Source organism: Phenylobacterium soli (assembly GCF_003254475.1).
GTDB classification, from domain to species: Bacteria; Pseudomonadota; Alphaproteobacteria; order Caulobacterales; family Caulobacteraceae; genus Phenylobacterium; species Phenylobacterium soli.
Genome location: NZ_QFYQ01000002.1, coordinates 213,270 through 320,986, shown reverse-complemented (window position 1 = coordinate 320,986; position 107,717 = coordinate 213,270). Strand labels below are relative to the sequence as shown.

Genomic DNA, 107,717 nt, shown 5'->3' with positions numbered 1-107,717 from the left:
ATCAAGGCCAACATGGACGAGCAGCTCAAGCACTGCCACGAGGCGCCGTTCTACACGCTCGGCCCGCTCACCACCGACGTCGCCCCCGGCTACGACCACATCACCTCGGCCATCGGCGCGGCGATGATCGGCTGGTTCGGCACGGCCATGCTCTGCTACGTGACGCCCAAGGAGCACCTCGGCCTGCCCGACCGCGACGACGTCAAGCAAGGCGTCATCGCCTACAAGATCGCCGCCCACGCCGCCGACCTCGCCAAGGGCCACCCCACCGCCCGGGCCTGGGACGACGCCCTGTCCCGCGCCCGCTTCGAGTTCCGCTGGGAGGACCAGTTCAACCTCGGCCTCGATCCGGAGACGGCGCGCGAGTTCCACGACGAGACCCTGCCGAAGGAGGCGATGAAGACCGCCCACTTCTGCTCGATGTGCGGGCCTAAGTTCTGCTCGATGAAGATCAGCCAGGACATCCGCGACGCCGCCCGCCAGCAGAACGAGGTGGCCTCGGGCATGGACGAGATGGCGAAGAAGTTCCGCGACACCGGTGGCGAGATCCTCGTTCCGGTGACTGCGGCCGAATAGCCGCGCCCCTGGCGCCCGACCCGCCGGAACCCTAGCTTTGGGGTCCGGCGGAGGGCGCGATGAACAGCGCGACGAAGAACAGAACCCACTGGGAAAAGGTCTATCGGTCCAAGGCGCCGGACGAGGTGAGCTGGTACCGGCCTCACCTCGACCTCTCGCTGAAGATCATCGAGGACGCCGCGCCCGATCGCGCCAGCGCTGTCATCGACGTGGGCGGCGGCGAGGCGACCCTGGTCGACGACCTGCTCGCCCGCGGCTATCGAGACGTGACGGTGCTCGACATCTCCCAGGTGGCGCTCGATGTGGCCCGCAAGCGGCTCGGTGCGGCCGGCGCGTCGGTACGCTGGATCGCCGGCGACATCACCAAGGTCCCGCTCGAGACGGCCCGTTACGACGTCTGGCACGACCGCGCCGTCTTCCACTTCCTGACCCGGCCCGAGGACCGGGTGGCCTACGTCCGCCAGGTCGCCCGCGCGGTGAAGCCCCGCGGCCTCGTCATCGTCGCAACCTTCGGCCCGGAGGGGCCGGAGAAGTGCAGCGGCCTCGACGTCGTCCGCTATGACGCCGCCGGGCTGCACGGCGAGTTCGGCCCGAAGTTCCGCCTCCTCGACAGCGTCACCGAACGCCACGAGACCCCGTGGGGCGCGCCGCAGCAGTTCGTCTACTGCTTCTGCCGGGTGGAATAGGCCCAGGCGCGGAGGCGTGGGTCCGCACCGCCGCCCTCACGCCTCCGAATAGATCACCAGCCTCAGCCCCGGATCGTCGTTGGCCTGGAAGGTGGCGTAGCGCAGCCGCAGCGCCCCCTTGCGCGGATGGCTCAGCGCCTTCTGCCCTGCCACCGGGTCGCGCAGCTCGTGCGCCTCCCACCAGCCGGCGAATTCGGGGCAGCCGGCCCGCAGCCGCTCGATCAGGCTCGTGAAGGCCGGATCGCCGGCCCACAGGTCGTGGCTCGTCCGGAACTGGGCGACCATCCGCTCGGCCTCCTCGGCCCAGCCGGCCCCGAACAGGTCGCGCGTCTTGGGATTGGTCAGGACCAGGATCAGGGTGTTGCGGTCGTCCTCCGGCACACGGTCGAAGGCGAAGACCTCCGCGGCCGCCGCGTTCCAGGCCAGCACGTCCCAGCGCCGGCCGGTGATATAGGCCGGCAGGTTCAGCGCCTCCACGGTCCGCCGAAGGCCGTCGGGAACGACCTCGCGCACGAACGGCCGCCGCTCGGCGTGGCGCGTCAGGGCGCGCAGGTGCGCCTGCTCCACCGGATTGAGCCGCAGGGCCCGCGCCAGGGCCTCGACCGTGGTCGCCGACGGGCTGACCGCGCGGCCCTGCTCCAGGCGGATGTACCAGTCGACGCCGATCCCGGCGAGCTGGGCCACCTCCTCGCGGCGCAGGCCGGGCGTGCGCCGCCGCCGTCCGGCCGGCAGGCCGACCGTCTCCGGCGACAGCCGCTCGCGGCGAGAGCGCAGGAAGTCGCCGACTTCGGAGTTCGCAGGCTTGTCCAAGCTCGCTCCTGGCAGGTAGTCACAGTCCCAGGATAATGCCAGGCCTGAATGCGCTCCGCCAGCCGTGCGAAAGCTGGGCTCCCAACCAAGGAGCCCTGCATGAGAGCCGCCGTCCTCGAAGTGTTCGGATCCCCGCTCGTCCTCCAGGACCTGCCCGCCCCTTCGGCCGGTCCCGGCGGCGTGGTCGTCGACGTCGTGGCCGCAGGGGTGCTGCCCTACATGGGCGAGGTGCTGAGCGGCGAGCGCCAGTACCTTATGAGCCTGCCGATGGTGCCCGGCGCTGGCGGGGTCGGCCGCGTCCGCGCTCTCGGGGCCGACGCCACCCGGCTGCAGGTCGGCGACTGGGTGCTCTGCGATCCCACCATCCGCGCCCGCGACGACGCCCTCGCGCCCGACATCACCCTTCTCGGCCTCAGCGCCCGCGGCGAGGGCGGGCTGAAGCTGCAGCAGCACTACCGCCACGGCTCCTGGGCCGAGCAGATGCTGGTCCCGACCGAGAACGTCTTCCCCCTCGGGGACATCGATCCCGCCGACGCCGGCCGGTGGTGCGCCCTCAGCCTCGCCCTGGTTCCCTACGGCGGGCTCCTGGCGATCGACTTCCGGCCGGGCGAAACCCTGCTGGTCAGCGGCGCCACCGGCAATTTCGGCAGCGCCGGCGTGGCGGTGGCCCTCGCCATGGGCGCAGCCTGCGTCGTCGCGCCCGGCCGTAACACGGCCGTGCTGCAGGATCTGGAGCGCCGCTTCGGCGCTCGGGTGCGCACCGTCGCCCTGACGGGCGATCCGGCCGAGGACACCCGCCGGATGCAGGCCGCCGCCCCAGGGCCGATCGACGCCGTGCTCGACCTCCTGCCGCCCGAGGCTCCCGCTTCGGCGGTCCGCGCCGCGGCCATGGCCGTGCGCGAATACGGCCGCGTCGTGCTGATGGGCGGGGTCGGCATGCTGGGCGGCGAGGACTTCGCCCTCCCGTATCCCTGGCTGATGCGCAACAACGTCACCGTGAAGGGGCAGTGGATGTATCCGCCCGCCGCCAACGTCTCCTTGATCAACCTGGTCCGCTCGGGCGTCCTCGACCTGGCGATGATCGAGACCACCGCCTTCCCCCTCGATCGGGCCAACGAGGCCGTCGCCCACGCCGCCGCCACCGGCGGCCGCTTCCGGCGCACCGTGATCTGCCCGTGAGGACGGCGGGGCCGCGTCGCGCCGCACTGGCGGCCAGGCGCCTATGGGTCTAGGATGGGGCATCATCGGCCGATGCGATCAGGCGCCGATGGCAGAGAGACTCCCGTGCTCCCGCCTGCACAGGCAGTTTCCATGTCCGACAAGATTCATCCCATCGCCAGCCACCCGAGCTTCGACGCGCGGGCCGACCGAGCCGCCATGGACCTCGCTCGCGGCGAGGTCGTCGCGCGGGCCCACCGCGACATGGTCGACCAGCGGCAGCCGCCTCCGGCGAACGACCGGGACCCCGAGGCGGCCTGAGGGTGTTGGTGACGACAGCATGAAGAGATATTTCTTCCACATCAGCTACGGCGACGAATTCCCGGACCGCGAAGGCACTAGCCTCCCCGATCTCAAGTCGGCCCGACGCAATGCCATGGAGCTCCTCGGCCGGATGCTCGTCGACGAGAGCGACAGCTTCTGGGACAAGCCGAACATCCTGGTCACGGTCGCCGACGCCGACGGGCTCGTGCTCTGGACGGTGGAGACCATCGGCCTGGCCTCCACCGCGGTCGGTAAGCGGGCCTAGCCGCAGCGGACGCGTCCATGCTCTCCCCAGCACCGGCGCTCAGGCCCGGCGGGGTCTATGCCGGCCTCGACCTGTCGGCCGTCGACTTCGCCGAGCGCGACCTCTCCGACATCGCCCTGTCCGACTGCACCCTGACCGACGCCCAGCTCTCCTCGGTCATCTTCCAGGGCGCGCGGTTCACCGGCTGCCGGCTGGTGCGCTGCCGCTTCGCCCACGCCGACCTGCGCGAGGCGGTGTTCGAGCGCTGCTCCTTCGCTGATCCGGACAGCCATTCGGGCGTCGACTTCGCCTTCTCGCATATCGACGAGGCGCGCTTCGTCGCCTGCGACCTCTCCTTCGCCGACATCGACCGCTCCAGCCTGTGGAACGTCGCCTTCGAGGGCTGCAATCTGCGCGGCGCGCGCTTCCACCGGGCCGACTTCGCCCGCGCCTTCGGCAAGCAGGTGCGCGCCGCCGCCCGCTTCAAGGACTGCAACCTCGAGCTCGCCGACCTCTCCGAGGCGCGGCTGAACGGCTGCGAACTGGCCGGCTGCTCGCTGCGCGAGGCGGACCTGCAGGGCGCGGATTTCGAGAACGCCGACCTCACCGGGGTCGACCTCTTCCAGGCCCTGACCGCGGGCGCGAAGCTCGCCGGGGCCGACCTGCGCGGCGCCGAGCTCTCAGGCCTCGACCTGAACGCCCTTCACAGCTTTTCGGGAATGAAGATCACCGCCGCCCAGCAGCACGTGCTGCTCGCCGGGCTCGGTGTCGACGTCAGCCCGGATTAGTCGCGGGTCTGCTTGACCTTGGCCTTGACCGGCGCCGGCCAGACCCGCACGGCCACCGCCACGGTGACCGAGCCCAGCACGGCCGCCGCCGCGCCGACCCACTGCGCCTGGCTCATGCCCAGCGAAGCGTAGTGTCCCGCCATGCCGCCGGAAATGAACACCATGGCGGCCGAGCTCCACTCGGCGAGATCCTTCTTGCTGACCATGATCGGGCGGCCCCTTCGATACGCAACGGACAGGGGCCGCAGATACGAAAATCGGCCCGCGCCTGCGATGCGACACGGGCGCGCATTGGGCAAGTCAAATGACGCGCAAAGAAAAGGGCGGCCTCCGCAAAGGCCGCCCTTTTCCGCGTTCTGGCCCAGCCTCAGCTTACTGCGGCGGGGTGGTGGCCGCGGCGGCCGGCGGGCTCGCCGTGGTGGCCGCATCCGGCGCCGCGTCGACCGGCGGCGTGGTGGTCGCGACCGGCGGCGTGCTGGCGCCCGGAGCGCTGGTCACGGGAGCGCTGGTCACGGGAGCGCTGGTGACCGGAGCCGGCGGGGTCGCCGTCATCGGCGCGGCCGTGACGCTGGTGTTGACGCCGGCGCCGGTGGCGCTGGGCGCGGTCACAGAGCGCTCGGGGCTGGCGGTGCTGCGGGCGGTGGCGCTGTGCGTGCGCACCGGCGCCGTCCGCGTCGTCGTGGTCCGGGTGGTCGTGGTGGTGGCCGCCGCCGCCGGCGCCGAGGGCGTCGTCGAGGGCGTCATGGCCGCCTGGGCCGCGGCGCTGGCCGGCGGGGTCGTCGCGGCCATGGTCGTCGAGGCGCTGGTGTTGGCGCCGGTCGCCTCAGGCGCGGTCGCGATCGCGGTGGCCGGGGCGCCGCCGGGCGTCAGGGTGGTGTCGTTCGGACGCGTGGCGTACCAGCCGGCCGCGGCCAGGGCGGCCAGGGCGATCAGGCCGCCGCCGATCGCCATCGGGGCCATGGAGCGCTCGCGTCGCACCGTGGTCCGCGGCGCCACGAACGGCGCGTCGTTGGGCAGCACCTCGTCTTCGCGCAGCGTGCGGGCGCGGCCCGTGGTGGCCCTGTCGCCCATCGTGTCGCCCATCGCATCGCCGGTAGCGGGCTTGCTGGTCACCGGGTCGCTGGCCACGCGGCGGGCGCGGGCGGCGCCGCGGCGCTTGCCGCCGCGCTCCCAGATCGGGGTGCCAGGGAACATGGTGGTGTCGGAGTCGGCAGCGTCGGCGCCGCTCGTCCGGGTGTAGTCAACGGACATTCGGATGTCCCTCCAAGGATAATGTCGCTCAAGCTCAAACGGTCAGGCAGGCAGAGGGTTCCGCACTTATACAAGCCTGGCTTGGGCGGGGAGGGGATCTATAGCGAAGATTTTCCGACAGTCGCCCCGCAGTCCGCGGGTGTTATTGCGCAAATACAATCAAGAAGGACTGTCGACTGTTCCGGTCGCGGCGAAATTCTGGCGAAGCCTGCCGATTTCCTGCCTTATTCTACGGTCCCGCCTGCAGGCCGCCGCCGCCCCGCCATTAACCTTACGGTTGCTCCTCCAGTGCTCTGTGGCCCTGCGTCCCGGTGGGTGTGACCAAAGGCGTGGCGCAGCTCGGCTTGACCGCCGACGCTCCGCGCCGCCAAGCTCGGGTCCAGGTCGGAGGATGGGATGAGGTTCAAGGCCAGGCTCCAGCGGGAGTGGCGCTTCCTGCGCGGCCTGACCCGCACGCTCGGCCGTGTGAAGTCCATCGCGTCCGACTCGCCCAACCTGATCTGCGACGACCTGCAGGCCGCGGTCGACAGGTGGCGCGAGCGCCCGGCGCTCAGCTTCGAGGGGCGCACCCTCACCTATGGCGAGATGGACGCCATCGCCAACCGCTTCGCCCACTGGGGCAAGGGCCAGAACCTGCGCCGCGGCCAGGTGGTGGCGCTCTTCATGCCCAACCGGCTCGAGTACTTCTGCATCTGGTACGGCCTGTCGAAGATCGGCGTCGTCACCGCCCTGATCAACAACCAGCTCGCCGGCGCCCCGCTCGCCCACTGCCTCAACATCTCCGGCGCCGCCCACGTCATCGTCGACGCCGAGACCTCGCCGGTCTTCGAGGCCGCCAAGGCCCTGGTGGAGAAGCCGCTCCAGCAGTGGGTGCTCGGCCCCGCCCACGGCGACCAGCGCGACCTCCTGCAGGCGCTGAAGAGCTGCAGCCAGCTGCCGCCCGACCGCATCGTCCGCGAGGACATGAAGGCCCGCGACACGGCCCTCTTCATCTTCACCTCGGGCACGACGGGCCTGCCCAAGGCGGCGCGCATCACCCACGTGCGGGCGCAGCTCTACATGCGCGGCTTCGCCGGCGCGACCGACGCCCGCGCCTCAGACCGGATCTACGTCGCCCTGCCGCTCTACCACGCCACCGGCGGCCTCTGCGCCCTGGGCGCGGCCCTGCTCAACGGCGGCTCGGTGGTGCTCAGGAAGCGCTTCTCCGCCGGCCACTTCTGGGAGGAGGTGGTGGCCGAGGGCTGCACCATGTTCGTCTACATCGGCGAGCTCTGCCGCTACCTCGTCAACCACCCGAGCGTCGAGGACGAGACCCGCCACAAGATCCGCCTGGCGTTCGGCAACGGCCTTCGGCCCGACATCTGGCCGGTGATGAAGCAGCGCTTCCGCATCCCGGACATCCTGGAGTTCTACGGCTCCACCGAGGGCAACGTCTCGCTGTTCAACTTCGACGGCCGCGAGGGCGCCGTCGGCCGCGCGCCCAAGTGGCTGCGCAGCCGCTTCAACATCCGCCTCGTCCAGTTCGACGTCGAGGCCGAGGCGCCGGTCCGCGGGACCGACGGCTTCTGCATCGAGGCCCGGCCCGGCGAGATCGGCGAATGCGTCGGCCGGATCGGCGGCGACGCCCGGGCCGAATACGCCGGCTACGTCGACAAGGCCGCCTCCGAGAAGAAAGTCCTGCGCGACGTCTTCGAGAAGGGCGACGCCTTCTTCGCCACCGGCGACCTCATGCGCCAGGACGCCGACGGCTACCTCTATTTCGTCGACCGCATCGGCGACACCTTCCGCTGGAAAGGCGAGAACGTCTCCACCAACGAGGTCGCCGAGCGCGTCCAGGCGATCCCTGGGGTGCGCGAAGCCAACGTCTACGGCGTCGCCGTCTCCGGCGCCGAGGGCCGCGCCGGCATGGCCGCCCTGGTGGTCGGGCCCGAGTTCGACATCAAGGCCTTCGGCGAGGCGGTCGGGCGCGAGCTGCCGCCCTTCGCCCAGCCGCTGTTCGTGCGCATCCTGCCGGCGATGGAGACCACCGGCACCTTCAAGCTGCGCAAGATGGACCTCATCGCCGACGGCTACGATCCGGCGAAGATCAAGGGACCGCTCTACTTCCACGACCCGAAGAAGGGCTACGTGAAGCTGACGAAGCTCGGCTACGAGAAGATCGCCGGCGGCCTGGTGAAGCTCTAGGCCGCCCGCTCGGCGACGCGGCCCCGCGCCTCCCAGCGCGCCGCCGCCCGCCGGTCGTAGTCCTCGCCCAGGGCCAGCAGCGCCGCCGCGCCGTCGCCGCGGAACGCCGGGCCGTGCATCAGGGCCAGCGTCGTCGGCTTCAGCGCCGCCAGCCGCCGGATCGTCGCCCCCATGTCCGGGTTCAGGGCCGAGTAGCCGACGATGTCCTCCGAGGCGATCGCCGGGCCGACGATGTCGCCCTCGGTCAGGGCCGCGCGGTCGCCGTGCTGGGTGAACAGGTCGCCGCACATCAGCGTGCCGGTGGATTCCTCGAACAGCACCCCGGCCTCCCAGCCGTGCGGCGTGTGCGGGGTGTCGATGTAGCGGACGCGCTTGCCGTTCCCGAGCTCGATCGTCCCGCCGTCGTCGAGCGCCCGCGGCATGCGGTCGGCGACGTCGTTCAGCGACACGTTGCAGGCGGTGTGGCCGTGCGCCACCAGGGCGTCCGGCGCCGTCGCCAGCCACTCGTTCATCGCGCCGCACTCGTCGGCCTCGAAGTGGCCGAAGGTGATCCAGCGCAGCCGCTCGGGCGCGATCACCCGCCCCACCGCCTCGCGCAGCGCCGGGAACATGCGCCGCAGCCCGGTGTGGAACAGCAGGGGCTCCTCGCCGAGCACGAGAAACTGGTTGAAGGTCAGGCCGGCGGGGGCGTCGATCTCCGGCACGAAGGTCGAGAAGCGGAAGACGCCGTCGGCGATCTCGGTCAGGCGGGTGTCCATGGAAGGCTCCGGGGTGTTGAGGCCAGAAGGAGGTGTTCGCCGCGGACGGGGTCCCGGCGTTGCTGGACGCGGAAAATCACTATACATCGGCGTCTATTGAATTCTGGAGCGCACGTCAATATCAATGGACGTGCGTGTGTGGTGAAATTAATTCCGATGGCCCGCAGCTACACCCTCAAGAAGCGCGCCGAGCAGCAGGCCGACACCCGCCGTCGCATCGTCGAGGCGGCCGTGGACCTGCACAGCACCGTCGGGCCGGCGGCCACCACCATCAGCATGATCGCCGACCGCGCCGGGGTTCAGCGCCAGACCTTCTACGCCCACTTCCCGGACGACCGGGCCCTGGCCATGGCCTGCTCGGGCCTGGCGTTCGAGCGCGACCCGCTGCCGGCGCTGGAGCCGCTCCTGGCGCTCGCCCCCGGCGCCGCCCGGCTGGAGGAGGGGCTGTCGCGCCTCTACGGCTGGTATGAGCGCAACGCCCAGCTCACCGCCTGCGTCCTGCGCGACGCCGAGCACCATGTCCTGACGCGCGAGATCGCCGACCTGCGCTTCGGCCCGCCGATGAGCGCCTACCGCGCCGCCCTGGCGGAGGGCCTCGCCGCCCACCGCGGCCCGCTGCTCGACCTCGCCATGAGCTATCATAGCTGGCGCACCCTCACCGCCGAGGCGGGCCTGACCACCCCGCAGGCCGCCGCCCTCATGACGCGCACCCTCGCCGGCTAGCCTCCGCGCATCCGCCCGTCCAAGGCGCCGCCGCGCGCCCCGTTGCCCGCCGGCTTCGCGCCCGCCACAGTGCGCGCCCCACGTTCCGCCCGATGTCCCGAAGGAGCCCGCCCCGCCATGAGCAGCCGTCACCTGGTCGATCCCCAGCTCCTGCCGCTGCTCGAGACCATCCCGCCGCTGAACCTCTCGGCCCAGTCCCTGCCGGCCATGCGCGCCCGGCCGGTGATGTTCCAGGTGAACCCCAAGGATCTCGAGGCCACCGAGCAGGAGATCCGCACCGTTCCGGGCCCGGCCGGCGCGCCGGACGTCGAGGTGCTCGTCTACCGCCCCCGCGGCGCCGCCGGCCCGCTGCCCTGCATCCTGCACATCCACGGCGGCGGCTACGTCGCCGGTGACGCCCGCGGCAACGAGGCGACCCACCGCTCGATGGTCGCCGACCTCGGCTGCGCCATCGTCTCGGTGAACTACCGCCTGGCGCCGGAGACCGTCTTCCCGGGCGCGGTGGAGGACTGCTACGCCGCTCTCGCCTGGATCATGGGCGAGGCCTCCGCCCTCGGCTTCGACCCCGCCCGCGTCGGCGTGATGGGCGAGAGCGCCGGCGGCGGCCTGGCCGCGGCCCTCGCGCTCCTCGCGCGCGACCGGGGCGAGCACGCGCTCGCCTTCCAGCACCTCATCTATCCGATGATCGACGACCGCACCTGCGTCGCCGCCGAGCCGCACCCCTACGTCGGCGAGTTCGTCTGGACGCCGCAGGCCAACCGCTTCGGCTGGACCAGCCTGCTGGGGCAGGCGCCTGGCGGCCCGGATGTCTCGCCCTACGCCGCCGCCGCCCGCGCGAGCGACCTCTCGCGCCTGCCGCCGACCTACATCGCCACCGGCGCCCTCGACCTCTTCGTGGAGGAGAACCTCGAGTACGCCCGCCGCCTGATCCGCGCCGGGGTGCCGACCGAGCTGCACGTCTATCCGGGCGCCTTCCACGGTTTCCAGTGGGCGGCCCAGTCCGACGTCGCCCGCCAGGCCGCCCGCGACACCCGCGCGGCGCTGAAGAAGGGCCTGGCCTAGGCCCCCGCCGGCTCCGGCCAGCCGATCGAGGGGGCGTGGCCGCGGAAGTTGCGCAGCCACCAGCCCCAGTCTTCCGGCACCAGGCCGAAGGGGTCCTCACGGCCGAGCTCGCGGGCCGCCCACACCGGCCAGTGCGGATTGGCGAGCGCCGGCCGGCCGAGCAGCACCAGATCGATCTTCTCCTCGCGGATGGCCCGGTCGGCCACCTGCGGCAGGCCGAGGTTCCAGCTCACCCCCACCGGTATGCCGACCTCGGCGCGCACCCGCGCCCCGCGCTCGACCATGAAGGCCACGTCGTTGAACGGCCGCCGCTGCAGCTCGGGCGTGTTGAGGCCAAGGCTCAGGTCGGCGATGTCGAGCCCGTGCGCCTTCATCCGCCGCACCGCCTCGAGCGCCTCCTCGAAATGCACGCCCTCCTCGTGCAGGTCGTCGACCCCGAGCCGCATGGAGAGAGGCAGCCGCTCGGGCCAGACCTCGCGCACCGCGTCCAGCGCTTCGATGTGGAAGCGCATGCGGTTATCCAGGCTGCCGCCGTAGGCGTCGGTCCGCCGGTTGGCGATCGGCGAGAAGAAGCTGGCGCCGAGGTAGCCGTGGGCGAAGTGCAGCTCCAGCCATTCGAACCCCGCCTCCAGCGCCCGCTGGGCGGCGTCGCGATAGGCCCGGTGAATCTGGCCGATCTCCTCGACCGTCAGGGCGTGCACCCGCTCGTTCGCCTTGCCGCCGTAGGCCACGTCGGAAGGACCCGACACCTGCCAGCCGTCCGGGTGATCCGGGGAAAGCTGGGCGCCGCCTTCCCAGGGCTTCTGCTCGCTGCCCTTGCGCCCGGTGTGGCCGAGCTGGGCCGCCGGCGTCGCCCCCATGTCCTTGACGATGGCGGTGACCCGGGCGAGGCCCTCGATCTGCGCGTCGTCGTAGATGCCCGCGCAGCTCGCGCTCGTGCGTCCGTCCGGGGTGATCGCCAGCTGCTCGGGGAAGACGAGGCCGAACCCGCCGGCCGCCCGCGAGCCCATCAGCATCACGTGGAAGTCGTTCATCAGCCCGTCCCGCGAGCGGTACATCGTCATCGGCGACATGACGATGCGGTTGCGCAGGGTGACGTCCTTCAGCGCATAGGGGCTGAACAGGTCGGGCATGGGGGAACTCCTACTGGGGCGCGTGACCGCCTTGTCGCCTGCCAACGGGGTCCGTCATCGCAGCAACGCGGCGCCCTGGGAACTCGCCGGCTCCCCGGAACCGGCGCCGGGTTCATCCGTGGCTGAGCGGCAGCTCCACGTGGCACCTCAGTCCTTCGGGCGCGAAGTCCAGTTCGGCCGAGCCGCGCAGAGCCCCCTTGAGGCTGCGCTCGATGAGGCGCGAGCCGAACCCGCGCCGGCTGGGCGGGGTCACCCGCGGCCCGCCGCTCTCGGTCCAGTTCAGGATCAGCAGCGGCCTGTCGCCTCCGTCCATGCGGCCCCAGCACACCTCGACCAGGCCGTCGTCGCCCTTCAGCGCGCCGTACTTGGCGGCATTGGTCGCCAGCTCGTGGATCAGCAGGCCGAAGGCCAGGGCCTCGGCCGGCGCCAGGGCCACCTCCGGCCCGGCCAGGCGGTACCGCTCGGCCGCATAGGGCTTCAGCTCCACCAGCAGCACGTCGCGCAGCGCCGCCCCCTGCCAACTCGTGGCGGTGAGCAGGTCGTGGGTCGCCGACAACGCCATCAGGCGGCTCTCGAAAGCCTCGCGCACCGCGGCCACGTCGCCGCCGGAGCGCAGGGTCTGGGCGGCGATGGCCTGGACGGTGGAGAGGGTGTTCTTCACCCGGTGGTTCAGCTCGTCGAGCAGCAGCTTCTGGCGCCGCTCGGCCAGCACCCGGTCGGTAACGTCGCTGCCCTCGACGAACACGCCCCAGACCTCTCCGGTGGGGTCGCGCATCGGCTGGTAGATGAAGTCGAGGAAGCGCTCCTCGAGCGGCGCGCCCGGCTCGCGTTGCAGCATCACGCTCAAGGCCGAGCCGATGTACGGCTCGCCGCTCCGCATCACCTCGTGCAGCAGCCTGTCGAAGCCCTGGCCGGCGATCTCGGGCAGCGCCTCCAGCACCGGCCGGCCGATCACCGGGCGATGGCCGATGAGTTGCTGATAAGTGTTGTTGACCAGGCTGAAGATCAGGTCCGGCCCGCTTAGCACCGCCATGAAGCCGGGCGCCTGGGCGAACAGGTCGCGCAGGCTGCGGCTCTCCTCCAGTAGGTTCCGGTTGGCGCGCTCGACCTCCTGCGCCCGCTGCAGCAGCGTGGCTTCCCTGGGCGCCAGCGCCTCGGCGTCGCCACCGTACGCCATGGCCTTGAGACGCTGCAGGTCGGTGACGTCCACGGTGTTCTGGACGATGAAGCGCGTCCGGCCCTGCGCGTCGAGCAGCGGGGTGTGCGCCGCCGACCAGTAGCGCATCTCGAAACCGCCGCCGCGCGAGATGGGCAGCGGAATGGGGTAGGGGATCAGCGGGATGGAGTGCGGCTTGCCGGTCTCGATGACCTGCTCGAATGAGGCGCGCAGCCGGCGTCCGCCCTCGCCTGGATTGGGGAACAGTTCGAAGATCGGCCGGCCGATCAGTTCGTCGGCCCGCCGCTCGGTCACGGCGCAATAGGCGTCGTTGACGGCCACGTATCGCAGCTCGCGATCGAGCACCATGTAGGGGCTCGGGAGAACCTGGAAGAGGGCATGGAAATCCGGCTGGAGATCGCTGTCCGGGAGCGCCGGCGGCGCCAGCGCGTCGATTGACATAAGTTAGGACCCCCGGGACTGACCTACCTAAACGCCCGAGGGGTGCATGCGTTCCGTTCGGCCAGGCTAACAAAAGAGCTTGATCTTTGACAGTGCGCATGTTCTATTTTTGTTCTAATGAACGTTGACCTGCAAGATGGCCTGAGCCTGCTTTTCCAGCGTGGTCTGGAACTGGCGCTGCGCATCCAGCAGGACGCCATGGAAGCCGAGCAGCCGGAGACCCGCGCCAAGCTCGCCACCGCCTTCCACCGCATCTCCAGGTCCGTCCGTCAGACCGCCGCGCTGAAGCTGCGCCTCGAGCGCGAGGCCAAGCGCGCGGTCCGCGAGGACCAAGCGGCGGTCCGCGCCGACCGTGAGCGCCAGGTCGACCTGCGCAAGACCCGCATCAAGGCCCGGGTCGAAAAGCTCATCTGGACCGAGTACGAAGGCGAGGACGCCGACAGGCGCGAAAGCATCCTCGAGGACCTCCTCGACGCCGACGCCCTCGAAGACGACTTCCTCGACCTCTCCCCCGAAGCCGAGATCGCCAGGCTCTGCATGGACCTGGGCCTGCCTTCTCCCCCTGCGGGAGAAGGTGGCGGGCGAAGCCCGACGGATGAGGGGTCGATGATCCCTTCCACCGCCGCTCGAGACCGCGACGCCTTCGACGCCGCCCCCCTTCTCCCGCAAGGGGAGAAGGACGACTCCGGCTGACCCGAGCCGCCACGCGCGCTCAACACCACGAAACCCCGAACCCCGCGCAGCTCGACCGACCTGCGCCGCGCCTGCGCGCGCCCAGCGCTTTCGCGCCTTTCGTGGTCCACTGGAGAGGTCCAACCTCGCCGCGCCCGCGCGCCGCTCTCCCGGCGGCGGCGAAGCGGCCTATATTGCCCCCATGCTCGACACCCCCGCCGACAGCCTGAAGGGCGCGGCCCTCATCAAGGACGAAGTCAAACGGCTGCCGGACAAGCCGGGGGTCTATCGCATGTACGGCGAGGGCGGCGAGGTGCTCTACGTGGGCAAGGCGCGCTCGCTGAAGAAGCGCGTCGTCCAGTACGCCCAGGGCCGCTTCCACACCCAGCGCATCGCCCACATGGTCGACCTGACGCGGGCCATGGAGTTCGTGGTCACCCGCACCGAGACGGACGCCCTGCTGCTCGAGATCAACCTCATCAAGCAACTCAAGCCGCGCTTCAACGTCCTGCTGCGCGACGACAAGTCGTTCCCCGAGATCCTCATCCGCCGCGACCACGAGGCGCCCCAGCTCAAGAAGCACCGCGGCGCCCATTCGATCCCTGGCGACTACTATGGTCCCTTCGCCTCGGCCTGGGCGGTCAACCGCACGCTCAACACCCTGCAGAAGGCCTTCCTCCTGCGCTCGTGCACGGACAGCGTCTACGAGACCCGCACACGGCCCTGCATGCTGCACCAGATCCGCCGGTGCGCCGCGCCCTGCACCGGGCTCATCGAGCTCGACGACTACAAGGGGCTCGTCGACCAGGCCGAGCTCTTCCTGCGCGGCAAGAGCCGGGCGGTGATGGCCAGGATGGCCGAGGAGATGCAGGCCGCCGCCGAGGACCTGGAGTTCGAGCGCGCCGCGCGCCTGCGCGACCGCATCCGGGCGCTCGCCTCCATCGCCCAGGAGACCCAGATCAATCCGGAGACGGTGGACGAGGCCGATGTCTTCGCCCTCCATGCCGAGGGCGGCCAGGCCTGCGTCCAGGTGTTCTTCTTCCGCGCCGGCCAGAACTGGGGCAACCGCGCCTACTTCCCGCGCATCGACAAGTCGGACGAGGACCCGGACGTGATGAGCGCCTTCCTCGGCCAGTTCTACGACGACAAGCCGATCCCCAAGCTCATCCTCCTCAACGTCGAGCCCACCGATCGCGAACTCCTCGCCGAGGCGTTCTGCGTCAAGGGCGGCCGCAAGGTGGAGATCCTCCGGCCGCAGCGCGGCGAGAAGCGCGAGCTCGTCGACCACGCCCTGATCAACGCCCGCGAGGCGCTCGGCCGGAAGATGGCCGAGAGCTCGGCCCAGTCGAAGCTGCTGAACGGGGTGGCCGAGGCCTTCGGCCTGGAGGCGCCGCCCGAGCGCATCGAGGTCTACGACAACAGCCACATCATGGGGACCAACGCCGTCGGCGGCATGATCGTCGCCGGCCCCGAGGGCTTCCAGAAGAGCCAGTACCGCAAGTTCAACATCCGCTCGACCGACATCACCCCGGGCGACGACTTCGGGATGATGAAGGAGGTGCTACGCCGCCGCTTCGGCCGCCTGGTGAAGGAAGAGGAGGAGGGCCAGGACGCGGTGCGTCCCGACCTGGTGCTGATCGACGGCGGCATGGGCCAGGTGGGCGTGGTCATGGAGATCATGGCCGACCTCGGGGTCGACGACATCCCGGTGGTGGGCGTCGCCAAGGGTCCCGACCGCGACGCCGGCCTCGAGCGCTTCTTCATCCCCGGTAAGCCCTACTTCATGCTCGAGCCCAAGAGCCCGGTGCTCTACTACCTCCAGCGGCTGCGCGACGAGGCCCACCGCTTCGCCATCGGCAGCCACCGCACCCGCCGCTCCATGGACCTCAAGAAGAACCCGCTCGACGAGATCGACGGGGTTGGCCCCGGCCGCAAGCGCGCCCTGCTCCACGCCTTCGGTTCAGCCCGCGGCGTCGCCCGCGCCTCGGTGGACGACCTCGCCAAGGTCGAAGGCGTCTCCGAAGCCCTCGCCCAGCGCATCCACGACTTCTTCCGCAAGACCTAGCTTGGCCTTAAACCGGGTGGCTTGAGGAACCCCGCGCCCGGCGCGCACGCTCAGGACGAAGCATGAAGCACCTGCCGAACATCCTGACGTCGATGCGCCTGGTCCTGGCGCTGTTCATGTTCATCGCCCTGGCGGCGGCGGCCGGCGACGTGCCTGGCCTGTCGAACTCGATTTCGCCGGAGGCTCAGTTCGCTCTCCAGCGCTGGGCCGTCTACGCCTTCGTGGTCGCGGCGGTGACCGACTTCTTCGACGGCTGGCTGGCCCGCAGGCTCAACGCCACCTCGGTGTGGGGCGCGATTCTCGACCCGATCGGCGACAAGGTGCTGGTCTGCGGCGCGGTGCTCGGCCTCCTGGCCCTCGGGCCCCAGCCGATGGTCGTCCTGCCGGCCGGCCTCATCCTGTTCCGCGAGTTCACCGTCTCGGCCCTGCGCGAGGTCGGCGCCGGCAAGGGCGTGAAGCTGCCCGTCACCATGCTCGCCAAGTGGAAGACCACTCTGCAGCTCACCGCCCTGGCGCTAGAACTGGTGATCGCCGGCTGGGGCGCCTTCAGCCTGCCCGACGATCCCGGCATTAGAGAGCCCGCGGCCTTGGCGGCGCACGGGCTCTTCTGGATCGCGGCCCTCGTCACCCTCATCACCGGCGCCCAGTACTGGGAGCAGACGCGGAAGGCGCTGACCTGAGGATTACTTACCGGGTGCGGGCGCCGGGCCGGTCGGCTTGCCGCTCGACCACTCCGTCTCCAGCGTGAAGTCCACCTGGTCGCCGACGCCCATGTTGGTCCCGGGGGCCGGGATCCCGGTCTTGATGCCGAAGTCGGAGCGGCGGAAGGCGCCGTGGCCGGCGAAGCCGATCCGGGCGCCGTCGTAGGCGTTGGCCGCATAGCCGCCGTTGAAGACCAGCTCCATGACCACCGGCTTGGTGACGCCGTGCAGGGTCAGGTCGCCGGTCACCCGGGCGGTGTTGGCGCCGGTCGGCTCGACCTTGGTCGACCGGTAGGTGATCTGCGGGAACTGGCCGGCGTCCAGCCAGTCCTTGCCGAGCAGGGTGTCCTTGAACCCGGCCGGCGGGACCGGGATCGACAGCGACTTCGGGTCGATGGTGGCGGTGACGCTGATCGCCTCCGGATGCGCCGGGTCGAAGGTCATCTGGCCGTCCATCTTGGTGAACTGGCCGCGGTAGTGGGAGAAGCCGAGGTGGCTGACGCGGAACACCATGGTCGAGTGGTGCGGGTCCATGGTGTAGGTCCCGGCCGGGGCGTTGGTCTGGCCGGGGGCTTCGGGCACGATCGGCTCGCCGATGCTCGGCGGCGAGGTCGGGGCGGCGGCCGGCGCGGGCGCCTTGGCCGCGGTGTTGGTGGCATTGCCGGTCTCGGATTTCGGCGAGCAGGCGGCCAGTGCGGCCAGAGCGCAGGCGGCGGTCAGCGTTCGTCTCATGGTGGTCCCCTAGTCTCCCATCAGGTCGGCGCGCCGGGCGAACGCCGGTCGGCCGCGACTCGCGAGGCGCCATCCTCCTCCAGGAAGGCGATCCGCGTCAGCCCCTCATCCGAGGCCCTCATCCCAGCGTCGTGCGATCAGCCGCTCGCGCCCTCCTTCAGGCGGTCGAGATGCGAGCGGATGTGGGCGGCCTCGGCCACGGTGTTGGCCAGGGCGATGGCCTGGTCGAAGGCGGTTCGCGCCTCGCCCGTCCGGCCGAGCTGCTCCAGCAGCGCGCCCTTGAGGCCATAGAAGTGGAAGTAGCCGCCGAGCGGCGCCTCCAGCGGCGCGATCAGCTCCAGCGCCGCCGCCGGCCCCTCGACCTTGCTCACCGCCACCGCCCGGTTGAGCGTGATCACCGGCGAGGGCTGCAGCCGCTCCAGCGCCAGGTACAGTCGCGCGATCTGCGCCCAGTCGGTGTCCGCGGGCGTGGCGGCGCGGGCATGCAGCGCCGCGACCGCCGCCTGGATCTGGTAGGCGCCGGGCTGTCGGTGGCGCATCGCCTTGTCGATCAGCGCCAGGCCCTCGTTGATCAGCTCGCGGTTCCAGAGGCTGCGGTCCTGATCGTCCAGCAGGACGACCGCGCCTTCGGCGTCGAACCGGGCCGGCGCGCGGCTGTGCTGCAGGACGAGCAGCGCGGTCAGGCCCATGACCTCGGGCTCGCTCGGGAACAGGCGCAGCAGCAGCCGCGCCAGGCGGATCGCCTCCTCGCAGAGCGGGATGCGCGCCGCGGCGTCCTTGGCGGCCGTCGAATAGCCCTCGTTGAACACGAGGTAGATCATCGCCGCGACGGCGGCGAGCCGCCGCTCGCGCTCCTCGGGCGAGGGCGTCTCGAACGGCGCCTCCCCCTGGCCGACGACCCGCTTGGCCCGGGTGATCCGCTGCTCCATCGCCGCTTCGGAGACCAGGAAGGCGCGGGCGATCTGCTTGACGGACAGGCCCGACACCACGCGCAGCGCCAGCGCGATCTGCTGGGTCGCCGGCAGCTTCGGATGGCAGCAGATGAACAGCAGCCGCAGGATGTCGTCGCGGTAGTGCGCCCCGTCTAGCCGCTCGGCCATCGGCGTCTCGACGTCGTCGAGGTCCGACAGCACCTCCTCGGAGGGCAGTTCGGTCTGCCGCGTGCGGCGGCGCGCCTGGTCGAGGGCGGCGTTGCGGCCGACCATGATCAGCCAGGCGGCCGGGTCGCGCGGCGGCCCGTTCTGCGGCCAGGCCTTCAGCGCCCGCAGGCAGGCGTCCTGATAGGCCTCCTCCGCCGTCTCCAGGTCGCGGAAGTAGCGCAGCAAGGCGCCGATCGCCTGGGGGCGGGCGGAGGTCAGCGCCGCGTCGATCCAGGCGAGGTCGGTCATTCAGGCAGGCTCCGCGGCGGTCGCGGCCACGTCGGCCGGGAAGTTGCCGGGCAGGAAGAGCCGGATCGGCCGGATCTCGTAGGCTCCGCCGGGATTGGCCTTGCCGAGGTCGCGCGCGATGCCGAGCGCCTCGTCGAGGCTGTCCACGTCGATGACGTAGAAGCCCAGAAGCTGCTCCTTGGTCTCGGCGAACGGGCCGTCGATCACCACCGGCGGGTCGGACTTGCGCAGGGTGGTCGCCGTCGTCGTCTGCATCAGGCGCAGCGAGGGGCCGAGCTTGCCGGCGTCCCGCAGCTTGGAGTGAACCTTCGACAGCGCGGCCATCACCGCGTCATCCTCCTCCTGGCTCCAGGAGAAGACCACGTCCTCGGCGTTGTAGCAGAGCAGGGCGTAGAGCATGGGGGCCTCCAATCCGATGACGAATGAGGCGCCGGCCGGCCGACAAGGCCAAGCGATTTTTCTATCGGAGGTTCAGCACTCGGCCAGGTTCACGGCCAGGCCGCCGAGCGAGGTTTCCTTGTAGATGGCGCTCATGTCCTCGCCGGTGCGCTTCATGGTGGCGATCACCTTGTCGAGGCTCACCGAGTGCTGGCCATCGCCCAGCAGCGCCAGACGCGCCGCGTCGATCGCCTTCACCGCGCCCATCGCGTTGCGCTCGATGCACGGGATCTGAACCAGACCGCCGATCGGATCGCAGGTGAGGCCGAGGTTGTGCTCCATGGCGATCTCGGCGGCGTTCTCGATCTGGGCGTTGGTGGCCCCGAGCGCGGCGGCGAGCCCGGCCGCAGCCATGGAGCAGGCCACCCCCACCTCGCCCTGGCAGCCGACCTCGGCGCCGGAGATCGAGGCGCGGGTCTTGTAGAGGGCGCCGATGGCGGCCGCGGTGAGCAGGAAGGTGCGGCGGCCCTCGGGCGTGCCGTTGTGGAACCGGTCATAGTAGCGCAGCACCGCCGGCAGCAGCCCGGCCGCGCCATTGGTCGGGGCGGTCACAACGCGCCCGCCGGCGGCGTTCTCCTCGTTCACCGCCAGGGCCCAGAGGTTCACCCAATCCAGCGCCGCGAGCGGGTCGGCGATCCGCTTGTCGGCGTCGCACATCAGATTGTGCAGCACCTGGCGCGCGCGCCGCTGGACCTTCAGCCCGCCGGGCAGCACGCCCTCGGTGCGCACGCCGCGCTCGATGCAGGCGAACATCGCGCCGATGATCTCGTCGAGACCCGCCACCACCTCGTCCTTGGGGCGGCGGGCCGTCTCGTTCGCCATGACCAGTTCGGCGATGGACAGATCGTTGGCCGCGGCCGTTTCGAGGAGCGCTGCGCCGGAGTCGAAGGGGTAGGGGACAGCGGCCCCCGCGTCCGCCGGCGCGTTCTGGCTCATCTCGTCCTCGTCGCGGACGAAGCCGCCGCCGATGGAGAAGAAGGTCCGCGCGGCGAGGCTGGCGCCCTCGGCGTCGAAAGTCTCGAACTTCAGGGCGTTGGGGTGCTGCGGCAGGCGCGCGCGCCCTTCCCAGAGGAGATCGCGCGCCTCGTCGAACGCGATCTCGTGGGCGCCGCCCAGCATCAGGCGCCCGCTCGTCCTGACCCCATCGACCGTCCGGTCGGCCTCGTCAGGATCGAGGCTGCGCGGCTCGAAGCCAGCCAGCCCGAGGATCACGGCCCGGTCGGTGGCGTGGCCGCGGCCGGTCAGGGCGAGGGAGGCGTAGAGCGTGGTCTCGACCCGCACGGTCCTGGCCAGGGCTCCGCTGGCTTCGAGTTGCGCCAGGAAACGGCAGGCCGCGGTCATCGGGCCCATGGTGTGCGAACTGGACGGTCCGATGCCCAGCTTGAAGAGGTCGAAGACGCTGACGGTCATACGCGCGCGGGTACTCTAGGACATCGGGTTGGCGGGCGGCGGCGGGTCGCCCGGCAGGGGGATCCATTCCTTGTCGTCGGCCACCGGCAGCTTCATGCGGCCGGCCCGCCAATCGGCCTTCGCCTGCTCGATCCGCTCCTTCGAGGAGGCGACGAAATTCCACTCGATGAGCCGAGGGCCCACCGGCTCGCCGCCGAGCAGCATGACGGTGGCCGGGGTCACCGCGGTGAAGAGAACGGGCTGACCGGCCTGGAAGACCAGCATCTGACCTTCGTGGAACTGCTGGCCGTCGACCTCGACCACGCCTTGGGCCACGTAGGCCGCGCGCTCGGGATAAGCAGCGGGGAGCTGCGCCTTGGCGCCCGCATCCAGTCGCCAGTGGACATAGAACAGGGGCGAGGAGACCTTCACCGGCGAGGTCGCGCCGAAGGCCTCGCCGGCGATCAGCCGCGCCCAGAGCCCAGCGCCTTCATAGGTCGGCAGGTCCGCGTCGCCGTAGTGGGCGAACCACGGATCGCATTCCTCGGTCTCGAGCGGCAGGGCGAGCCAGGTCTGGATGCCGTTCATGCGCCCGCCCCGGGCGCGCAGGGTCTCGAAGCGCTCCGAGTGGGTGACGCCCGATCCGGCCGTCATCCAGTTCACCTCGCCCGGCCTGATCTCGATGTGAGCGCCCGTCGAGTCGCGATGGGTCATCGCCCCGTCGAACAAGTAGGAGAGGGTCGAGAGCCCGATGTGCGGATGGGGCCGCACGTCGGTGTCGCGCGGGAAGCCCGGCTGGAATTCCGCCGGGCCCATGTGATCGAAGAAGATGAACGGCCCGACCATCCTGCCGCCGTGGTGCGGCAGCACGCGACCGACCTCGAACCCGCCGAGATCCCTCCGCCGCTGGTCGATCACGAGCTCGATCATCTCTCCGCCTCCACGCGCGGACCGAAGGGATCTAGCCTTGCGCGCTCACATAGGGACTGACCAGTCCCAGGGGCGCGGCGGTGGTGTTCTTCACCGACCGGATGACGATCCGGCTCTCGATGTTGGAGACCAGGCCCAGCGACAGTATCTTGTCGCGCAGGAAGTCATCGAAGGCGTGCATGTCGCGGGTGACGATGCGCAGCTCGTAGTCGGCCGCGCCGGTGACGGTGGCGCACTGGACGACCTCGGGCAGCTTCGTGATCGCCTGCTCGAAGGCGTCGAGGTTTTCCTTGGTCGGCAGCGACAGCTTCACGGTGCAATAGACTTCGAACCCAAGGCCCAGCCGCTCGCGGTCCAGGATGGTCACGCGCCGCTGGATGACCCCCGCATCTTCCAGGCGCTTGATGCGCCGCCAGCACGGGCTGGACGACAGTCCGACCCGGTCCGCGATCTCGGCCACCGAAAGGGCCGCATCGTGCTGGATCAGGTCGAGGATCTTAGCATCGACCGAGTCCAAAGCCTCCGACAACTTTTCCTCCTTCTCTCGCGCATTGCGTGCGTCGTTCTTGCCCCGGAACCGGATCGCAAGGGCACGTCTTTGGTAAGCAATTGCCGCGATCTTATATGATCATTCTAACGTAGGCGCGAGGCCCTAAAGGAAAGAAAATTGCGATGCGGCACACGGAAGTGACGCTCGACGACAAATTTCTCCTCACGGAGGGTCGGGTCTTCATCACCGGCGTGCAGGCGCTGCTGCGGGTCCTCATGGACCAGCACCGCCTGGACCAGGCCTCGGGCCTCAAAACCGCGGGATTCGTCTCGGGCTATCGCGGCTCGCCGCTGGGCGGCCTCGACCAGCAGGCCCACCGCGCCGAGCGGTTCCTGAAGGCCGCCGACGTCGTCTTCAAGGAAGGCCTGAACGAGGACCTCGCGGCCACCGCGGTGTGGGGCAGCCAGCAGGCGAACCTGTTCCCCGGCGCGCGCTACGACGGCGTGTTCGGCATGTGGTACGGCAAGGCGCCGGGCGTCGACCGCACCGGCGACGCCTTCAAGCACGCCAATTTCGCTGGCGTCTGGCCCAAGGGCGGGGTGCTGGCGGTGGCCGGCGACGACCATTTCTGCAAATCCTCGACCCTGCCGTCCCAGTCGGAGTTCGCCTTCCAGGACGCCGAGATCCCGGTGCTCTCGCCGGCCGATATCCAGGAGGTGCTGGACTACGGCCTGCTCGGCTACGCCATGAGCCGCTTCTCCGGCCTCTGGGTGGGCCTGATCGCGCTGGCCGACACCATGGACTCCGGCACGACCATCGACGTCACACTGTCGCGCCACAAGATTCTTACGCCCGATAACGTCCGCCTGCCGCCCGGCGGCCTGGGCATCCGTCTCAAGGATCAGCCGCTCGACAAGGAGCGGCGGCTTCGGACCCACAAGCTGCCCGCCGCCCTGGCCTTCGCCCGCGCCAACCGCATCGACCGGGTGATGCTGGGTTCGGCCCGCCCGCGGCTCGGCATCGTCTGTCACGGCCAGGCCTACAAGGACGTCGTCGAGGCCTTCGCGGCCATGGGCCTGTCGCCGAAGGAAGCCGCCGACCTCGGCGTCTCGATCTACAAGGTCGGCATGCCCTGGCCGCTGGAGCCGACGGGGATCCGCGCCTTCGCCGCCGGCCTCGAGACCCTGATGGTGATCGAGCACAAGCGTCCCATCGTCGAGGGCCAGGCCCGCGCCGCCCTCTACGACCTGCCGGCCCATGCGCGGCCGAAGATCATCGGCAAGGCGGACGAGAATGGCCATCCGCTGCTCTCGGAACTCGGCTCGCTCTCGGTGGCCGAGATCGCGCTCGCCATCTCCGACCGCCTGCCGGCGGGCCCGCACATGGAGCGGGTGCACGACTATCTGAACCGGGTGTCCGCGGCCTCGATGGCGGCGGTGACGCTGTCGTCGGACCTGCAGCGCAAGCCGTTCTTCTGCTCGGGTTGCCCGCACAATTCCTCGACCCGCCTGCCGGAAGGCAGCCGCGCCCTCGCCGGCATCGGCTGCCACTACATGGCGAGCTTCAACGATCCGCAGACCGACCTCACCAGCCATATGGGCGGCGAGGGACTGACCTGGATGGGCGCCTCGCCGTTCACCGAGGAGAAGCACGTCTTCGTCAACCTCGGGGACGGCACCTACAACCACTCCGGTTCGCTGGCGATCCGGGCCTCCGTCGCGGCCAAGTCGAACATCACCTACAAGCTGTTGTTCAACGACGCCGTGGCCATGACCGGCGGCCAGCAGGCCGAGAGCGGCTTCACTCCCGCCCAGATCACCCGCCAGCTGGCGGCCGAGGGCGTGAAGAAGATCGTCGTCGTGGCCGCCGAGCCCGAGCGCTACGATGGCGTCACCGATCTCGCCCCGGGCGTCGAGGTGAAGCCGCGTTCGGAGCTGATGAAGGTCCAGCGCGAGCTGCGCGCCGTCGAGGGCGTCAGCGTCCTCATCTACGACCAGGTCTGCGCCACCGAGAAGCGCCGCAGGCGCAAGCGCGGCAAGATGGCCGCCGCCCCCCGACGGGTGATGATCAACCCGCTGGTCTGCGAAGGCTGCGGCGACTGCTCCAAGACCTCGCACTGCGTCTCGGTCGAACCGCTGAACACCGAGTTCGGCCGCAAGCGCAAGATCAACCAGTCGAGCTGCAACCAGGACTACACCTGCCTGGAAGGGTACTGCCCCTCCTTCATCACCGTCGAAGGGGCGGAGAACGCGCACCGCGAGGCCATGGCCGCGCTGACCGCCGACGCCACCCCGCTGCCGACCTTCGAGGCCTTCAGCGGCGTGAAGAACATCGTCTTCACCGGCGTCGGCGGCACGGGCGTGACGACGGTGGCCTCGATCCTGGCCATGGCCGCCCACGTCGACGGCCGCTCGGCCTCGGTGGTGGATATGACCGGCCTCGCCCAGAAGGGCGGCGCGGTGTTCAGCCATGTGCGGATCGGCGAGACCGAGGAGACCACGGTCGGCGGCCGCATCCCCGCGGCCAGCGCCAATGTGCTGATCGCCTGCGACATCCTGGTGGCGGCCGGCGCCGACGCCCTCGCCCTCTACGCCAAGGACCGCACCGTGGCGGTCGGCAACGCCGACTTCGCGCCGACGGCCGACTTCGTCACGGAGCGCGACGTGCGGTTCGACAGCGACGCCCAGGCGCGCCGGATCAAGGCGGCGGTGAAGGCCTACGACCAGCTGCCGGCCCACACCCTGGCCGAGGACAATCTCGGCGACGCGATCTACGCCAACATGATCATGCTGGGCTTCGCCTGGCAGAAGGGCGTGGTGCCCGTCTCCAGCCGGGCGCTCTATCGCGCCATCCGACTGAACGGCGTCGACGCGGAGGCCAACCTCCAGGCCTTCGAACTCGGTCGCAAGGCGGCCCACGATCCGGAGTTCCGCGGCAAGCGCGAGGACGACGTGCCGACGCCGGAGACCATGACGCTCGACGCCCTGATCGAGCATCGCGCCCGCGAGCTGACGGCTTATCAGAACGCCGCCTACGCCCGCCGCTACCTCGACCGGGTGGAGAAGGTCCGCCTGGCGGAGGCTCGCCTCGGCTCCGAGGCGCTGACCCGCGCCGTGGCGGTGAACCTGTACAAGCTCATGGCCTACAAGGACGAGTACGAGGTGGCGCGCCTCTACTCCGACGGCCGCTTCGACGCCTATCGCAAGGCGACGTTCAAGGGCGGCAAGGCCAAGGTCCTGCTGTCGCCGCCGATCCTGGCGCCCAAGGACGCCGATGGCCGGCCGAAGAAGATCGCCTTCGGCGGCTGGATGATCGACGCCGGGTTCCCGGCGCTGGCGAAGCTGAAGGGCCTTCGGGGCACGCCGCTCGACGTCTTCGGCTACACGGCCGAGCGCCGCACGGAACGGGCCCTGATCCGCGACTATGAGGCCGGCCTCGACAAGCTGCTGGCGGGCCTCAGCAAGGAGCGGCTCCCGACGGCCGTGAAGATCGCCGCGGTCCCGCAACAGATCCGCGGCTTCGGCCACGTCAAGGACGCCTCGCTCAAGCCCGCCAAGCTGGAAGAGACCCGCCTGTGGCAGGAGTGGGAGAACGTGGCGGCGAAGGCGACCGTCCCGGCCTAGGGACCCGTCGGGATCTGCGCCAGCACCGGCAGGAGTTCCCGCAGCTCCTTCGGCTGCAGGGCGTAGGGCCCGGCGAAGGGATGGTTCACGTCGAGGATGAACATGAAGATCAGGCCGAGCGACACCGCCAGGCCGGCGATGGTCAGCGCGTTCAGCGGCGTCGCCGGATAGACGAAGGTGTAGGCGAGCATGATCGCCGAGCCGGCGAGCATGACCACCCAGAAGAGGGACGGCAGCACCGCCCGGGCGGAGATCATCCGGGCGCGGCGATGCTCCACCACCTCGTTCAGCTTGCGGAACACCTCGGTGTAGATCACCTGGTCGCGCGGCTCGGAGGGCCGGATCCTCGCCACCTCGCGGAAGATGTTCAGCAGGGCCTGGGCGGTCCTGGGGCTCTGCTCGCCGTGGGCCAGCTTGGGCCATTCGTCTGAGACGACGCTCTCGGCATAGGCTCTCACCGCCGCGCGGGCGGCCGTGGTGTCGGCCCCGTAGACCGACAGGTCGCGATAGAGTTCGGAGACGGCGGCGGCTTCCTCCGCGATCGCGCGGTGGGCCTGCCGATAATCGTCCCAGGCCTGCACCGCCGAGAAGGCCAGCATGATGCCGATGAACGCGGCCACCACCCCCATCAGGGCGACGGCCAGTTCGGTCTCCTGCTTGGGCACCTTGCGGGTCAGCCGGCGCACGGCCCAGTGGCCGCCGACGCTCAGCATCGCCGCGGCGCCGAGCACCAGCAGGCTGCTCAGCCACACCGGCAAGCCGAAGTAGACATCCAGCATCGGCGACGCTCCCCCCGAAGCGAACTGCGATCCTTCCTGCGACCTGCCCGAAAGCTTGGCTGTAGGCAAGCGATTGACGCGTGATTACATGTGTACGAAATTACATACGTAGTCGATCTGGGGAGTGTCATGACCCGCGATTTCGGTGATGCGTCTTCGGGGCGCGACGCTCCCGTGTCTCGGATCCGGCGTCTCGGCGGCGCGGTCGCGCCGTTCCTGTTCTTTGGCCTGTTCGCGACCTTGCCGACCCTGACGGCGGTCTCGGGCATGAACCCCGATCCGAGGCCGCGCGCAGTGGAAGGCGAGCCGTGTCGGACGATCTCGAAGGCCGAGTTCCTGCGCGGCTGGCGCGAGCCGGCACGCAGCTTCCGCTATCACGGGGCCCGCTTCGAACGCCGACGTGGCGACGCCGACTGCGGCGTCGGCCACGATGGCCTGTTCGGCCGCGGATATCCGGCCTGCACCTTCAGCGCCCCGGTGGCCCTCGGCGTCGTGATCGGCCGGCAGGAGGCGTATTTCGCCGTCGGCCCAGGCTACACCGCCGTGATCGAGGCCCGCCCCGGCCATGTGCGCTGCGTCGTGCTGGGCGCCCATCGCCTATAACGGTTCCCAACCGCCGCCCGGCGCGTTACGCGGGGGCATGGGGTTCGATTTCGATGCGGTGGTGGTGGGCGCGGGGGCCGTGGGCCTGGCGTCGGGTTATGCGCTCTCGCGGCGCGGGCTGAGCGTCGCCGTCCTGGAGCAGGACCAGGCCATCGGCCAGGGCGTTTCCTCGCGCAATTCCGAGGTGATCCACGGCGGGCTCTACTATCCCACAGGTTCGCTGAAAGCGCGGCTGTGCGTGCAGGGTCGGCGGATGCTCTACGCCTTCCTCGAGAAGCACCACGTCGCCTACGACCGCTGCGGCAAGCTTGTGGTGGCGACCTCGCCGGAGGAGGTCGAGCGGCTCGGCGCCATCCTCGAGCAGGCGCGCACCAACGACGTCGAAGGCATGGCGCAGCTCTCGAAGGCTGAGGTCTGGAGCCTGGAGCCCGAGCTCGCCTGCGAGGGCGCGCTGATCTCGCCGCAGAGCGGGGTCTTCGACAGCCACGGCTACATGCTGGCTTTGCAGGGCGAGATCGAGGCGGCCGGCGGCGCGGTGGTCGTCTCGACCCCCTTCGAGGGCGCGAGCCCGCTGGACGGCGGGGGCTTCGAGGTGCGGGCGGGCGGGGCCGACCCGGCGACGCTCACCTGCCGCTATCTGGTGACCGCGCCCGGCCTCTCGGCCCAGTCCGTGGCGGCGACCATCGACGGCTTCCCGGCCGCGGACATCCCGACCCTGCATTATGGCAAGGGCCGCTACTTCCGGCTGCAGGGCAAGGCGCCTTTCGCCCGGCTGATCTACCCGCCCCCGATCCACGGGGCGCTCGGCACGCACTATCGCCGCGACCTCGGCGGCCAGGCGGTGTTCGGCCCGGACCTGATCTTCGTCGACGCGCTCGACTACAGCGTCGATCCGGCTGCGGCCGAGGGCTTCTACCGCTACATCCGCAAGTTCTGGCCAGCCCTGCCGGATGGGGCCCTCAGCCCCGACTACGCCGGCATCCGGCCCAAGCTGCACGGCCCCGACGAGCCGCAGCCGGACTTCCGCATCGACGGCGCGGATGCGCACGGCCTCGAGGGCCTGGTGGCGCTGTTCGGCATCGAGAGCCCGGGCCTGACTTCCTCCCTCGCCATCGGCGAGGAAGTCGCCGCGCGCCTCGGTTTGTCTTCCCCGGCGTAACGGCGCTCTACTCGCGGCGCTCGACGGAGGCCGCCATGAAGAACCGCATCACCGAACTGCTGGGCGTGAAGTACCCGATCGTCCAGGCCCCGATGGGCTGGATCGCCCGCGCCCAGTTGGCCAGCGCCGTCTCCAACGCCGGCGGTCTCGGCATCATCGAGACCTCCTCCGGCCGCCTCGACGAGGTGCGCGAGGAGGTCAAGAAGATGAAGACCCTCACGGACAAGCCGTGGGGCATCAACGTCGCCCAGGCCTTCGTGCGCGACCCGGACATCGTCCAGTTCGTCGCCGATCAGGGCGTGCGCTTCGTCACCACCTCGGCCGGTGATCCCAACCGCTACTGCGAGGCGTTGAAATCCAAGGGGCTGACCGTCTTCCACGTGGTGCCCTCTTTGGCGGCGGCGCTGAAGGCCATCGAGGCTGGCGTGGACGGGCTGGTGGTCGAGGGCGGCGAGGGCGGCGGCTTCAAGAACGCGCGCGAGGTCTCGACCATGGTCCTGCTGCCCCTGGTCTGCTCGAAGGTGAAGGTGCCGGTGATCGGGGCCGGCGGCATCGTCGACGGACGCTCCATGGCCGCCGCCTTCTGCCTGGGCGCGGAGGGCGTGCAGATGGGCACGCGCATGGTCTCGGCCGCCGAGAGCCCCGTCCACCAGAACTGGAAGGACCGCATCGTGCAGGCGGCGGAGACCGACACGGTGTTCCTCAACCGCTTCGGCCCGGGTCCGGCCCTGCGCGCCCTGCGGACCGAGAAGACCAGCGGCTTCGAGAGGACCCCGCCGGAGAACATCATGGCCGAGTTCGGCCACGTGCTGGACCTCTACTTCGGCGGCGACATGGAGGCCTCGATCGCGCTCTCGGGCCAGGTGGCCGGTCGCATCGACGAGGTGAAGCCGGTCGCCCAGATCCTGTGCGAGACGGTGGAGGAATTCGCGGCGGTCATGGCCGAGATGGGCGCCAAATACGGCCGCGCCGCCCAACCGGCCTGATCACTTCGGCAAGGCGGCGAGCCAGGTCAGCACGGCGCTCTGCAGCCGGATGCGGGCGTCGGAATAGCTGTGGTCGGTCGGGATGTGGACCACCGCCACCCGGCCGCCGCGCTGCTTGACGTCCATGACCAGATGGTCGGCCATCGGCTTCAGTCCGTCGTTGGAGGTGATCACCAGCAGCGGGTGCTTCGTGAGCCCGGGCGCGGCGGCGTCGAACCCGAGTTCCGGGCCAAGGGTCGCGATCTCGGCGGCCATCTCCTCGGCTGTCGCCGCGAGGCTCTCGCGGTTGTCGCGGGCCAAGGCCAGGCGTTGCTCGGGCGTGGACTGCCCGATGCGCGAGATGTCCGCGCCGGAGATCATCACCGCGCCGGCCAGATCCGGATCGGCGCCGGCCGTGACCGCCGTCACCCAGCCCCCCATGCTGTGGCCCATGATCACCAGGCGGCGCGTGTCGATGCCCAGCTTGGCGGCGTTGGCCGGGCTGCGCACGTAGGCGAGGGCGGCCCGTGCGTCCGCGAGGTTGCCCTTGAAGCTGAAGTGGCCGGGGCTGCCCCACGAGCCGCGATAGTTGAGCGTCACCACGTTCCACCCGGCGCGGCGGATCGCCTGTGCGAGGTCGAGGTTCTTCTCGTTGCCCGGCAGCCCGTGGAACAGCACCACGGTGGGGTGCGCTCCGGCGCCGGACGCGAGGTAGGCAACGCCGTTGATCTCCACCCCGCCGCTCGGGATGTGCAGCACCTCCATGCGGGCCGGATGCGCCGCATCGGCCGGCGGATCGGTGTAGATCGCCGCGGGCGGCAGGGGCGCGCCCTGGGCCGCGGTCGCCAGGAACATGGCCGCTCCGGCCGCCAGCATCGCATGTTTCATGGTCGTCCCCCGGTCCTGGGCCGAGCTTGGCCCTACTTCGGCGCGAGCCTCAAGACCTTGCCATCGCTGGAGTCGGTCAGGAGCCACAGGGCGCCGTCCGGTCCCACCGCCACGTCGCGGATCCGCTCGCCGAGGTCCTCCAGCAGCCATTCCTCGCCGATCACCCGATCGCCCTTCAGGGTCAGCCGCGCCAGGTGGCTGGAGGCGAGGCCGCCCACGAACAGGCTGCCCTTCCAGGCCGGGAACAGGCCGGCGTCGTAGAAGGCCATGCCCGAAGGCGCGATCACCGGGTCCCAGTAGTAGACCGGCTGCTGCATGCCCGCGCGCCGGGTGAGCCCTTGGCCGATCGGCGCGCCCGAGTAGTCGACGCCATAGGTGATATCCGGCCAGCCGTAGTTGTGGCCGGGCTCGACGATGTTGATCTCGTCGCCGCCGCGTGCGCCGTGCTCGACGATCCAGAGCTTGTGGGTCCAGGGATTGATCGCTGCGCTCTGCGGATTGCGGTGACCGACCGACCAGATCTCGCCACGGGCGCCGGACCGGCCGGCGAAGGGGTTGTCCTTGGGGATCGAGCCGTCGGCGTTGATCCGCACGACCTTGCCGAAGTCGCTGTCGAGCAACTGCGCCTGCCGGCGGTTCTGCGGCGTGAAGCGGTCGCCGACGGTGACGAAGAGCTTGCCGTCGGCGAACACCAGCCGGCCGCCGATGTTGGCGCTCCCGGCGACAGCCGGCTCGGCGCGAAAGATCACCGACAGCCCCTCAAGCGCCGCCCGGCCGGCGGTCTCGTTCAGCCGGCCCCGGGCGACGGTCAGCCCCGCGCCGCCGCTGCGCGCTTCCATATAGGCGACATAGATCAGCCGATTGGATGCGAAACCCGGATCGAGGGCGACGTCGAAGAGCCCCGCCTGCCCGCCGGTCACCACCCTGGGCGCGCCGGCGAGCGGCGCCGACAGCGCCCCGTCCCGGCTCAGGAGGCGTAGCCGGCCAATGCGCTCGGTCAGCAGCAGGCGTCCGTCGGGCAGGAAGACTCCGCCCCAGGGGTGATCGAGTCCACGGGCGAGGGTCTGGACCTGGAATCGGGTGTTCGTGGTCAGGGCCGGCGCGCGGGTCTGGCCGGCGAAGGCCGGATGCTGGCCCTTGCCATTCGGCGGCGCGGTCTCGGCTGCAGGTGGCGTTCTTCCATTGGGCGGCGCCGCTTCGGCGCTGCGGGTTTGCCTGGCTCCGCAAGCAGCCAGCAGGCAGAGCACGAGAACCGGCGACAGAGCGCGCATGCGGGCCTCCTCAGACGGGGCCGGCCACCTCCTCCAGCGCCGCCTTCGGCGAGGCGCCTTCGAGATGGATCAACGACCAGACCGCGAAGAACAGCAGCGGCCAGCGCTCGGCCGCTGCCTCGGTGGCGAAGACGGCTTTCACCTGCTCCGCGGTCCTTAAACGCCGAACCGCCGCGATGCGTGCGATCCGCTCGCCGATGTCGACCGCGCGGGGGGCGATCCAGGCTTCCACGGGCACGGTGAAACCCTGTTTGCGGGCCCAGGGCTCGGCGGCCGGGCAGTGCCGCTCCAGCCATTTGCGCAGGATCCACTTGCCGTAGCGCCCCTGCACCTTGAACCGGTCGGGCAGGAGATAGGCGAAGCGGGCGACCTCGGGATCGAGGAACGGCGTGCGGCCCTCCAGGCCGTGCGCCATCAGGCACCGGTCGAGCTTCAGCAGCAGGTCGTTGGGCAGCCAGGTGGCGACGTCCGCCCACTGCGCCTGCTGGAGCGGCGTCAGTCCCTTCGGCGCGGCGGCCTCGGCGCGCCAGCGGGCGAGGATCTCGGGGCTGGTCCCCCGCGGCTCCGCTGGGCGTCCGCCGAGCCAGGCCGGGCGCAGCGCGCGGCGATAGCGGCCATAGCCGCCGAACAACTCGTCGCCGCCTTCGCCGGACAACACCACGGTCAGCGTGCCCTTGGCGGCCTCCGCCAGCTTGTAGGTCGGCAGGGTGGCGTAGTCGGCGGTGGGGTCGTCCAGCGCCCAGGCGACCTCCGGCAGGATCCGCCAGAAGTCGGCCTCGCCGAAGCTCGTCTCGCGCCAGTCGAGGTTCAGGGCCCTCGCCACGCGCTCGGCCGTGGCGCGCTCGTCCTTCGCGCCGGGCGCCTCGAAGCCGCAGGTGAAGGCCGTCACCGGTCGTTCGTTGAGCCGCGACATCAGGGTCGCGATGGTGGCCGAGTCGACGCCGCCGGAGAGGAACAGCCCATAGGGCACGTCGGAGCGCTGGTGCACCCGGACGCTGTCCTCGAGCACCGCGTCGAGCCGGCTGAGGATCTCATCCTCGTCGCCCTTGGTCGCGCCGGCGCGGGGGAGGGCGCTCATTCGGCGCCCGGAGACGATCCGCCCGTCGCGGACTTCCACCACCTCGCCGGGGACCAGCCGCCGCAGGCCCTGGAAGGCGGTGCGTTCGCCGAGCGTGTAGTTGAAGGCCAGGAGCTCGCGCGCCGGATCGTCGTTCAGCACGGGCGCCATCAGCCCCGCCCTGAAGAAGGCGCGCGGTTCGGAGGCGAAGGCGAGGCCGCCGTCGTGCTCCATGATGTAGAGCGGCTTGATGCCGAAGGGATCGCGCGCCAGCCAGGTGCGCCCGTCGTGGCCGATCAGGCAGAGCGCGTACATCCCCCGCAGGCGGTCGAACACCGCCTCGCCTTCCTGGGCGTAGATGTGCAGCAGCGGCTCGAAGTCCGAGCCGGTCGCCAGCCGGTCGCTGAGCTGGAAGTCGCGGGCGAGCTCCACGTAGTTGTAGATCTCGCCATTGCCGATCACCGTTGACCCGGCCGCGTGCAGCGGCTGCCAGCCGCCCTCCAGGTCGATGATCGAAAGCCGCGCATGGGCGAGGGCCGCCTGCGGAATATCCTCCAGGCGAATGCCGTCGGGGCCGCGATGGGTGAGCGCCTCGGCCATCGCCTTGGTGGCGGCCGGAGCCGTCGGCCCGCCGGCCAGCACGCCTGCGATCCCGCACATGCTTCAGAGCGCCTCGTAGTCGGAGAAGAGGGTCATCCACTGGCCGACCACCGCGGCCTCGGAGAACTCGGCGGCGACGCGCTTCAGCCCCTCGGCGGCGAAGCGGGTGCGGGTCTTGTCGTCGTCCAGCAGGGTGCGGACGGCGTCGGCCAGGGCCGCGGCGTCGTCGATCGGAGTCAGGAGGCCGTCCTGCCCCTGCCGGATCAGCGCCTTGGGCCCCTGGCTCTCCGCGGCGACGACCGGCAGGCCGTGCGCCCAGGCCTGGATCACCACATTGCCCAGCGGCTCGTGCCGGGACGGGAAGACGCAGACGTCGGCCGTCCGATAGAGCGCCGAGGGATCGGTCCGCCAGCCCAGGAAGCGCACCCGGTCGGCCACGCCCAGAGCCTCGGCCAGGCTCTTGAGCTTGGGCTCGAGGGCGCCCGCGCCGGCGATCCAGAGATAGGCGCCGGGCAGCTGCGCCAGCGCCTGCAGACTGACATCGTGGGCCTTGTTCTCGTGCAGCCGACCCATGCCGAGCAGCAGGGGCGCATCGGCGGGCGTATCGAGGCTGGCGCGATCGATCGGCGCGGTCTTCGGCGGGGCGGCGGCGAAGTTGGGGATGCAGCGCACGCGTCCCGCGGGCCAGCCCTGCGAGACGATCCACTCGGCGATGTCCTCGGTGTTGGCCACCAGTTCGTCGAACCCGGCGTAATATTTGAGGTTGTAATAGCCGCCGAGCCGGCCGATGCGGGCCCAGGGTCCCTTCGGCGTATGGCGCGCCGCGCGGTTCATCCAGGCCAGCATCAGGCGCGCCCCCTGCAGCTTGCCGTAGCCGGCGGCCGCCGTGCGGGTGAAGACGTCGATTGGACCTCCGAAGCCCAGCACCTTGACCGGCACCCCGGCGGCCTTCAGCGCGGCCTCGCGCCCCGCGTGGCGACGGATCGCCGCGGCTTCCTTCACGCCGGCCCGTTTCAGGGCCGTGACGAGGTCGACGAAGTAGGTCTCCGCGCCGCCGTCGCCGGAAGTGCCAAGGAGGTGAAGGACGCTCATGGGAGCCGCGACCCTAACCGGTGTCACGGCAGAGCCCAAGCCGCTTGAAGCGGAAGAAGTCAGCCCCTATAACCCGCGCCTCGCGCATTACTGGGCGTACCTTTGGCTGGGTAGCTCAGCTGGTTAGAGCGGTGGATTCATAACCCACAGGTCGGCGGTTCGAGCCCGCCCCCAGCTACCAGGGGTCCCAGTAAGCGCGTTTGGGGCTTTCGCCATCGCCACCGATCCGCATCAACGGCCGATCCTCGCCTGGGCCCTGACCACCGGCGAGGCGGGCATGCGCACCCAGGCCCGCGGTCTCGCCAAGGCCGTCGCCGACGAGGTCGTCGAGAAGGTGGTGGTCATGCGCCCGCCGTGGCGCTGGTTTCCGGCGCGCTGGCCGGGCGTGCTGAACGGCGCCGACGCCGAGGCCGGCGACACCCTGGATCCGCCCTGGCCCGACGTCATCGTCACCTGCGGCCGCCGCTCGGCCATCCTGGGCCTCGCCGTGAAGAAGCAGGCTGGCGGCAAGCCGCTCCTCGTCCACCTCCAGGACCCGCTCACCTCGCTCCGGGACTTCGATCTGGTGGTCGCCATGGAGCACGACGACATCAAGGGCCCGAAGGTCCTCAAGGTGCTCACCACCCTGCACGACATGACGCCCGAGCGGCTGTCACAGGCGCACGGCGACTGGGAGGCGCGGCTCTCGGCCCTGCCGCGGCCGCTGATCGGCGTCCTGCTCGGTGGGCCGACCCGCCATAGCGCCTTCGCCGGGGCGGAGGCCCGCGAGCTGATCGCGCGGCTCGCCGCCCTGCGCGCCAAGACTGGCGCAGGCGCCGTGATCGTGCCCTCGCGCCGCACGCCCGACGAGGTTCTGCAGGTGTTCGTCGAAGCCGGCCGCAGTGATCCGGGCCTGTGGGCCTGGGACCGCAGCGGCGACAATCCCTACCTCGGGGTCCTGGCGCGCGCGGACCGGTTCGTGATCACCGGCGATTCGGTTTCGATGATCTCGGAGGCGCTCGCCACCACCAAGCCGGTGGAGGTGTTCGCCGGCAATCTGCGCAAGCGGCACGTGGGCTTCGTCGAAAAGCTGAACGAGCGCGGCCTCGCCCGCTGGTTCGATGGCGAGGTCTCCGAGCCCAGGCCGCGCCCGGCGTTGGACGCGACCGCCGAAGCCGCCGCGGCGGTGAAGAAGCTGCTGGCCGCCCGGCGCTAGGCCAGGGCCTTGCCGGTGAGCCGCTCGAGGGTCCTGAGCGGCGAGGCGGGGGGATCGACCATCGCCGACACGGGCACATAGAAGGTCTGCTCGAAGGCGTAGCGCCCGCCCATGGCGGCATGCACTACGCCGTCGGTGAACACCATCCAGGTCGCGCCCGGCGGGAAGCTGACGTGCTCGCAGGGCGCATCGGCCTGATAGGCGTCGTCTTCCTTCGAGAGGTCGTGGAGTTGCAGCATGAGGTTGTCGTAGGCGGTCCGCCGGCCCTTGGTCAGGCCGAGCGTCCTCATCAGCATCGCCTGGCCCGGCGCCATGCCATGGGTCCTGGGCAGGAAACGCTGGGCGTGGTCGGCCATGGGCTCCCCGACGCGCCAGTGACGGGCCTCGCCGTTGGGATTCACGTTGCGGAAGACGCGCAGGATCCGCCGGCCCTGGACCGGGTTGGCCGGGAAGGCGTCGAGGTGCAGGCGCCGGTCGTCCTTGCGTTTGGAGAGATTGTGGTCGGCGGCGCGCGGGCGGTAGCTGGTGCGGCCGATCTGCAGGCCATCCGCATAGGCCGGCAGCACCTCGCGCACGAGGTCGGTCGCCCACGTCGAATAGCGGGCGACGATCTCCGTGAGCTGATCGCGCACCGGCCCCTCGGCCGTCGTGCCCTTCAGTTCGCCCGTGGCAGGGTTGTAGCTGACGTTCTTGGTCCCGGCGTCGGAGACCTCCGCGTACATGGCGCCTTCGAAGCCGGCGATGTCGAAGTCGAGGTCGGGGATGAGGACCACCGAGCCATGCTCGAGCAGGCGCGCGGCGTCCTTCGGCGCGGCCTGGCGGCTCAGGGTGGCGACGGGCGAAGAGGGGGCGGCGGACATGGCTCTAGGATAGGGCGTTGCCGGCCCCGCCGCGAGAGGGCCTAGGGCCGCGCCACGCCCCATTCGTTCCAGCCGGCGAACCGCGGCGTGTTGGGCACGTACATGCTGTCGACCTGGTCGATCTTGAAGCCGGCCTGCTTGATGGCGCTGGTCACCGGCCGGGTGAGATGACAGCCGCCGGCGATGCGCTTCCAGATGGGCTCGATCCGCCGCTGCCACTTGGCGACGCCGGGATCGGGCGCGAGGCCGTGCTCGCAATAGAGGAACCGGCCGCCGGGCTTCAGCACGCGCCGCGCCTCGGCGAGCGCCTTCTCCGGCGCGCACACCGAGCAGAGCGTGAAGGTGCAGACCACGGTGTCGAAGCTCTTGTCGGCGAAGGGCAGGGCCTCGGCCGTGCCGTTCTCGACGTGCACTTTCAGGGCCGGGTCGTGGGCGGCGTTCTGGGCGATCTCGCGCAGCTCCGGCGAGGGATCGACGCCCATGACGTCGGTGACCTTCTTGGGGTCGTAGTACTGCAGGTTCAGGCCCATGCCGATGCCGAGCTCCAGCACCTTGCCCTCGGCCTTGGGCACGACCTTGGTGCGCTGCTTCATCATCGGCGGCGACGAACAGGCGCAGGTGAGCAGCTTCGGCAGGATGAAGCGGTCGTAGAGCGAAGCCATGGCGATCCCCCCCGGGTTCGGTTCAGTGCGCCTCGTAGACCTTCGGCGCGGGCCCGATGGCGACGGGACCCAGTGTGGTCCGGCCAGCCTGGAAGTCCAGCGTCGCGTGCGCCACCTGGTCAGGCCCTTCGCGCGCCTGGGCGACGTCCGCGGCGGCCTGGGCCGTCTCCGGCGGGATGGTCCCGGTCTGGCCCATGGCGGTCAGCGCCCGCGGCGCCTGGCGCAGGCTGACCTTCAGCGACCCGCGCAGCCGTCCGTCCTCACCGACGGTGAGATCGCCGCCCTGTGCACCGATCAGGGCCTCGCCCGCGGTCACTCCGCCCTGACGCAGCTGCATCTTGCCGCCGTTGTCGGTCCAATGCCGCACCGCGCCCGGCCAGTCGGAGCCCGTGAAGGCGCTCATCTTGGTGAGGGTCGCCTGCCATTGGATCGAGATCGGCTTGTCGGCGGCGATGCGGGCGAACAGGCCCGACAGCTGCGCCTTGCCGTTCTTCACCTCCAGGGAGACGAGGCCCTCGTCGATGGCGCTGTTGCCGCGCAGGTGGAACTCCACCCGCTCCGCGTTCGACAGGAAGAAGGGCCGGGCGCCCGGAGCGGGCTGGAACGCCAGCCCCACGCCCTCGAAGTCGAAGCTCGGCGGCCGGTTTTTGAAGTCGAAGACCGCGGCGTGGATGACCTTGCCTGAGACCTGCACCGGGCCGCCTTGGGGCCGCACGAAGGTGATCGTCTGCGGCGCCGCGATCATCCAGTGGCCGAGCGCGTGCATGTAGGCTTCCGCCTCGATCCGCGGCGACTGCAGGGCCCAGCCCGACGGCTCCCGCACGCGGGCGTCGGTGAGCGTCACGTCCATGCGGAAGGGGTAGCCGCCGATCTCGCGCTGGGACCAGCTGATCTCGTAGCCCGCGCGCTTGAGATCGGCGACGGCGGCGTCCATCTGCTGGGCGGCCTGGCCCTTGGCCCAGAGCCACATCGCCGACCAGGCGAGCGCGCCGACCGCGAGCAGGCCGAAGGGGATGTAGAGGCCGAGGCGGCTGTGTTTGCGAGGCGCGGCGGGATCGGGCAGAGACATGGGCAAGGCTTTGCGGGGGACGGATGGCGGAGACGCGTTGGGTGTTCGGATACGGCTCGCTCATGTGGCGGCCGGGGTTCCCCTACGCCGAACGAGCGGCCGCGACCCTACACGGACGCAGGCGGGCTTTCTGCATCTATTCGGTCCATCACCGAGGCACCTACGAGCGGCCGGGGCTGGTGCTCGGCCTCGCGCCCGGCGGCGCGGTGCGCGGCATGGCCTATCGGGTCGAGGACTCCGACTGGCCGGAGGTCTACGCCTATCTGATCGAGCGTGAGCAGCCGACCGAGACCTATGTCGAGGCGAGGCGGGCGGTCCGGCTGGCGGACGGCCGAAGGGAGGAGGCGCTGGTCTTCCTCTCCGACGTGCGCCACCCGCAGTGGGCCGGCGCCCTGGGCCTGCAGCGGCAGGCGGAGCTGATCGCCGGCGCCACGGGCCTCTCGGGTCGCAACGTCGACTACCTGCGCGACCTCGTCGGCCACCTGCGCGAGGAAGGCATTCGCGACCACGCCATGGAGACCCTGCTCGGCATGGTCGAGGCGCGCGAGCTGGCCGCCGGCTAGAGCGTCAGCAGCTTGTTGGAGGCGGTCTCGATCCGCTCTTCAAGCACACGCATGAACTCGGCGCGCTTGAGGCCCGGCGGGATCGGCTCCAGGTACTCGAAGACGATGACGCCCGGCCGGCGGATGAAGCCGTGCGCCGGCCAGTGGACGCCGGAGTTGGTGGCGACCGGATAGACCGGCACCTCGAGCTCGCGGTAGAGCGCCGCGACGCCCGGCTTGTAGTCGCCGGCGACGCCCGGCTCGCCGCGATGGCCTTCCGGGAAGATCACCACCTGGCGGCCGCGGGCGAACAGGACCTTGGCTTCGCGGACCACCTTCTTGAGCGCGCTCGCCCCGGCGCCACGGTCGATGTCGATGGCGCCGACCTTGGCCGCGTACCAGCCGAACCACGGGATCCAGTTCAGCTCCTTCTTCATCACGAAGACCGAGGCCGGCAGCCAGGTGAACTGGGCGAAGACGTCGAGCATGCACTGATGCTTGGGCGCGACGATCGCCGGGCCCGTGGGGATGTACTGACGCCCGCGCACCTCGACCCTGATGCCGCAGACGGCGAGCAGGCCCACAACGCCGCGGCCCCAGAAGTGGAACATGCCGAGCGTCCAGCTCGACGGGCCGAGCAGGATCGGCGTGCAGCCGATCGCGACCACCGCGGTCCACAGGTAGAACAACGCGACGTACAGGAAGGAGCGGATGGCGATCAAAGATCAGCCCTTCTGAAGCGCCGCGGTCTGGGCGCGGTCCTTGGGACCGAGACTCAGGACCAGTTCGCGGCCGAGGATCGCCAGATACTTGGAATACTCCGTCACCATCAACCGCGCGCCGCCGGGCGAGCGCCACCAGCGCTTGGCGTTGAGCGCCGAGGTGGCCACCGGATAGGGCTGCAGATCCACGCCCTGGGGGGTCAGCACGGCGCGCAGCTCCAGCATGGCGCGGGGCATGTGGTAGTCGGCGGTGACCACGATCAGGCTCTTGTAGCGCATGGCGCGCGACCAGTCGGCCGTCTCGCGGGCGTTGCCCACCGTGTCGAGGGCGCTGAAGCCGAGGTCGACGCAGCAGTCGTAGAGCTTGCGGACCGCCGGGGTGACGTTGCGAATGTCCTCGCGGGTCAGCTCGCGGTTCACGCCGGAGACCAGGACGCGCTTGCCGTAGCCGTCGGAGAGCAGGCCGACGCCGGCGCCGATGCGCTCGCGCGAACTGACCCCCGTCAGCACCACCACGCCGTCGGCCGGCTCGGGCGAGGGCGCAGGGGTCGACTGCTGCACCCGGGCGGCGAAGGCCAGGAGCCCGGAGACCCAGATCACCGCGACCACCAGGAAGAGGGCGACGCTTCTCATTCCATGTCCCGGATCAGGGCCGAGGCGGTGAGCCGGGCGGCGACCGCGGCGACGAGGGCCGCGGCCAGGGGGCAGACCAGCACCACGGCGAGGTCGCTCCAGGCGATGGGCAGGGCGGGGGTCAGGCCCTGGGTCCCGCCGGCGAGGCGCAGGCCGGCGCCCAGGACGGCGGCGACGCCGGCGCCAATCACCCCGCCGACCACGGCGGTGCGGGCGAACTTCAGCTGGAAGAGGCCGGCGATGTAGCTGTCCTCGGCGCCGGAGAGGTGCAGCACCTCGACGACGTCCTTACGGGCGGCCAGGCCGGCCTGGGTGGCGAAGGCGATGACCGCGCCGGCGGCGAGGGCGATGAGGGCGAACACCGCCGCGCCGAGGCCGCGGGCGAGATTGGCGGAGCGTTCGATGTCCTTGATCCAGACGCTGTGGTCGTCGACCGAGGCGTCGATATCCTGGGCCTTCAGGGCCTGGGCGAGGCGCGGCGCGGTGGCCGGCGCCTTCGGGTCCAGGACGACCGTCACGAGCCGCGGCACCGGCAGGTCCTCGAGGTCGGTAATGTCGCCGAGCCAGGGGCGGATGAGGTCGTAGGCCTTCTGCGGCTCGAGGGCGCGGGCCTCGGTGACGCCGGGCGCGCCGGCCAGGGCCTCGGCGGCGCGGGCGGCGGCGGCGTCGGGCGTCTCGCCGCGCTTGGGCCGCACGATGACGGTCGCCTCGCCGCCGAGCTGGCCGACCCAGCCGCGGGCGGCGCGGTCGGAGGCGAGCACGCCGATGGCGGTCAGGCAGGCCAGGAAGCAGAGGACCGCGACCACGAACAGCAGCGAGCCGGACCGGCCGCCGTCGCGGGGCAGCAGCGGCGCGGGCCGCCAGCGCGCGGGGTCGAAGGCGCTCATAGGGGCGCGGGCCTCAGGTGCAGGCGACCGCGCTCGAGATGCATCAGCGGCTTGTTGGAGCGGGCGACGAGGTCCTGGTCGTGAGTGGCGATGAGCACGGTGGTCCCGAGTCGGTTCAGCTCGACGAACAGCCGGAAGAGGCGCAGCGCCATCTCGTGGTCGACGTTGCCGGTGGGTTCGTCGGCGAGGAGGATCTCGGGCCGGTTGACGACGGCGCGGGCGATGGCCAGGCGCTGCTGCTCGCCGCCGGCCAGGGTCGAGGGCATGGAGTCCATGCGCTGGCCGAGGCCCACCCAGGTCAGCAGCTCGGCGACGTCGGCCCGGTACTCCGACGGGCGGCGGCCGGAGATGCGCAGGGGCAGGGCGGCGTTGTCGAAAACGGAAAGGTGATCGAGGAGCAAGAGCTCCTGGAAGACCACGCCGATGCGGCGGCGAAGCGCCGGGCGGGCCTTGGGGCCGGCGTGGCTGACGTCCTGGCCGAACACCGCGACGCGGCCCTCGCTGGGCCGGGCGGCCAGCGAGATCAGACGGAGAAGGCTGGTCTTTCCGGCGCCGGACGCCCCGGTGATGAAGTGGAACGAGCCGGGCGCGAGGGCGAAGCTCAGGTCGCGCAGCACGTCGGGGCCATCGCCGTAGCGCATGGTGACGCCGTCGAAGCGGACGATCTCGTCGTCGGCGGAGAAGACCGCAGCGGCGTTCGGGTTTCTGGACATGGAGGCCGAAATCGGCGACCTCGGAGCAGGGTTGCTGGAAGCGTCCGATTCGCCTCGAATGATACTGACCTGTCCAGAGTGTGACACCAGCTATTTCGTGGATGACTCGCGCATCCCGAAGGCGGGACGCATGGTCAAATGCTCGAACTGCGGGGCCCGCTGGGAAGCCCGCAACGAGCCGACCGCGATCATCGAGGAAGAGGCGCCGGCCGATGAGCCGGCGCCGTCGCCGGCCGCCGAGCCGGAGCCTGCGCCCGTCGAGGCCGCCGCCGAGCCGAGCGAGCCTGCGGCCGCGGACGAGCTTGCGCCCGAGGACGTCGAGATCGTCGCCGTGGAGCCGGAGGCCGACGCCGCCGGCGCGGAGGCCGCCGCCGAGCCGGAGCCCGAGATCGCGCCCAGGCCGCGGCCCGCCGCACCGCCGCCGCGCAACGAGGCCCGAGGCCGGGTCGCCCTGCTCGCCTCCATGGCCGCGGTGGTCGTGGCGCTGGTGGCCGGAGCCATCGCCTTCCGTGGCCAGGTGGTGAAGCTCGTGCCGCAGAGCCAGGCGGCCTATGCCGGCCTCGGCCTGCCGGTGAACAGCGTCGGCCTGGTGATCGAGGAGGTGAAGGCCGAGCCCACCTTCCTCGGGGGGCGGCCGGTGCTGTCGGTCACCGGCTCGATCCGCAACGTCAAGGGCGAGGCGGTCGAGGCGCCGCCGCTGCGCGTCAACCTGCTCGGTCGCGACGGCAAGGCGGTCGCCGCCAAGGTGGTGCGGCCGGTGGACGCCCGGGTGCCGGCCGGGGCCGTGCGCCACTTCGCCATCGCCATCTCCGACCCGCCGTCCAACGCCCGCGACCTCGAGGTGGTGTTCGACTTGAGCCCGCAGCGCGCCGCCGCCGGCCCGGCGCCGGCCGCGCCGGAGGGCCCCGCGCCGGAGGGCCCCGCGCCGGTCGAGGCCCAGCCGCTGCCGGACGCGACGCCCGCCAGCCTGCCCGGCGAACATGGCTGAGCCGGCCGAGGTCCTGCTCAGCGAGGCCGAGGTCGCCGCCCGCGTCGCCGCCATGGCCGAGGCGATCGCGCCGCGCACCGACGACGAGACGGTGGTGGTCTGCCTGCTGACCGGCGGCCTGTGGTTCTGCTCGGACCTGATGCGGGCCCTGGCCCGGCTCGGCCGCTACGTGCGCTTCGACGCCCTGTGGCTCGCCTCCTACCGCGACGAGCGGGTGAGCGCCGGCCGTTGCGAGGTGCGCGCCGACCTGCAGCGCCCGGTGGTGGGCCGCAAGGCGCTGATCGTCGACGACGTGTTCGACACCGGCCTGTCGCTCTCCGAGGCCGCCCGGCTGGTCCGCGACAGCGGCGCCAGCGAGGTGCTGACCGCGGTCTTCGCCCGCAAGCCCTGGCCGACGCCGCGGGCCATGGAGCCCGACTTCGTCGGCTGGGAGGCGCCGGCGCGCTTCCTCGTCGGCTACGGCATGGACGCGGCGGGCGCCTATCGCGGCCTGCCGTTCGTCGGAGCCATGGATTGAGCTCTTCGGGACTGGTGCTGCTGGTCCCCGAACTGGCGCCGCTGATCGACGACATGCGCGCCCGCCACGACCCGGCGTTCCGCCAGGGGATGCCGGCGCACCTCACCGTGCTCTACCCGTTCATGGACCCGGTGACGATCGGCCCGACCCAGCGGGGCAAGGTCGCCGAGGTGTTCCGCGGCTTCGAAGCCTTCGAGCTGAGCTTCTCGCGGATCGGCCGCTTCCCCGAGGCCCTGTGGCTGGCGCCCGACCCGGCCGAGGCGGTGACCGCCATGGTCGAGGCCATGGTGGCGGCCTTCCCCGCCTATCCGCCCTACCGCGGCCAGTTCGACACCATCATCCCGCACGTGACGGTGGCCCAGGGCGAGGGGCTGGAGATGGGCGCCCTCGAGCCGGAGCTGCGGCGCCGGTTCGCGACGCCGGTGCGGGTGAAGGTGGAGGCGGTGGCGCTGTTCACCACCGTGCGGCGGCGCTGGCGCGAGGTGGACCGCTTCCTGCTGGCTTCGCCATAGTGCTGCCGCAGCGGTTTGGCCAAGAGCGGCGTTCTTGCTGACGAACGGAGCGATGAGCCGGTGAACAAGGTCTTTGCGGGGGTGGTGGCGGTGGCGGCGGGTCTCGCCCTGGCCGGGTGCGGCGGCAAGCCGGCCGGCGGCGGCGATCCCTACGCCGGGCTCGACGACGCGATCCGCGCCTGGAAGACGGACCTGTCGGCCGGCGACGCCTCCTGCCGCAGCGCCCCGGCCGGCGCGAAGTGCGAGATGTTCGAGGTCTCGTGCAAGGCGCAGCGCAACATCACCCCGCCGGAGACCTCGCAGGGGGTGAGCGCCAAGCTGGTGGCGCACATGACGTGGTCGGGCTTCGACGAGCGCGGCGGCGAGGAGCCCCATTCGGCCGCGGCCCAGTTCGTCAAGGTGAACGGGACCTGGACGCGGTCGGCGGTCAAGGCGGTGAACCCGGAGACCTGCGCGGACCAGTAGGCGCGGGACCACGGGACCACGAAAGACACGAAAGACACGAAAGAGACGAAAGGCGACGGACGCGAAAGGGTGGGCGCGCGGAGGCGCGGCCCGGACCGATCGGCCGCGCCGGTTGCGTGGTTTTCGTGTCTTTCGTGGTTCCTCGAGTGCGCCTTCGGCGCGGCTCAGGTCGAGTTCCAGTAGCCGTCGTCGCGATTGTCGCGCGGGAAGGATTCTCCCTCCAATGCTCCCCCTGAGGGGGAGCTGTCGCGGAGCGGGGGTTGAGGGGCAGGGCGGTCGGGCTCGCAGGCTTCGACCCCCTCCGTCGGCATCGCCTGTTCGCCCCCCTGCCCGGGCGGAACGATGCCCAGCATGTCCAGGATGCGCTGGACCTGGGTTTCCAGGGCCTCGCTGGCGAAGGCTTCGGACAGGCCCTCGCCTTCGAGCAGATCCTCGAGGTCGCCCTTGAGGTCCTCGGCCATCGCCTCGCCCTCGGCCTCGGTCCAGATCAGCCGGCGCACGGCGGCGCGGACCTCGTCCTTGCGCCGCTCCACGCGCACCTTGTGAAGCTGGATGACCTCGGCCCCTTCGCTGCGCTCGGCCCGGCCGGCCTCGGCGGCGAGCTTGGTCCGCAGGGCGGCGGTCTGGCGCACGCTGCGCGACAGACGCTGGAAGGACAGCGCCAGGCGGGCGCGCTCGTCGGGCGTCCCGGCCGCCATGGCGTCGGCCTGGACCTGAAGGGCCAGCTCCAGCCCCCGCTCAAAGAGCAGGGCCAGGCCCTCCTCCTGCTGGGCGACGATTTCGGCGACGGATGTCATAGAACAAAAAGAGAACATGCGGCGCGGCCGCGGTCAAGGGAAAACCGCGGAAACGCAGATGCCCGTAGACGGAGATCGGCCTCAGCTCGCATCCGGGAGGCCGCTTGTGACGCTTAGCTGACTTTGGAAAGGTCCGCTTCCGGGGCGGCGCTGCTTGACGCCTAAGTCGGGAAGTAGCGGCGGCGGAGCGCAGGCGCTTCAGCCAGCACGCGCTCGAGCTCCAGAACGGAGAAGTGCATCTCGCGGATTTGCCTGGCGGCGCACACCGCTGATAGCTTGTCGTAGAGGGTCGCGTCGATCGCGGTGGAGGTCATCACGCCGAAGCCGTTCGCCTTGAACTGATCGAGCATGTCGCCGACGTCGAGAACGCGGCGGGCACCCAACGAGGATCCGTCGGTCACGAGCTTGCACTGGAAGATCCACTTGCGTGGCGTTCGCCGCTCGCCGCGGCGGCGCTCGTGCACTTCTATGTCGCGACCCCCGTCGCGCGACCGGGTCTTGCCGAGTTTGCGAATAGTGTTCGGATCGAACATCGGGTGCGCGCGGATGACGTCGTAGCAGAGATCTTCGAAGCGGCTGTCGTCCAGAGCGGTCCAGTCGCAGGCGATCGGCGCCGCAAGGCCCGAGGCGTCAACAAACTCGGTCTGCAGCTGCGCTGCGAGTTTGAGGAAGCGCTCGGCCTGCGCGCTGTTAAGCGCCTTGGTGTCGTAGAGGAGGTGGAGGACGTGGGCGTCCTCCACGATGCACAGGGCCCCGCTGCTATGCACATAGCAGGCGGTCCGCGGAAACGGCCCCGCATCATCCTCCGCGCGCCAGGCGAACGGATCCTCGTGCCAGGGCTCGTCGTGGGGATCGCGCGCCAAGCGCGCGGCGGTCTGCGAGCGGACATATCGGTCCAGCGGAAACTGGACGAGGAGTCCCTTGGCAAGGGCGACGCACTCTCGCCCGAGCGAGACGATCTGCGCAGGCCGGAAGCCGGACCTACGATAAGTCTGGTGGGTGAGCGTGAAGAAGCGGTCGAGGTCGACGGCGCGGTCCAGGATCCAGCCGTCGCCCGACGAATAGCAGTCGCCGCCAAACCTCCAGCTGCTGGGGCTCCGGAAGTACCCCAGGCGCCGCTCGGGGAATTTCGCGTACTGCGCCCGCATGTACTCCGGGGCTTCCGAGTGGGATTCGCTATAGGAGATGACCAGGTTCGCCAGGTAGTCGCCGGCGAGTCCGGGCGCCCGCAGCCGTAGCTCGTGGATCCGGTCCTCGTAGTCGGCCACCCGCTCGCGAATGGCGTCAACGCGCTCGGCGTCAACGCGCTCGGCGTCGACCGGCTCGTCGTCGTCGCTGTCCCGCCACAGAAGGACGGCGTCCTGGATGGCGCGGCCGAGACCAGGTTGAGGTCCGCCAAGCGCGATCGTGAGGCTCGGGTGGAAGGCGCTCCGGCCCATCCAGAGCCGCATCCGTCGCGCGTGGGCACCCAGAACTTCAGCAATCCAGGACGCTTCGAGAAGGTCTGTCGCGACGTCGAGGTATGAGTTCGAACTGCCGATGAACCGGTAGCGGAAGCGTACGAGCACCAGGTCCAGGCCGCCGACCGGGAGCTCGTCGAGGTGCTCGGGCAGGTCCTCGTCGAAATCGACGATGAGGCGCTTGCGCGTGCGGCTCATCCCTCGTCTTCGGCCTCCGCCTCGTCGGCGACCGACGCGGCGCCTCCGAGCGCTTCGTATCGCCGGCCGGCGAGCCACTGAAGACGCTTGGCCTGGGTCAGCAGTACGCGCCGAAGTCCGCCCTGCACCTTCCGCTCCGAAATGACCTGCGCGAGGCGGGCGAGGATCAAGGCGCGTCGGGCGATCCGGAAATCAGGATGTGAACGAAGCTCGAAGACCCGCTCCGAAACGATCCGGCCTCGGACGGAGGCCGGCGCCTCGACGGCGAGCCGACCCGGCGGCGGATCCTTCTCGTTCAGGATGGCGTGGAAATGCGAGTTCGCGACCGCCTGCTCGGTGATCAGCCGCTCCAGCGCGTCGAGATGCTGGCGCGCGCCGAGGTCGCTCCGGCTCGCCTCCTGATACTGCGGCAGCGGCCAGACCTCGATCTCGAACACCTCGAAGGGGTCGAGCACCGACATGGCCACCGCGTCCGTGCGCTGGTTGGTGAGGTGGCGACGAATCCGGGTGCGCAGTCGCTCGTTCGTCTGTCCGACGTAGATCGGCTCGCCGTCGTAGTCGAAGAAGGCGTAGACGCCCCAACGGTAGTTGCCGACCGGCATGGCGGCAGCGTCGGCGCTGGCGGCGAACGAGGTGTCCAGAAGGCGGCTAAGGTTGGCGCGCAGGTCCTCAGTCTCGAACGGCGGGAAGTTCACCGCGTCAGGATCGCGACCGAATAGCCCGCCGGGATCAGACACGCCGGATGGCCGTCATATCCGAGGCGTGCTGCAGCACGCCGGCGCGCCAGATCATGGTGCGGCGGAGGATCTCGTCGCCGGCCTCGGCGAGCTCGAAATCCACGAAGTTGACCTCGTCATCGCGTCCGGCGAAGGCCAGATGGAAGGCGTGCAGGAGCTCGACGCCGGCGAGGGGCTGCGCCCGGACCGCGGGACGCGCCAGGGAAGGGATGTGCGCCGGAAGCACGTAGATGCAGGGCGGCGGAGTGTTGAACGGACCGAGCGAGGTCAGTCGTATCGGCTCGCCGAAGCGCGAGAGCTTGGGACAGGGGCGCCCGATGGAGCCGCAAATCATGTCCCAGATCACTACGCCATCGACGCGCTGGTTGCGGCTGATCATCTCGGCGCTCAGCCGGGTGTGAATGCCGGACCAGGCGTTCCGGCGGGGATCGGCCCCTGTGTTGGTGCACAGGCTCCAGGTGACGAATTCATCAGCCTCCGGCGGCCGTTCGAAGATGTTGGTGTTGGCGCCGTCCAGGCAGCCCTTTTGGTCGATCACCGCCAGCCGGCCGCTGTTCAGCCGCACGTAGAAGTCGTTGCGTGCGCCCCCCTTGGCCTTCTCCCATCCGGCGATGAGGCCGCGGTCCTCCATGTGGTTGAGGACGTGACGCGAGAACTCCTGCTTGCCCCGCTGGGTGGCCGAGAACTCGCCTCGCAGTTTTTCGATGGCGCCGCGGAGGATGGGCGAAGCGTAGAAGCTCTCCTCATCGAGACCATGATCGCCGAGCAGGTGCGCCTGCGTCCTGAGCGCCTCGGCGAACCGATCGATCTCGGCGCGCAGCCGAGGATCCTGCTCGCAGGGGATCACGCTCACGCGGCCGCCGCCTCCAGATCCGCCGCCTCGGGCTCGGCCGTATCGGGGTCCGCCGTCGCAGCCTGCTCCGCGGCGGTCAGCAGCGGCTCGAAGATGTGCTCGGCCAGGTGCCGGACCACGTCGACGGCCACCCCGTCGCCCGTGAGGTGGTAGGCCTCGTTGTAGTTCTTGGGCAGCTTGTAGTCGTCGGGCAGCCCCATCAGCCGCGCTGTCTCGCGCGCCGAGATCAGTCGGCTTCGAACTTTCTCCCGGTCCACCACCAGGATGACCTGTCGGCTGGAGCCGCCCGCGGGCGTGCGCAGACAGCCGGCGACGTCGTCGAAGCGGACCTCGGCCCGCTGCACCTTGACGCCTTTCTCGTTGACGCGGGTGCGCTTGTAGACCCCGCCCACCATCCTCCGCCCGGCGCGCTGGGCCGCCTTCACTTTGTCGCGGTTGATCGGCGACATCATCGCCAGGAGCTGCTTGGTTTCGGACGCCGAATGCCAGGAGACGCTCGTCGGATTTTCCTCAATGACGTCGGCGAAGGTCAGGTTGCGACGCGCCGGCGTCGGGATGTTCCACCAGATCATCCGCTTCAGCGCGGACTTGCCGACTCGCTCGAACGCCCGTTGCAGTCCCAGCGTGTGGAACGGCGCGATGGGGCCCGAAGAGGTGAGGGCCGCACCGATGGCGACATCCTCACGCACGCCGATCAGGAACAGCCGCGGCCGCGATTGCGGAACGAACAGCGAGGCGTTGATGACGAGCGCCCCATAGCGGTAGCCCGCGTCGGCGAAGGTCTTGCAGATTGCCTCGAAATCACGGCCCCCGTGCGAGGTGAGGGTCCCACAGACGTTCTCGAGCGCGATGATCTTGGGCGCACGGCCCTCCGAGATCAGCGCCTTCACCACGCCCCAGAACGGATAGAAGGTGCCCGAGCGCTCGCCCTTCAGGCCGGCCCCGCCACCCGCGAGCGACAGGTCCTGGCAGGGGAAGGATCCCCAGATGAGGTCGGCGAGGCCCGGCAGGTCCGCCGTCTTAACCTGGCCGACGTCGCCCACCTTGAGTTCGCCCTCGCCCCAGTTGTCGCGATAGGTGACCCCCTTCTTGTGATCGAAGTCGTTGGCGAACAGGCACGTCCAGCCGCCACCCAGACCGGCCCGGGCCATGCCGCCGCCGGCGAAGAACTCATAGAAGCTAGGCATTGCGCCGCTGGCCCTCTTGATGGGCGCCCGACGCACGATCCCGGGCGAGTTTCTCTTCGATGGCTTCGGTTATCCAAGTGTTACGCGACACCGAGCCGGGGCGCAGGGCGCGCGACTCGTCTATGGCCTCGAAGGTCTCCACCGGCAGGCGGAGATTGATGCGGTCGAGCGCCCGGACAGTGGAGGTTTTCGAATCGGAGAGCATTGGCGCCAGAGTGGCGCCACCGCGGCGCCGCGTCGAGGGATTGTTGTTCTTATTCTGTTCTAGCTGGCGCTGGAGTCAAGTTCAGGGGAGGTGGCCATGCTTCAAGGCCGGACCTATTCGCAGCCGATCGTGCGGGCGCTCGATGCTGACGCGCTGGCCGAGCTGAGCGATGAGGATGCCGAGACGGGCGAGGACGACGGCCTGGAAGGCAACCAGCAGTATCGCGACCTTCGCTTTATCGGCTGGGATCTGGTCGAGAGGGTGATCGAACGCGAGAAGGCTTTGTTTGCGCGGTTCGCAGCCGCACCGGATCTGGAGGCGGAGGCGGAGCGCTTCCTCGAGGAAATCGAGGCGGTGTGGGAGCCGGACGAGGATTTCTGCGGGCTTGATATCGGAGTGATCGCGGCGACCTTCGCCCTCTCCGCGCTCGGCGCCGTAACGGTCAGCAGCTGCAACGCGGGTGGGTTCGGCGGACGGCATGCCGAGCGCTTCCCTCTGATCATCATGTACCTGCCGCGTCACCTCGCCCCTGAGGTGCTGGCGATTGCCGAGGCGGCCGACGTTGGACTGGACATGGTGAGCGGTCTGGTGCGCCTTTACGGCCGCAGCGACTATGATCTGCACCGGTTCGCAGAAGTCGCGTTGGCGCGTCACCTGAGCCGGCGGGCGGCAGCGCTCGCTTAGGGCATCGGCTCCTCGACGCGGGTGGCGATTGTCGGGCGTGTCTGCTTCCTGCCCTTGCGCCAATGTCAGCTCATGGCGCGCAGCAGACCTATGATCGCGCCCCCATCGTGGGGCCCCACCGCGCGCCGCAGTTGGCCGAGTCCCCGCCCAGGCGCCCGCATTCGCAATCCGGCGTTGTGCTTGGCGCCTTTGCACGCGTGCCCTATGAACAGGCTCGGCTGTTCAACTGGGGGACCCTCTGTGAAGCACGCGTTCATCGCCTTTTCGGCTCTGGCGGCCATGGCCATCGCCGCGCCGGCCGAAGCTTTCAACATCAAGAACAACACGGCGTTCACGATCTGCGCCCAGTCCCACACCGGGGACTACAAGGAGCTGGTCGGGCCGGGTGAGACGAGCCGGGGGTGGAATACCGGCAAGACGCTGCAGGTGACCCTCGTTCCCTACGATGTCTCCGTCTGCGTGAACGACAACGGCATGTGCTTCATCGAATGCAACGACGACGTCCGGACGGTCGTGACGGTGCCGCCGCATGCGCAGGTGTCGGTGAACCACGCCTGGTTCCAGCCCGGCAACGTCGGCGACAACAACCGTGCAGGCCAGACGACCATGTTCATGGTGGTCGAAGCCCCGGCCAACTACGACTACAATCTGCAGTGAGGGCCGACATGCTTCGCTTCGTTATCGCCACCGCCCTCATCGCCGCGCTGCCGGCCGTCGCTCAGGCGCAGGGGCTCCATCGGCCGTCCGCCCTGATCGCCCAGGCGCGCACCGCGACGCCGGCCCAGCAGGAGCAGCTCGCGGCCTGCATGCAGGCGCAGGCGCCGCGTTGCGGCCCCCCGCCCTGCGGCCCCGGCGCGACCGCGCAGGTCGACCGATGCCTCGTGCCCTACAGCGCCTGCCTGGCCAACGTGAAGCGGACCTGCACCCAGACCGTCATGGCGCCCGCGCCGACGGCGGCGCCCCGCTAAGCCGGGACCCGGCCGACGCCCGCGCGACGCCCCGCTCAGCGGGGGATGCGGGTGGTGTCGATGCCGGCGCCCTGGTCGGTCTGGGGCGGCGGGGGCTTGTCGCCGCGGGCGCGGTAGGAGGGGATGTCGGCGGCGCCGGCGGGGGGCGGGTGGGCCTCCAGGCGGGCGATGTCGCGCTCCATCTCGGCGATCTCGCGCACCTGGGCGTCGATGATGCCGTCGGCGAGGCGGCGCACCTGCGGGTCTTTGATGTGCGCCCGCTCGCTGGTCATGATGGCGATGGAGTGGTGGGGGATCATGGCCTTCATGTAGGCCACGTCGCCGACCGTCTGTTGGCTGCGGACCAGCCAGAGCGCGCCGGCGAAGACCACGGCGCTGACCGCCAGGATAACGACGTTGAGCCGCTTGTCCTTGTACATGCCGAACATGAAGCCGAGCATGATCACGGCCATGGCCGCGCCCATGACGAGCGCCATCCAGAGGCGCGTCTGGCTGAAGCGCACGTGCTCGAGCGCGTAGGTGTTGAAGTACATCAGGACGAACATCACGACCGTCGAGGTCGCGATCATCGCCGCAAAGCGGCCGTAGCCCATGGCATGCTCCTGTCTCCCCAAAACCGCTAACGCGCGGTGGCGGGGCCGGATGCGCGTTCGGGAAGGTCGGGCGGCAGGCTCATGCGGCCTCCGCCAGAGGGCGGCGCTCGTACCAGCGGCGACTGGCGTTCACGATGGCCACCACCGAGAGCATCACCGGCACCTCGATGAGGACGCCGACCACGGTGGCCAGGGCGGCGCCCGAGGTGAAGCCGAAGAGGCTGATCGCCGCGGCGACGGCCAGCTCGAAGAAGTTGCTGGCGCCGATCAGGGCGGAGGGGCCGGCGACGCAGTGCGCCTCGCCGGTCGCCCGGTTGAGGAGGTAGGCCAGGCCGGCGTTGAAATAGACCTGGATCAGGATCGGCACGGCGAGCAGGGCGATGACCAGCGGCTGGGCGATGATCTGGCGCCCCTGGAAGCCGAACAGGAGGACGAGGGTGGCGAGAAGGGCGGTCAGGGACACTGGTCCGATCCGGCGCAGCGCCTCGGCCAGGCGAGCCTCGCCGCCGCCTCGGAGCAGGACCGTCCGGAAGAGCTGGGCGAGCAGCACCGGCGCGACGATGTAGAGCCCCACCGACAGCAGCAGGGTCTGCCAGGGCACGGTGATCGCCGAGAGGCCGAGCAGGAGACCGACGATCGGGGCGAAGGCCACCACCATGATCGCGTCGTTGAGCGCGACCTGGCTGAGGGTGAAGTGCGGCTCGCCACGGGTCAGATTGCTCCACACGAAGACCATGGCCGTGCACGGCGCGGCGGCGAGAAGGATGAGGCCGGCGATGTAGCTGTCGATCTCGCCGGCCGGCAGCCAGGGGCGGAACAGGTGGCCGATGAAGAAGGCGCCGAGGGCGGCCATGGAGAACGGCTTCACGGCCCAGTTGACGAACAGGGTCACGCCGATGCCCCGCCAGTGGCGGCCGACCTCGCCCAGGGCGCGGAAGTCGATCTTCATCAACATCGGGATGATCATCAGCCAGATAAGCCCGGCCACCGGCAGGTTCACCTGCGCGATCTCCAGTCCGCCGATGGCCTGGAACGCCGGGGCGAAGAGCTGGCCGAGGACCACCCCGGCCAGGATGCAGAGCGCCACCCAGAGGGTGAGGAAGCGTTCGAAGCGCGACATCGGCGCGGGCTGGGGCGCGGGCTGGGGCGCGGCCTGGGGCGTGGGCTGGGGCGCGGGAGCCTCGCTCATGACGCGGCCTGCTCGGCGGCCTGGCCGATTTCGCGGAGACGGGTCTGCAGCGACGCCCGGTCGAGCTTGTCGAGCGGCAGGGCGAGGAAGAGCTCGATGCGGCGGCGCAGGCGCGCCGCGGTCTCGGCGAAGGCGGCGGCGATCTCCGCGGGCGAGCCGACGGCGGCGGCCGGGTCGGGGACGCCCCAGTGGGCGGTGGTCGGCTTGCCCGGCCAGATCGGGCAGACCTCGCCGGCGGCGTTGTCGCAGACGGTGAAGATGAAATCGAGCGGCGGGGCGTCCTCGCCGGCGAACTCGTCCCAGCTCTTGGAGCGGAAGCCCTCGGGGTCGAAGCCCAGGGCGCGCAGGATCGGATGGGTGTTCACATTCACCTTGCCGGTCGGGAAGGAGCCGGCGGAGACGGCGTGGACGCGGCCTTCGCCGAGGTGGTTCATCAGCGCCTCGGCGAGGATCGAGCGGGCCGAGTTGCCGGTGCAGAGGAAGAGGACGTTGAGCGGGCGCGACACGGTCAGCAGCTCCGGCCTTCGGCGCTGCAGGGCCGGGCGGCGATGGCCGCGAGCGGCGCGCAGATCGCGGCGTTGCCGGCGCAGCAGTCCTCCATCAGGAAGGCCAGGAGGTCGCGCATCCGGTCGTAGGCGGCGTTGTAGATGATCGAGCGGCCCTCGCGCCGGGAGGTGACGAGGCCCGCCCCGGCGAGGATGCCGAGGTTCGAGGACAGGGTGTTGGGCAGGACGCCGGTGGCGCGGGCGATCTCGCCGGCGGGCATGCCGGGATCGCCGGCCTTGACCAGCAGGCGGAAGATCTCGAGCCGGCCCTCATGGGCGAGCGCGGAGAGGGCGGCGACGGCCGATGTCGTTTCCATGATTCGACTATAGCCGAAGTTTCGTGACGGGCGGGTGACGGGAGGGGCCCGCCCCCTCTCCCCGAGGCGACGCCCGGGGGAGAGGGCAGGGTGAGGGCCGGCCCGTGCAGAGGGTTCTGCGCCGGATGCCAGGTCGAGGGCCTCGTCGAGACATCCGGAGGCAGCCCAGCCGGCCCTCACCCTACCCTCTCCCGCGAGCGGGAGAGGCGATCGGACCCTAGCCGCAGCAGCCGGCGGTGACGGGCTTGGGCTGCGGCGCCGCGGCGGGGGCGCCGCAGCAGGCGCTGCCGGCCGACACGGTCTCGGGGACCGGCACGCCGTCCTTCCCGTAGTCGGTGATCTCGCCGAAGGTGAAGAAGGTCTCCCACTTCAGGCCCGCGGGATCCTCGACCCAGCTCTTGTCGGAGGTGGCGTAGCAGCAGGCGGCGGCGGTCTGGTCGAGGGTCGCCTCGCCCGCCGCCTTTAGGCGGCCGGCCAGGGCGTCGAGCTCGGCCTTGGAGTCGACCTGGACGCCGACGTGGTCGAGGCCGGCCTCGCGGCCGCGCTCCGAGATGGCGAAGTTCACCTTCGGATCGTCCAGCATCCACTTGGCGTAGTCGTCCTTGCGGACGGTGGGGCCGGCGCCGAACAGGGTCTCGTAGAACCGGATCGACTGGGCGAGGTCGGGCACGTTCACGTGCAGGTGCAGGCGCTTCATGGCGGAGCCTCCTTGGGGGCGTTGCGATGTGAGATTCTATATTTCGAGAAATATCGAAATGTCAAGCCGGGCGAGATCGCAGAGCGCAGATGCTCCCCTGAGAGGGAGGACTTCAGGAGGTCAGAGCCAGGGGGCGGGGCGTTCGCGGGCGAGCATGTCCTGGTAGGTCTCGCGCGGGCGGACGACGGCGTACTGGTCGCCGCGGACGAGGACCTCGGGGACGAGGAGGCGGGAGTTGTACTCGCTGGACATGGCCGCGCCGTAGGCGCCGGCGCTCATGAAGGCCAGGAGGTCGCCGGCGGCCATGGGGGCCAAGGCGCGGTCGCGGGTGAAGGTGTCGCCGGTCTCGCAGACCGGGCCGACGACGTCGTAGACCACCTCGGCGCCGTCGCGCGGCCGCACGGGGCGGATGTCGTGATAGGCGTCGTACATGGCCGGGCGCAGCAGGTCGTTCATGGCCGCGTCGAGGACCAGGAAGCGGCGGCCCTCGGGGCGTGCGTTGACGTGCTGGACGGCGGCCACGAGGACGCCGGCGTTGGCGGCGATCACCCGGCCGGGCTCGAAGGCGAACTGGATGTCGAGGCCGGCCATGACGCGGCCGATCATGGCGGCGTAGTCGGCGGGGCCGGGGGGGTCGGGCTGGTTGAAGTAGGGCACCCCGAGGCCGCCGCCGAGATCGAGGCGCTCGACGTGCAGGCCCTGGCCGCGCAGGCGCTCGACCATGCCGCGCATCTTGGTGAAGGCGGCCTCCATGGGCGCAAGATCGGTGATCTGGCTGCCGATGTGACAGGCGACGCCCACCGGCGACAGGCCCACGGCGTTGGAGGCGTTGGCGTAGAGGCGCTCGGCCTCGGCGAAGGAGACGCCGAACTTGTTCTCCGCCTTGCCGGTGGAGATCTTGGCGTGGCCGCCGGCCTCGACGTCGGGGTTGATGCGGATCGCGATCTTGGCGCGCTTGCCGAGGCGCTGGGCGACCTCGTCGATCAGCTTCAGCTCGGGCTCGGACTCGACGTTGAGCTCGGCGACGCCGGTCTCCAGGGCGAAGGCGATCTCGCCGGCGGTCTTGCCGACGCCGGAGAAGACGATGCGCTCGGGCGGAACGCCGGCGGCCAGGGCGCGCCGGATCTCGCCCTCGGAGACCACGTCGGCGCCGGCCCCGAGGCGGGCCAGGGTCTTGAGCACCGCGACGTTGGAGTTGGCCTTGACCGCGAAGGCGATCAGCGGCTCGCCCCACTTCTCGCTGCTCAGTCCGGCGCCGCGCAGGGCGTCGCGCATGACCGTGAAGTGCCGCTCGAGGGTCGCGGAGGAATAGACGTAGACGGGGGTCCCGACCTCGCGGGCGATGCGGGAGAGGGGGACGCCTTCACAGTAAAGCTCGCCGTCCTGGAGCTCGAAATGGTTCATCGCGGCGGGTTGGCGTAGGGGTCGGGCAGAGCGCCGGGCGGGGCCACGGCGGTCGGATCGCTTCCCGTCCCGGGGATCGGCAGGGTGCGCGGCGGGGCCGGGGTGGCGCTGGTGTCGCGCGGGTCGATGGTGCGCGTCGGGCGGTTCGGATCGGCCGGCTGGCGGGACTGGGCGGCGTGGCTTCCCGGAAGCGATTGGCAGGCGCCGACGGCCAGGGCGAGGGCGAGAACGGCGGCGCCGCTCAGCAGGGCGGAGTTCGGACGGCTCATGGCGGGCGCTCCTATTGAGGTTCGCGCGGCGTGGCGGGCGAGGTGTTCGGGTCGCGCGGATCGACCGTCTGAACGGGGCGGTTCGGATCCTGGTTCTGGTTGCGCTCGGCCGCGCCGGCCGGGGCGTGGCCGAACATCGGGCCCGGGCGCTCCAGATCGCCGAGCTTGCCGCAGCCGCCGAGGGCGAAGGCCGCAAGGCCGAGGACGAGGAGCGCCTTGGCTCCGGCGAAGGGTCGCGACCTCATCCCAGGATCTCCTTCCAGCGGCGGACCTGCGCGCGCACCTGATCGGGCGCGGTCCCGCCATAACTCCTGCGGCTGGCGACGGAGGCCTCCGGCGTCAGCACCTCGTAGACCTTCTCTGTGATCTGCGGGTTCAAGGCCTGCAACTCCGAAAGCGGCAGGGACGGCAGATCGCAGCCGAGCTGTTCGGCGCGCTTCACGGCCGCGCCGGTCACGTGGTGGGCGTCGCGGAACGGCAGGCCGAGCTCGCGCACCAGCCAGTCGGCGAGGTCGGTGGCGGTGGAGAAGCCGGAGCCGGCGGCCTTGGCGAGGTTCTCCACATTGGGCTGCAGGTCGGCGACCATGCCGGCCATGGCGAGGAGGGACAGCTCGAGCGCGTCGAAGGCCTCGAAGGTCGGGACCTTATCCTCCTGCATGTCCTTGGAGTAGGTCAGCGGCAGGCCCTTCATGACGGTCGAGAGCTGGGTGAAGGCGCCCATCAGCCGGCCGACCTTGGCGCGGACGAGCTCGGCCGCGTCGGGGTTCTTCTTCTGCGGCATGATCGAGGAGCCGGTGGTGAAGGCGTCCGACAGGCGAACGAAGCCGAACTGCGGCGTCATCCAGATGACGATCTCCTCGGCCAGCCGGGACAGGTGCATGGCGCAGATCGAGCCGGCGGCGAGGGACTCCAGGGCGAAGTCGCGGTCGGCGACGCTGTCCAGGGAGTTGGCGGTCGGCCGGTCGAAGCCGAGCGCCTGCGCCGTCTGGTGGCGGTCGATGGGGAAGGGCGAGCCGGCGAGGGCGGCGGCGCCGAGCGGGCTCTCGTTCATCCGCGCCCGGGCGTCGGCGAAGCGCGAGGCGTCGCGGCCGAACATCTCCACATAGGCCATCATGTGGTGGCCGAAGGTCACCGGCTGGGCCGGCTGCAGGTGGGTGAAGCCAGGCATCACCGCGTCGGCGTGCTGCTCGGCCTTGGCGAGGAGGGCGCGCTGCAGGGCCTGGATCTGGCCGTGGGTGCGCTCGCAGGCCTCGCGGACCCACATGCGGAAGTCGAGGGCGACCTGGTCGTTGCGCGAGCGGGCGGTGTGCAGCCGGCCGGCGGTCGGCCCGATCAGCTCGCGCAGCCGGGCCTCCACGTTCATGTGGATGTCCTCGAACTCCTCCCGGAAGGGGAAGGTCCCGGCGTCCATCTCGGCGCCGATGGCGGCGAGGCCCTGCTGGATGGCGGCCTCGTCCTCGCTCGACAGGACGCCGACTTTGCGCAACATCGCCGCGTGCGCCCGGGAGCCGGCGAGGTCCTGGGCGGCGAGACGCTTGTCGAAGCCGATGGAGACGTTGATCGCCTGCATCAGCTCGGCGGGCTTCTCGCTGAAGCGGCCGCCCCACATGGCCTGGCCGCTTTGGGACTTCGGGGCGTCAGAGGGAGCGTCTGTCATATGAGCGATCAATCCACGGCGAAGCCCAAGGGCCGGATGCTGACCTGGGCCCTTTGGGGCGCCGCACTGATCGGCGTCGCGGCGGTTCTTTACATCACGGCGCAGGCTTCGCGAAAGCCGCCGGAGGTGCATACCGGGCCGGAGCCGGCGACGGCGTCGGCCGACAAGTCCGATCCGCTGCGCAAGCTGACTCACCCGGCCGACGGCCAGCCGCCGCCGGCCTATGTGTTCAAGGACGCGAGCGGCAAGGACGTCACCCTGGCCGACTTCAAGGGCAAGGTGGTGGTGGCCAACCTCTGGGCGACCTGGTGCGCGCCCTGCAAGATCGAGATGCCGACCCTCGCGACGCTCGCCCGGGAATATGCCGGCAAGCCGGTGGCGGTGGTGGCGATCTCCATCGACAAGCCCGAGGCCCTGGACGAGGCCAAGCGGTTCATCGCCGCCCAGGCGCCGCTCGCCTTCTACAACGACCCGGAGGCCAAGCTGCCGTGGGAGATCAAGCCGACGGCCCAGGGCGTGCCGACGACGATCATCTTCGGCAAGGACGGCCTGGAGCGCGGCCGCGTGTCGTCCGACGCCGACTGGGCCGGCGAGGGCGCGCGCAAGATCGTCGACAAGGCCCTGGCCGGCTAGCCGCCTCGTCGTCCCCCGGCGGGAGCGGCCGTCAGGCCACCACCCGGTGCCGGGGGCGGGTTTCCTGCTGGATCGCCAGCGTGCGGAGCAGGCCGACGAGGGCGGTGCGCGAGTCGGCGTTGAGCTGTTCGTAGGCGGCGAGCAGCTCGACCGCCCCGGGCGTGCGCATCCGGCTCAGCATGTCGATGTCGGCCGGCTGGTCCCGATCAGGCGCGTCGAGCACGTCCATCAGGTCGACCACGCGGCATTTGAGGGCGCGCGAGATCTGCACCAGCCTGGAGAACGAGATGCGGTTGGCGCCATTCTCGTACTTCTGGATCTGCTGGAAACTGACGCCGCACTGCTCGGCGAGCGCCTCTTGTGAAATACCCATTGATTTGCGGCGGACTCTCACCGCCGCCCCGAGGGCAATATCCATCGGGTCTGGCGCCTTTGCGGAACGCTCAGCCACATCTACCTCCCCAAAGGTCGGGCGTTCTTTTGGTGGACTAATGGTCCCCAGCGCCCTGACCCGCAGAGGTTAAGACCATTGTTTCGCCTTTGAAAAGAGCCGTGTTACGCAGCGATACGTCGAACGTTACCCGGCCCGTGCAATCGGCCCCCATGCAACCGAAGATCGCCCTGCCGTGTTGCCTTGGCCATGGCGGAGGATGCGTGGACCCCGCGCGAGCCGTTCGCGCCCCAGGGGATCGAAGAGCCTGAAGACGCCGGCCCGCGGCCGGGGCCCGGCCCTGGCCTGGGCGTGGCGGTGGCGGCGATCGTGGCGGTGCTCGCCTCGGCGGCGCTCGCCTGGTGGTTCGCCGTCCCGGCCCGCGCGCCGCATACCTTCAACGCCCCGCCGCCGCGCATGACCGCGCCGGCCGAAGCCAGCCCGCCCCTGCGCTACGCGCCGGACGATCCCGACCCCAACCAGGTCAAGCGCGCCTGGCGCGAGGTGCGGCAGACCTATGTGGACGGCGGCCCGGAAGCGCTGATGCGCGCCTCGATGCGCTGCGCCCGGAGCCTGCCGGCCGAGCCGCAGCTCCTCGACTACTGCGTGGCCTACGACATCTACGCGGCCGACATCGTGCCGAAGGGCGCGGACGGCGCCGGCGACTGGTTCGCCGACGCGCCCGGCCGTGACCTGGCGCTGGCCCGCACCGCCCTGCCGGGGGTGACCGACCCCTCGAACCGTCTGGCGCAGCTCTCTGCCCTGACCAAGGCGGTGATTCCCAAGCCCGTGGCCAAGACGGCGGCGGCCAAGCACCACGCGGCCAGGCCCATGCGTCACGCCCAGGCGAAGCACGCTCAGGCGAAGCACGCTCAGGCGAAGCACGCTCAGGCCAAGCACGCGAACGCCAAGCACGTGAAGTCGAAGCGCAGGACGCACCGCCACGCGGTCTCGCCGTCGCTGGCCTCGAGCCCCTCGACGGCGGTCTATCCCTATGGGGACATGCGCGACCGGCTCGAGCCGCCGCACTGAAAAATTTCGCGATTAAGCTTCTGGTGACCGAGTCACGGCGGAACTGGGCGTCCGTTCGAGTGTCCGATTCTCCAGAGGCCATCCCGGTTCGATGCGCTTAGCCCGAGCTTCACAAACGCGGTTCGACCACGGCGCCGCCCTGCGCGTGCCGCCGCCCGGCGACCGCAAGAACTGGCAGACGTTGTGGATGTGGCTGGGCGAGGACGCCTGCGCCGTGGCCGAGGCGGCCGCCGTCCAGGTGCTGACCCCCGAGGGGCCCGTGGTGGCCCATTCCGGCGACTGGATCGTGCTGTCGGTGAGCGGCGATTTCCACGTCGCCCATGCCGCGCGGATGCACGACGCCTGAGGCCGAGGGGCGTCCTGCAAAGGTGGCGCTCGGCGCCACTCGTCAATAGATAGGGCTTATGGGAGCCGCCGCGGGCGCTGAACGGTTGGCGTCGATCAAGGCTTTCGTCGAGGACGGGATGGCTGAAGAGGGCGCGTTCTTCTCGATCCACAGGCACGGCTTCGTGCGGGTGGCGGTCTGCGCGCCCCGGGCGCTGACGGCCGATCCGGCCGGCAACGTGGCCGAGACCCTGGCGCTGGCCCGGCAGGGCCATGTGGAAGCCTGCGACCTGATGCTGTTCCCCGAGCTCGGCATCTCCTCCTACGCCGAGGACGACCTGCACCTGCAGGACGCGATCCTGGAGCGGGTGGAGGCCGGCCTGGCGGAGATCGCCGAGGCGAGCGCCAAGCTGAAGCCGGTGCTGATCGTCGGCGCGCCGGTGCGGCGCAACGGGCGGCTCTACAACTGCGCCGTGGCGATCGCGAAGGGCCGCATCCTCGGCGTCGTGCCGAAGAGCTTCCTGCCCAACTACCGGGAATATTACGAGAAGCGCTGGTTCGCCTCGGGCGTCGGCCTGACTGGCCTCGAAGTGGAGATCGCCGGCCAGACCGCCCCGTTCGGCGTCGACCTGCTGTTCGAGGCCAGCGACTACAGGGACTTCATTTTCCACCTGGAGATCTGCGAGGACTTCTGGGCCGCGACGCCGCCCTCCACGCAAGGGGCGCTCGCCGGGGCGCTGATCCTCTGCAACCTCTCGGCCTCGAACATCGTCGTCGGCAAGGCCGACGAGCGGGCCATGCTGTGCGCCTCGCAGTCGGTGCGCTGCCAGGCGGCCTACCTCTACGCCGCGGCCGGGCCGGGCGAGAGCACCACCGACGTCGCCTGGGACGGCCAGGGCAGCGTCCACGAGCTCGGCCTGCTGCTGGCCGAGACCGAGCGCTTCCCCGCCAAGCCGCAGATCGCGGTGGCCGACGTGGACGTCGAGCGGCTGCGGCTCGAGCGGCTGCGCACCCCGACCTTCAACGACGCGGCGGCGGCCTCCGGACATCCGGAGACGCGCTTCCGGCGGGTGCGCTTCGCCCACGAGCCGCACATGGCCGACGTCGGCCTGATCCGGCCGATCGACCGCTTCCCCTTCGTGCCGAACGACGCCGCGCGCCTCGACCAGGACTGCTACGAGGCGTTCAACATCCAGGTCCAGGGGCTGGTGCGGCGGCTGCAGTCCACCAAGAGCGAGACCATCGTCATCGGCGTCTCGGGCGGGCTCGATTCCACCCACGCCCTGCTGGTCGCGGCCAAGGCCTGCGACGCGCTCGGCAAGCCGCGCTCGGCGATCCTGGCGTTCACGCTGCCGGGCTTCGCCACCAGCGACAAGACCAAGGCCAACGCCTGGGCGCTGATGAGGGCGGTCGGCGCCACGGCCGAGGAGATCGACATCCGGCCCGCCGCCGAGCAACTCCTCAAGGACATGGGCCACCCGTTCTCGGCCGGGAAGCCGGTCTATGACGTGACCTTCGAGAACGTGCAGGCGGGCCTGCGCACCGACTACCTGTTCCGCCTGGCCAACCAGCGGAAAGGCATCGTGCTCGGCACCGGGGACCTCTCGGAGCTGGCGCTCGGCTGGTGCACCTACGGCGTCGGCGACCAGATGAGCCACTACAACGTCAACGGCTCGGTGGCGAAGACCTCGATCCAGCACCTGATCCGCTGGGTGGCGGCCTCGGGCCAGTTCGACGCGGCGGCCAACGAGACCCTGCTGTCGGTGCTCGACACCGAGATCTCGCCGGAGCTGGTGCCGGCCGACGCGACGGGCGCGATCCAGTCGACCCAGGCGATCGTCGGGCCCTACGAGCTGCAGGACTTCAACCTGTTCTACATCACCCGCTACGGCCTGCGGCCCTCGAAGGTGGCGTTCCTGGCCTGGCATGCCTGGCGCGACGCCAAGGCCGGCGAGTGGCCGCCGCACTTCCCCGAGGACGCGCGCAACGCCTACGACCTGGCGACCATCAAGAAGTGGCTGCGGGTGTTCCTGGTGCGCTTCTTCGAGCTGAGCCAGTTCAAGCGCTCGGCCATGCCCAACGGACCGAAGGTGATCTCCGGCGGCAATCTCTCGCCCCGCGGCGACTGGCGCGCCCCGTCCGACTCCACGGCGCGGACCTGGGTGGAGGAGCTGGAGGCGAATGTCCCCGGGTGAGGGGCAAACCGGCATGACACCGGACTGATGCCCGCCGCCGCCACCCTCTTCGATCACGCCCGCGCGGCGCAGGACGCGGGCGACCTTGCGGGCGCCGAGCGGCTCTATCGCGCGGCGATGGCGCAGGAGCCGGCCAAGGCAGCGAACGAGCTCGGGGCGCTGCTTTACGGTCTGGGGCGGGACGCCGAGGCGGCGGAGCTGTTCGGCCTGGCGATGGCCGCCGCGCCGCAGTGGGCCAAGCCGCGGTTCAACCTCTCGCTCGTCCGGCTGATGCAGGGGGATTACGAGCAGGGCTTTTCGCTGCACGAGGCCCGGCGGCAGGTCCCGGAGACCGGGGTGCGCGAGCTGCCCCTGCCGTGGCCGGAGTGGCGCGGCGAGCCGCTGGCGGGCAAGCGCATCGTGGTGCTGGGCGAACAGGGGTTCGGCGACCAGATCATGTTCGCCCGCTTCCTGCCGCCGCTGCGGGCGATGGGGGGCGAGGTCGTCTACTTCTGCGGGGCGGAGGTCGCGCCGCTGTTCGAGGGCGCCACGCCCGAGCTGGACGACCGGACGCGCGCCGACTTCTGGGTCTTCGCCGGCAGCCTGCCGCTGCGGCTGGGCGTGAGGCTCGAGACCCTGCCGCCGCCGCTGGCGCCGGCGGTGGAGCTCGGCTCGGGCGGCGGGATCGGGGTGATGGCGAAGGGCCGCGCGACCCACGCCAACGACGCCAACCGCTCGCTGGACGAGCCCGCCGCGGCGCGGCTGGCGGCGCTGGGGCGGGACCTGTCGCCGGCGGCGACGGGGGCGAAGGATTTCCTCGAGACCGCGCGGATCGTGGCGGGGCTGGATCTGGTGGTGAGCGTCGACACCGCGCTCGCCCACCTCGCCGCATCGATGGGCAAGCCGACCTGGATCCTGCTGCCGGCGGTGGGCTGCGACTGGCGCTGGCTGCGGGGCCGAATGGACAGCCCCTGGTACGCATCGGTCCGCCTCGTCCGCCAGCCGAGCCACGGTGGCTGGGGGGATGTGCTCGACAGGGTCGAGGCGGACCTTCGCGCCTGAGGGACGAGACCGGCGGGGGCCGGTCCCGGCCTGCCTCAGAGCAGGAAGTCGCCGGCGACGAGCGCCGTCGGCGAATAGACGTTGATGGCGAAGTCGGCGACGGCGTCGCCGTTGACGTCGCCCTGCACCACGTAGTGGTCGGTCTCGAAGACGCTGACCAACTCACCGGCCTTGTGACTGAAGGCCGAAACCAGGGTGAAGGCCTGGTCCTTGCCCCCGGCGACGGCGTCGATGGCGGTCAGGTCGATGCGATCGCCCTCGGCGTGGCTGAAGTCGAGGATCGTGTCGCGCGCGCCCGTCGCGGAGTCCGCGAGGGCGAAGACGAACCGGTCCGCGCCGGTCCCGCCGGTCAGCAGGTCGGCCCCACCGGCCCCGGTCAGGGTATCGGCGCCCGCGCCGCCCGAGAGGGCGTTGGCCGAGCCGGCGCCGGTCAGCTTGTCGGCGAAGGCCGAGCCGAACAGGTTCTCGATGTTGACCAGGGTGTCCTTGCCGGCGCCCAGGGTGTCCTGGACCTTGGTGATGGCGAGGCTGACGGTGACGCCCGCGGTGGCGCTGGCGTAGGTGGCGGTGTCGATCCCCGCCCCGCCGTCCAGCTTGTCGCCGCCCGCGCCGCCGTCGAGCAGGTCATTGCCCGCGCCGCCGGTGAGGGAGTCCGCGCCCGCCAGGCCCGAGAGGGTGTCGTCGGTGGCCGCGCCGGTGAGGACGTCGGCGCCGGCGGTTCCCGTCAAGTTGAGACCCGCGGGCGGCGCCACGGTCAGGGTGAAGACGTCGGCGGCCGAAAGGCCGCTCGGATCGGTGGCGGTGACCTGGATGGCGTAGGTCCCCGCCGCGGTCGGCGCGCCGGAGAAGGCGCCGGTGGCGGCGTCAAAGGTCAGCCACGCGGGCAGGGCCGAGCCGTCGGCGAGGCCGGCCTTCAGCGTCAGGACATCGCCCTCGACGTCGCTGAAGACGCCCTGGGCCAGGGTCAGGCTGAAGGCCTGGCCGACCTGGCCGGCGGCGTCGGCGATCGGGGCGGCGACGACCGGGGCGTCGTCGACGCCGGTGACGGTGAACACAGCCTGGGCCGCCGTGGTGGCGGCGCCGTCGCTCACGCCGTAGTTGACCGTGACGGTGGTCTGTTGGCCCTGGCCCAGCGCCTGATAGGCGGCGTTCGCCGGATCGAGGGTGAAGGTCGAGGTCACGGCGTCGTAGGTGACGCCCGCCGGGAGGCTCGTCGGGACGTTGACGACGGTCAGCACCGCGCCGGCGTCGGGGTCGCTGGCGTTGGCGAGGGCGTTGAGGCCCACCGCCGCGCCGTCCTCGGTGGCGGCGGCGGTCACCGGGCCGGAGATCACGGGCGGGTGGTTCACCGGAGCCGCGGCGCCGAGGGTGATCGTCTTGTCGGAGAAGGCGGCCTGCTCGACGCCGACGAGCTGGGTCGTCCCGTCGGGAGCGCCGGCCCGCTGGTCGGTGACCGCGTAGCCGTCGCCGGTCTTGGCGATCAGGTAGTCGCCGGAGGCGCCGGAGAAGACGACGGTGTCGGTCCCGGCGTCGCCCCAGATCTCGTCGCCGCCCTGGTCGACGTAGATGGTGTCGTCGCCGGCGCCGGCCCAGACCTGGTCCTTGTCGGCGCCGGTGTGGATGACGTCGTCGCCGCCGCCGGTGGTGATCCTGTCGTCGCCCGCCCCGGCCGAGACGGTGTCGGCGGCGTCGGTGGCGAGGGGCTGCAGCGGCGGGGCGACGGTCAGGGAGATGACGTCGTCATGGGCGGTGCCGACGATGCCGGCGCCGCCGTTGACCATGGCCGAGGGGGCGAAGGCGCCGTCCGAGAACTCGAGGCTCTCGACGTTCTTGACCGTGTCCGTGCCGTCGAGGCCGGCCAGGTCCTTCACCTGGTAGCTGCCGTCGGATTCGAGGCTGACCTGGTAGTCGGAGGAGGCGCCGGAGAACACCGCCACGTCGCTGCCGTCGCCGCCGTCGAGGAAGTCGTTGCCCGTGCCGCCGGCCATGGTGTCGTCGCCGGTCCCGCCGGCCACCACGTCGTCGCCGCCGGCGGCGTTGACGGAGTCGTTGCCGGCCAGGGCGGCGATGTTCTCGCTGGCGCCCGTGCCCTGGGTGACATCGTTCCCGGCGGTGCCGGTCACGTCGAGGCTGACGCCGCTGACCGGCGTCGTCGTGCCCGTCAGGCCCGAGATGAAGAGGCCGCTGTCGAGGATGTGGTCGCCGGTGTCGCCGATGGCGATCTTCAGGGTGTTCACGCCCTGGTGGACCGGGGCGAAGACGGTCAGGACGTTGGAAACGCCGTCGTACTCGATCGGCAGGTGGCCGTCCTGGTTGTCGAGGAAGTAGCCGGCGGCGAGGTTGGAGCCGATGACGCTGAGCGGGGCGGCCGGGTCGTTGCCGAAGTAGGCGACGTTGGTCCCGTTGACCATCACCACGCCGATGTCGACGAACTGGTCGACCCACTCGGGATATTCGTCGGTGCCGAACACCACCTTGAAGCTGATGCCGGTGATCGAGGGATCGCTGACCGTGAAGTTGAAGGCGATGGAGGTGGCGTCGAAGGAGGAGGTGGCGAACACCGTGTTGACCACCGCGTCGAGGTCGGCGTCGCCGACCATCTGGTTGTCCTGGCCGAAGTCCGGAACGGTGTTGGCGGTCCCCGGAACCGTGCCCGAGGTGATCAGCAGGCCGGCGCCGATGCCGAGCGGGGCCAGGCTGCCGTCATAGAAGCTGATCGAGCTCGTCCCGTGGACGATGGCCAGCGAGGCGGCGTCGAGGCTGATGCCCGGGCTCGAGGGGAAGAAGGCGTTGGTGACGGAGGTCGGATTGGCGTCGATCTGCGCCTGGTCGACGACGGTGAAGGTGGGCATTCCGGGGGATCCTCTCGCAGTGGCTGTTCCGCCGCTCTGAGAGGCGCAGATACGGTCGAGCCCGGGGAATTCCCACCGGATTGATGTGAATTTACGTAGCGTCGGTACGAAATGTCGCAGTTATTTGAAGTTGTTCAGAGAAAGACTGAAATTCAATTGCAAGTAACGCTGAGAATGAAAGTCGTTAGACGTGCGAATGAGACTTAGAAATGACTTTGGAAAACCGGCGGTTGTCATTCGGTTTTCGGGTGTATTTCGGGTAGAGCTGGCCCGACTCAGTGCCAGCTCACCGCCAGGGCCTGGAGGATGGCCGGGCCGATCAGCACCACGAACAGCGGCGGCAGGACGAAGACGATCATCGGCACGGTAAGGGTCGCCGGCAGGCGCGCGGCCTTTTCCTCGGCGCGCATCATGCGGGTGTCGCGGAACTCGGCCGCCAGGACGCGCAAGGCCTGGGCGAGGGGTGTGCCGTATTTCTCGGTCTGGACGAGGGTCCCGACGAGGCCGGCGACGTCGGACGTGCCGACGCGCCGGGCGAGGTTCTGCAGGGCCTCGCGGCGGTCGGGCAGGAAGCCGAGCTCGATGGCGGTGAGGCCGAGCTCGTCGGCGAGCTCGGGCGCGGCGGCGCCCATCTCGCGGGCCACGCGGGTGACGGCGGCGTCGAGGGTCAGGCCGGCCTCGGCGCAGATGACGAACAGGTCGAGCGCGTCGGGCAGGCCCTTCTGGATCTTCTTCTGCCGCCGCTCGACACCGTTCCTGAGCAGGACGGTCGGCAGGTAGGAGCCGGCCAGGGCGCCGCCGGCGGTGACCAGCATGCGCAGGCTCCCGCCGCTGAAGTGCAGGATCGAGGGGCCGAGCACATAGGCGGCGAGGCCGACGACGAAGGGCGCGGCCAGGCGCAGGGTGAGGAAGACGACGACGGCGTCGCGGGAGCGCCAGCCGGCCCGGGCGAGCTGGTCGGCCACCTTGTCCGCCTCGCCACCGCGGTCGAGCTTGAGGCGCTGCAGGAGGGCGCGGGCGAGGCCGATCGACTGGCGGGCGCCGGCGCGCTTGGGCGTCAGCCGCCGGGCGCGCAGCTCGCTGCGGCGGCGCGCGTGAGAGCGGGCGCGGGCGGCCACCAGGTCCGGCGGCGAGAGGGCGCGCATCACCGACAGCACGCTCCGGAAGTTCACCGCGCCGACGACGAGGCCGAGCAGGAGCGCGCCGTGCGCGCCGAAGGGCAGGGCCGGAAGGCTCATATCTCGAACCTCGTCATCTTGCGCATGACCAGGCCCCCGACCGTCAGGCTGGCCAGGGCGCCGGCCAGCAGCAGGTGGCCGAGCGGGTCGGTGAACAGCGTCTTCATGTAATCGGCGCTGACCATGTACATCAGCGCGGCCATGATGAACGGCAGGGCGCCGATGATCAGGGCGCTCCAGGTCGCCTCCGAGGCCATGGCCTTGATCTTGAGGGTCATCTGCTTGCGGCGGCGCAGGATCTGCTCGAGGTTCTCGAGCGTCTCGGCGAGGTTGCCGCCGGTCTCGCGCTGGACCGACAGGCTGATGACCAGGAAGTTGAATTCCGGGAGGTCGAGCCGGCGGGCCGTGCGCCACATGGCGTCCTCCAGGGCCTCGCCGAGCCGCACCTGGTCGGCGATGCGGCGGAACTCCTCGCCCACCGGATCGGGGGTCTCGCGGCCGACGACGCCGATGGTCTCGCTGACCGGCAGGCCGGCGCGCAGGCCGCGGACGATCAGGCCGATGGCCTCGGGGAACAGCTTGAAGAAGCGGGCGCGGCGGCGGGCCATCAGGAAACCGACGCCGACGTGCGGCAGCCAGACCGCCGAGCCGACCGACTCCAGGAGGATCATGAACGCCGGGGCGCCGAGCAGGACGCCCATCAGGCCGGTCGTGACCAGCACCGCGCCGCAGGCGAGCCCGTACTGGGTGAAGGTGATCGGATAGCCGGTGGCCTCCAGCCGGCCCTGCAGGGCGGCGGGGCGCGGCAGCAGGCGCCGGACGAGGGCGTCGAAGCGGCCGCGGGCCTGGCGGCGCAGGGCGCGCTCGGCGCGGCCCTTGGGGTCGCTCGCCTGCTCGGCGAGGCGGCGGGCGCGTTTGGCGAGGCGCCCGCGGCGCGGCAGGCGGACGTCGAACACCGCAGCGGCGATGGCGGCGGCGGCCCCGACCAGCATCAGGATCAGCAGCGGCGACATCAGCCGATCGCCTCGAGCAGCGGCCGCTCCAGGCCGAAGTAGGCGGCGCGCGGGCTGAAGAAGGGGCGCAGGCCGGCGCTGTCGAAGCTGCCGAGCAGCTTGCCCTCGGTGCTCTCGCCCTCGAAGCGGTAGGCGAACAGCTCCTGGGTGGTGATCACCTCGCCCTCCATGCCGACCACCTCGGTGATCGAGGTGATCCGGCGCACGCCGTCGCGCATGCGGCTGATCTGGACGATCATGTTGACGGCGGCGGCGATCTGGGTGCGGACGGCGCGGCTCGGCAGGTTGACGCCGGACATGGCGACCATGTTCTCGAGGCGCGTCAGGGCCTCGCGCGGGCGGTTGGCGTGGATGGTGCCGAGCGAGCCGTCGTGGCCGGTGTTCATCGCCTGCAGCATGTCGAGCGCCTCGGCGCCGCGGATCTCGCCGAGGATGATGCGGTCGGGTCGCATCCGCAGGGCGTTCTTCACCAGGTCGCGCATGTTGATCTCGCCGCGGCCTTCGAGGTTCGGCGGCCGGGTCTCCAGGCGCACGACGTGCGGCTGCTGAAGCTGGAGCTCGGCGGCGTCCTCGATGGTCACCACCCGCTCGTCGGCGGCGATCATGTGCGAGAGGGCGTTGAGCAGGGTGGTCTTGCCCGAGCCGGTGCCGCCCGAGATCAGGATGTTGAGCCGGGCGCGCGAGGCGATCTTCAGCACGGTCGCCATCTCGGCCGAGAGGTTGCCCTGGCGGGTCATGCGGTCGAGGTCGATGCCGCGCTTGGCGAACTTGCGGATCGAGATCGAGGCGCCGTCGAGGGCCAGCGGCGGGATGATGATGTTGACGCGGCTGCCGTCGGCCAGGCGGGCGTCGACCAGCGGGGTCGACTCGTCCACGCGGCGGCCGACCTGGCTGACGATACGGCTGGCCACGCTCATCACGTGGTTGTCGTCCCGGAAGGTGGCGTCGGTGAGCACCAGCTTGCCGCGCTGCTCGACGTAGATCTGGCCCGGGCCGTTGACCATGATGTCGGTGATGCTGTCGTCGGCCAGCAGCGGTTCCAGCGGCCCGAGCCCCAGCATGTCGTCGAGCAGCAGGGTGAGCACCTGCTGCTGTTCGCGCTGGTTCAGCTGGACCTTGAGCTCGACGAGGATCTCCTGGATCGGCGCGGCGAGCTCGGCGGCGAGGGCGTCGCGGTCGAGGCGGCTGGCCACCTCGCTGTCGATGCGCTGGAGGATCAGCGACTGAACCGCGCTGGCCGCTTCGCGGATCTTGGCCGCGGCCTGGGCGGGCGGCCGTTGCGCCTCGGCGGCGGGGTCGGCGGGCCGGTGGCTGGCGAGGTCGAGCACGGTGGCCTGGAGCGGCGGCTGCAGGGGCGCGGCGTCGAGCGCCGGCGCCTCGGCCCGTTGCGAGGGTTGGCTCTGGGAGGAAAGGCCGCGGCGTCCGAACATCTCAGCGCCCCAGGAGGCTTTTGAGCCAGGTGAGCGGTTCGGCCGCCGGCGTGGGTGAGGCGGCGGGCGCGGCCTCGCCCGCCAGGCGGGCGACGAGCTTGGCCAGCTCCGGCCCGGCGGCGGACTTGGCGGCGGCCTCGATGAGCGGGCGGGCCTGCTCGGCGGCGGCCTGGGCGGCCTTGGCGTCGGCCGGGACGGCGACGTCGAACCCGGCCCCCAGGGCGCGGGCGAACTCGGCCTGGGGCGCCTCGCCGGCGACGCCGCCGACGCGGTTGGCCACCAGCACCAGCTCGGCGGCCGGGGCGAGCGCGCGGACGGTGCGGGCCAGGCGCTGGGCGTCGCGCAGGCCGGCCAGGCTGAGGTCGGTGACGAGCACGACCTGGCTCGCCCTGGCGATCGCGGCGCGGGCGAGGCCGTCCATGCGGCGCGGCAGGTCGGCGACCAGCACGTCGCAGTCCTCGGCGAGGGCGGCTGTGAGCGCCTCGAGGCCGGCGGGCCCGATCTCCACGTCCTCGTCGAGGGACTCCTCGGCGCCGAGGATGCGCAGCCGCTCGGCGGCCGGCGTCATGGCCGAGCTGATCAGCAGGCTGTCGATGCGCTCGGGGTTGGTCAGCATTTCCCGCAGGCCGCGGCCGGTCTCGAGGTCGAGGCTGAGGGCCGCGGCGCCGAACTGCAGGTCGAGGTCGAGGAGGACGGCGCGCTGGCCGTGGTCGCGCGCGAGGCCGAAGGCGGCGGAGACGGCGAGGCTGGTGGTCCCGACGCCGCCGCGCGCCCCGATGACCGCGACCAGGCGGGCGGCCCTGGCGGCGGCGGGCGCAGGCTCGGCGCCGGCGCGCTCCGCCCGGCGCAGGGCCTCGACCAGCAGCTCGGCGGAGACCGGCTTCACCAGGTAGTCGCTGACGCCCATGCGCAGGAGGGCGCGGTAGAGGCCGACGTCGTTGGTCTGGCCCAGCGCGACGACGCGGGTGGCCGGATCGCAGACCTCGGCCAGGGCCTCCATGGCCGCGAGCGGCTCGTCGCTGTCGCTGACGTCGACGAGAAGGACGGTGGGCAGGGAAGCGGGGGACTCGGAAAGCAGCTGGCGGGCGGCGAGCGCGCCGCCTTCGCGGACACGGCCCTGCGACCAGCCGAGGGTCGCGGCGGCCTGGCGGGCGGCCTCGCGCGTCACCTCGTCGGCGACGGTGGCCAGGAAGGCCGGGGCCGCGGCGGGGCGGGCGGCGGGTTGCGGAAGGCCCATGGCTACTGGCCTCCCGCCGGAGTGATGGTGAGGCCGCCGCCTGCGGCGCCCCCGCCCGCGCCGCCCTGGCCGGCGGCGTTCAGGGTCTTCACGGTCCCGGTGCGGTGGCGATGAGCGGCGGCGAAGGCGGCGTCGCCCTGGCCGGGCGCGAGCGGCCGGCCCTCTTGGAGATCGGCCGGGTCGGCGATCATGGCCCGCAGGTTGGCCTCGGTGGCGCAGCCGAACGGCAGCATGGGCCACGGCCCGCGGGCGGGCTCGCGGGTGCAGGCCGAGGCGGGGGTTGCAGTCACGGGCGGCGACTCGCGGCTCGGCTCGGCGCGGGCGGCGGCGGCGGCCGCCATGCCGCCAAGCAGCGAGAGGGCGGTGATGGAAATGCGGAAGTCGGCGCGCATGGGGATCAACCCTTCTTCTCGGGAGCGGCGGGCGTGGCGGTCTTGGCGGGCTCGGCGGCGGCCTGAACCGGCGCGGCGGCCGGATGGTCGGCGGGCCCGGCGAGATGGCGGCTGGTCGGCTTCACCAGGTAGGGGGTGACGATGATGACCAGCTCGGACTCGTTCTTCTGGAAGCTCCTGGAGCGGAAGAGCTGGCCAAGCACCGGGATGTCGCCGACGCCCGGGAGCTTCTGCAGGTCCTGGGTGGCGGTGTTCTGCATCAGGCCGGCGATGGCGAAGCTCTGGCCGCTGCCGAGGTCGACGGTGGTCTCGGCGCGGCGGGTGGTCAGGGCCGGCACGGTGATGCCGCCGAGGGTGATCGAGCCGGCGGTCGAGAGCTGGCTGACCTCGGGCTTCACCTTGAGGCTGATGTGGTTGGCGTCGAGAATGGTGGCGACGAACGACAGGCTGACGCCGTAGGTCTTGTAGGTGATGGTGGTCTGGCCGTTGCCCTGGGGGACGGGGATCGGATACTCGCCGCCGGCCAGGAAGTTGGCCGGCTCGCCCGACACCGCCGTGAGGTTCGGCTCTGCGAGGATCGAGACCAGGTTCTTGCGCTGCAGGGCGTCGATCAGGACGTTGATGTCCTGGCCCTTGGCCGGGTTGTAGATGCCGCCGACGATGGTCCCGGCGCCATTGGTCGGGCGGGTGAAGGTGCGCTTGGCGGTGTCGACCAAGTCCTGGCCGGTGGCCCAGCCGAGGAAGCCGCCGGCCTGGCCGATGTTGGCCATGCTCTCCCAGTTGAAGCCGAGCTCCCTGGTGGCGTCGCGCGACACCTCGGCGATGCGGACGCTGAGATAGACCTGGTTGGGCGTCTCGACCGTCATGCGATTGACGATCTGGCCGGGCTTGTCCCGGTCGCCGACGAAGAGGGCGGCGATGCGCAGGATGTCCTCGCCCTCGGCGGCCGAGGCGGCCTTGCCGGACAGCACCAGGGCGCCGTTGGCCGAAGCGACGGAAACCTCGCTGTTCGGCGCCTCCTTGGCGATCATCTCGCGCAGCCGGGTCTCGTCGACGCCGACGTCGAGGGTCAGGTTGGCGATCGTCTGCTCCTTGCCGTCGAGGGCGAAGAAGCTGGTGGCGCCGGGAGCCTTGCCGACCAGGTAGACGAGGGTCGGCGACTTGACCTGCAGGTCGGCGACCTTGGGGTCGGAGAGGAAGACGGTGGCGGCCGGGCGCGACAGCTTGATGAGCCGGCCCTTGCCGAGCTCGAGCTTCATGTCGGCGCCGGCGTCGGCCACCACCTCGGCGGCGGCGTGGGCGCGGGCGGGCGCCTGCAGGCCGAGGCCGGCGGCGAGCACGGCGAGGGCGGCGAGGTGGGCCTTCATTGGGCGCCTCCGGTCGGGAAAGCCGCGGTCATCGGGGCGGCCTGGCCGCCGCGGAAGACCTGGACGATGGCGGACGATGAGCGGGCGACGCGGGGTCGGGCGGCGGCGGCGGCGGCCGAGGGCCCGGGGCGCGGGCTCGCGCCACCGGTCGCGTCGGCGGCCGAGGTGTGGGTCACCGTGCGCACCAGCGGAACCGGCGTCCCCGGTTCGGCGAGGCTGCGCAGGGCGAGGGAGAGCGTGCCGAGCTGGCCGGTGACGGCGATGATCTCGGCGCCCTTGGGCGAGACCTCGAGGGTGGCGGTCTGGGCCACCAGCGCCCCCTTCTTGGCGTCGGCGTCGCGCTGATCCATGGCCAGCACCCGGACGTCCTGCAGCACGGTTTCGCTGACGAACTGGCGCGCGCCGAGGTCGCGGCTGAGGATCAGGTCGACCCGGTCGCCCGGGACCACGAAGCCGGCGACGCCCGTGGCCGCGGTGATGTTGACGGTGACCGCCCGGTAGCCGGGCTGGAGGACCGCGGCCATGACGCCGCGCTGGCCGGGCTGGACGACGCGGGCGGCGGTGAGCGGCTCGCCCGGCTCCAGGTTGGCGCGCACGACCGCGCCGGTCATCTGCTCGAGGCGGGCGTTGGCCTGGGTGAGATAGCCGTTGGTTGGCGCATTGGCGGGCCAGGCCTGCCAGCGCACCTGGCCGGCCTTGAGGATCGAACCGGCGGCCAGCGGCTCGGCGGCGACCAGCACCTGGACGGTCGGCTGGGCCTGGGGCTGGGCCTTGGCGGCGGCCTCGGCGCTCGCCTTGCGGACCGCGCCCGTCATGGACTTCTGGACCACGACGAAGGAGCCGCCCGACATCAACAGCGCCAGGCTGAGGAACTTCATTTGGCGGGCGGAGATCACCGGACGTCAGGCTCCTAGTGGATGGGAAGCTGGAGGAGGGCGGCCCAGAGGCCGCCGGCGGCGAGCGGCGCGCCGAACGGCATGGGCTGGCGGAAGTCGTGGGCCACGGCCTGCGGCGGGGCCGGCAGGCGCCGGCGCAGCGGGCTCAGCATCACCAGCGCCAGGGCCACGCCGGTGAGGGCGGTGGCGGCGGCGAAGTCGGTGAAGCGCCCGGGGCCGGCCCAGAGCGCCACGGCGGCGGCCAGCTTGACGTCGCCGCCGCCCAGCAGGCCGCGCGAGAACAGCAGGACGCCGAAGCCGAACACCGCGAGCCCGGTCGCGAGGCCCGGTCCCCACCAGGCGAGCGGGGCGCCGAGCGCGGCCACGGCGAAGCCCGCCGCGACGAGGCCGCAGGCGCGGTTGGGGATCTCGTAGCGGGTCACGTCGCTGAGCGCGGCCCAGCCGAGGCCGAGCGCGGCCGTCGCGAACCCGGCGAGGGCCGGCGCGTCGTGGAGAGTGGGCATGTCGGAAAGGGAATTCTGGCCGGAGGGAAGTTTCAGGAGGCCCGGGCTCCGGCGAGCGCCGGGCCTCCCGCAAGGTAGGCGTTAGCCCTGCGTCGACGAGGACTGCAGGTTGTTCTTGATGGTGCCGAAGGTGCCGCTGAGGTTGTCGCGGATGCCCGGCAGGGCGCCGACGATGGCGAGGGCGATGAAGGCGGCAATGAGGCCGTATTCGATCGCGGTGGCGCCCTTGCGGTCCTGGGCGAGCTTGTTGAGCAGCTTGGTCATCTGAATACCTCTTCCTGATCTGATGTCCGGCCAGAGGCGCAAGATGTTGCGGCGCCGTCCCCCGGTACGAAGACAGGTAATTCAGGTGTTAACTAAACTCAACGGTTGCAATCTGCGACATTTGCGCCAACAGGGCGATAGTTTCGCTGAGGGTAATCAGTAACGGAGAAACCCATTTTGGGTCAATAATAAGGTGAAGCTTGCTTCCGACGACTCCGGGTGCGCGACCAAGCTCTGCAGTTATGTGCGTGTCTCTCGAATATTGTAGTCGTCTAATGAAGTTACTCGACCAGCATTACACTCATGCTGGCGATCGGGCGCACCCCGGTTCCCGCGCAGTTGATCGCCAGCCGGGCATTGCCGTTGAAGGTGACCTTGTCGGCGAGGATCTGGGTGCAGCCGCCGGTGGTCACGTCCGTGCCGCCATTGAAGAGGAGGGTGTGCCGCGGGAAGTAGAGCGCGCCGCCCAGGATCTGCTTGGAGCCGCCGTTCAGGGTCTCTGTCCCGCCGAGCGCGGCGCGGCGGTCCTGGTAGAACAGCATGCCCGCATAGGGGCCGTCGCTGGGAGCGCTGAGGTTGATGTCGGCGCCGCCGTTGATGGTGGTCGTGGCGATGTTCGTGCCGGTGTGGTTGGTCAGCACGAAGGTGACGCCCGCGCCGGTGATCTTGGTCTGGCCGTTGAACAGCAGCCAGCCGCCGTCGATGACATAGACGCCCGGCTTGAAGGTGACGGTGGCGCCGCCGTTCACCGTCAGGCCGTTGCAGAAGACGTAGGTTCCGCCGGCGGCCTTGGGCGCGAAGGTTTGGGTGACGCCGCTGTTCACCGTGGCGTTGGTGCTGTCGCAGCCGCTGAAGCTCTGGAGCGCGACGTTGGCGTAGGGGTCCGGCTGGACCGAGACGCCGGTGTTGAGCGGCGCGTTGAGCTGGGTGTTGTTGCTCTGCGAGACGTTGCCGACGACGTTGGCCTGGCTGGCGTTGATGATCGCGCCGCCGTTCAGCGACAGGGCCGCGCCGTTGTTGGAGTTCACCCAGACCGAGCAGCCGGCGAGATCGACGACGGGCGTGCCGTTGAGCAGCACGGCCATGGGGTCGGACTGGTTGAGCGACAGGATGCAGCCGTTGCCGTTCGGATTGGCCTGCCGGGCGGCCACGGCGCGGGCCGCGACGGTCATCGGCCCCTTCATGAAGAGCCCGCCGAAGAAGCGCGGCGCCGGTCGGGTGACGACCACCTCCAGCGCGTCGGCGCGTCCCTGGTAGGCGCCCGCGAGGGGTGGGGCCCTGACCGCGACGCTGACCCCCTTGGCCCCGTCGACGAGGCCGTACTGGGCGGCGACGGCGCGCGCCTGGTCGGCGGCGAGGCTGAGGTTGGCGAGCGAGGCGACGGCGCCGCTGTAGGCCGCGGAGTCGGCCGCGCCCTGGGCCGCGCGCTTCGATGCGTAGGCCGCGCCGAAGTCGATGCCGAAGCCGACGAAGCCGAGGACCACGATGAGCGACAGGGCGGTGAGCAGGGCGGTGGCGCCCCGGCGATCGGCGGCGAGCGGGCCGGCGGCGAGGCGGCTCATGGCCGGCAGGTCCTGGCCTGGAGCTTCGGCGCGGTGGGGAAGACCTTGTAGGCCATGAAGCGGTAGTCGAGGCTGGCCTGCACCTGGACGCCGCAGGCGAGCTTCGCCGTGGTGAAGGCGCTGGCGGGGACCTTGAGCTGGGAGACCCGGGCGGCGGCGTAGGCGGTGATCTGCTGGGGGGTGCCGCAGACGCCCGGGCGCACCGAGGCGCAGCGCGCGGCCTCCTGGACGGCGTAATTGAGGGCGGCGCCGGTCCAGGCGATGCGGCCGATCTCGGCGACGCCGAGCAGCAGGGTGATGACCAGCGGCAGGACGAAGGCCGACTCCACGGCCGCCGCGCCGCCTCGCGAGCGCAGAACTCGGGCTAGGACTCGGGGCATGGGGACTGGGGGCATGGCGACTGGGGGCATGGCGACTGGGGGCATGGGGCTCATGGCACGCGCACCACGGCCTTGGCCGAGACGCTGGAGGGCAGGGCGACGCCCGGCCAGCGCATCACCGACCTGTAGGGCGCGCTGGCGGTGACGGTCACGTAGCGGCCGGGCGCGCGGCCGTCCGGGCAGGTCGCGCCGGCGGCGGCGGTGAGGGTGGCGTTGGCGACGCAGCCCTGGCTGAGCGCGACCCCAGGCGCGTCGAGGCCCGAGGCGGCGGCGCTGACCGCGGCGGCGGTCCCGGCCTGGTTCCAGCCGTTGCGCAGGGCGAAGTCGGCGCCGGCCTGGGCGGCGGAATTGACCTGCATGGAGGCCGCGATCAGCCGCGAGCCGTCGACCAGCCCGGCCATCAGCAGGAGCAGGATCGGCGCGACCAGGGCGAACTCGACCGCCGCCGCGCCGCGGCGGTCGCCGAGGAGCGTGCGGGCCTGCCGTCGAGCGGCGGCCGGATGGAGAGGATTGGAGCACATGCGCGTTGGGGTCGTCCTAGCGCGCCTGCCTCCATAGGTTGTGCCGGCAAGTTGTCGCGCGGCGATTCCGTCGCAGGAGGCGGGGCTCAGCCCGCGAGGCGGCGAAGCGGCGCGGGGCGGGTGGCGATGAGGTCCCCGGCGCGGATCGGACCGGAGCCGTCGGCCGGCCAGGCCACGTCGCTGACCGCCACGAAGTGTCCCTCGCGGGTCTTGCGGACCAGGTAGTAGGCGACGCCGCGGATGGCCTGGTGCTGGCGCACGGCGGCGCGCACCGCATCGGGGGTGAAGTCGGCGCCGTCCTCGAGCCGGGCGGCGCGCAGGATGAGCTCGCGCAGGGAGAGCGGCGTGCGCGGCTCGGTGACGAGCTGCAGGGTGCGCGAGGAGAGCGAGCCCTGGCGCTCGGCGTAGCGGGCCCCATTCCAGACCACGTAGAGGTCCATGGGCGTGCGCGCGAGGGCGGCCGCGAAGGCCGCCTGGGGCGGGGGAGCTGTGGCGCCGCTGGACCGCTGCACGATCGACCTCCGAGGGGACCTCCGACGGGTCCGTATAGCAAGGATGAATTATGATTGAACTAGATAGTTCATCAAGCCATAGTGCCGCTCGCTCGAACCAGAAAAATCAGATCGGGGAGTGTGACGATGAGCGCGGGTTGGACGATCAGGCTTGGACTTGCGGCGGCGCTGGCGCTGGGCGCAGCGGCGGGCGTGACCACGGCTTCGGCCGCGGCGATGAACCCCGTCGCGGGCGATCCCGTGGCGACGGCGAGCGGCAAGGTAGCGGGCACGCGGCTCGCCTCCGGGGTCAAGGCCTACCTGGGCATCCCCTACGCCAAGCCGCCGGTCGGCGACCTGCGCTGGCGCCCGCCGGAGCCGGCGCGCTGGGACGGGGTGTGGAACGCCGACCGCAAGGGGCCGGAGTGCATCCAGGTCCTGCGGCCGCACAACATCAACCACTACTTCGGCGAAGAGGCGAGCGGCGAGGACTGCCTCTACATGAACGTCTGGGCGCCGGCCGAGGCGAAGGCCGGTGACGGCCGCCCGGTGATCGTCTTCATCTATGGCGGCGGCGGCACGATCGGCTCGTCCGGCATGGCCAACTATGACGGCGAGAACGCCGCCAAGCGCGGGGCGATCTTCGTCAACTTCAACTACCGCGTCGGCCTCCTGGGCTACATGGCCCACCCCGAGCTCAGCAAGGAGCAGGGCGGCCACTCCGGCAACTACGGCTACCTCGACCAGAACGCGGCGCTGCGCTGGATCCACGACAATATCGCCAGGTTCGGCGGCGACCCGAACAAGGTGGTGATCACCGGCCAGTCGTTCGGCGCCGGCTCGGTGGCCGCCCAGCTCACCAGCCCGCTGTCCAAGGGCCTGTTCCGCGGCGCGATGATGTCGAGCGCCTGCAACCTCGCCTCGGCCGGCATGATCGGCGGGCTCGTGCCGCTGGCCGAGGGTGAGAAGGTGGGCCTCGAGGCGCAGAAGCGGCTGGGCGCGACGAGCCTTGCGGCCATGCGCGACGTGCCGGCCGACAAGATCCTGGCGCTGCAGGCCGAGAGCCAGGTGGGGGCCAATGTCGCCGGCCTGCGCGCGCCGCAGGTGATCGACGGCTACTTCTGGACCATGCCCAAGGAGGAGGCGCTGGCGAGCCATGCGGCCAGCGACGTGCCGATCATCGCCTCGTCGAACGGCGACGACCTGGACAGCGCCCAGAGCCCGCTGACCAAGACCCACACGGTCGCCGAGTACCGGGCAGCGGCGGAGGCCATGTACGGCCCGGCGGCGGCGGAGTTCCTCAAGCTCTATCCGGTGAAGACCGACGCCGACGTCCAGCCGATGGCGCACCGGGCGGCGGTCGAGGGCGGGCTGCTGGCGAGCTCGCGCCGCTGCGGCGACCTCATGGCCAAGTACAACACCCAGGCCACCTACATCGACCTCTTCACGCACCGGCATCCCTATGCCCCGGGCGTGACCTTCGCCGACCAGAACACCGCCACCGTGGGCGCCTATCACACCGCCGACGTGCCCTACTGGTTCGACACCCTGGACAACTACAACCTGATCCGGCCGACGCGGGTCTACACCGCCTACGACCGCCAGCTCACCGACCGGATGTTCGGGGCCCTGGTGGCGCTGGCCGAGACTGGCTCGCCCTCGACGGCGGCCCTGAAGTGGCCGGCCTACGCCCCGCGCGATCCGCAGTATGTGGTGTTCGGCGACTCGATCACGGTGGAGAAGCTGCCGGTGAAGCGGATGGACTGGCAGGCGGCGCACCCGGTGTCGCCCGCCGCCCGCCCGGCGCTGCGCAGCGGCCCGCGCGACTGAGCCGGAACGGAGGAACCGACATGCGAAACCTCTCCCTCGCCCTGCTCGCCCTGGCCGCCAGCGCGGCGGCCACCGGGGCCGTGGCCAGGCCGGTGACGGCCCAGGTCTCCCCGGCCGTGGTCAGCAGCGACCAGTTCCCGAAGGCGCGGCCGGTGTTCGCCGGCGGCGTCACGGGCCATCCGGACCTCGTCTATTCGACCCTGCCGGGCTTCCGGCCGATGACGCTGGACCTCTACACCCCGCCCAAGGCGGGCGGGGCCAAGCCGCTGGTGATCTACGTCCACGGCGGCGGCTGGGTGAACGGCACGGCGCGCAACGCCGGCGCCTTCACCAACTTCCCGGCGGTGCTCGCGGACCTCGCGGCCCGCGGCTATGTGGTCGCCTCGCTGAACTACCGCCTGGCGGGCGAGGCGCGGGCCCCGGCCGCCTCGCAGGACGTCGACGCAGCCATCCGCTGGCTGAAGGCGCACGCGGCCGACTACGGCATCGACAAGAGCCGGGTCGCGATCTGGGGCGGCTCGGCCGGCGGCCAGCTCGCTGGCCTCGCGGCCACCGACTGCACGGCCGCCGACGGCAAGGGCGAGAGCGACTGCGTGCAGTCGGCGGTGATCTGGTACGGGGTGTTCGACTTCACGGCGCTGCCGGCGGGACCGCCTCCGGCGCCCGGGGCGACGCGCGCGCCGGGCGGGCCGGGCGGCTATCTCGGCTGCGCGCCGGCCGAGTGCCCGGACGTCGCGAGGGCGCAGAGCCCGATCGCCCACGTGGACGCCAAGACCCCGCCGATGCTGCTGATCTATGGCGCGGAGGACAGGACCGTGCCGCCGGACCAGTCGCGGGCCATGGCGGCCCGGCTGAAGGCGGCGGGCGTGCGCTCGGCCGCGATCGAGCTGCCCGGCGCCGATCACAGCTTCATCGGCCACACGCCGGCCGGGACGCGGGCGGCGAGCCTGAAGGCGCTGCAGGCGACCTTCGACTGGTTCGACCAGACGCTCGGCCGGCGCTGAGGCTTGGGGGGCGGCTTCAGGCCGCCCCGTTCTCCAGGATCAGGTGGCCCACGGCCGTGTTCGACGCCGGCACGTGGTAAAAGCGGTGGGCGACCTTGACCTTGTCGTCGAGCGCGCCGCGCATGATCAGCCACATGACCAGCTCGATGCCTTCGGAGCCCGCCTCGCGGACATAGTCGAGGTGCGGGACCTTCGACTGGGCGACCGGGTCGTCGACCAAGCGGTCGAGGAAGGCGTTGTCGAACGCCCTGTTGATGAGGCCGGCGCGCGGGCCCTGGAGCTGGTGGCTCATGCCCCCGGTGCCCCAGACCTGGACCTTGAGGTCCTCCGGGAAGCTCTCCACCGCGCGGCGGATCGCCTTGCCGAGGTTGTAGCAGCGGTTGCCGGTGGGCGGCGGGTACTGGACCACGTTGACCGCCAGGGGGATGACCTTGCAGGGCCAGGCCTGCGGCTGGCCGAACATCAGCGACAGGGGCACGGTGAGGCCGTGGTCGACGTCCATCCGGTTGACGATGGTCATGTCGAACTCGTCGAGGATCAGCTTCTCGGCGAGATGCCACGCGAGCGCCGGGTGGCCCTCGACGACCGGAACCGGGCGCGGGCCCCAGCCCTCGTCGGCGGGCTGGAAGCTGTCGGCGCAGCCGATGGCGAAGGTCGGGATCAGCTCGAGCGAGAAGGCCGAGGCGTGGTCGTTGTAGACCAGGATGACGACGTCGGGCTTGTCCTCGGCGATCCACTTCTTGGAGAAGTCGTAGCCTGCGAACAGCGGCTTCCAGTAGTCCTCGCCCGAGCGGCCGTTGTCGAGCGCCGCGCCGATGGCGGGCACGTGGCTGGTGGCCACGCCTGCGGTGATCCTGGCCACTAGCGGCTCTCCTTCTTGGACCGGTTGCCGTCGATGGACCGGCCGCCCTTCAGCATCATCTCGGCGTATTCCGGCTGGCTGACGCCGCTCATGATGGCGGCGATCTGCTGGAAGGAGAGGCCGTCGGTGGCGGCGATCTTGGAGGTGAAATAGATGTTGCCGCCGAGCGCCAGCATGCCGTTCCAGTCGCGATCGAGGACGGACTGCTTCTGGGCCTCGCTCATCGGGAAGCGGTCGAGGTAGGCGCGCTCGTCGGCCTTGAAGGCCTCGCGGTTCTCCGCCTTCATCAGCGACATGCAGAACATGTTGAGGTGGTAGCCCAGGCGCGACTGTTCGGCGTCGAACAGGATGGTGCCGGGGATGTCGTGGTACGGCTTCTCGGTCATGACTCAGCGGTCCCAGTAGAGCCGGGTGGGATTGTCCACGAGCAGCTTGCGACGAAGCTCCTCGGTGACGGCGAACTTGGGGATCTGGTCGACCAGCACGCCGTCGTCGGCCATGTGGCCCTTGAGGTTCGGGTGCGGCCAGTCGGTGCCCCAGAGGACCCGGTCGGGGAAGCGTTCGACGATGGTCCGCTGCAAGGGGACGACGTCGTCGTAGGGCGGGCCGGCGAGGCTGAGGCGCTCGGGGCAGGAGACCTTGGACCAGACGTCCTCGTCCTCATCCATCCACTGCACGAAGGCCTGGAACTGCGGGTGGTCGACGCCGAGCTTCACGTCCGGCCGGCCCATGTGGTCGACGACGACCTTGGTGGGCAGGGAGGTGAAGAGCGGCTTCAGCTCGGCGAGGTCCGGGGCCTCGAAATAGACCACCACGTGCCAGCCGAAGGGGGCGACCTTGTCGGCGATGCGGCGCAGGACGTCGTGCGGCGTGAAGTCGGCGAGCCGGCGCAGGAAGTTGAAGCGCACGCCGCGGACGCCGGCGGCGTCGAGGGCGGCGAGCTGCGCCTCCGTGATCTCCTCGCCGACAGTGGCGACGCCCCGCGCCTTGCCGCCCGAGGCGGCGATGGCGTCGACCACTGCGCGGTTGTCCTTGCCGTGGCAGGTGGCCTGGACGATCACGTTGCGCTCGAAGCCGAGGAAGTCGCGCAGCCGGAAGAGCTCGGCCTTGCCGGCGTCGCAGGGGGTGTACTTGCGCTCCGGCGCGAAGGGGAATTCGGCGGCCGGGCCGAACACGTGGCAGTGGGCGTCCACCGCCCCGGGCGGCGGCCTGTAGGCCGGCTTCTTCGGGCTCGGATGGAAGACCAGCCAGTCGGGGTCCATCACCTGGGGCTTGGGGTCGGTCATCGAAGGTCCGTTCAGGCGGCGGCGGGCGCGGGCCGGGCGAGGCCCTCGGTGAGGGCGTCGCGGTCGAGCGCGCCCTCCCAGCGGGCGACCACCAGGGTGGCGAGCGCGTTGCCGATCAGGTTCACGAAGGTCAGGGCCTCGGCGAGGATCCGGTGGATGCCGAGGATCAGGGCGATGGCGCCGAGCGGAGCGGCGCCGGTGGCCGCGAGGGTCGCGGCGAGCACGATGAAGGCAGCGCCGGCGACGCCCGCCGCGCCCTTGGAGGTGAGCAGCATGACCAGCATCAGGCCGAGCTGGTCGGCCAGGGCGAGCTCGTGGCCGGTGGCCTGGGCGAGGAACATGCTGGCCGTGGCGAGGTAGAGGCAGGTGCCGTCGAGGTTGAAGGCGTAGCCGAGCGGCACGACCAGGCCGACGACGGACTCCTCGCAGCCCAGGCGCTTGAGCTTGGCGATCAGGCTGGGCAGCACGGTCTCGGTGGAGGTGGTGGCGGCGACGACGACGATCTCCTCGCGCAGGGCGCCCATCAGCCGGACGAGGTTGATCCCGAAGGCGGCGGCGATGCCGCCGAGCACGACGACGGTGAAGACCAGGCAGACCAGGTAGAACTCGGCGATCAGCCCGCCGAGCGAGGCCAGCGAGGCGGCGCCGAACTTTCCGACCGTGAAGGCGATGGCCCCGAAGGCGCCGATGGGCGCGGCCCACATGACGAAGCCGATGATCTGGAAGACCAGCCGCTCGGCCGCGCCGATGGCGGCGAGGATCGGCTGGCCGTTGCGGCCCATGCGGATGAGGGCGAGCGCCGTCAGCACCGAGACCAGCAGCACGGGCAGGACCGCCCCGCCGGTGAAGGCGCCGACGAAGGTGTCCGGGATGATCCCAAGGAGGAAGTCGACGATGGTCTGGTGCTGGGCCTGCTTGATGTACTGGGCGGCCGCGTGCGGATCGAGGGCGCCCGGCGCGATGGCCATGCCGCGGCCCGGCCCCCAGAGGTTGACGCCGGCAAGGCCGATGGCGAGCGCCAGGGTGGTGACGACCTCGAAGTAGACGAGGGCCTTCAGGGCCGTGCGGCCGGCGCGGCGCATGTCGGCCATGGAGGCCACGCCGTGGACGACGGTGCAGAAGACCACCGGCCCGATCATCATCCGGACGAGGGCGATGAAGGCGTCGCCCAGAGGCTTGAGCTGGACGCCGAGCGCCGGGTCCGCCCAGCCGATGGCCGCGCCCAGGATCGTGCCCGCCAGCACCTGGAACCAGAGCTGGCCGAAAACGCCGAAGCGGGCGGGGCGAGCGGTCACGAACGCCTCAGCGGCCCTGCGACCTGAGGATCGCGTCGAGGCGGGGATAGACGCGGCGGGCGTTCTTCTCGAACACCTTCTCCTTGTCGGCCTGCGGGATCGGCAGGGCGTCGATGTAGCGCTTGGTGTCGTCGAAGAAGTGGCCGGTCTCCGGATCGACGCCGCGCACGGCGCCGACCATCTCCGAGCCGAACAGGATGTTGTCGACGTCGATCACCCGGAACAGCAGGTCGATGCCCGGCTGGTGATAGACGCAGGTGTCGAAGAAGACGTTCTTCATGACGTGCTCGCGCAGCGGCGGGCGCTTGAGCATGTCGGCGAGGCCCCGGTAGCGGCCCCAGTGGTAAGGGACCGCGCCGCCGCCGTGCGGAATGACGAACCGCAAGGTGGGGAAGTCCTTGAAGAGGTCGCCCTCCAGGAACTGCATGAAGGCGGTGGTGTCGGCGTTGATGTAGTGGGCGCCGGTGGCGTGGAAGTTGGCGTTGCACGAGCCGGAGACGTGGACCATGGCCGGCACGTCCAGTTCGACCATCTTCTCGAAGAAGGGATACCAGGCGCGGTCGGTGAGCGGCGGGGCGGTCCAGTGGCCGCCCGACGGGTCGGGGTTGAGGTTGCAGCCGACGAAGCCGAGCTCGGTGACGCAGCGCTCCAGCTCCTCGATGGAGTGGGACACCGGCACGCCGGGCGACTGGGGGAGTTGGCAGACGCCGACGAAGGTCTCGGGGAAGAGGTCGACGACGCGCTTGATGAGGTCGTTGCAGCGGCGGGTCCAGGCCTTGGAGACCGCCTCGTCCCCGACGTGGTGGGCCATGGTCGAGGCGCGCGGCGAGAAGATGGTGAGGTCGGCGCCGCGCTCCTTGATGAGCCGCAGCTGGTTCTTCTCGATGGTTTCGCGGATCTCGTCGTCGGAGATATCCGGGTAGGCCGGGTCGATGTCGCCGCCCGACTTGAAGGCCGCCTTCTGGGCGTCGCGCCAGGCGTCGTGGGCGGTCGGGGCGGTGGTGTAGTGGCCGTGGCAGTCGATGATCATTGGGCGGTGTCGGCTTGCTGGTTGATGGCGTCGAGCATGGCGGGCAGGTCGTCGGAGAGGGCGGCCTTGAAGCCGGCGGCCCAGTCCTGGCGCCCGGCGATGGCCAGGCTCATGAGCGGTTCGACGCCGGCTTCGGCGACGGTGCGGGCGGCCTCGCGCATCTCCTCGGCGCGGCGCACGCCGTGCTCCAGGGAGCGGGAGATCATGTACCCGGCCGTGGCGTTCCAGTCGGGCAGCGGCAGGAGGTCGGAGAGGGAGGCAAGCACCTCCTGCTCGACCCCGTAGCGGCGGGCGGCGAGCATGGATTCGGTGAGCAGGGCCTCGATTCCCTTGATCATCACGCTGCGGCAGAGCTTGGTCGCCGCCGCCCGGCCGACGGTCTCGGAATAGGCGCGGGCGCCGGTGAATCCCAGGTCCTGCGCCTCGGCCAGGAAGGCAGCGGCGTGCGGCCCGCCGAGCAGCATGGGCGAGGCGGTGCGCCGGGGCGGGAAGGGGCTCATCACCGCCGCTTCCACATAGCGCCCGCCGGCTGCCTCGACGGCCTCGGCGGAGGCCAGCTTCTGGCCCGGCGAACAGGAGTTGAGGTCGAGGTAGAAGGCGCCGGGCGCGATCCCTTCGGCGGCGCTGCGGGCCGCCTGGAGGTCATTCTCGGCGGTGACGGCGCTGATCACCAGCCAGGCGCCGCGGACGGCGTCGGCGGCGCTGGCCGGGAGGACGAGGCCGGCGGCCCGGGCGGCGGCGGCAGGCCGGCTCGCGGGGTCGGCGAAGAGGATGTCCCAGGCCGAGAGGTCGGCCTTGCCGGCGAGGTCCTGGGCGAGGATCTGGCCGACCTCGCCGAAGCCGATGAGGGCGATCCGGCGGGTCACTTGCCGCCCCAGATGCTGGCGGGGACATAGACCTCGCCGCGCATCAGGCGGCGGGCGGTGCGAAGCAGGGCGGCGCGATCGACCTTCACCTGGCCGCCGTCGAGGCTGACCTCCATGGCGACGGTGAAGAAGCCGGTGGGATGCTCGACCTCGAGCTCCTTCACGGCCTGCACGTCGGCGATGCCGGCGACCTCGGCGGCGACCGAGCCGGGCGTCACGCAGGCGGTGGCGACGCTGACCGCGCCGAACACCCCGATGGCCTCGTGGACGCGATGCGGGATGAAGTTGCGGGTGCAGATGGCGCCGCCGTGCTGGGGCGGGGCGACGAGGCACATCTTGGGCACGGTCTTCTTCGCCACGTCGCCGAGGTTCATGCGCGGGCCGATCTCGAGGCGGATGGCCTCGATGCGGGCCTTCAGCTCGGCGTCGGCCTCCAGGGCCTCGGGGCTCTCGTAGCCGGTCTTGCCGAAGTCGGCGGCGCGCATGACGACGACGGGCATGCCGTTGTCGATGGCGGTGAGTTCGATCCCCTGGACCACGTCGCGGGCGTTTCCGGTGGGCAGCAGGGCGCCGCAGCTCGAGCCGGCCACGTCGAGGAAGTCGATCGGGATCGGCGCGGCCGTCCCCGGCACGCCGTCGATGCGCGCGGCGCCGTCGTAGCGCACCCTGCCGCCGGGCGTCTCGACCAGGGCCGAGGCCAGGCTTTGGGTGTTGAGCATGTTGATGCGCACGACAGTGGTCCCGTCCTGCGCCGGAACGAGCCCCTCCTCGATGGCGAAGGGGCCGACGCCTGCCAGGAGGTTGCCGCAGTTCTGGCCGGCGTCGATGCGCGCCTCGTCCACCACGGCCTGGAGGAAGAGGTAGTCGACGTCGGCGTCAGGATGGGTGGAGGGGCCGACGACGGCGATCTTGCTGGTCAGCGGATGGGCCCCGCCCATGCCGTCGATCTGGCGCGGGTCGGGCGATCCCATGGCGGCGAGCAGCACCGCATCCCGCAGGGCGGTGTCCGCCGGCAGGTCCTGGAGCCTGAAGTACAGGCCCTTGGACGTGCCGCCGCGCATGACAGTGCAAGGGATCGCCGTCTGGGTCATTCGGCGGGGGCCTCGTCGACCCACTTCAGGCCCTTCTCGGCCAGGCGCTCGCGCATCTTGTAGATGTCGAGGCCGAGCTCGCCGGCGGCCAGACGGGCGCGCTTGTCGACCTCGTTGGCCTCGCGCTGCTTCGCCTTCTCGGCGACGGCGGCGGCCTCCTGGCGGCGGACCACGCAGACCCCGTCGTCGTCGGCGACGACGACGTCGCCGGGGTTGATCAGGGCGCCGGCGCAGACCAGCGGCAGGTTCACGTTGCCGAGGGTCTCCTTGACCGTGCCCTGGGCGTAGATGGCCTTGGACCAGACGGGGAAGCCCATCTCGCTCAGCACCACCACGTCGCGGACGCCGGCGTCGATGACCAGGCCGCGGACGCCGCGCGCCTTGAGCGAGGTGGCCAGGAGGTCGCCGAAGTAGCCGTCCTCGCAGGGGCTGGTCGGGGCGACCACCAGGATGTCGCCCTGGCGGCATTGCTCGACGGCGACGTGGATCATCCAGTTGTCGCCGGGCGCGACCTCGCAGGTCACCGCCGAGCCGGCGATGGCGCAGGGCCGGTAGATCGGGCGCATGTAGGAGGCCAGCAGCCCCTTGCGGCCCTGGGCCTCGTGGACGGTGGCCACGCCGTAGCCGGCGAGGACCTCGACCACGCCCGGCTCGGCGCGCGGGATGTTGCGGACGACGAGACTCATGCGGTCACTTCCTTCAACGGGCGCCTAGAGGAGGCTCTTCTCGATGACGTCGAGGGTGCGGTAGGCGGGCAGCACCTGGGCCACCGCGCCGTTGGGCTCGCGGCCCTCGCGGATGGCGGCGAAGAACTCACGGTCCTGCAGCTCGATGCCGTTCATCGACACGTCCACCTTGGAGACGTCGATGGGGTTCTCCTTGCCGTCGACGAGGTCGTCGTAGCGGGCGATGTAGGTGCCGTTGTCGCAGATGTAGCGGAAGAAGGTGCCGAGCGGCCCGTCGTTGTTGAACGACAGGCTGAGGGTGCAGATGGCGCCCATCGGGACCTTCATCTGGATCGACATGTCCATGGCGATGCCGAGCTCGGGATGCGTCGGGCCCTGGACGCCGCGGGCGACCGAGATCTCCTGGCCGGTCTGGTAGGAGAACAGGTCGACGGTGTGGGCGGCGTGGTGCCAGAGCAGGTGGTCGGTCCACGAGCGCGGCTGGCCGAGCGCGTTGAGGTTCTTGCGCCGGAAGAAGTAGGTCTGGACGTCCATCTGCTGGAGCTTCAGCTCGCCGGACGCGATGCGCTTGTGGATCCACTGGTGGGACGGATTGAAGCGGCGGGTGTGCCCGGCCATGGCGACGAGGCCGCTCTTCCTGGCGACCTCGGCCAGGCGCTCGGCGTCGGCCAGGTTGTCGGCCATCGGGATCTCGACCTGCACATGCTTGCCGGCTTCCAGGCACTGGATCGCCTGGGCGGCGTGCATCTGGGTGGGGGTGGCGAGGATCGCCGCCTCGACGCCGGGCTGGGCCAGGGCCTCCTTCAGATCGAGCGTCCAGTGGGGGATCTTGAAGCGCTCGGCGACGGCGCGGGTGCTGTCCTCGCTGCCGCCGGCGAGGCTGACCACCTCGATCCCCGGAATGTTGGCCATGGCTTCCAGGTGCTTGATTCCAAAGGCGCCTTGCCCGGCCATGACCACTTTCACGGACGTTCCTCCCTGATCGGCGCCAAAGCGTCACGGCGCCTGGATTCAAAATGGACAAACTGGATAGTCCGTTTTAGCACGGGACCACAAGCACCAAACGCGCGGGAGGCGACGTGTCCAACAACTGGCGGCGGCCCAATCCGGTGTTCAGTCACGAGTACCAGCTCCTGCGCGAGGCGCTGCTGGAGGCGCGCCTGCGCGCCGGCGTCACCCAGCGTGGACTCGCCGAGCGACTTGGCAAGAGCCATTCGCACGTCGCGCGCATCGAAAACGGCCAGCGGCGGGTCGACACCCTGGAGTTCTACCGGATCGCGCGCTCGATCGGCGTGGCCCCGGTGCAGCTCTTCGAGGCGGTGTCGCGCAAGCTCGAAGAGGCCGAGCGGGCGGCGGAGGTCCAGCCCGGGGTCCAGCCCGGGGTCCAGCCCGCGGCCTAGGGCGCGACGAAGCGCAGGATCATGTCGGCGACCGACTCGCGGCGCGCGGCGGTGGCGGCCGGCGAGGTCATGTCGACCTTGAAGATGGTCGAGAAGGTGTGCCGGTTGGCGACGTTGAAGAAGCACAGGGCGCTGATCGACATGTGAAGGTCGATGGGGTTCAGGTCCTTGCGCATGACCCCCTCCTTGATCCCGCGCTCGACGATGGAGCGCAGGGTGTCGATGGCGGCCATGCTCTCCTGCTGGGTCTTGGAGAGCTGGGCGATGTGCTCGCCCTTGTGGATGTTCTCGACCATCACCAGGCGGATGAAGTCGGTGTTTTTGAGCTGGTAGTCGAAGGTGAAGCGCACGTGCTGCGCCAGGGCCTCCAGCGGCGGCTTGTGCTCGAGGTCGAAGGTCGCCTCGATCGAGCGGATCCGCCGGTAGCTGTCCTCCAGGACCGCCCGGTAGAGCCCCTCCTTGCTCTCGAAGTAGTAGTAGATCATCCGCTTCGAGGTGCGGGTGCGCTCGGCGATCTCGTCGATGCGCGCGCCGGACAGGCCCTTCTCCGAAAACTCGTGGGTGGCGACCTCTAGGATGTTGGCCTTGGTGCGGTCCGGATCGTTGGTGCGCGTCTTTTCCTTACGCGCCTTTTCCGGGCGCGCTTTTTCAGACTGGCTCTTGGCAGCCAGGCCGGAGGCTTCGTCCTTCACCTTGGTCTTCGTGCTTTCCCGCGCCACGCGATCCGCCCCCAAGTCGTCCTTCAGTCGAGATAGGTCCCGTTCCCGACGCGCCTAGGTTAAGGCGCGCCGGACACCACTGCTAGACGGGCTCGTCCATTTCCACGCGACGGACCGGGCCGAGGATGAAGATGTACGAAAACGCGCCGATCAAGGCGACGACCGCGATGAAGCCCAGCGCGTAGAAGAAGGAGCCGGTGGCGGCGACGATGAAGCCGACCACGAGCGGGGTGACGATGCCCGCCAGGTTGGCGCAGAGGTTGAACACCCCGCCGGTCAGGCCGATCAGCGCCTTGGGGGCGACGTCGGTGATGAGTGTCCAGCCGAGGTTGACCATGCCCTGGCCGAAGAAGGCCACGGAGAGGACGGCGATGACCAGCCGGTTGTCGTCCAGGAAGTTGGCCGCGACGATGCAGGAGGCGAGCAGAAGGCCGGCGATGATCGGCAGCTTGCGGGCCAGGGTCGCATTGCCGGTGCGGCGCAGGAGCCAGTCGGACACCTGGCCGCCGGCGATGACGCCGGCCGAGGCGGCGATGAACGGCAGCACGGCGTAGAAGCCGACCTTCAGCCAGGCCATGTGCCGCTCGGTGGCGAGGTAGGTGGGGAACCAGGTCAGGAAGAAGACCATCGTCGAGTTGCCGGCGAACTGGCCGATCGAGGCGCCGACGATCTGGCGCTGGCTGAACAGGAAGCGGATGTGGCGCCACTGGAAGGGCGTGCGCTGGGTCGGCTGGCCGAGGCCGCCGCCAGCCTCGATGTGGGCGAGCTCGGCGGCGTTGACCCGCCGGGAGGTGTCGGGCTCGCGATAGGCGGCGAGCCACAGGGCGCCGAAGGCGACGCCGAGCGCGCCGACGATCCAGAAGAGGGCGCGCCAGCCCATGGCCGCGACGATGGCGAACAGCACCGGGCTGAGGAAGGCGAGGCCGAAATACTGGCCGACGGAGTAGACGCTGGTGGCGCGCGCCCGCTCGGCCTGGGGGAACCAGATGGAGAGGATGCGGCTGTTGGTCGGGAAGCAGGGCGCCTCGGCGATCCCGAGGCCCAGGCGCAGGCCAACCAGGGAGCCGAGGCCGGTCGCGAAGCCCTGCAGCAGGGTGAAGGTCGACCAGACGGTCACCGACAGGAAGTAGGTGACGCGCGCCCCGACCCGATCGAGGAACAGGCCGCCCGGGATCTGGGCGGCGGCGTAGGTCCAGGAGAAGGCGGAGAACACCAGCCCCATGACCGCGGCGCTGAGGCCGAGGTCCTTGGACATGAACGGCGCGGCGACGCTGACCACGGTGCGGTCCAGATAGTTGATCATGGTGCCGGCGGTGAGCAGGGCCAGGATCAGGAAGCGCACCCGGGTCGGGCGGGCGGCGCGGCGCGCCGAGACGTTCGGCGCGCTGACGGAATCGGACGGGGCGGTCATCTAGTTCTTCGCCGCGATGAGGTGGGCCAGGTGCTCGAGCGCCAGCACGTAGCCGTGCACGCCGAGGCCGGCGATGACTCCGCTGGCGGCGGCGCTCATGATGCTGTCGGCTCGCCAGGAGGCCTCGGTCTCGGCGCGCTTGTGGATGTTGGAGATGTGCACCTCGACGATCGGACACTCGCACATCTTGAGCGCATCGAGCACCGGGACCGCGTGATAGGTGAAGCCGGCCGGGTTGATCACCAGGCCCGCGGACGTTCGCGCCTCCTGGATCCAGTCGACCATCTCGTATTCGCGGTTGGTCTGGCGGAAGACGAGGTCGAAGCCATGGCGGTCGGCGACGGCGCGCGACATGGCCTCCACGTCGGCGAGGGTGGTCGAGCCGTAGATGTGCGGCTCGCGCTGGCCCAGAAGGTTCAGGTTGGGGCCGTTCAGCAGGTAGACAGCGTTCGCCATTCCGCCTTTCCTCCCGCTGTCCTTGTGTCCGCCGGCCGGCCAGCGGTGAGCCGGGCCAGGGTGTTCCGCTACCGATAGCCGAGCCGCGCGTGGAAGTGAACACACTAGTCCGTACAATATTTGCATGAACGAACCGTCGCCGCGTTGACAGGTACGCACTAGTTCGTACGTTGACGCCGAACGCGCCCGGGAGAAGGGCGCCGGGGCAGGGAAGACGCACATGGATCGGGCCGGCCGGGCGAACGCCGCCGCCACCTTCGCGATGGCGCTCACGGGGAGCGTCCTTACGGGGAGCGTCCTCATGGGGAGCGTCTCGGCCACTGCGGCGGGCGCGGCCCCGCCGGCGGTCAAGGGCGGCGACTGGCCGACCTATGGCCACGATCCGGGCGGCATGCGCTTCTCGCCGCTCAGCCAGATCAACGCCGGCAACGTGGGCGCGCTGAAGCCCGCCTGGATCTATCACATGAAGCCGGCGACGCCGGCCGCGGCGGCCAGCCAGCCGAGCGCAGCCGAAATCGCCCAGCGCGCCGCCGAAGGCGCGGGGCCAGCTCCGGCCCCCGCCGCCGCGCCAGCCGGCCGCCGCCGCTTCCCGCCGCGTCCCGCGTCGTCGGAAGCCACGCCCCTGGTGGTCGGCGGGCTGATGTATGTGACGACGCCCTACAAGCGGGTGGTGGCCCTCGAGCCGGAGACCGGCAAGGAGGTCTGGGCCTATGAGGTGAAGACCCAGGGCCAGGCCTCGCTGCGGGGCGTGGAATACTGGCCCGGGGATGCGTCCCACCCGGCCGAGATCCTGTTCGGCACGCGCGACGGCTTCCTGATCGCCCTAGACGCCAGAACCGGCCATCCGGTGACCGGCTTCGGCAAGGACGGGGTGCTCGACCTCAAGACGCCGGAGGTGATGCAGGGCTACCTGGACGCCAGCTACGGCATGACCTCGCCGCCGATCGTCTACCGAAACCTGGTGATCACCGGCGCGGCGAACCAGGAGTTCCCGGCCCACGGCGCGGCCGGCGACGTGCGCGCCTGGGACGTGCGGACCGGCAAGCTGGTCTGGACCTTCCACAGCGTCGCCCAGCCCGGCGAGCCCGGCCACGAGACCTGGGAAGGCGACAGCTGGAAGGGGCGCTCGGGGACCAACGTCTGGGGCTTCATGACGGTCGACGCCAAGCGCGGCATCGCCTACCTGCCGTTCGGCGCCCCGACCTGGGACCGCTACGGCGGCGACCGGAAGGGGGCGAACCTCTACGGCACCGCGCTGGTGGCGGTGGACGCCAACACCGGCAAGCACCTCTGGCACTTCCAGGTCGTGCACCACGACATCTGGGACAAGGACCTGGAGGCGCCGCCCGCGCTGATCGACGTGAAGGTGAAGGGCAAGACCGTGCCGGCGGTGGCGCTGGTCTCCAAGTCGGGCCTGTTCTTCCTGTTCGACCGGGTGAGCGGCAAGCCGATCTATCCGATCGAGGAGCGGCCCGTGCCGGCGGCCGAGGGCTCGGACGAGGCGGCCTGGCCGACCCAGCCGTTCCCGGTGGTGACGCCGCCCTATGCGCGCCAGAGCTTCCAGCTCTCGGACGTGGCCACGGTGACGCCCGAGCTCGAGGCCTACTGCCGCAAGCTCGTGGTCGACAACCAGTTGCAGGGCGGCGGGCCCTATCTGCCGACCGGCATCTCGCACCCGATCGTGCAGTTCCCGGGCTACCAGGGCGGCGCCAACTGGGGCGGCGGCTCGTTCGATCCCAAGCTCGGCTACTTCTTCGTCAACTCGAACGACTTCGGCCAGATCGCCCAGAACACCGTGAGCGCGGACGGGGCGCAGACCGCCGACAATCCGGTGCTCGGCCGGTTCTGGCAGCCGCAGACGCGCCTGCCCTGCCAGCAGCCGCCGTGGGGCGCGCTGACCGCCATCGACGTGAACACCGGCAAGATCGCCTGGACGACGCCGCTCGGCGTCAGCGACAACCTGCCGGCGGGACTGCAGAAGACCGGCCGGCCGAACGTCGGCGGTTCGATCGCCACGGCCGGCGGGCTGGTGTTCATCGCCGCCACGGACGACGCGCGTTTCCGCGCCTTCGACGCCAGGACCGGCAAGGAGCTGTGGACCTGGCGGCTCGGGGCGGCCGGCCATGCGACGCCGATCACCTACCTCGGCAAGGACGGCAAGCAGTACGTGGCGGTGGTCGGCACCGGCGGCAGCTTCCTCGACAGCCCGGTGACGAGCGACGCCCTGGAGGTCTTCCGCCTGCCCTAGGGCCTACTTGCCGGGCTTGGCCGCGCCGTTCGGGCCGAAGTGCTTGGCGAGGTAGTCGGAGATCTGCGCCTGCTCGGCCTCGGTCGCGCGGGCGCCGCGGTCGACCATCTTGCCGACGATCTCGTCCCACTCCTCGGGCGAGTGGCGCTTGGCGACGATCTGCGGGGCCTGGTGGCAGCTGGTGCAGGCGCGCACCACCAGGGCCTTGGCGCCGTCTTCCGGCAGGAGGTCGTTGGGCCCGGCCGCGGCGGCTGCGCCGGCGAAGCCGAGGAGGGCGGCGGCGCTGGCCAGGACGAGAGCGGAGCGGAGCATTTTGGGGCCTCCCGGAAAAGCGTCTTGATTTCAGAAACGAACCAGATAGTACAATCGCGAAGCCGGGGTCAAACCCCGCCGTGCGTCCCGCAGTGAACGGGGGCGACGATGAATGCGGGCTGAAGCCGCAAGGGAGCGAGGGCGGGCGTGAGCGGGCGGGTGGCGAGCAGACCGGACGGCGGGCGCTGATGTCGGCCACGTCGCAACAGTTGATCCGCACCGGCCTCGTCGGCGACGGCATCCAGGGCTCGCGCAGCCCGGCCCTGCACGAGGAGGAGGCCGCCGCGCTCGGCCTCCAGCTGACCTATGTGCGATTCGACCTGGCCGATCCGGCGACGCCGCAGCGGTCGCTGGAAGAGGTGCTCGACTACGCCCAGGGCGCAGGCTTCGCCGGCGTCAACGTCACCTATCCCTACAAGCAGCAGGTCATCGCCCTGCTCGACGAGCTGTCGCCCCAAGCCGAGCGGCTGGGGGCGGTGAACACCGTCATCTTCAAGGACGGCCGGCGCACCGGCCACAACACCGACTGGTTCGGCTTCCGCGAGAACTTCCGGCGCGGCCTGCCCGAGGCGCCGCGCGAGCGGGTGGCGCAGCTCGGGGCCGGCGGCGCGGGGCTGGCGGTCGGCTACGCCCTCCTCGAGGAAGGCGTCGGCCAGCTGGTGGTCTTCGATCTCGACCGAGCGCGGGCGCAGGCCTTCGTGGAGACGCTCGGGCGGCTGTTCGGGCCTGAGCGCGTGGCCATCGGCTCGGACCTCGCCGGCGCGCTCGGCGCGGCGAACGGCGTGGTCAACTGCACGCCGATCGGCATGACCCGTCACCCGGGCTCGCCGGCGCCGGCGGAGCTGCTGACGCCGCGGCTGTGGGTGGCGGACATCGTCTATGTGCCGTTCGAGACCGAGCTCCTGCGCAGCGCACGGGCGGCGGGCTGCCGGACGCTGGACGGCGGCGGGATGGTGGTGTTCCAGGCCGCCGAGGCCTTCCGCCTGTTCACCGGTGTGACACCCGATGCGGAGCGGATGCGCGCGCGCTTCCTGGACTCCATCCGCGACGACCTCGGGACGAGCGCCACCGGCGATGCGGCCTAGCTCACACGAGGCTTCGATTGTTGCGCCAATGACACGGAATTACGACGAGCTCGCTTGACGATGTACCAACTGGTTAGTACGCAATAAGGCAAGAAGGTGACGCCGGGCAGAGGCGTCCAACCGGCGCGCGCAGCGCTCCGGCCGAGTGCCTGCCGAGGAAACGAACGGACTTTTTTCAAACCGATCTCCGAGAACGCGACCCGCGCGTCGGGCCGTCGTTCGCCTGTCATGAACGAACTAGTCCTTTTAGGGGGAGGAACATGACTCAATCTCTGAACCGGCGCGGCGCGGGCCTCGCCGTGCGGCTGATGAGCGGCGCCGGCGTGCTGGCGCTGGCGGCCCTCGGCGCCTCGGCCGCCCAGGCCCAAACCCAGGCGGCGAACGCGGCGGCGCCCAGCTCGACCGAAGTCACCGAAGTCGTCGTCACCGGCACCAGCCTGCGCGGCGCGCCGCCGGTGGGCGCGGCGGTGATCGCGGTCGGCCAGGAGCAGATCCAGAAGACCGGCGCCCAGACCGTCCAGCAGATCCTCCGCTCGGTCCCGGCCGTCGTCGGCCTCGGCTCGGCCGGCCAGGGCTCGTTCGGCAGCGCCGACGCCGCCGGCACCAACGCCCCGACCATCCACGGCCTGGGCGCGAGCGCCTCCAACTCGACCCTGATCCTGATCGACGGGCACCGCCTGCCGCTGTCGGGCGTGAACCACGCCTTGGCCGACCCGAACATCCTGCCGCCGATGGCGCTGGAGCGCGTCGAGGTGCTGGCCGAGGGGGCCTCGTCGGTTTACGGCTCCGACGCCGTGGCCGGGGTGATCAACTTCATCACCCGCCGCAAGTTCGACGGCCTCGAGGTGCGCGGCCAGGCGGCCTACGGCGACGCCTACGACGCCTACAGCTTCGGCGCGGTGGCCGGTAAGACCTGGGAGACCGGCTCGGTGCTGGCCGCCTACGGCTACTCGGACCGCAGCCCGCTGGCGGCGAGCAAGCGCGACTTCGCCCGCGCCGACAAGCGCGCCTTCGGCGGCAGCAACCTCGGCTCGTTCTTCTGCGCCCCGGCGACCATCCAGGTCGGCAGCGGCCCGATCTTCACCGCGCCCTACACCGGCGCGGGCCTGGCCAACTCGGCGGCCAACGCGCCGTGCGACTACACCGGCGGCATCGACCTGATCCCCTCGGAGAAGCGCCACAGCGGGATGATCAAGGTCACCCAGGAGGTGAGCGACAAGCTCACCCTGACGGGCGATGCGGTCTATTCGAAGCGCAACAACACCACCCGGGTCGCGCGCGGCAGCATCCAGGCGACGATCTTCGGGCCGGGCGCGGCCAGCGCCTCGCAGATCAACCCGTTCTTCGTCGGCCTGCCGGGATCGACCGCCACCTCCGAGACCGTCCGCTTCGACGCCGACGAGCTGCTCGGCGAGGGCGCGCACGTGGCGGCCTCCGAGGAGAGCGGCTACGTCTCAGGCAGCGCCGAGTACAAGTTCAACGACAACTGGCGCTTCACCGCCGGCGGCGTCCTCGGCGCCAGCAATTCGTCGACCGACTCGGTGGGCGTGCTCTGCGGCAGCTGCGCCCTGCTGGCGCTCAACGGCACGACCAACGGCTCGGGCAGCCTGACGGCGGTGTCGGTGCCCGGCACCAGCATCATCGTCACCCAGCCGCTGACCACGGCCAATGCGCTCGACGTGTTCCACACCGGCGCGGCCAACCTGACCTCGGCGGCGGTGCGCCGCCAGCTGGTGGACAACTACACCCTCCAGGCCGCGCGCCAGACCATCAAGGACGGCACGATCAAGCTGGACGGCACGCTGTTCAACCTGCCGGCTGGCCCGGTGAAGGCGGCCTTCGGCGGCGAAATCATCTACTACACCATGGCCCAGAACGTGACCCAGCCGCTGGGCATCGGGCCGTCCTCGACCGGCTCGCGCTTCCTGCACCTGGACTACGACCGCAACGTGAAGTCGGCCTACGCCGAGTTCCTGCTGCCGATCATCAGCCCGGAGATGGAGATCCCGTTCGCCCGGCGCGTCGACGTCAACGTGTCCGGCCGGTACGACAAGTACTCGGACTTCGGCTCGACCTCGAACCCCAAGGTCGGCGCCAACTGGGAAGTGATCGAGGGCCTGAAGTTCCGCGCCAACTGGGCCAAGTCGTTCGTCGCCCCGGCCCTGACCAGCCGCGGCGCCGACGCCAACGGCACGACGGCGGAAACCAGCGTGTCGCTGTTCGGCGGCACCCTGAACGTGCCGGTCTCGGCCTACCCGAACGTGACCCAGCTCCCGGGCTGCGCCACCGCCACGGCCACCTGCACGGTGGGCGGGGCAATCGCCGGCCTGCAGGTCAACGGCGGCAACGCGGCGTTGCAGCCGCAGCGCGGCAAGAGCTGGTCGGTGGGCGCGGACTGGAACCCCTCGTTCCTGCGCGACCTGCGCCTCTCGGTGACCTACTGGCACAACGAGATCCAGGGGGCGATCACCGCGCCGCAGGCCGCCTTCGCGGTCAATGCGGCGGGCCTGAACAGCCTGCTGACGATCTTCCCGGGCGGCGCCACGCCGGCCCAGATCGCCGCCCTGACGGGCGGGCGGCCGCTGACCACGACGATCCCGAGCAACGTCTACTTCATCTATAACTTCCAGCAGCGGAACGCCCTGAACCTGTGGGTCGAGGGCATCGACTTCGCCGCGAACTACGGGATCAGCACCGACTTCGGCCGGTTCACCCTGGACGCCATCGCCTCCTACAAGACCAAGTTCGACCAGCAGGTCGGCACCGGCGGCGCGACCTTCAGCGTGCTCGGCACCACCGGGTTCAACACCACCTTCCCCTCGATCAAGCTCGAGAGCCGGGTGGGCGTGGACTGGGCCAGCGACTTCGGCCTGTCGGCCAACCTCTACTGGAACCACACCTCGCCGTACCACAACTGGAGCGGCGCCACGGTGGCCCCGATCACCCGCGTCAACGGCGTGCCGGTGGGCGGCGGCGACCGGGTCAAGGCGGGCAACACCATCGACGCCCACGTGGCCTACGACTTCAAGGGCGAGGGCCTGACCAAGGATCTGCAGCTCTTCGTCGACGTGACCAACCTCTTCGACGAGGACCCGCCCTTCTACAACAACGGCATCGCCGCCGGCGGCGGGTCGAGCGGCTACGACACCTTCAGCGGCAACCCGATCGGCCGCCTGGTGGCCGTGGGCGCGCGCAAGCGCTGGTAGGCCCGCCGCCGGTCATCGCGCCTCAGACCCTCCCCCTCACAGGCTGAGGCGAGACTCAAAAGCCCCGGAGCGGCAAGCTCCGGGGCTCTTTCTTTGGGCGCTGGCCTGGGCCGCGGTGCGGGAGACGCCGATCAGGGGGTGAGGGAGGTCTCGCGGGCCGCGGTGCGCGACTGGGCGGCCATGCGCACGGGCGCGTTGGCCGCGCCGTACTGGTCGTAGCCGCCCTGGCGCTGGACGATCTCGAAGAAGAAGCGGTCGTGGAAGGTGCGCGTGTAGACGTGGAGGAACTCCCCGCCCTCGGCGTCGCGGTCGTAGAGCACGCCGTGGTCGCGCAGCTTCTCGACGAAGGCCTCGTCGAGGCCGAGGCGCGCGGCGAGATCGTCGTAGTAGTTCTCCGGGATGCGCAGCAGCTCGAGGCCGGCCTTCCGCAGGGCGCGGACGGCCTTGAAGATGTCGCCGGTTGAGAAGGCCACCTGGTTGACCCCGGCCCCGGAGAAGGTGGTCAGGGAGCGGGCCACGACGGTCCGGCTGCTCTCCGAGAAGCTCAAGGGGAAGCGCACGTTGCGGGCGGCGTTGGCCAGGGCCCGGCTCTTCACCAGGCCATAGGGGTCCGGCAGCACCCACGACTCTTCCGGCTTCAGACGCAGCACCGCGCGGTAGAACAGGAGCCAGGTGTCGAAGTGGTCGCCCGGCAGGGCCTGGCCCACGTGGTCGACGGCGGAGACCAGGCCGGCGCTGGCGCCCTCGCCGCGATCGCGGACGAAGTCGGCGGCGGCGTCGAAGCTCTCGTCCACCACATAGATCAGGCTGCCGTCGGGGGCGCGCAGGCCGGGCATCGGCGCCTCGTCCGGGCCGACGCGCTCCTCGAAGCGCTGGCACCCGAAAACCTCGGCGCGCGAGAGCAGGCCGGCCGGGTCGGCGGCGCGCAGGCCGATCGCGCAGACCGAGACCCCGTGCAGCAGGTAGTAGGAGTGGGCGAAGGACTCAGGCTCGGCGTTCAGCGCGATGGCGAGGTCGCCCTGGCGGTAGAGGGTCACATCCTTCCCGCGGTGGACGCCGACGCGCTGGAAGCCCATGCCTTCGAGCCAGCGGGCGAGCTCGCCGCGCGCCGTCGCGTCGACGGCGAACTCCAGGAAGGCGACGCCCGAGAGGTCCGGCGGCGGCGGCGGGTCGAGGAGGTCGACCCGGGGCCGCGGGGCGCGGCCAGGCTCGGCGGGGCTCTCCTCGAGCTGGCCGCGGATCTGCTCCTCGAGGAACAGCAGCGAACGCATGCCGTCGCGGGCGGTGCGCGAGGGCGCGGTGGCGCGGAACTCGTCGTTGAAGATCTCCAGCGACAGGGGGCCGGTGTAGCCCGCCTCGATGGCCTTGGCGGCGAAGGCGGCGACGTCGAAGTCGCCCTGGCCGGGGAAGCAGCGGAAGTGCCGGCTCCAGGACAGCACGTCCATCTTCAGCAGGGGCGCGTCGGCGAGCTGGACGAAGAAGATCTTCTCGCCGGGGATGTGGGCGATGCCCTCGACGCCATCGCCGAGCGCGAGGGTGTGGAAGCTGTCGAGGATGACGCCGAGATGACTGTGGGCGGCGCGGCGGACGATCTCCCAGACGTGGCCATAGGTCTTCACCTGCGCGCCCCAGGCCAGGGCCTCGTAGCCGATGCGGATGCCGCGCGCCGCGGCCCGCTCGGCGAGCTCATGCAGCTGGGCGGCGGCGCGCTCGTCGTCGGCGATGGCGGCCGGCGAGACGTTGGAGCAGACCAGCATCATCTTCGCGTCGAGGTCGCCCATCACGTCGAACTTGCGCTCGGCGCGGTCGAGGTTGCGCCGGAAGACCTCGTCGGGGACGCCCTCGAAGTCGCGGAACGGCTGGAAGAGCGAGATCTTCAGGCCGACGTCCTCGACCATGGCCCGGACGTCGCGCGCCGTGCCGTCGAAGAACAGCAGGTCGTTCTCGAACAGCTCGATGGAATCGAACTTGGCGGCCGCGATGGCGAGCAGCTTTTCCTGGAGGTTGCCGCTCAGGGACACGGTGGCGATCGACCTGCGCAAGCTTCACCTCCAGGCCGCCTTCGGCCAACTCGTTCCAATTGAAACTAACAGCCCAACTGAAACTAACAAGTTCGTACGCTGCATCGAGCGGCGGATATCCCGTCGAAAGAACCCCGTTCGTTGCGCCAACGCACAACCTATGAAATTGTGCAGACACGAACTAGTTCGTACATAACACACGATGACGCTGATCGCCGAGCCCCAGACGACGTCGCCGCCGAGGCCGACCCAGCCGCCGGTGGCCGGGCGCGTGGCCCTGGTCGGCCGCAGCGCGGTCGGCGCCGGCATCTGCGACCAACTGGAGACGCGCGGCTATGTGGTGCGCCAGGCTCCCGACCTCGCCGGGGCGCGCGCGCTGCTGGCCGGCGCCGAGGCGGTGATCCTGCTGGCCCCGGCGGGGAGCGAGGCGCAGGCTGCGCGGGACTGCCAGCGCCTGTCGCGGCGTCCGGGGGCGAGCGTCATCGTCGTCTACGCCGGCGCCCAGGCCGGGTTCGCCGTGGACGCCCTGGAAGCGGGCGCCGACGACTGCGTCTGCGCGCCGGTCAATCCGCGCGAGGTCGTGGCCCGGGTCCGCGCCGCGCTGCGCCGCCGGGCGCTCGGCGAGCGCCGCAGCCGCCTGGAACAGGTCGGGGCGCTCGTGATCGATCACGTGCAGATGCGCGTGCGGCTGCCGGACGACCGGATCCTGAGCCTGACGCCGGCGCAGTTCCGCCTGCTCGGCGCCCTGGCCCGCCGGCAGGGCGCGGTGGTGGCGCGTGAGACCCTGGTGGCCGAGGTGCTGGGCGAGGATTCGGACTCCTACGACCGGGCGATCGACGTGCAGATCTGCCGCCTGCGCAAGCGGCTGGCGCAGGTCGGCCTCGGCAAGCTCATCTCGGCCATGCCCGGCGTCGGCTACCGGCTGTCGCCCGCGCCGGATAGGGTGGGGCCATGATCCGGCTCGTCGACCACATCAACATCGCCACCGAACGGCTCGAGGAGACCCGCGCCTTCTACGTGGAGGTGCTTGGGCTGAGCGAGGGGCCGCGGCCGCCATTCGCCTTCCCGGGCTACTGGCTCTACGCCGGCGAGCGGCCGATCGTGCACATGCAGTTCTCGCCGGGGCCCGTCGGGCCCTCGACCGAGAGCGCGCTGAACCACGCCGCCTTCGAGGTGGCCGACATGGACGGGCTGATCGCCCGCCTGCAGCAGCACGGCGTCGCCCACCGGGTGGTGCTGATCCCCGGCACGAAGGTGCGCCAGGCCTTCTTCGAGGACCCCAACGGCGTGCGGCTCGAGCTCAACGAGGCGAGGGCGGTCGCCGGGGCTTAGGCTCCCCCTCAGGCCGCGAGGGCGGCGGCGCCGGGCGTCTCGTCCATGACCAGCAGCGCGCCGCCGGTGTTGGAGACCGGGGCGTGGTAGTGCTGGTGCGTGCGCACCGGCTTGCGGAGCGCGCCGCGCATGGCCAGCCACATGAGCAGCTCGATCCCCTGCGTGCCGGCCAGCTCGACGAGCTCGTCGTTGGTGTAGCGGGTCAGGGCCTCAGGCTCGTCGACGATCTTCTCCAGGCACTCGCGGTCGAAGGCGGCGTTGAGGAAGCCGGCGCGCTCGCCGTCGAGCTGGTGGGAGAGGCCGCCGGTGCCGATGACCACCACGTCGAGGTCGCGGGGGAAGGCCTCGATGGCCGCGCCGACCGCCTGGCCGAGGGCGAAGCAGCGGCGGGCGGAGGGCAGGGGGTGCTGCACGGTGTTGATGGCGATCGGCACGATGCGCACCGGCGGCGCCGCGTGATCCGGCCAGAGGAGCTGCAGGGGCACGGTGACCGCGTGGTCGATCAGCATCTCCTGGCAGGTGGTCGGGTCGAAGTCGCGGGCGACCACGCCCTCTACGATGGCCCAGGACAGCTCCGGATCGCCGGCCACCGGCGGCGCGACGCTCAGACCCCAGCCCTCGTCGGCGTTGCGGTACTCGGCGGCCGCGCCGATGGCGAAGGTCGGCATCTTGTCGAGGAAGAAGTTGAGGCCGTGGTCGTTGTAGAAGACGACCGCCACGTCAGGCCGGGTCTTGGCCAGCCAGCGCTGGGCCGGCGGATAGCCGCCGAAGAACGGCGCCCAGTAGGGCGTCTGCTGCTCGCCGCGGGCGATGGCCCGCCCGATCGCGGGGACGTGCGAGGTCCCGATGCCGCCGAGGATCTTCGCCATCAGGCCGCCTGCTCCTGGAGTTTCGCCTTGAACGCCTCGACGCTCATGCCGGTCTGCTGGGCGCCGACATCCTGGACGTTGAGACCCCAGACGCCCGCCATCTTGGCGAGGTAGTAGATGTTGCCGCCGGCGGCGATCAGGGCCAGCACGTCGCGGGCCGCCACCGCCGCCTTCTGGGCCGGGTTGAGGCCGAAGCGCTCGCAGTAGGCCGGCTCGTCGGCGGCGAAGGCCGCGCGGTTGGCGGCGTCGTTGAGCGAGAAGCAGAGCTTGTTGAGGGCGTAGCCCTTGGCGGCCTGCTCGCCGTCGAAGAGCGTCGTGCCCGGTATGGTCCTGGACATGATCCCCCTCGTTCCGTCCGGCTGACGCGGCGGAGGGGAGGCTCCGGCGGCGGATGCGTCTTTGACCCAGATCAAAAACAGACGTACCAGTTCGTTCAATGCGCCGCGCAGGTGCGGCCTTGGATCTGGGGAGGGCGGGGATGAAACGCGTCGTGACGGGGCTGATCGCGCTGTCCACGCTGGCCGGATCGGCGGCGGCGCAGACCGGCAATCCGGGCGGGCCGATCAACGACAACCTGGGGCAGCCGGACTACGGCGTCTGCCGCGGCATCGACGCCAGGTGCTTCCACGCCTGGCCGCGGGCGGCGACCAGCCAGTACCGGATCCTGCTGTTCACCCGCACCGCCGGGCCGCGCCACGCCAACCTCGGCCCGGCGCTGGGGCCGGGGCTGAACCCGCCGCTGGCCGACGGCAACGTGGTGCAGAAGGGCATGCTGGCCCTGGCCGAGAAGAACGGCTGGAAGCTCGACTACACCGAGGACACTTCGTTCATGACGCGGCTCGACGGCTACAACGCCGTGGTCTTCTTCTCGACCTCGCGGGACACCCTGGACGACGACGGCAAGACGGCGCTGCGCCAGTACATGCGGGCGGGGGGCGGCTTCGTGGCGATCCACAACGCCTTCGGCACGATGTACAACTGGTCCTACTACGAGGGCCTGCTGGGCGGGACCAACTACTACGACCACGGGCCCAACCGGACGGGCGATGTGGTGGTGGTCGATCGCCAGGATTCCGCGACGAAGGACCTGCCGGCGCGCTTCGGCTTCAAGGACGAGTGGTACAACCTCGTGCCGTTCCCGACCAAGGTGCGCTTCCTGGCGACGGTGGACGAGAAGTCGTGGACGCCCGTGCCGGCCGGCGAGGGCTTCCCGGCGGGCGGACCGCCCCCCGGCGTCATGCCGCGGCGCCCGCCCGGCCCGCCGCTGGCGAGCGTGGTCGGCAAGCATCCGGGCCACGGCGCGTTCCATCCCGTGGCGTGGTGCCAGTACTACGACGGCGGCAAGGTGTTCGCGACGACGCTCGGCCACGACGCGGGCATCTTCACCGACCCGAAGTTCCCGGGCGCGGAGGCGTTCCAGAGCCTGGTCGCCGGCGGCATCCGCTCGGTGATGGGCGCGGCGCCGTTCTGCCGATAGGCGGGGCTCACGCCGCCGCTGGGCGCACGTAGCGCAGCACCATCTCGACGATGGTCTCGCGACGCGCCGTCTTGGCGGCGATCGACATCATGTCGACCTCGTGGATCACCGAGAAGGTGTGCCGGTTGGCGACGTTGAAGAAGCACAGCGCGCTGATCGACATGTGAAGGTCGGTGGGGTCGACGTCGGGCCGGATCACCCCCTCGGCGGCCCCGCGCTCGCAGATGCCGCGCAGCAGCTCGATGACCTTCAGGTTGAGGGCCTGCAGCTCCGGCATCTGGCTGACGTATTCGGCGCGGTGGATGTTCTCGACCATGACGAGGCGGATGAAGTCCTCGTTGGCCACCTGGTAGTCGAAGGTGAAGCGGACGAGGTGGGCGAGCGCCTCCAGCGGCGGGCGGCCGCCGAGGTCGAGGGTGCTCTCGATGGTGCGGATGCGGCCGTAGCAGTGGGCGAGGACGGCGCGGTAGAGGCCCTCCTTGCCGCCGAAGTGGTAGTAGATCATCCGCTTGGAGGTGAGCGTCCGCTCGGCGATCTCGTCGATGCGCGCGCCGGTCAGCCCCTTGGCGGCGAACTCCTCGGTGGCGATCTCCAGGATGTTGGTGCGCACCCGGTCGGCGTCGGCCTCGCCGGGCGGCCGCTGGGCGCCCGCGCTCGCCATGGTCTTCGCGTCATCCATGACGAAGCTCGCCTCCGGTCGCCATCACGCTTCCATATTCGTTTGTATCACGTACGATACGATACCTAAATCAAGTGGGACGCGACACGAACTCGCGCCTTTCAGGGGGAGGCCCGCATGGCGAGGGTCGAAAGCGCGAACGCTGATCTGCAAGCCGAAGATGGCGCCCCCGGCGCTTCGCCGGAAGCCCTGTCGCGAGGCGAGGCGCAACTGCGCTGGAAGCTGACCCTGCGGCTGGTCGCCCCGATCACCCTGCTGATCATCCTCAACTCGCTGGACCGCGTGAACGTGAGCTTCGCTGCCCTGCGGATGAACCAGGAGCTCGGCCTTTCGCCCCAGGCCTACGGCTTCGGCGTCAGCATCTTCTTCCTGGGCTACATCCTGCTGCAGTTCCCCCACGCCATGAGCCAGCGGCGGCTGGGGGCGCGGCGCTGGATCTTCCTGACCGCCTTCGCCTGGGGCGTGGTGGCGGCGAGCCTCGCCTTCATCCGGGACGCGCGCGCCTTCTACGCCCTGCGCTTCCTGCTCGGGGCGACCGAGGGCGGGCTCGCGCCGGGCATGCTCTACTATCTGAGCCAATGGACGCCGCGGCGGCTGCGCGGCTTCGCGGCGGCCGGCACCATGCTGGCGGTGCCGATCTCGGTGGTGCTCGGCGGCCCGCTCTCCGGCTGGCTGATGGCGATGCACGATAACCCGGCGGGCCTTGCCGGCTGGCGCTGGATGTTCCTCATCGAGGGGGCCGCGCCGATCGTGCTCGCCTTCGTCTCGCTGGTGATCTTCAAGGAGCGGCTGGAGGACGCCGGCTGGCTGAGCGCGGCGGAAAAGCGGAGCCTGCGCGCCGAGCTCGACCGCGAGGCCGCCGAGCTGGAGCACCGCCACGCGGTGCGCCTGGCCGACACCCTGCGCCAGCCCGGGCTCTGGGGAAGCATCGTGCTGTGGTTCTGCCTGATGTCTGGCGCCTATGGCCTGCTGTTCTGGCTGCCGATGGTGATCAAGCAGATGTCGAGCGTCTCGGACGCCCACGCCAGCGCGCTCAGCGCCTTGCCGTGGGTGGGCATCGGGGCCGGCATGATGCTCAACGCCTGGCATTCGGACCGCACCCAGGAGCGGACCTGGCACTTCGCCGTTCCGGCGGGGATCGCGGCCCTCTTCCTGGCGGCGGCGGCCACCGTGCCGGCGGGCTGGCCGGCGCTCGTCTGCATCCTGGTCGGCGCGACGGCGATGGGTTCCGCGCAGGGGGTGTTCTGGGCGATCCCGACGAGCTTCCTCGGTGGGGCGGCGGCAGCGGCGGGCGTGACGGTGATCAATATCATGGGCAATTCGGCCGGCGTGGTGACGCCGCCGCTGTTCGGCTGGCTGCGCCAGGCGACGGGCTCGTTCCAGCCGCCGATCTACGCCATGGCGGCGCTGATGCTGGTGGCGGCGGTGACGGCCGTGCCGCTCGGCCGCTGGGCCAAGGCGCGGCTCTAGGCCAGGCGCACCTCGCCGCCGGCGCGCTCGTAGCGGTTGGCGAGGCCCTCGGTCCGGCCGATCGCCTCGACGTAGGTCGCGATCTCCGCGAAGCGCGGGTCCTGCGGCGCGAGGCGGGCGGGGAGGCAGTCGTCGTCGATCATCACCGGCAGGAAGGCGGCGCGGACCTCGCCGTCGGCGCCGAAGGCGAGGCGCGCGATCATCGAGCGCTGGCTGTCCGGCGGCAGGATGTAGCGCCGGGCGGCGTCGAAGCCCGGGTTGAGGGCGGCGATCTCGCGGAAGCTGCGGGTCGAGGTGAGTTCGGCCTCGAAGGCCTGCGGCTGGTCGATGGCGAAGTTGCCGAGGCTGTAGAAGATCGGCCGGCCGCGATGCAGCTCGACGCCCTTCAGCACGTGCGGGTGATGGCCGATCACCGCGTCCGCCCCGGCGTCGATGGCGGCGTAGGCGGCCTCGCGCTGGTAGTCGGCGATCTGGGCGGCGACGAAGTGGATGCCCCAATGGACCGAGACGATCACGTGGTCGGCGCGCGTCCGGGCGGCGCGGACGTCGTCGCGCAGGGCCGCGAGGTCGGCGCGGTGGCAGAAGGTCAGGGGCGCGGGACTCGATCCCGGCGGCGCGTGCTCGGGCGCGGCCTGGAGGGTGTGGGCGCGTAGCGGCGCGCAGCCGGCGCGCCCGGCCTCGGCCCAGTAGCCCTGCGGCAGGATCGAGCTGTAGGCGAGGAAGGCGAAGCGGCGACCGCCGCGCTCGAATATGGCGGGGCGACGGGCGGCGGCGATGTCCGGGCCCGCGCCGCAGAGCGCGAGGCCGACGGCGCGGACATGCTCGAGCGTGTCGGCGAAGGCGTCGGGGCCCCAGTCCAGGCAGTGGTTGCCCGCGAAGGAGACGGCGTCGAAGCCGGCGTCGCGCAGGGCCCGCGCGAGGCCCGGATCGGTGCGCATGGCCAGCCGCGCCTGGGGCAGGGGCGAGCCACGGTCGGACAGCGGGCATTCGAGTTGGCCGAACAGCAGGTCGGCGGGGCCCTTCAGCCCCTCAACGGCGGCCAGCATGGCGGCGGGATCGTCGCGCCGCGGGGCGACGTCGCCGACGGCGAACAGGCAGATCGGATCGGCCAAGACACACCTCGCGGATGGCGTCCGTGTAGGGTCCTTTTTGTTTGACAAGCAAACTGTTTCTAAGACAACTAACCGCGTTACGAACAATTCGCGATCGCACCGGAAAGGTCCGGGCTTCGCTCGACCGGCGAGTTCCTGAGGGGGAAACAATGGGATCCATTCAACGTCATCGCCTTGCCCTGTGGCTCGGAACCGCCGCCACGCTGGCCCTGGCCGGCGCGGCCCACGCCGAGACAGCCGCCGGGACGGCGGCCGTCACCGCCCTGCCCGAGCTGGTGGTCACCGCCGAGCGGCGGACCGAGAACCTGCAGAAGGTTCCGATCTCGGCCACGGTGCTGGGAGCCGACCAGCTGCAAAAGCAGGGTGTGAACCGCGTCGCCGACCTGCAGGCGGTCTCGCCGAGCCTGGCGATCAACACGGTCGGCCGCTCGACCTTCATCAACATCCGCGGCGTGGGCCTGGCGCAGACCGCGCCGACCTCGACGCCCGGCGTCGCGGTCTACATCAACGGCGCCCTGCTGCCGCACGAGCAGATCATCGCCGGCTC

At 70.8% G+C, this 107,717-nt stretch carries 112 protein-coding genes, 1 tRNA gene and 1 pseudogene (2 of these 114 cut by a window edge); 42 read left to right on the top strand and 72 right to left on the bottom strand.

Annotated elements, in window-relative coordinates:
- Both thiC and DJ017_RS18955 read left to right on the top strand, forming a co-directional pair.
- Positions 1–576, top strand: the 3' portion of a protein-coding gene (thiC, locus tag DJ017_RS18960) for a phosphomethylpyrimidine synthase ThiC (RefSeq protein ID WP_111530457.1). Its footprint begins 1,260 nt before the window's first position; 576 of the gene's 1,836 nt are visible here — the last part of the coding sequence; the start codon falls outside the window, past its left edge; its stop codon occupies positions 574–576.
- Positions 577–635: 59 nt separating this feature from the next.
- Positions 636–1,262 carry a class I SAM-dependent methyltransferase gene (locus DJ017_RS18955; protein WP_111530456.1) on the top strand — a complete coding sequence of 209 codons (627 nt, stop codon included), beginning with the start codon at positions 636–638 and terminating at the stop codon, positions 1,260–1,262.
- 36 nt (positions 1,263–1,298) lie between these two features.
- Here the strand turns inward: DJ017_RS18955 and DJ017_RS18950 are convergent, their stop codons facing one another.
- Entirely contained in the window at positions 1,299–2,072 is a 774-nt protein-coding gene (locus DJ017_RS18950) for a helix-turn-helix transcriptional regulator (protein ID WP_111530455.1), read from the bottom strand.
- A gap of 99 nt (positions 2,073–2,171) precedes the next feature.
- Between DJ017_RS18950 and DJ017_RS18945 the strand changes: the two genes are divergently transcribed.
- From DJ017_RS18945 to DJ017_RS18935, 4 genes are all read left to right on the top strand, one after another.
- A complete protein-coding gene (locus tag DJ017_RS18945) occupies positions 2,172–3,251 on the top strand; it encodes an alcohol dehydrogenase catalytic domain-containing protein (protein ID WP_111530454.1) in 1,080 nt (359 codons plus the stop codon).
- A gap of 132 nt (positions 3,252–3,383) precedes the next feature.
- On the top strand, positions 3,384–3,551 hold the full coding sequence (locus tag DJ017_RS20560; RefSeq protein ID WP_165830723.1) for a hypothetical protein: 168 nt from the start codon (positions 3,384–3,386) through the stop codon (positions 3,549–3,551).
- Between the two features lie 19 nt (positions 3,552–3,570).
- Positions 3,571–3,819, top strand: a complete 249-nt coding sequence (locus DJ017_RS18940) for a DUF6894 family protein (protein ID WP_111530453.1) — start codon at positions 3,571–3,573, stop codon at positions 3,817–3,819.
- A gap of 17 nt (positions 3,820–3,836) precedes the next feature.
- Positions 3,837–4,586 (top strand): pentapeptide repeat-containing protein, encoded by a 750-nt coding sequence (locus tag DJ017_RS18935; RefSeq protein WP_111530452.1) that lies wholly within the window; start codon positions 3,837–3,839, stop codon positions 4,584–4,586.
- Here the strand turns inward: DJ017_RS18935 and DJ017_RS18930 are convergent.
- Entirely contained in the window at positions 4,583–4,792 is a 210-nt protein-coding gene (locus DJ017_RS18930) for a hypothetical protein (RefSeq protein WP_111530451.1), read from the bottom strand. The two genes, DJ017_RS18935 and DJ017_RS18930, sit on opposite strands and share 4 nt — an antisense overlap.
- A gap of 166 nt (positions 4,793–4,958) precedes the next feature.
- Positions 4,959–5,837, bottom strand: a complete 879-nt coding sequence (locus DJ017_RS18925) for a hypothetical protein (protein WP_111530450.1) — start codon at positions 5,835–5,837, stop codon at positions 4,959–4,961.
- A 396-nt stretch (positions 5,838–6,233) separates the two neighbouring features.
- Between DJ017_RS18925 and DJ017_RS18920 the strand changes: the two genes are divergently transcribed.
- Positions 6,234–8,021, top strand: a complete 1,788-nt coding sequence (locus tag DJ017_RS18920) for a long-chain-acyl-CoA synthetase (RefSeq protein WP_111530449.1) — start codon at positions 6,234–6,236, stop codon at positions 8,019–8,021.
- Here DJ017_RS18920 and DJ017_RS18915 read toward each other — a convergent pair.
- Positions 8,018–8,779 carry an oxygen-binding di-iron domain-containing protein gene (locus tag DJ017_RS18915; RefSeq protein WP_111530448.1) on the bottom strand — a complete coding sequence of 254 codons (762 nt, stop codon included), beginning with the start codon at positions 8,777–8,779 and terminating at the stop codon, positions 8,018–8,020. The two genes, DJ017_RS18920 and DJ017_RS18915, sit on opposite strands and share 4 nt — an antisense overlap.
- Positions 8,780–8,935: 156 nt before the next feature.
- Here DJ017_RS18915 and DJ017_RS18910 point away from each other — a divergent pair, with 156 nt between their 5' ends.
- Entirely contained in the window at positions 8,936–9,502 is a 567-nt protein-coding gene (locus DJ017_RS18910; RefSeq protein ID WP_111530447.1) for a TetR/AcrR family transcriptional regulator, read from the top strand.
- Between the two features lie 117 nt (positions 9,503–9,619).
- On the top strand, positions 9,620–10,564 hold the full coding sequence (locus DJ017_RS18905; protein WP_111530446.1) for an alpha/beta hydrolase: 945 nt from the start codon (positions 9,620–9,622) through the stop codon (positions 10,562–10,564).
- Here DJ017_RS18905 and DJ017_RS18900 read toward each other — a convergent pair.
- Together DJ017_RS18900 and DJ017_RS18895 are read right to left on the bottom strand one after the other, a co-directional pair.
- Positions 10,561–11,697 carry an NADH:flavin oxidoreductase/NADH oxidase gene (locus DJ017_RS18900; RefSeq protein WP_111530445.1) on the bottom strand — a complete coding sequence of 379 codons (1,137 nt, stop codon included), beginning with the start codon at positions 11,695–11,697 and terminating at the stop codon, positions 10,561–10,563. The genes DJ017_RS18905 and DJ017_RS18900 overlap by 4 nt on opposite strands.
- A 112-nt stretch (positions 11,698–11,809) precedes the next feature.
- Positions 11,810–13,315, bottom strand: coding sequence for a PAS domain-containing protein (locus DJ017_RS18895; RefSeq protein ID WP_111530444.1), 1,506 nt, complete (start codon positions 13,313–13,315; stop codon positions 11,810–11,812).
- Between the two features lie 117 nt (positions 13,316–13,432).
- On the opposite strand from DJ017_RS18895, the gene DJ017_RS18890 reads away from it, so the two are divergent.
- From DJ017_RS18890 to pgsA, 3 genes are all read left to right on the top strand, one after another.
- Complete coding sequence (locus DJ017_RS18890) at positions 13,433–14,008, top strand: flotillin family protein (protein WP_111530443.1); 576 nt, start codon at positions 13,433–13,435, stop codon at positions 14,006–14,008.
- A gap of 181 nt (positions 14,009–14,189) precedes the next feature.
- The gene (gene uvrC, locus DJ017_RS18885) at positions 14,190–16,052 is read left to right on the top strand and encodes an excinuclease ABC subunit UvrC (protein WP_111530442.1); all 1,863 of its coding nucleotides are present in this window, start codon (positions 14,190–14,192) and stop codon (positions 16,050–16,052) included.
- 62 nt (positions 16,053–16,114) lie between these two features.
- Positions 16,115–16,732 carry a CDP-diacylglycerol--glycerol-3-phosphate 3-phosphatidyltransferase gene (gene pgsA / locus DJ017_RS18880; RefSeq protein ID WP_111530441.1) on the top strand — a complete coding sequence of 206 codons (618 nt, stop codon included), beginning with the start codon at positions 16,115–16,117 and terminating at the stop codon, positions 16,730–16,732.
- Positions 16,733–16,735: 3 nt separating this feature from the next.
- Here pgsA and DJ017_RS18875 read toward each other — a convergent pair whose 3' ends face one another.
- The 6 genes from DJ017_RS18875 to DJ017_RS18850 form a co-directional block, all read right to left on the bottom strand.
- Positions 16,736–17,485, bottom strand: coding sequence for a YceI family protein (locus DJ017_RS18875; RefSeq protein WP_111530440.1), 750 nt, complete (start codon positions 17,483–17,485; stop codon positions 16,736–16,738).
- A gap of 137 nt (positions 17,486–17,622) precedes the next feature.
- On the bottom strand, positions 17,623–18,873 hold the full coding sequence (locus DJ017_RS18870; protein ID WP_111530439.1) for an RNA polymerase sigma factor: 1,251 nt from the start codon (positions 18,871–18,873) through the stop codon (positions 17,623–17,625).
- Positions 18,874–19,272: a YciI family protein gene (locus tag DJ017_RS18865; RefSeq protein WP_111530438.1), complete on the bottom strand. Its 399-nt coding sequence runs from the start codon at positions 19,270–19,272 to the stop codon at positions 18,874–18,876. It abuts the gene before it with no gap.
- A 72-nt stretch (positions 19,273–19,344) separates the two neighbouring features.
- Complete coding sequence (locus DJ017_RS18860) at positions 19,345–20,721, bottom strand: L-serine ammonia-lyase (protein WP_111530437.1); 1,377 nt, start codon at positions 20,719–20,721, stop codon at positions 19,345–19,347.
- A 15-nt stretch (positions 20,722–20,736) separates the two neighbouring features.
- Positions 20,737–21,630 (bottom strand): pirin family protein, encoded by an 894-nt coding sequence (locus DJ017_RS18855; RefSeq protein WP_111530436.1) that lies wholly within the window; start codon positions 21,628–21,630, stop codon positions 20,737–20,739.
- Between the two features lie 31 nt (positions 21,631–21,661).
- Entirely contained in the window at positions 21,662–22,159 is a 498-nt protein-coding gene (locus DJ017_RS18850; RefSeq protein ID WP_111530435.1) for an Lrp/AsnC family transcriptional regulator, read from the bottom strand.
- Between the two features lie 143 nt (positions 22,160–22,302).
- On the opposite strand from DJ017_RS18850, the gene DJ017_RS18845 reads away from it, so the two are divergent.
- Entirely contained in the window at positions 22,303–25,743 is a 3,441-nt protein-coding gene (locus DJ017_RS18845) for an indolepyruvate ferredoxin oxidoreductase family protein (protein WP_111530434.1), read from the top strand.
- On the opposite strand, the gene DJ017_RS18840 is transcribed toward DJ017_RS18845, so the two are convergent.
- Complete coding sequence (locus DJ017_RS18840; protein ID WP_111530433.1) at positions 25,740–26,522, bottom strand: bestrophin-like domain; 783 nt, start codon at positions 26,520–26,522, stop codon at positions 25,740–25,742. The genes DJ017_RS18845 and DJ017_RS18840 overlap by 4 nt on opposite strands.
- Before the next feature lie 174 nt (positions 26,523–26,696).
- On the opposite strand from DJ017_RS18840, the gene DJ017_RS18835 reads away from it, so the two are divergent.
- The 3 genes and pseudogenes from DJ017_RS18835 to DJ017_RS18825 form a co-directional block, all read left to right on the top strand.
- Entirely contained in the window at positions 26,697–27,125 is a 429-nt protein-coding gene (locus DJ017_RS18835) for a hypothetical protein (protein WP_133255507.1), read from the top strand.
- A 37-nt stretch (positions 27,126–27,162) separates the two neighbouring features.
- Positions 27,163–28,284, top strand: coding sequence for an NAD(P)/FAD-dependent oxidoreductase (locus DJ017_RS18830; RefSeq protein ID WP_111530431.1), 1,122 nt, complete (start codon positions 27,163–27,165; stop codon positions 28,282–28,284).
- Between the two features lie 29 nt (positions 28,285–28,313).
- Positions 28,314–29,270, top strand: a pseudogene (locus tag DJ017_RS18825) (NAD(P)H-dependent flavin oxidoreductase); the annotation flags it as partial.
- Here the strand turns inward: DJ017_RS18825 and DJ017_RS18820 are convergent.
- Genes DJ017_RS18820 through DJ017_RS18805 form a run of 4 tightly spaced genes read right to left on the bottom strand, consistent with a single transcriptional unit; the run spans position 29,271 to position 34,157 of the window.
- Positions 29,271–30,137, bottom strand: coding sequence for an alpha/beta hydrolase family protein (locus DJ017_RS18820; protein ID WP_227000253.1), 867 nt, complete (start codon positions 30,135–30,137; stop codon positions 29,271–29,273).
- 32 nt (positions 30,138–30,169) lie between these two features.
- Complete coding sequence (locus DJ017_RS18815; RefSeq protein WP_111530429.1) at positions 30,170–31,408, bottom strand: PQQ-dependent sugar dehydrogenase; 1,239 nt, start codon at positions 31,406–31,408, stop codon at positions 30,170–30,172.
- 10 nt (positions 31,409–31,418) lie between these two features.
- Positions 31,419–33,125, bottom strand: coding sequence for an asparagine synthase (glutamine-hydrolyzing) (gene asnB, locus DJ017_RS18810; RefSeq protein ID WP_111530428.1), 1,707 nt, complete (start codon positions 33,123–33,125; stop codon positions 31,419–31,421).
- A 3-nt stretch (positions 33,126–33,128) separates the two neighbouring features.
- Positions 33,129–34,157: a glycosyltransferase gene (locus DJ017_RS18805; RefSeq protein WP_111530427.1), complete on the bottom strand. Its 1,029-nt coding sequence runs from the start codon at positions 34,155–34,157 to the stop codon at positions 33,129–33,131.
- A gap of 104 nt (positions 34,158–34,261) precedes the next feature.
- On the opposite strand from DJ017_RS18805, the gene DJ017_RS18800 reads away from it, so the two are divergent.
- Both DJ017_RS18800 and DJ017_RS18795 read left to right on the top strand, forming a co-directional pair.
- Positions 34,262–34,338: transfer RNA gene (locus tag DJ017_RS18800), tRNA-Met, on the top strand.
- Between the two features lie 96 nt (positions 34,339–34,434).
- Positions 34,435–35,352: a mitochondrial fission ELM1 family protein gene (locus tag DJ017_RS18795; protein ID WP_111530426.1), complete on the top strand. Its 918-nt coding sequence runs from the start codon at positions 34,435–34,437 to the stop codon at positions 35,350–35,352.
- On the opposite strand, the gene DJ017_RS18790 is transcribed toward DJ017_RS18795, so the two are convergent.
- Genes DJ017_RS18790 through DJ017_RS18780 form a run of 3 tightly spaced genes read right to left on the bottom strand, consistent with a single transcriptional unit; the run spans position 35,349 to position 37,943 of the window.
- Positions 35,349–36,212 (bottom strand): Kdo hydroxylase family protein, encoded by an 864-nt coding sequence (locus DJ017_RS18790; protein ID WP_165830722.1) that lies wholly within the window; start codon positions 36,210–36,212, stop codon positions 35,349–35,351. The two genes, DJ017_RS18795 and DJ017_RS18790, sit on opposite strands and share 4 nt — an antisense overlap.
- A 41-nt stretch (positions 36,213–36,253) precedes the next feature.
- A complete protein-coding gene (locus DJ017_RS18785) occupies positions 36,254–36,874 on the bottom strand; it encodes a class I SAM-dependent methyltransferase (RefSeq protein WP_111530424.1) in 621 nt (206 codons plus the stop codon).
- 22 nt (positions 36,875–36,896) lie between these two features.
- Positions 36,897–37,943, bottom strand: coding sequence for a DUF2125 domain-containing protein (locus tag DJ017_RS18780; RefSeq protein ID WP_111530423.1), 1,047 nt, complete (start codon positions 37,941–37,943; stop codon positions 36,897–36,899).
- 23 nt (positions 37,944–37,966) lie between these two features.
- Here DJ017_RS18780 and DJ017_RS18775 point away from each other — a divergent pair, with 23 nt between their 5' ends.
- Entirely contained in the window at positions 37,967–38,506 is a 540-nt protein-coding gene (locus tag DJ017_RS18775) for a gamma-glutamylcyclotransferase (protein ID WP_111530422.1), read from the top strand.
- Here DJ017_RS18775 and DJ017_RS18770 read toward each other — a convergent pair.
- Genes DJ017_RS18770 through DJ017_RS18755 form a run of 4 tightly spaced genes read right to left on the bottom strand, consistent with a single transcriptional unit; the run spans position 38,503 to position 41,440 of the window.
- A complete protein-coding gene (locus DJ017_RS18770) occupies positions 38,503–39,207 on the bottom strand; it encodes a lysophospholipid acyltransferase family protein (RefSeq protein ID WP_111530421.1) in 705 nt (234 codons plus the stop codon). The two genes, DJ017_RS18775 and DJ017_RS18770, sit on opposite strands and share 4 nt — an antisense overlap.
- A 3-nt stretch (positions 39,208–39,210) precedes the next feature.
- A complete protein-coding gene (locus DJ017_RS18765; protein ID WP_111530420.1) occupies positions 39,211–39,840 on the bottom strand; it encodes a YdcF family protein in 630 nt (209 codons plus the stop codon).
- Positions 39,837–40,727, bottom strand: coding sequence for a cell division protein FtsX (locus DJ017_RS18760; protein WP_111530419.1), 891 nt, complete (start codon positions 40,725–40,727; stop codon positions 39,837–39,839). The genes DJ017_RS18765 and DJ017_RS18760 overlap by 4 nt, the downstream gene beginning before the upstream one ends.
- Positions 40,724–41,440 carry a cell division ATP-binding protein FtsE gene (locus tag DJ017_RS18755; protein ID WP_227000252.1) on the bottom strand — a complete coding sequence of 239 codons (717 nt, stop codon included), beginning with the start codon at positions 41,438–41,440 and terminating at the stop codon, positions 40,724–40,726. The genes DJ017_RS18760 and DJ017_RS18755 overlap by 4 nt, the downstream gene beginning before the upstream one ends.
- Here DJ017_RS18755 and DJ017_RS18750 point away from each other — a divergent pair.
- Genes DJ017_RS18750 through DJ017_RS18735 form a run of 4 tightly spaced genes read left to right on the top strand, consistent with a single transcriptional unit; the run spans position 41,367 to position 43,922 of the window.
- The gene (locus DJ017_RS18750) at positions 41,367–42,428 is read left to right on the top strand and encodes a DUF3426 domain-containing protein (RefSeq protein ID WP_111530418.1); all 1,062 of its coding nucleotides are present in this window, start codon (positions 41,367–41,369) and stop codon (positions 42,426–42,428) included. The two genes, DJ017_RS18755 and DJ017_RS18750, sit on opposite strands and share 74 nt — an antisense overlap.
- Positions 42,421–42,945, top strand: coding sequence for a phosphoribosyltransferase (locus DJ017_RS18745; protein WP_111530417.1), 525 nt, complete (start codon positions 42,421–42,423; stop codon positions 42,943–42,945). Before DJ017_RS18750 ends, DJ017_RS18745 begins: the two co-directional genes overlap by 8 nt.
- Positions 42,942–43,457 (top strand): 2'-5' RNA ligase family protein, encoded by a 516-nt coding sequence (locus DJ017_RS18740; protein ID WP_133255506.1) that lies wholly within the window; start codon positions 42,942–42,944, stop codon positions 43,455–43,457. The genes DJ017_RS18745 and DJ017_RS18740 overlap by 4 nt, the downstream gene beginning before the upstream one ends.
- A gap of 60 nt (positions 43,458–43,517) precedes the next feature.
- A complete protein-coding gene (locus DJ017_RS18735) occupies positions 43,518–43,922 on the top strand; it encodes a hypothetical protein (RefSeq protein WP_111530415.1) in 405 nt (134 codons plus the stop codon).
- Positions 43,923–44,086: 164 nt separating this feature from the next.
- Here the strand turns inward: DJ017_RS18735 and DJ017_RS18730 are convergent, their stop codons facing one another.
- The 6 genes from DJ017_RS18730 to DJ017_RS18705 all read right to left on the bottom strand — a co-directional run bounded on the left by DJ017_RS18730 (position 44,087) and on the right by DJ017_RS18705 (position 49,359).
- Positions 44,087–44,719, bottom strand: coding sequence for a hypothetical protein (locus DJ017_RS18730; protein WP_111530414.1), 633 nt, complete (start codon positions 44,717–44,719; stop codon positions 44,087–44,089).
- A 161-nt stretch (positions 44,720–44,880) separates the two neighbouring features.
- On the bottom strand, positions 44,881–46,377 hold the full coding sequence (locus tag DJ017_RS18725) for a hypothetical protein (RefSeq protein WP_111530413.1): 1,497 nt from the start codon (positions 46,375–46,377) through the stop codon (positions 44,881–44,883).
- Positions 46,374–47,072: a GIY-YIG nuclease family protein gene (locus DJ017_RS18720; RefSeq protein ID WP_227000250.1), complete on the bottom strand. Its 699-nt coding sequence runs from the start codon at positions 47,070–47,072 to the stop codon at positions 46,374–46,376. Before DJ017_RS18720 ends, DJ017_RS18725 begins: the two co-directional genes overlap by 4 nt.
- 34 nt (positions 47,073–47,106) lie before the next feature.
- On the bottom strand, positions 47,107–47,967 hold the full coding sequence (locus DJ017_RS18715) for a hypothetical protein (RefSeq protein ID WP_111530411.1): 861 nt from the start codon (positions 47,965–47,967) through the stop codon (positions 47,107–47,109).
- Positions 47,964–49,154, bottom strand: a complete 1,191-nt coding sequence (locus tag DJ017_RS18710) for a DNA cytosine methyltransferase (RefSeq protein WP_111530410.1) — start codon at positions 49,152–49,154, stop codon at positions 47,964–47,966. Before DJ017_RS18710 ends, DJ017_RS18715 begins: the two co-directional genes overlap by 4 nt.
- Entirely contained in the window at positions 49,147–49,359 is a 213-nt protein-coding gene (locus tag DJ017_RS18705; RefSeq protein WP_111530409.1) for a hypothetical protein, read from the bottom strand. Before DJ017_RS18705 ends, DJ017_RS18710 begins: the two co-directional genes overlap by 8 nt.
- Positions 49,360–49,455: 96 nt before the next feature.
- Here DJ017_RS18705 and DJ017_RS18700 point away from each other — a divergent pair, with 96 nt between their 5' ends.
- The 3 genes from DJ017_RS18700 (at position 49,456) to DJ017_RS18690 (ending at position 51,011) form a co-directional block, all read left to right on the top strand.
- The gene (locus DJ017_RS18700; RefSeq protein ID WP_111530408.1) at positions 49,456–50,043 is read left to right on the top strand and encodes a hypothetical protein; all 588 of its coding nucleotides are present in this window, start codon (positions 49,456–49,458) and stop codon (positions 50,041–50,043) included.
- A 240-nt stretch (positions 50,044–50,283) separates the two neighbouring features.
- A complete protein-coding gene (locus DJ017_RS18695; RefSeq protein WP_111530407.1) occupies positions 50,284–50,700 on the top strand; it encodes a hypothetical protein in 417 nt (138 codons plus the stop codon).
- 8 nt (positions 50,701–50,708) lie between these two features.
- Positions 50,709–51,011: a hypothetical protein gene (locus DJ017_RS18690; protein ID WP_111530406.1), complete on the top strand. Its 303-nt coding sequence runs from the start codon at positions 50,709–50,711 to the stop codon at positions 51,009–51,011.
- A gap of 35 nt (positions 51,012–51,046) precedes the next feature.
- On the opposite strand, the gene DJ017_RS18685 is transcribed toward DJ017_RS18690, so the two are convergent.
- The 9 genes from DJ017_RS18685 to argH form a co-directional block, all read right to left on the bottom strand.
- On the bottom strand, positions 51,047–51,604 hold the full coding sequence (locus DJ017_RS18685; RefSeq protein ID WP_111530405.1) for a DUF305 domain-containing protein: 558 nt from the start codon (positions 51,602–51,604) through the stop codon (positions 51,047–51,049).
- Positions 51,605–51,683: 79 nt separating this feature from the next.
- On the bottom strand, positions 51,684–52,724 hold the full coding sequence (gene arsB, locus DJ017_RS18680) for an ACR3 family arsenite efflux transporter (protein WP_111530540.1): 1,041 nt from the start codon (positions 52,722–52,724) through the stop codon (positions 51,684–51,686).
- Positions 52,725–52,789: 65 nt separating this feature from the next.
- The gene (locus DJ017_RS18675; protein WP_227000249.1) at positions 52,790–53,299 is read right to left on the bottom strand and encodes an arsenate reductase ArsC; all 510 of its coding nucleotides are present in this window, start codon (positions 53,297–53,299) and stop codon (positions 52,790–52,792) included.
- Between the two features lie 2 nt (positions 53,300–53,301).
- A complete protein-coding gene (locus DJ017_RS18670) occupies positions 53,302–53,655 on the bottom strand; it encodes an ArsR/SmtB family transcription factor (protein WP_111530403.1) in 354 nt (117 codons plus the stop codon).
- A gap of 217 nt (positions 53,656–53,872) precedes the next feature.
- Complete coding sequence (locus tag DJ017_RS18665) at positions 53,873–54,352, bottom strand: ArsI/CadI family heavy metal resistance metalloenzyme (RefSeq protein ID WP_111530402.1); 480 nt, start codon at positions 54,350–54,352, stop codon at positions 53,873–53,875.
- Between the two features lie 120 nt (positions 54,353–54,472).
- Positions 54,473–55,756 carry a diaminopimelate decarboxylase gene (gene lysA / locus DJ017_RS18660; RefSeq protein WP_111530401.1) on the bottom strand — a complete coding sequence of 428 codons (1,284 nt, stop codon included), beginning with the start codon at positions 55,754–55,756 and terminating at the stop codon, positions 54,473–54,475.
- On the bottom strand, positions 55,753–56,025 hold the full coding sequence (locus DJ017_RS18655; RefSeq protein WP_111530400.1) for a hypothetical protein: 273 nt from the start codon (positions 56,023–56,025) through the stop codon (positions 55,753–55,755). The genes lysA and DJ017_RS18655 overlap by 4 nt, the downstream gene beginning before the upstream one ends.
- An 11-nt stretch (positions 56,026–56,036) precedes the next feature.
- On the bottom strand, positions 56,037–56,270 hold the full coding sequence (locus DJ017_RS18650; protein ID WP_111530399.1) for a hypothetical protein: 234 nt from the start codon (positions 56,268–56,270) through the stop codon (positions 56,037–56,039).
- Positions 56,267–57,682 carry an argininosuccinate lyase gene (gene argH, locus DJ017_RS18645; RefSeq protein ID WP_111530398.1) on the bottom strand — a complete coding sequence of 472 codons (1,416 nt, stop codon included), beginning with the start codon at positions 57,680–57,682 and terminating at the stop codon, positions 56,267–56,269. The genes DJ017_RS18650 and argH overlap by 4 nt, the downstream gene beginning before the upstream one ends.
- Between argH and DJ017_RS18640 the strand changes: the two genes are divergently transcribed.
- Positions 57,683–58,315 carry a TlpA family protein disulfide reductase gene (locus DJ017_RS18640; RefSeq protein ID WP_111530397.1) on the top strand — a complete coding sequence of 211 codons (633 nt, stop codon included), beginning with the start codon at positions 57,683–57,685 and terminating at the stop codon, positions 58,313–58,315.
- A gap of 31 nt (positions 58,316–58,346) precedes the next feature.
- On the opposite strand, the gene DJ017_RS18635 is transcribed toward DJ017_RS18640, so the two are convergent.
- A complete protein-coding gene (locus DJ017_RS18635; RefSeq protein ID WP_111530396.1) occupies positions 58,347–58,733 on the bottom strand; it encodes a helix-turn-helix domain-containing protein in 387 nt (128 codons plus the stop codon).
- Between the two features lie 222 nt (positions 58,734–58,955).
- Here DJ017_RS18635 and DJ017_RS18630 point away from each other — a divergent pair, with 222 nt between their 5' ends.
- The 4 genes from DJ017_RS18630 to DJ017_RS18620 all read left to right on the top strand — a co-directional run bounded on the left by DJ017_RS18630 (position 58,956) and on the right by DJ017_RS18620 (position 63,337).
- Complete coding sequence (locus DJ017_RS18630; RefSeq protein ID WP_111530395.1) at positions 58,956–59,777, top strand: hypothetical protein; 822 nt, start codon at positions 58,956–58,958, stop codon at positions 59,775–59,777.
- 91 nt (positions 59,778–59,868) lie between these two features.
- Positions 59,869–60,123, top strand: coding sequence for a hypothetical protein (locus DJ017_RS20190; protein ID WP_133255505.1), 255 nt, complete (start codon positions 59,869–59,871; stop codon positions 60,121–60,123).
- A 118-nt stretch (positions 60,124–60,241) separates the two neighbouring features.
- Positions 60,242–62,296 (top strand): NAD(+) synthase, encoded by a 2,055-nt coding sequence (locus DJ017_RS18625; protein WP_111530539.1) that lies wholly within the window; start codon positions 60,242–60,244, stop codon positions 62,294–62,296.
- A gap of 27 nt (positions 62,297–62,323) precedes the next feature.
- A complete protein-coding gene (locus tag DJ017_RS18620; RefSeq protein WP_111530394.1) occupies positions 62,324–63,337 on the top strand; it encodes a glycosyltransferase family 9 protein in 1,014 nt (337 codons plus the stop codon).
- A gap of 35 nt (positions 63,338–63,372) precedes the next feature.
- Here the strand turns inward: DJ017_RS18620 and DJ017_RS18615 are convergent, their stop codons facing one another.
- The 14 genes from DJ017_RS18615 to DJ017_RS18550 all read right to left on the bottom strand — a co-directional run bounded on the left by DJ017_RS18615 (position 63,373) and on the right by DJ017_RS18550 (position 77,444).
- Positions 63,373–66,189, bottom strand: a complete 2,817-nt coding sequence (locus DJ017_RS18615) for a choice-of-anchor L domain-containing protein (protein ID WP_111530393.1) — start codon at positions 66,187–66,189, stop codon at positions 63,373–63,375.
- A 275-nt stretch (positions 66,190–66,464) separates the two neighbouring features.
- Positions 66,465–67,427, bottom strand: coding sequence for a type II secretion system F family protein (locus DJ017_RS18610; protein WP_111530392.1), 963 nt, complete (start codon positions 67,425–67,427; stop codon positions 66,465–66,467).
- Positions 67,424–68,380 carry a type II secretion system F family protein gene (locus tag DJ017_RS18605; protein ID WP_111530391.1) on the bottom strand — a complete coding sequence of 319 codons (957 nt, stop codon included), beginning with the start codon at positions 68,378–68,380 and terminating at the stop codon, positions 67,424–67,426. The genes DJ017_RS18610 and DJ017_RS18605 overlap by 4 nt, the downstream gene beginning before the upstream one ends.
- Entirely contained in the window at positions 68,380–69,810 is a 1,431-nt protein-coding gene (locus DJ017_RS18600; protein ID WP_111530390.1) for a CpaF family protein, read from the bottom strand. Before DJ017_RS18600 ends, DJ017_RS18605 begins: the two co-directional genes overlap by 1 nt.
- 1 nt (position 69,811) lies before the next feature.
- Positions 69,812–71,047 carry an AAA family ATPase gene (locus DJ017_RS18595; RefSeq protein WP_111530389.1) on the bottom strand — a complete coding sequence of 412 codons (1,236 nt, stop codon included), beginning with the start codon at positions 71,045–71,047 and terminating at the stop codon, positions 69,812–69,814.
- Between the two features lie 2 nt (positions 71,048–71,049).
- Positions 71,050–71,439 (bottom strand): CpaD family pilus assembly lipoprotein, encoded by a 390-nt coding sequence (locus DJ017_RS18590; protein ID WP_111530388.1) that lies wholly within the window; start codon positions 71,437–71,439, stop codon positions 71,050–71,052.
- A 5-nt stretch (positions 71,440–71,444) separates the two neighbouring features.
- Positions 71,445–72,806: a type II and III secretion system protein family protein gene (locus DJ017_RS18585; RefSeq protein ID WP_111530387.1), complete on the bottom strand. Its 1,362-nt coding sequence runs from the start codon at positions 72,804–72,806 to the stop codon at positions 71,445–71,447.
- Positions 72,803–73,684 carry a Flp pilus assembly protein CpaB gene (cpaB, locus tag DJ017_RS18580; RefSeq protein WP_111530386.1) on the bottom strand — a complete coding sequence of 294 codons (882 nt, stop codon included), beginning with the start codon at positions 73,682–73,684 and terminating at the stop codon, positions 72,803–72,805. The genes DJ017_RS18585 and cpaB overlap by 4 nt, the downstream gene beginning before the upstream one ends.
- Positions 73,685–73,716: 32 nt before the next feature.
- Positions 73,717–74,205 carry an A24 family peptidase gene (locus DJ017_RS18575; protein ID WP_111530385.1) on the bottom strand — a complete coding sequence of 163 codons (489 nt, stop codon included), beginning with the start codon at positions 74,203–74,205 and terminating at the stop codon, positions 73,717–73,719.
- Between the two features lie 81 nt (positions 74,206–74,286).
- Positions 74,287–74,469, bottom strand: a complete 183-nt coding sequence (locus tag DJ017_RS18570) for a Flp family type IVb pilin (RefSeq protein WP_111530384.1) — start codon at positions 74,467–74,469, stop codon at positions 74,287–74,289.
- A 281-nt stretch (positions 74,470–74,750) separates the two neighbouring features.
- Positions 74,751–76,031, bottom strand: coding sequence for a pilus assembly protein TadG-related protein (locus DJ017_RS18565; protein WP_111530383.1), 1,281 nt, complete (start codon positions 76,029–76,031; stop codon positions 74,751–74,753).
- Positions 76,028–76,360 carry a TadE family protein gene (locus DJ017_RS18560; protein ID WP_165830720.1) on the bottom strand — a complete coding sequence of 111 codons (333 nt, stop codon included), beginning with the start codon at positions 76,358–76,360 and terminating at the stop codon, positions 76,028–76,030. Before DJ017_RS18560 ends, DJ017_RS18565 begins: the two co-directional genes overlap by 4 nt.
- A gap of 101 nt (positions 76,361–76,461) precedes the next feature.
- Entirely contained in the window at positions 76,462–76,932 is a 471-nt protein-coding gene (locus DJ017_RS18555; RefSeq protein WP_111530381.1) for a TadE/TadG family type IV pilus assembly protein, read from the bottom strand.
- Between the two features lie 86 nt (positions 76,933–77,018).
- Positions 77,019–77,444, bottom strand: coding sequence for a hypothetical protein (locus tag DJ017_RS18550; protein WP_111530380.1), 426 nt, complete (start codon positions 77,442–77,444; stop codon positions 77,019–77,021).
- 126 nt (positions 77,445–77,570) lie between these two features.
- Between DJ017_RS18550 and DJ017_RS18545 the strand changes: the two genes are divergently transcribed.
- Positions 77,571–79,253, top strand: a complete 1,683-nt coding sequence (locus DJ017_RS18545; protein ID WP_111530379.1) for a carboxylesterase/lipase family protein — start codon at positions 77,571–77,573, stop codon at positions 79,251–79,253.
- Positions 79,254–79,273: 20 nt separating this feature from the next.
- Positions 79,274–80,257, top strand: coding sequence for an alpha/beta hydrolase (locus DJ017_RS18540; RefSeq protein WP_111530378.1), 984 nt, complete (start codon positions 79,274–79,276; stop codon positions 80,255–80,257).
- A 16-nt stretch (positions 80,258–80,273) separates the two neighbouring features.
- On the opposite strand, the gene DJ017_RS18535 is transcribed toward DJ017_RS18540, so the two are convergent.
- Genes DJ017_RS18535 through DJ017_RS18495 form a run of 9 tightly spaced genes read right to left on the bottom strand, consistent with a single transcriptional unit; the run spans position 80,274 to position 88,339 of the window.
- Complete coding sequence (locus tag DJ017_RS18535; RefSeq protein ID WP_111530377.1) at positions 80,274–81,119, bottom strand: class III extradiol dioxygenase subunit beta; 846 nt, start codon at positions 81,117–81,119, stop codon at positions 80,274–80,276.
- The gene (ligA, locus tag DJ017_RS18530) at positions 81,119–81,505 is read right to left on the bottom strand and encodes a protocatechuate 4,5-dioxygenase subunit alpha (protein ID WP_111530376.1); all 387 of its coding nucleotides are present in this window, start codon (positions 81,503–81,505) and stop codon (positions 81,119–81,121) included. The genes DJ017_RS18535 and ligA overlap by 1 nt, the downstream gene beginning before the upstream one ends.
- A gap of 3 nt (positions 81,506–81,508) precedes the next feature.
- Positions 81,509–82,405 carry an amidohydrolase family protein gene (locus DJ017_RS18525; RefSeq protein ID WP_227000247.1) on the bottom strand — a complete coding sequence of 299 codons (897 nt, stop codon included), beginning with the start codon at positions 82,403–82,405 and terminating at the stop codon, positions 81,509–81,511.
- An 11-nt stretch (positions 82,406–82,416) separates the two neighbouring features.
- Positions 82,417–83,700 (bottom strand): cation:dicarboxylate symporter family transporter, encoded by a 1,284-nt coding sequence (locus DJ017_RS18520; RefSeq protein WP_111530375.1) that lies wholly within the window; start codon positions 83,698–83,700, stop codon positions 82,417–82,419.
- A 7-nt stretch (positions 83,701–83,707) separates the two neighbouring features.
- Positions 83,708–84,730 (bottom strand): amidohydrolase family protein, encoded by a 1,023-nt coding sequence (locus DJ017_RS18515; RefSeq protein WP_111530374.1) that lies wholly within the window; start codon positions 84,728–84,730, stop codon positions 83,708–83,710.
- Positions 84,727–85,596, bottom strand: coding sequence for an NAD(P)-dependent oxidoreductase (locus tag DJ017_RS18510; protein WP_111530373.1), 870 nt, complete (start codon positions 85,594–85,596; stop codon positions 84,727–84,729). Before DJ017_RS18510 ends, DJ017_RS18515 begins: the two co-directional genes overlap by 4 nt.
- The gene (locus tag DJ017_RS18505) at positions 85,593–86,687 is read right to left on the bottom strand and encodes a 4-oxalomesaconate tautomerase (protein WP_111530372.1); all 1,095 of its coding nucleotides are present in this window, start codon (positions 86,685–86,687) and stop codon (positions 85,593–85,595) included. The genes DJ017_RS18510 and DJ017_RS18505 overlap by 4 nt, the downstream gene beginning before the upstream one ends.
- Positions 86,684–87,373, bottom strand: a complete 690-nt coding sequence (locus tag DJ017_RS18500; RefSeq protein ID WP_111530371.1) for a 4-carboxy-4-hydroxy-2-oxoadipate aldolase/oxaloacetate decarboxylase — start codon at positions 87,371–87,373, stop codon at positions 86,684–86,686. Before DJ017_RS18500 ends, DJ017_RS18505 begins: the two co-directional genes overlap by 4 nt.
- Before the next feature lie 24 nt (positions 87,374–87,397).
- Positions 87,398–88,339 carry a Gfo/Idh/MocA family oxidoreductase gene (locus DJ017_RS18495; protein WP_111530370.1) on the bottom strand — a complete coding sequence of 314 codons (942 nt, stop codon included), beginning with the start codon at positions 88,337–88,339 and terminating at the stop codon, positions 87,398–87,400.
- A gap of 113 nt (positions 88,340–88,452) precedes the next feature.
- Here DJ017_RS18495 and DJ017_RS18490 point away from each other — a divergent pair, with 113 nt between their 5' ends.
- Positions 88,453–88,773: a helix-turn-helix domain-containing protein gene (locus DJ017_RS18490; protein WP_227000246.1), complete on the top strand. Its 321-nt coding sequence runs from the start codon at positions 88,453–88,455 to the stop codon at positions 88,771–88,773.
- Here DJ017_RS18490 and DJ017_RS18485 read toward each other — a convergent pair.
- From DJ017_RS18485 to DJ017_RS18475, 3 genes are all read right to left on the bottom strand, one after another.
- The gene (locus DJ017_RS18485; RefSeq protein WP_227000245.1) at positions 88,770–89,492 is read right to left on the bottom strand and encodes a TetR/AcrR family transcriptional regulator; all 723 of its coding nucleotides are present in this window, start codon (positions 89,490–89,492) and stop codon (positions 88,770–88,772) included. The two genes, DJ017_RS18490 and DJ017_RS18485, sit on opposite strands and share 4 nt — an antisense overlap.
- Before the next feature lie 82 nt (positions 89,493–89,574).
- Positions 89,575–90,903, bottom strand: coding sequence for an MFS transporter (locus tag DJ017_RS18480; protein WP_111530369.1), 1,329 nt, complete (start codon positions 90,901–90,903; stop codon positions 89,575–89,577).
- The gene (locus DJ017_RS18475) at positions 90,904–91,359 is read right to left on the bottom strand and encodes a type II 3-dehydroquinate dehydratase (protein WP_111530368.1); all 456 of its coding nucleotides are present in this window, start codon (positions 91,357–91,359) and stop codon (positions 90,904–90,906) included.
- Positions 91,360–91,579: 220 nt separating this feature from the next.
- On the opposite strand from DJ017_RS18475, the gene DJ017_RS18470 reads away from it, so the two are divergent.
- Positions 91,580–93,607, top strand: coding sequence for a pyrroloquinoline quinone-dependent dehydrogenase (locus tag DJ017_RS18470; protein WP_319418008.1), 2,028 nt, complete (start codon positions 91,580–91,582; stop codon positions 93,605–93,607).
- 3 nt (positions 93,608–93,610) lie between these two features.
- On the opposite strand, the gene DJ017_RS18465 is transcribed toward DJ017_RS18470, so the two are convergent.
- Positions 93,611–93,919 carry a hypothetical protein gene (locus tag DJ017_RS18465; RefSeq protein WP_111530367.1) on the bottom strand — a complete coding sequence of 103 codons (309 nt, stop codon included), beginning with the start codon at positions 93,917–93,919 and terminating at the stop codon, positions 93,611–93,613.
- 188 nt (positions 93,920–94,107) lie between these two features.
- Here DJ017_RS18465 and DJ017_RS18460 point away from each other — a divergent pair, with 188 nt between their 5' ends.
- On the top strand, positions 94,108–95,004 hold the full coding sequence (locus DJ017_RS18460) for a shikimate dehydrogenase (RefSeq protein ID WP_111530366.1): 897 nt from the start codon (positions 94,108–94,110) through the stop codon (positions 95,002–95,004).
- 260 nt (positions 95,005–95,264) lie between these two features.
- On the top strand, positions 95,265–98,210 hold the full coding sequence (locus DJ017_RS18455; protein ID WP_111530365.1) for a TonB-dependent receptor domain-containing protein: 2,946 nt from the start codon (positions 95,265–95,267) through the stop codon (positions 98,208–98,210).
- A gap of 131 nt (positions 98,211–98,341) precedes the next feature.
- Here the strand turns inward: DJ017_RS18455 and DJ017_RS18450 are convergent, their stop codons facing one another.
- Positions 98,342–100,252 carry a bifunctional sugar phosphate isomerase/epimerase/4-hydroxyphenylpyruvate dioxygenase family protein gene (locus tag DJ017_RS18450; protein WP_111530364.1) on the bottom strand — a complete coding sequence of 637 codons (1,911 nt, stop codon included), beginning with the start codon at positions 100,250–100,252 and terminating at the stop codon, positions 98,342–98,344.
- Positions 100,253–100,433: 181 nt separating this feature from the next.
- Here DJ017_RS18450 and DJ017_RS18445 point away from each other — a divergent pair, with 181 nt between their 5' ends.
- Positions 100,434–101,186 carry a response regulator transcription factor gene (locus tag DJ017_RS18445; RefSeq protein ID WP_111530363.1) on the top strand — a complete coding sequence of 251 codons (753 nt, stop codon included), beginning with the start codon at positions 100,434–100,436 and terminating at the stop codon, positions 101,184–101,186.
- Positions 101,183–101,563 (top strand): VOC family protein, encoded by a 381-nt coding sequence (locus tag DJ017_RS18440; protein ID WP_111530362.1) that lies wholly within the window; start codon positions 101,183–101,185, stop codon positions 101,561–101,563. The genes DJ017_RS18445 and DJ017_RS18440 overlap by 4 nt, the downstream gene beginning before the upstream one ends.
- Before the next feature lie 8 nt (positions 101,564–101,571).
- Here DJ017_RS18440 and DJ017_RS18435 read toward each other — a convergent pair whose 3' ends face one another.
- On the bottom strand, positions 101,572–102,432 hold the full coding sequence (locus tag DJ017_RS18435) for a class III extradiol dioxygenase family protein (protein ID WP_111530361.1): 861 nt from the start codon (positions 102,430–102,432) through the stop codon (positions 101,572–101,574).
- Positions 102,432–102,770, bottom strand: coding sequence for a protocatechuate 4,5-dioxygenase subunit alpha (locus tag DJ017_RS18430; protein WP_111530360.1), 339 nt, complete (start codon positions 102,768–102,770; stop codon positions 102,432–102,434). Before DJ017_RS18430 ends, DJ017_RS18435 begins: the two co-directional genes overlap by 1 nt.
- Before the next feature lie 140 nt (positions 102,771–102,910).
- On the opposite strand from DJ017_RS18430, the gene DJ017_RS18425 reads away from it, so the two are divergent.
- A complete protein-coding gene (locus DJ017_RS18425) occupies positions 102,911–103,909 on the top strand; it encodes a ThuA domain-containing protein (protein WP_111530359.1) in 999 nt (332 codons plus the stop codon).
- Positions 103,910–103,916: 7 nt separating this feature from the next.
- Here DJ017_RS18425 and DJ017_RS18420 read toward each other — a convergent pair whose 3' ends face one another.
- Entirely contained in the window at positions 103,917–104,588 is a 672-nt protein-coding gene (locus tag DJ017_RS18420; RefSeq protein ID WP_111530358.1) for a TetR/AcrR family transcriptional regulator, read from the bottom strand.
- A 117-nt stretch (positions 104,589–104,705) separates the two neighbouring features.
- Between DJ017_RS18420 and DJ017_RS18415 the strand changes: the two genes are divergently transcribed.
- The gene (locus tag DJ017_RS18415; protein ID WP_111530357.1) at positions 104,706–106,058 is read left to right on the top strand and encodes an MFS transporter; all 1,353 of its coding nucleotides are present in this window, start codon (positions 104,706–104,708) and stop codon (positions 106,056–106,058) included.
- On the opposite strand, the gene DJ017_RS18410 is transcribed toward DJ017_RS18415, so the two are convergent.
- Entirely contained in the window at positions 106,055–107,170 is a 1,116-nt protein-coding gene (locus DJ017_RS18410) for a CapA family protein (RefSeq protein WP_111530356.1), read from the bottom strand. The two genes, DJ017_RS18415 and DJ017_RS18410, sit on opposite strands and share 4 nt — an antisense overlap.
- A gap of 149 nt (positions 107,171–107,319) precedes the next feature.
- On the opposite strand from DJ017_RS18410, the gene DJ017_RS18405 reads away from it, so the two are divergent.
- A protein-coding gene (locus DJ017_RS18405) for a TonB-dependent receptor (RefSeq protein ID WP_111530355.1) crosses the window boundary here: on the top strand, positions 107,320–107,717 show its beginning. Its footprint extends 1,753 nt past the window's final position; only the first 398 of its 2,151 coding nucleotides appear in the window; the start codon lies at positions 107,320–107,322; its stop codon lies beyond the right edge, outside the window.

What these genes read in the sequence shown, in the direction of transcription:
- DJ017_RS18890 (WP_111530443.1), top strand. Translation starts at nt 13,433, where the DNA reads ATGAACGTTGACCTGCAAGATGGCCTGAGCCTGCTTTTCCAGCGTGGT.
- DJ017_RS18540 (WP_111530378.1), top strand. Translation starts at nt 79,274, where the DNA reads ATGCGAAACCTCTCCCTCGCCCTGCTCGCCCTGGCCGCCAGCGCGGCG.
- DJ017_RS18900 (WP_111530445.1), bottom strand. Translation starts at nt 11,697, where the DNA reads ATGCCCGACCTGTTCAGCCCCTATGCGCTGAAGGACGTCACCCTGCGC.
- DJ017_RS18870 (WP_111530439.1), bottom strand. Translation starts at nt 18,873, where the DNA reads ATGACCGACCTCGCCTGGATCGACGCGGCGCTGACCTCCGCCCGCCCC.
- DJ017_RS18500 (WP_111530371.1), bottom strand. Translation starts at nt 87,373, where the DNA reads ATGAGTCTCGTCGTCCGCAACATCCCGCGCGCCGAGCCGGGCGTGGTC.
- asnB (WP_111530428.1), bottom strand. Translation starts at nt 33,125, where the DNA reads ATGTGCGGGATCGCAGGCGTGCTGGCCGGCGGGCCGACGGCTCCGGCC.
- lysA (WP_111530401.1), bottom strand. Translation starts at nt 55,756, where the DNA reads ATGAACCATTTCGAGCTCCAGGACGGCGAGCTTTACTGTGAAGGCGTC.
- DJ017_RS18710 (WP_111530410.1), bottom strand. Translation starts at nt 49,154, where the DNA reads ATGCCTAGCTTCTATGAGTTCTTCGCCGGCGGCGGCATGGCCCGGGCC.
- DJ017_RS20190 (WP_133255505.1), top strand. Translation starts at nt 59,869, where the DNA reads ATGCGCTTAGCCCGAGCTTCACAAACGCGGTTCGACCACGGCGCCGCC.
- DJ017_RS18435 (WP_111530361.1), bottom strand. Translation starts at nt 102,432, where the DNA reads ATGGCGAAGATCCTCGGCGGCATCGGGACCTCGCACGTCCCCGCGATC.
- DJ017_RS18655 (WP_111530400.1), bottom strand. Translation starts at nt 56,025, where the DNA reads ATGAGCCGTCCGAACTCCGCCCTGCTGAGCGGCGCCGCCGTTCTCGCC.
- DJ017_RS18525 (WP_227000247.1), bottom strand. Translation starts at nt 82,405, where the DNA reads ATGACCGACCCCAAGCCCCAGGTGATGGACCCCGACTGGCTGGTCTTC.
- DJ017_RS18615 (WP_111530393.1), bottom strand. Translation starts at nt 66,189, where the DNA reads ATGCCCACCTTCACCGTCGTCGACCAGGCGCAGATCGACGCCAATCCG.
- DJ017_RS18630 (WP_111530395.1), top strand. Translation starts at nt 58,956, where the DNA reads ATGGCGGAGGATGCGTGGACCCCGCGCGAGCCGTTCGCGCCCCAGGGG.
- DJ017_RS18725 (WP_111530413.1), bottom strand. Translation starts at nt 46,377, where the DNA reads ATGAGCCGCACGCGCAAGCGCCTCATCGTCGATTTCGACGAGGACCTG.
- DJ017_RS18460 (WP_111530366.1), top strand. Translation starts at nt 94,108, where the DNA reads ATGTCGGCCACGTCGCAACAGTTGATCCGCACCGGCCTCGTCGGCGAC.
- DJ017_RS18415 (WP_111530357.1), top strand. Translation starts at nt 104,706, where the DNA reads ATGGCGAGGGTCGAAAGCGCGAACGCTGATCTGCAAGCCGAAGATGGC.
- DJ017_RS18575 (WP_111530385.1), bottom strand. Translation starts at nt 74,205, where the DNA reads ATGCCCACTCTCCACGACGCGCCGGCCCTCGCCGGGTTCGCGACGGCC.
- DJ017_RS20560 (WP_165830723.1), top strand. Translation starts at nt 3,384, where the DNA reads ATGTCCGACAAGATTCATCCCATCGCCAGCCACCCGAGCTTCGACGCG.
- DJ017_RS18935 (WP_111530452.1), top strand. Translation starts at nt 3,837, where the DNA reads ATGCTCTCCCCAGCACCGGCGCTCAGGCCCGGCGGGGTCTATGCCGGC.
- DJ017_RS18905 (WP_111530446.1), top strand. Translation starts at nt 9,620, where the DNA reads ATGAGCAGCCGTCACCTGGTCGATCCCCAGCTCCTGCCGCTGCTCGAG.
- DJ017_RS18440 (WP_111530362.1), top strand. Translation starts at nt 101,183, where the DNA reads ATGATCCGGCTCGTCGACCACATCAACATCGCCACCGAACGGCTCGAG.
- DJ017_RS18640 (WP_111530397.1), top strand. Translation starts at nt 57,683, where the DNA reads ATGAGCGATCAATCCACGGCGAAGCCCAAGGGCCGGATGCTGACCTGG.
- DJ017_RS18585 (WP_111530387.1), bottom strand. Translation starts at nt 72,806, where the DNA reads ATGAAGGCCCACCTCGCCGCCCTCGCCGTGCTCGCCGCCGGCCTCGGC.
- DJ017_RS18820 (WP_227000253.1), bottom strand. Translation starts at nt 30,137, where the DNA reads ATGAAACATGCGATGCTGGCGGCCGGAGCGGCCATGTTCCTGGCGACC.
- ligA (WP_111530376.1), bottom strand. Translation starts at nt 81,505, where the DNA reads ATGACCGAGAAGCCGTACCACGACATCCCCGGCACCATCCTGTTCGAC.
- DJ017_RS18895 (WP_111530444.1), bottom strand. Translation starts at nt 13,315, where the DNA reads ATGTCAATCGACGCGCTGGCGCCGCCGGCGCTCCCGGACAGCGATCTC.
- DJ017_RS18470 (WP_319418008.1), top strand. Translation starts at nt 91,580, where the DNA reads ATGGATCGGGCCGGCCGGGCGAACGCCGCCGCCACCTTCGCGATGGCG.
- DJ017_RS18940 (WP_111530453.1), top strand. Translation starts at nt 3,571, where the DNA reads ATGAAGAGATATTTCTTCCACATCAGCTACGGCGACGAATTCCCGGAC.
- DJ017_RS18705 (WP_111530409.1), bottom strand. Translation starts at nt 49,359, where the DNA reads ATGCTCTCCGATTCGAAAACCTCCACTGTCCGGGCGCTCGACCGCATC.
- arsB (WP_111530540.1), bottom strand. Translation starts at nt 52,724, where the DNA reads ATGTCGCGCTTCGAACGCTTCCTCACCCTCTGGGTGGCGCTCTGCATC.
- DJ017_RS18610 (WP_111530392.1), bottom strand. Translation starts at nt 67,427, where the DNA reads ATGAGCCTTCCGGCCCTGCCCTTCGGCGCGCACGGCGCGCTCCTGCTC.
- DJ017_RS18545 (WP_111530379.1), top strand. Translation starts at nt 77,571, where the DNA reads ATGAGCGCGGGTTGGACGATCAGGCTTGGACTTGCGGCGGCGCTGGCG.
- DJ017_RS18420 (WP_111530358.1), bottom strand. Translation starts at nt 104,588, where the DNA reads ATGGATGACGCGAAGACCATGGCGAGCGCGGGCGCCCAGCGGCCGCCC.
- DJ017_RS18840 (WP_111530433.1), bottom strand. Translation starts at nt 26,522, where the DNA reads ATGCTGGATGTCTACTTCGGCTTGCCGGTGTGGCTGAGCAGCCTGCTG.
- DJ017_RS18445 (WP_111530363.1), top strand. Translation starts at nt 100,434, where the DNA reads ATGACGCTGATCGCCGAGCCCCAGACGACGTCGCCGCCGAGGCCGACC.
- DJ017_RS18600 (WP_111530390.1), bottom strand. Translation starts at nt 69,810, where the DNA reads ATGTTCGGACGCCGCGGCCTTTCCTCCCAGAGCCAACCCTCGCAACGG.
- DJ017_RS18785 (WP_111530424.1), bottom strand. Translation starts at nt 36,874, where the DNA reads ATGGCTTCGCTCTACGACCGCTTCATCCTGCCGAAGCTGCTCACCTGC.
- DJ017_RS18945 (WP_111530454.1), top strand. Translation starts at nt 2,172, where the DNA reads ATGAGAGCCGCCGTCCTCGAAGTGTTCGGATCCCCGCTCGTCCTCCAG.
- DJ017_RS18845 (WP_111530434.1), top strand. Translation starts at nt 22,303, where the DNA reads ATGCGGCACACGGAAGTGACGCTCGACGACAAATTTCTCCTCACGGAG.
- DJ017_RS18515 (WP_111530374.1), bottom strand. Translation starts at nt 84,730, where the DNA reads ATGATCATCGACTGCCACGGCCACTACACCACCGCCCCGACCGCCCAC.
- pgsA (WP_111530441.1), top strand. Translation starts at nt 16,115, where the DNA reads ATGAAGCACCTGCCGAACATCCTGACGTCGATGCGCCTGGTCCTGGCG.
- DJ017_RS18920 (WP_111530449.1), top strand. Translation starts at nt 6,234, where the DNA reads ATGAGGTTCAAGGCCAGGCTCCAGCGGGAGTGGCGCTTCCTGCGCGGC.
- DJ017_RS18930 (WP_111530451.1), bottom strand. Translation starts at nt 4,792, where the DNA reads ATGGTCAGCAAGAAGGATCTCGCCGAGTGGAGCTCGGCCGCCATGGTG.
- uvrC (WP_111530442.1), top strand. Translation starts at nt 14,190, where the DNA reads ATGCTCGACACCCCCGCCGACAGCCTGAAGGGCGCGGCCCTCATCAAG.
- DJ017_RS18570 (WP_111530384.1), bottom strand. Translation starts at nt 74,469, where the DNA reads ATGACCAAGCTGCTCAACAAGCTCGCCCAGGACCGCAAGGGCGCCACC.
- DJ017_RS18730 (WP_111530414.1), bottom strand. Translation starts at nt 44,719, where the DNA reads ATGACATCCGTCGCCGAAATCGTCGCCCAGCAGGAGGAGGGCCTGGCC.
- DJ017_RS18925 (WP_111530450.1), bottom strand. Translation starts at nt 5,837, where the DNA reads ATGTCCGTTGACTACACCCGGACGAGCGGCGCCGACGCTGCCGACTCC.
- DJ017_RS18595 (WP_111530389.1), bottom strand. Translation starts at nt 71,047, where the DNA reads ATGGGCCTTCCGCAACCCGCCGCCCGCCCCGCCGCGGCCCCGGCCTTC.
- DJ017_RS18765 (WP_111530420.1), bottom strand. Translation starts at nt 39,840, where the DNA reads ATGAGAAGCGTCGCCCTCTTCCTGGTGGTCGCGGTGATCTGGGTCTCC.
- DJ017_RS18750 (WP_111530418.1), top strand. Translation starts at nt 41,367, where the DNA reads ATGGTGACGCCGTCGAAGCGGACGATCTCGTCGTCGGCGGAGAAGACC.
- DJ017_RS18865 (WP_111530438.1), bottom strand. Translation starts at nt 19,272, where the DNA reads ATGCTCTACGCCCTGCTCTGCTACAACGCCGAGGACGTGGTCTTCTCC.
- DJ017_RS18790 (WP_165830722.1), bottom strand. Translation starts at nt 36,212, where the DNA reads ATGTCCGCCGCCCCCTCTTCGCCCGTCGCCACCCTGAGCCGCCAGGCC.
- DJ017_RS18565 (WP_111530383.1), bottom strand. Translation starts at nt 76,031, where the DNA reads ATGAGCCGCCTCGCCGCCGGCCCGCTCGCCGCCGATCGCCGGGGCGCC.
- DJ017_RS18670 (WP_111530403.1), bottom strand. Translation starts at nt 53,655, where the DNA reads ATGGAAACGACATCGGCCGTCGCCGCCCTCTCCGCGCTCGCCCATGAG.
- DJ017_RS18815 (WP_111530429.1), bottom strand. Translation starts at nt 31,408, where the DNA reads ATGCGCGCTCTGTCGCCGGTTCTCGTGCTCTGCCTGCTGGCTGCTTGC.
- DJ017_RS18605 (WP_111530391.1), bottom strand. Translation starts at nt 68,380, where the DNA reads ATGTCGCCGCTGCTGATCCTGATGCTGGTCGGGGCCGCCGCCGCCATC.
- DJ017_RS18475 (WP_111530368.1), bottom strand. Translation starts at nt 91,359, where the DNA reads ATGGCGAACGCTGTCTACCTGCTGAACGGCCCCAACCTGAACCTTCTG.
- DJ017_RS18555 (WP_111530381.1), bottom strand. Translation starts at nt 76,932, where the DNA reads ATGTGCTCCAATCCTCTCCATCCGGCCGCCGCTCGACGGCAGGCCCGC.
- DJ017_RS18910 (WP_111530447.1), top strand. Translation starts at nt 8,936, where the DNA reads ATGGCCCGCAGCTACACCCTCAAGAAGCGCGCCGAGCAGCAGGCCGAC.
- DJ017_RS18760 (WP_111530419.1), bottom strand. Translation starts at nt 40,727, where the DNA reads ATGAGCGCCTTCGACCCCGCGCGCTGGCGGCCCGCGCCGCTGCTGCCC.
- DJ017_RS18430 (WP_111530360.1), bottom strand. Translation starts at nt 102,770, where the DNA reads ATGTCCAGGACCATACCGGGCACGACGCTCTTCGACGGCGAGCAGGCC.
- DJ017_RS18425 (WP_111530359.1), top strand. Translation starts at nt 102,911, where the DNA reads ATGAAACGCGTCGTGACGGGGCTGATCGCGCTGTCCACGCTGGCCGGA.
- DJ017_RS18590 (WP_111530388.1), bottom strand. Translation starts at nt 71,439, where the DNA reads ATGCGCGCCGACTTCCGCATTTCCATCACCGCCCTCTCGCTGCTTGGC.
- DJ017_RS18650 (WP_111530399.1), bottom strand. Translation starts at nt 56,270, where the DNA reads ATGAGGTCGCGACCCTTCGCCGGAGCCAAGGCGCTCCTCGTCCTCGGC.
- DJ017_RS18455 (WP_111530365.1), top strand. Translation starts at nt 95,265, where the DNA reads ATGACTCAATCTCTGAACCGGCGCGGCGCGGGCCTCGCCGTGCGGCTG.
- DJ017_RS18665 (WP_111530402.1), bottom strand. Translation starts at nt 54,352, where the DNA reads ATGAAGCGCCTGCACCTGCACGTGAACGTGCCCGACCTCGCCCAGTCG.
- DJ017_RS18625 (WP_111530539.1), top strand. Translation starts at nt 60,242, where the DNA reads ATGGCTGAAGAGGGCGCGTTCTTCTCGATCCACAGGCACGGCTTCGTG.
- DJ017_RS18830 (WP_111530431.1), top strand. Translation starts at nt 27,163, where the DNA reads ATGGGGTTCGATTTCGATGCGGTGGTGGTGGGCGCGGGGGCCGTGGGC.
- DJ017_RS18915 (WP_111530448.1), bottom strand. Translation starts at nt 8,779, where the DNA reads ATGGACACCCGCCTGACCGAGATCGCCGACGGCGTCTTCCGCTTCTCG.
- DJ017_RS18875 (WP_111530440.1), bottom strand. Translation starts at nt 17,485, where the DNA reads ATGAGACGAACGCTGACCGCCGCCTGCGCTCTGGCCGCACTGGCCGCC.
- DJ017_RS18635 (WP_111530396.1), bottom strand. Translation starts at nt 58,733, where the DNA reads ATGGATATTGCCCTCGGGGCGGCGGTGAGAGTCCGCCGCAAATCAATG.
- DJ017_RS18775 (WP_111530422.1), top strand. Translation starts at nt 37,967, where the DNA reads ATGGCGGAGACGCGTTGGGTGTTCGGATACGGCTCGCTCATGTGGCGG.
- DJ017_RS18795 (WP_111530426.1), top strand. Translation starts at nt 34,435, where the DNA reads ATGCGCACCCAGGCCCGCGGTCTCGCCAAGGCCGTCGCCGACGAGGTC.
- DJ017_RS18480 (WP_111530369.1), bottom strand. Translation starts at nt 90,903, where the DNA reads ATGACCGCCCCGTCCGATTCCGTCAGCGCGCCGAACGTCTCGGCGCGC.
- DJ017_RS18620 (WP_111530394.1), top strand. Translation starts at nt 62,324, where the DNA reads ATGCCCGCCGCCGCCACCCTCTTCGATCACGCCCGCGCGGCGCAGGAC.
- DJ017_RS18755 (WP_227000252.1), bottom strand. Translation starts at nt 41,440, where the DNA reads ATGTCCAGAAACCCGAACGCCGCTGCGGTCTTCTCCGCCGACGACGAG.
- DJ017_RS18465 (WP_111530367.1), bottom strand. Translation starts at nt 93,919, where the DNA reads ATGCTCCGCTCCGCTCTCGTCCTGGCCAGCGCCGCCGCCCTCCTCGGC.
- DJ017_RS18700 (WP_111530408.1), top strand. Translation starts at nt 49,456, where the DNA reads ATGCTTCAAGGCCGGACCTATTCGCAGCCGATCGTGCGGGCGCTCGAT.
- DJ017_RS18690 (WP_111530406.1), top strand. Translation starts at nt 50,709, where the DNA reads ATGCTTCGCTTCGTTATCGCCACCGCCCTCATCGCCGCGCTGCCGGCC.
- cpaB (WP_111530386.1), bottom strand. Translation starts at nt 73,684, where the DNA reads ATGAAGTTCCTCAGCCTGGCGCTGTTGATGTCGGGCGGCTCCTTCGTC.
- DJ017_RS18805 (WP_111530427.1), bottom strand. Translation starts at nt 34,157, where the DNA reads ATGAGCGTCCTTCACCTCCTTGGCACTTCCGGCGACGGCGGCGCGGAG.
- DJ017_RS18955 (WP_111530456.1), top strand. Translation starts at nt 636, where the DNA reads ATGAACAGCGCGACGAAGAACAGAACCCACTGGGAAAAGGTCTATCGG.
- DJ017_RS18780 (WP_111530423.1), bottom strand. Translation starts at nt 37,943, where the DNA reads ATGTCTCTGCCCGATCCCGCCGCGCCTCGCAAACACAGCCGCCTCGGC.
- DJ017_RS18745 (WP_111530417.1), top strand. Translation starts at nt 42,421, where the DNA reads ATGGCTGAGCCGGCCGAGGTCCTGCTCAGCGAGGCCGAGGTCGCCGCC.
- argH (WP_111530398.1), bottom strand. Translation starts at nt 57,682, where the DNA reads ATGACAGACGCTCCCTCTGACGCCCCGAAGTCCCAAAGCGGCCAGGCC.
- DJ017_RS18505 (WP_111530372.1), bottom strand. Translation starts at nt 86,687, where the DNA reads ATGACCCAGACGGCGATCCCTTGCACTGTCATGCGCGGCGGCACGTCC.
- DJ017_RS18685 (WP_111530405.1), bottom strand. Translation starts at nt 51,604, where the DNA reads ATGGGCTACGGCCGCTTTGCGGCGATGATCGCGACCTCGACGGTCGTG.
- DJ017_RS18860 (WP_111530437.1), bottom strand. Translation starts at nt 20,721, where the DNA reads ATGACCGTCAGCGTCTTCGACCTCTTCAAGCTGGGCATCGGACCGTCC.
- DJ017_RS18855 (WP_111530436.1), bottom strand. Translation starts at nt 21,630, where the DNA reads ATGATCGAGCTCGTGATCGACCAGCGGCGGAGGGATCTCGGCGGGTTC.